The 102,817-nt window shown below is 72.9% G+C and carries 96 protein-coding genes, 1 pseudogene and 1 riboswitch (1 of these 98 cut by a window edge); of the genes and pseudogenes, 44 read left to right on the forward strand and 53 right to left on the reverse strand.

All coding sequences use genetic code 11. The features are described from left to right. A protein-coding gene (locus tag ACFVZH_RS10205) for a uridine kinase (protein WP_384895249.1) crosses the window boundary here: on the forward strand, positions 1-4 show its 3' portion. The gene continues 692 nt to the left of window position 1, outside the view; 4 of the gene's 696 nt are visible here — the last part of the coding sequence; its start codon lies off the left edge, out of view; the stop codon is at positions 2-4. 163 nt (positions 5-167) lie between these two features. On the opposite strand, the gene ACFVZH_RS10210 is transcribed toward ACFVZH_RS10205, so the two are convergent. Continuing rightward, a complete protein-coding gene (locus ACFVZH_RS10210; protein WP_366309555.1) occupies positions 168-890 on the reverse strand; it encodes a SigE family RNA polymerase sigma factor in 723 nt (240 codons plus the stop codon). Between the two features lie 170 nt (positions 891-1,060). Here ACFVZH_RS10210 and afsQ1 point away from each other — a divergent pair, with 170 nt between their 5' ends. From afsQ1 to ACFVZH_RS10235, 5 genes are all read left to right on the forward strand, one after another. Then, complete coding sequence (afsQ1, locus tag ACFVZH_RS10215; protein ID WP_267045480.1) at positions 1,061-1,738, forward strand: two-component system response regulator AfsQ1; 678 nt, start codon at positions 1,061-1,063, stop codon at positions 1,736-1,738. Beyond that, a complete protein-coding gene (locus ACFVZH_RS10220; protein WP_384895251.1) occupies positions 1,735-3,267 on the forward strand; it encodes an ATP-binding protein in 1,533 nt (510 codons plus the stop codon). The genes afsQ1 and ACFVZH_RS10220 overlap by 4 nt, the downstream gene beginning before the upstream one ends. Further along, positions 3,264-3,902 (forward strand): hypothetical protein, encoded by a 639-nt coding sequence (locus ACFVZH_RS10225; protein WP_384895253.1) that lies wholly within the window; start codon positions 3,264-3,266, stop codon positions 3,900-3,902. The genes ACFVZH_RS10220 and ACFVZH_RS10225 overlap by 4 nt, the downstream gene beginning before the upstream one ends. Positions 3,903-4,009: 107 nt before the next feature. Further along, entirely contained in the window at positions 4,010-4,546 is a 537-nt protein-coding gene (locus ACFVZH_RS10230) for a VanZ family protein (RefSeq protein WP_384895255.1), read from the forward strand. A gap of 90 nt (positions 4,547-4,636) precedes the next feature. Next, positions 4,637-4,837, forward strand: coding sequence for a PspC domain-containing protein (locus ACFVZH_RS10235; RefSeq protein ID WP_384895257.1), 201 nt, complete (start codon positions 4,637-4,639; stop codon positions 4,835-4,837). Between the two features lie 95 nt (positions 4,838-4,932). Here ACFVZH_RS10235 and ACFVZH_RS10240 read toward each other — a convergent pair whose 3' ends face one another. Both ACFVZH_RS10240 and ACFVZH_RS10245 read right to left on the reverse strand, forming a co-directional pair. Further along, positions 4,933-5,298: a hypothetical protein gene (locus ACFVZH_RS10240; RefSeq protein ID WP_384895259.1), complete on the reverse strand. Its 366-nt coding sequence runs from the start codon at positions 5,296-5,298 to the stop codon at positions 4,933-4,935. A gap of 171 nt (positions 5,299-5,469) precedes the next feature. Further along, on the reverse strand, positions 5,470-6,624 hold the full coding sequence (locus ACFVZH_RS10245; RefSeq protein ID WP_384895261.1) for an adenosine deaminase: 1,155 nt from the start codon (positions 6,622-6,624) through the stop codon (positions 5,470-5,472). A 232-nt stretch (positions 6,625-6,856) separates the two neighbouring features. Between ACFVZH_RS10245 and ACFVZH_RS10250 the strand changes: the two genes are divergently transcribed. Further along, positions 6,857-7,633 (forward strand): alpha/beta hydrolase, encoded by a 777-nt coding sequence (locus ACFVZH_RS10250; protein ID WP_384895263.1) that lies wholly within the window; start codon positions 6,857-6,859, stop codon positions 7,631-7,633. Here ACFVZH_RS10250 and ACFVZH_RS10255 read toward each other — a convergent pair. After that, on the reverse strand, positions 7,619-8,590 hold the full coding sequence (locus tag ACFVZH_RS10255) for a LysR family transcriptional regulator (RefSeq protein WP_384895265.1): 972 nt from the start codon (positions 8,588-8,590) through the stop codon (positions 7,619-7,621). The genes ACFVZH_RS10250 and ACFVZH_RS10255 overlap by 15 nt on opposite strands. A gap of 62 nt (positions 8,591-8,652) precedes the next feature. On the opposite strand from ACFVZH_RS10255, the gene ACFVZH_RS10260 reads away from it, so the two are divergent. The 3 genes from ACFVZH_RS10260 (at position 8,653) to ACFVZH_RS10270 (ending at position 11,754) form a co-directional block, all read left to right on the forward strand. Next, complete coding sequence (locus tag ACFVZH_RS10260) at positions 8,653-9,912, forward strand: MFS transporter (RefSeq protein ID WP_384895267.1); 1,260 nt, start codon at positions 8,653-8,655, stop codon at positions 9,910-9,912. A 151-nt stretch (positions 9,913-10,063) separates the two neighbouring features. Further along, positions 10,064-10,699 carry a L,D-transpeptidase family protein gene (locus ACFVZH_RS10265; protein WP_384895438.1) on the forward strand — a complete coding sequence of 212 codons (636 nt, stop codon included), beginning with the start codon at positions 10,064-10,066 and terminating at the stop codon, positions 10,697-10,699. A gap of 83 nt (positions 10,700-10,782) precedes the next feature. Continuing rightward, positions 10,783-11,754 carry a sigma-70 family RNA polymerase sigma factor gene (locus ACFVZH_RS10270; protein ID WP_384895269.1) on the forward strand — a complete coding sequence of 324 codons (972 nt, stop codon included), beginning with the start codon at positions 10,783-10,785 and terminating at the stop codon, positions 11,752-11,754. Here ACFVZH_RS10270 and ACFVZH_RS10275 read toward each other — a convergent pair. Next, positions 11,743-12,018 (reverse strand): STAS domain-containing protein, encoded by a 276-nt coding sequence (locus tag ACFVZH_RS10275; RefSeq protein ID WP_384895271.1) that lies wholly within the window; start codon positions 12,016-12,018, stop codon positions 11,743-11,745. The two genes, ACFVZH_RS10270 and ACFVZH_RS10275, sit on opposite strands and share 12 nt — an antisense overlap. 65 nt (positions 12,019-12,083) lie before the next feature. Here ACFVZH_RS10275 and ACFVZH_RS10280 point away from each other — a divergent pair, with 65 nt between their 5' ends. Beyond that, on the forward strand, positions 12,084-12,746 hold the full coding sequence (locus ACFVZH_RS10280; RefSeq protein WP_384895272.1) for an HAD family hydrolase: 663 nt from the start codon (positions 12,084-12,086) through the stop codon (positions 12,744-12,746). A 137-nt stretch (positions 12,747-12,883) separates the two neighbouring features. Here the strand turns inward: ACFVZH_RS10280 and ACFVZH_RS10285 are convergent, their stop codons facing one another. The 11 genes from ACFVZH_RS10285 to ACFVZH_RS10335 form a co-directional block, all read right to left on the reverse strand. Continuing rightward, entirely contained in the window at positions 12,884-14,161 is a 1,278-nt protein-coding gene (locus ACFVZH_RS10285) for a thymidine phosphorylase (protein ID WP_384895274.1), read from the reverse strand. An 81-nt stretch (positions 14,162-14,242) separates the two neighbouring features. After that, complete coding sequence (locus ACFVZH_RS10290) at positions 14,243-14,638, reverse strand: cytidine deaminase (protein WP_384895276.1); 396 nt, start codon at positions 14,636-14,638, stop codon at positions 14,243-14,245. After that, on the reverse strand, positions 14,635-15,897 hold the full coding sequence (locus ACFVZH_RS10295) for an ABC transporter permease (RefSeq protein WP_384895278.1): 1,263 nt from the start codon (positions 15,895-15,897) through the stop codon (positions 14,635-14,637). The genes ACFVZH_RS10290 and ACFVZH_RS10295 overlap by 4 nt, the downstream gene beginning before the upstream one ends. Next, complete coding sequence (locus ACFVZH_RS10300; RefSeq protein WP_384895280.1) at positions 15,894-17,012, reverse strand: ABC transporter permease; 1,119 nt, start codon at positions 17,010-17,012, stop codon at positions 15,894-15,896. The genes ACFVZH_RS10295 and ACFVZH_RS10300 overlap by 4 nt, the downstream gene beginning before the upstream one ends. Then, positions 17,009-18,646 carry an ABC transporter ATP-binding protein gene (locus tag ACFVZH_RS10305; RefSeq protein WP_384895440.1) on the reverse strand — a complete coding sequence of 546 codons (1,638 nt, stop codon included), beginning with the start codon at positions 18,644-18,646 and terminating at the stop codon, positions 17,009-17,011. The genes ACFVZH_RS10300 and ACFVZH_RS10305 overlap by 4 nt, the downstream gene beginning before the upstream one ends. A gap of 194 nt (positions 18,647-18,840) precedes the next feature. Then, positions 18,841-19,899, reverse strand: coding sequence for a BMP family protein (locus ACFVZH_RS10310; RefSeq protein WP_384895282.1), 1,059 nt, complete (start codon positions 19,897-19,899; stop codon positions 18,841-18,843). 304 nt (positions 19,900-20,203) lie between these two features. Further along, positions 20,204-21,424 (reverse strand): amidohydrolase, encoded by a 1,221-nt coding sequence (locus ACFVZH_RS10315; protein ID WP_384895283.1) that lies wholly within the window; start codon positions 21,422-21,424, stop codon positions 20,204-20,206. A 116-nt stretch (positions 21,425-21,540) separates the two neighbouring features. Then, complete coding sequence (locus ACFVZH_RS10320; RefSeq protein WP_384895285.1) at positions 21,541-22,683, reverse strand: hypothetical protein; 1,143 nt, start codon at positions 22,681-22,683, stop codon at positions 21,541-21,543. Then, positions 22,680-23,573 (reverse strand): N-acetylneuraminate synthase family protein, encoded by an 894-nt coding sequence (locus tag ACFVZH_RS10325; protein ID WP_384895287.1) that lies wholly within the window; start codon positions 23,571-23,573, stop codon positions 22,680-22,682. Before ACFVZH_RS10325 ends, ACFVZH_RS10320 begins: the two co-directional genes overlap by 4 nt. A gap of 11 nt (positions 23,574-23,584) precedes the next feature. Further along, a complete protein-coding gene (locus ACFVZH_RS10330; RefSeq protein WP_384895289.1) occupies positions 23,585-24,808 on the reverse strand; it encodes a cytidylyltransferase domain-containing protein in 1,224 nt (407 codons plus the stop codon). Then, positions 24,808-26,097: a DUF6716 putative glycosyltransferase gene (locus tag ACFVZH_RS10335; protein WP_384895291.1), complete on the reverse strand. Its 1,290-nt coding sequence runs from the start codon at positions 26,095-26,097 to the stop codon at positions 24,808-24,810. The genes ACFVZH_RS10330 and ACFVZH_RS10335 overlap by 1 nt, the downstream gene beginning before the upstream one ends. A gap of 219 nt (positions 26,098-26,316) precedes the next feature. Here ACFVZH_RS10335 and ACFVZH_RS10340 point away from each other — a divergent pair, with 219 nt between their 5' ends. Both ACFVZH_RS10340 and ACFVZH_RS10345 read left to right on the forward strand, forming a co-directional pair. After that, entirely contained in the window at positions 26,317-27,315 is a 999-nt protein-coding gene (locus tag ACFVZH_RS10340) for a glycosyltransferase family 2 protein (protein ID WP_384895293.1), read from the forward strand. After that, the gene (locus ACFVZH_RS10345) at positions 27,312-28,658 is read left to right on the forward strand and encodes a polysialyltransferase family glycosyltransferase (RefSeq protein WP_384895295.1); all 1,347 of its coding nucleotides are present in this window, start codon (positions 27,312-27,314) and stop codon (positions 28,656-28,658) included. The genes ACFVZH_RS10340 and ACFVZH_RS10345 overlap by 4 nt, the downstream gene beginning before the upstream one ends. A 79-nt stretch (positions 28,659-28,737) precedes the next feature. On the opposite strand, the gene ACFVZH_RS10350 is transcribed toward ACFVZH_RS10345, so the two are convergent. From ACFVZH_RS10350 to ACFVZH_RS10360, 3 genes are all read right to left on the reverse strand, one after another. Then, a complete protein-coding gene (locus tag ACFVZH_RS10350) occupies positions 28,738-29,559 on the reverse strand; it encodes a MerR family transcriptional regulator (RefSeq protein WP_384895297.1) in 822 nt (273 codons plus the stop codon). Between the two features lie 60 nt (positions 29,560-29,619). Then, a complete protein-coding gene (gene leuE, locus ACFVZH_RS10355) occupies positions 29,620-30,276 on the reverse strand; it encodes a leucine efflux protein LeuE (RefSeq protein WP_384895299.1) in 657 nt (218 codons plus the stop codon). A 65-nt stretch (positions 30,277-30,341) separates the two neighbouring features. Next, positions 30,342-31,922, reverse strand: coding sequence for a methylmalonyl-CoA mutase (locus ACFVZH_RS10360; RefSeq protein ID WP_384895301.1), 1,581 nt, complete (start codon positions 31,920-31,922; stop codon positions 30,342-30,344). Between the two features lie 257 nt (positions 31,923-32,179). Here ACFVZH_RS10360 and ACFVZH_RS10365 point away from each other — a divergent pair, with 257 nt between their 5' ends. Next, entirely contained in the window at positions 32,180-33,007 is an 828-nt protein-coding gene (locus ACFVZH_RS10365) for a peptidoglycan-binding protein (RefSeq protein ID WP_384895303.1), read from the forward strand. Between the two features lie 158 nt (positions 33,008-33,165). Here the strand turns inward: ACFVZH_RS10365 and ACFVZH_RS10370 are convergent, their stop codons facing one another. After that, positions 33,166-34,326, reverse strand: a complete 1,161-nt coding sequence (locus ACFVZH_RS10370) for a hypothetical protein (protein ID WP_384895305.1) — start codon at positions 34,324-34,326, stop codon at positions 33,166-33,168. Then, the gene (locus ACFVZH_RS10375) at positions 34,326-35,015 is read right to left on the reverse strand and encodes an RNA polymerase sigma factor (protein WP_384895307.1); all 690 of its coding nucleotides are present in this window, start codon (positions 35,013-35,015) and stop codon (positions 34,326-34,328) included. Before ACFVZH_RS10375 ends, ACFVZH_RS10370 begins: the two co-directional genes overlap by 1 nt. Positions 35,016-35,412: 397 nt before the next feature. On the opposite strand from ACFVZH_RS10375, the gene ACFVZH_RS10380 reads away from it, so the two are divergent. After that, the gene (locus ACFVZH_RS10380) at positions 35,413-36,150 is read left to right on the forward strand and encodes a Clp protease N-terminal domain-containing protein (RefSeq protein WP_384895309.1); all 738 of its coding nucleotides are present in this window, start codon (positions 35,413-35,415) and stop codon (positions 36,148-36,150) included. A 13-nt stretch (positions 36,151-36,163) separates the two neighbouring features. On the opposite strand, the gene ACFVZH_RS10385 is transcribed toward ACFVZH_RS10380, so the two are convergent. The 3 genes from ACFVZH_RS10385 to ACFVZH_RS10395 all read right to left on the reverse strand — a co-directional run bounded on the left by ACFVZH_RS10385 (position 36,164) and on the right by ACFVZH_RS10395 (position 39,153). Next, a complete protein-coding gene (locus ACFVZH_RS10385; RefSeq protein WP_384895311.1) occupies positions 36,164-36,724 on the reverse strand; it encodes a hypothetical protein in 561 nt (186 codons plus the stop codon). A gap of 66 nt (positions 36,725-36,790) precedes the next feature. Beyond that, the gene (locus tag ACFVZH_RS10390) at positions 36,791-37,432 is read right to left on the reverse strand and encodes a DUF4328 domain-containing protein (protein WP_384895313.1); all 642 of its coding nucleotides are present in this window, start codon (positions 37,430-37,432) and stop codon (positions 36,791-36,793) included. 98 nt (positions 37,433-37,530) lie between these two features. Beyond that, complete coding sequence (locus ACFVZH_RS10395; protein WP_384895315.1) at positions 37,531-39,153, reverse strand: glycoside hydrolase family 20 protein; 1,623 nt, start codon at positions 39,151-39,153, stop codon at positions 37,531-37,533. 176 nt (positions 39,154-39,329) lie between these two features. Between ACFVZH_RS10395 and ACFVZH_RS10400 the strand changes: the two genes are divergently transcribed. From ACFVZH_RS10400 to ACFVZH_RS10430, 7 genes are all read left to right on the forward strand, one after another. After that, the gene (locus tag ACFVZH_RS10400; protein ID WP_384895317.1) at positions 39,330-39,947 is read left to right on the forward strand and encodes a 2-oxo-4-hydroxy-4-carboxy-5-ureidoimidazoline decarboxylase; all 618 of its coding nucleotides are present in this window, start codon (positions 39,330-39,332) and stop codon (positions 39,945-39,947) included. Positions 39,948-40,139: 192 nt separating this feature from the next. After that, on the forward strand, positions 40,140-40,520 hold the full coding sequence (gene sdhC / locus ACFVZH_RS10405) for a succinate dehydrogenase, cytochrome b556 subunit (RefSeq protein ID WP_015035721.1): 381 nt from the start codon (positions 40,140-40,142) through the stop codon (positions 40,518-40,520). 5 nt (positions 40,521-40,525) lie between these two features. Continuing rightward, positions 40,526-41,002 (forward strand): succinate dehydrogenase hydrophobic membrane anchor subunit, encoded by a 477-nt coding sequence (locus tag ACFVZH_RS10410; protein WP_384895319.1) that lies wholly within the window; start codon positions 40,526-40,528, stop codon positions 41,000-41,002. Positions 41,003-41,027: 25 nt separating this feature from the next. Further along, complete coding sequence (gene sdhA, locus ACFVZH_RS10415; protein ID WP_384895321.1) at positions 41,028-42,782, forward strand: succinate dehydrogenase flavoprotein subunit; 1,755 nt, start codon at positions 41,028-41,030, stop codon at positions 42,780-42,782. Beyond that, positions 42,782-43,540, forward strand: a complete 759-nt coding sequence (locus ACFVZH_RS10420) for a succinate dehydrogenase iron-sulfur subunit (protein WP_384895323.1) — start codon at positions 42,782-42,784, stop codon at positions 43,538-43,540. The genes sdhA and ACFVZH_RS10420 overlap by 1 nt, the downstream gene beginning before the upstream one ends. 81 nt (positions 43,541-43,621) lie before the next feature. After that, positions 43,622-44,182, forward strand: coding sequence for a hypothetical protein (locus ACFVZH_RS10425; protein WP_384895325.1), 561 nt, complete (start codon positions 43,622-43,624; stop codon positions 44,180-44,182). Positions 44,183-44,315: 133 nt separating this feature from the next. Next, positions 44,316-45,365, forward strand: a complete 1,050-nt coding sequence (locus ACFVZH_RS10430; RefSeq protein WP_384895327.1) for a serine hydrolase domain-containing protein — start codon at positions 44,316-44,318, stop codon at positions 45,363-45,365. Positions 45,366-45,453: 88 nt separating this feature from the next. Here ACFVZH_RS10430 and ACFVZH_RS10435 read toward each other — a convergent pair whose 3' ends face one another. Further along, the gene (locus ACFVZH_RS10435; RefSeq protein WP_384895329.1) at positions 45,454-46,005 is read right to left on the reverse strand and encodes a MarR family winged helix-turn-helix transcriptional regulator; all 552 of its coding nucleotides are present in this window, start codon (positions 46,003-46,005) and stop codon (positions 45,454-45,456) included. Positions 46,006-46,091: 86 nt separating this feature from the next. Here ACFVZH_RS10435 and ACFVZH_RS10440 point away from each other — a divergent pair, with 86 nt between their 5' ends. The 5 genes from ACFVZH_RS10440 (at position 46,092) to ACFVZH_RS10460 (ending at position 51,367) form a co-directional block, all read left to right on the forward strand. Further along, positions 46,092-47,315, forward strand: a complete 1,224-nt coding sequence (locus ACFVZH_RS10440; RefSeq protein ID WP_384895331.1) for an MFS transporter — start codon at positions 46,092-46,094, stop codon at positions 47,313-47,315. 32 nt (positions 47,316-47,347) lie between these two features. Beyond that, the gene (locus ACFVZH_RS10445; RefSeq protein ID WP_384895333.1) at positions 47,348-49,510 is read left to right on the forward strand and encodes a DUF4132 domain-containing protein; all 2,163 of its coding nucleotides are present in this window, start codon (positions 47,348-47,350) and stop codon (positions 49,508-49,510) included. A 220-nt stretch (positions 49,511-49,730) separates the two neighbouring features. Further along, positions 49,731-50,165 carry a hypothetical protein gene (locus tag ACFVZH_RS10450; RefSeq protein ID WP_384895334.1) on the forward strand — a complete coding sequence of 145 codons (435 nt, stop codon included), beginning with the start codon at positions 49,731-49,733 and terminating at the stop codon, positions 50,163-50,165. A gap of 7 nt (positions 50,166-50,172) precedes the next feature. After that, positions 50,173-50,610, forward strand: a complete 438-nt coding sequence (locus tag ACFVZH_RS10455; RefSeq protein ID WP_384895335.1) for a thiol-disulfide oxidoreductase DCC family protein — start codon at positions 50,173-50,175, stop codon at positions 50,608-50,610. A gap of 10 nt (positions 50,611-50,620) precedes the next feature. Further along, positions 50,621-51,367, forward strand: coding sequence for a TetR/AcrR family transcriptional regulator (locus ACFVZH_RS10460; RefSeq protein WP_384895337.1), 747 nt, complete (start codon positions 50,621-50,623; stop codon positions 51,365-51,367). A gap of 62 nt (positions 51,368-51,429) precedes the next feature. Here the strand turns inward: ACFVZH_RS10460 and ACFVZH_RS10465 are convergent, their stop codons facing one another. The 3 genes from ACFVZH_RS10465 to ACFVZH_RS10475 all read right to left on the reverse strand — a co-directional run bounded on the left by ACFVZH_RS10465 (position 51,430) and on the right by ACFVZH_RS10475 (position 54,871). Beyond that, positions 51,430-52,983: an ABC transporter substrate-binding protein gene (locus ACFVZH_RS10465; RefSeq protein ID WP_384895339.1), complete on the reverse strand. Its 1,554-nt coding sequence runs from the start codon at positions 52,981-52,983 to the stop codon at positions 51,430-51,432. A 195-nt stretch (positions 52,984-53,178) separates the two neighbouring features. Next, entirely contained in the window at positions 53,179-54,417 is a 1,239-nt protein-coding gene (locus ACFVZH_RS10470) for a metallophosphoesterase (RefSeq protein WP_384895341.1), read from the reverse strand. Positions 54,418-54,616: 199 nt separating this feature from the next. Beyond that, on the reverse strand, positions 54,617-54,871 hold the full coding sequence (locus ACFVZH_RS10475; RefSeq protein WP_384895343.1) for an SCO4848 family membrane protein: 255 nt from the start codon (positions 54,869-54,871) through the stop codon (positions 54,617-54,619). Positions 54,872-54,980: 109 nt separating this feature from the next. Between ACFVZH_RS10475 and ACFVZH_RS10480 the strand changes: the two genes are divergently transcribed. After that, the gene (locus tag ACFVZH_RS10480) at positions 54,981-56,375 is read left to right on the forward strand and encodes a D-alanyl-D-alanine carboxypeptidase family protein (RefSeq protein ID WP_384895345.1); all 1,395 of its coding nucleotides are present in this window, start codon (positions 54,981-54,983) and stop codon (positions 56,373-56,375) included. Positions 56,376-56,395: 20 nt separating this feature from the next. On the opposite strand, the gene ACFVZH_RS10485 is transcribed toward ACFVZH_RS10480, so the two are convergent. Beyond that, positions 56,396-57,295, reverse strand: coding sequence for a YihY/virulence factor BrkB family protein (locus ACFVZH_RS10485; protein WP_384895347.1), 900 nt, complete (start codon positions 57,293-57,295; stop codon positions 56,396-56,398). 266 nt (positions 57,296-57,561) lie between these two features. On the opposite strand from ACFVZH_RS10485, the pseudogene ACFVZH_RS10490 reads away from it, so the two are divergent. Together ACFVZH_RS10490 and ACFVZH_RS10495 are read left to right on the forward strand one after the other, a co-directional pair. Continuing rightward, a pseudogene (locus tag ACFVZH_RS10490) lies at positions 57,562-57,798 on the forward strand (decaprenylphosphoryl-beta-D-ribose oxidase); the annotation flags it as partial. 12 nt (positions 57,799-57,810) lie between these two features. Next, the gene (locus ACFVZH_RS10495; protein WP_384895349.1) at positions 57,811-58,566 is read left to right on the forward strand and encodes a decaprenylphospho-beta-D-erythro-pentofuranosid-2-ulose 2-reductase; all 756 of its coding nucleotides are present in this window, start codon (positions 57,811-57,813) and stop codon (positions 58,564-58,566) included. Between the two features lie 122 nt (positions 58,567-58,688). Here ACFVZH_RS10495 and ACFVZH_RS10500 read toward each other — a convergent pair whose 3' ends face one another. Both ACFVZH_RS10500 and trpS read right to left on the reverse strand, forming a co-directional pair. Further along, positions 58,689-59,285 (reverse strand): 2'-5' RNA ligase family protein, encoded by a 597-nt coding sequence (locus ACFVZH_RS10500; protein ID WP_384895350.1) that lies wholly within the window; start codon positions 59,283-59,285, stop codon positions 58,689-58,691. 91 nt (positions 59,286-59,376) lie between these two features. Continuing rightward, on the reverse strand, positions 59,377-60,390 hold the full coding sequence (gene trpS, locus ACFVZH_RS10505; RefSeq protein WP_384895352.1) for a tryptophan--tRNA ligase: 1,014 nt from the start codon (positions 60,388-60,390) through the stop codon (positions 59,377-59,379). Positions 60,391-60,446: 56 nt separating this feature from the next. Between trpS and ACFVZH_RS10510 the strand changes: the two genes are divergently transcribed. Together ACFVZH_RS10510 and ACFVZH_RS10515 are read left to right on the forward strand one after the other, a co-directional pair. Next, on the forward strand, positions 60,447-61,043 hold the full coding sequence (locus ACFVZH_RS10510; RefSeq protein WP_384895354.1) for an RNA polymerase sigma factor: 597 nt from the start codon (positions 60,447-60,449) through the stop codon (positions 61,041-61,043). After that, positions 61,036-61,848 carry a hypothetical protein gene (locus tag ACFVZH_RS10515; RefSeq protein WP_384895356.1) on the forward strand — a complete coding sequence of 271 codons (813 nt, stop codon included), beginning with the start codon at positions 61,036-61,038 and terminating at the stop codon, positions 61,846-61,848. The genes ACFVZH_RS10510 and ACFVZH_RS10515 overlap by 8 nt, the downstream gene beginning before the upstream one ends. A 226-nt stretch (positions 61,849-62,074) precedes the next feature. On the opposite strand, the gene glyA is transcribed toward ACFVZH_RS10515, so the two are convergent. After that, complete coding sequence (gene glyA / locus ACFVZH_RS10520; RefSeq protein ID WP_384895358.1) at positions 62,075-63,343, reverse strand: serine hydroxymethyltransferase; 1,269 nt, start codon at positions 63,341-63,343, stop codon at positions 62,075-62,077. Positions 63,344-63,416: 73 nt separating this feature from the next. Then, positions 63,417-63,507, reverse strand: a riboswitch (ZMP/ZTP riboswitch). A gap of 115 nt (positions 63,508-63,622) precedes the next feature. On the opposite strand from glyA, the gene rocD reads away from it, so the two are divergent. Together rocD and ACFVZH_RS10530 are read left to right on the forward strand one after the other, a co-directional pair. Further along, on the forward strand, positions 63,623-64,828 hold the full coding sequence (gene rocD / locus ACFVZH_RS10525; RefSeq protein ID WP_384895360.1) for an ornithine--oxo-acid transaminase: 1,206 nt from the start codon (positions 63,623-63,625) through the stop codon (positions 64,826-64,828). 101 nt (positions 64,829-64,929) lie between these two features. Continuing rightward, positions 64,930-65,625: a polysaccharide deacetylase family protein gene (locus ACFVZH_RS10530; RefSeq protein WP_384895362.1), complete on the forward strand. Its 696-nt coding sequence runs from the start codon at positions 64,930-64,932 to the stop codon at positions 65,623-65,625. 37 nt (positions 65,626-65,662) lie between these two features. On the opposite strand, the gene ACFVZH_RS10535 is transcribed toward ACFVZH_RS10530, so the two are convergent. Both ACFVZH_RS10535 and ACFVZH_RS10540 read right to left on the reverse strand, forming a co-directional pair. Then, complete coding sequence (locus ACFVZH_RS10535; protein ID WP_384895364.1) at positions 65,663-66,847, reverse strand: glutathionylspermidine synthase family protein; 1,185 nt, start codon at positions 66,845-66,847, stop codon at positions 65,663-65,665. A 15-nt stretch (positions 66,848-66,862) separates the two neighbouring features. Further along, complete coding sequence (locus ACFVZH_RS10540) at positions 66,863-67,168, reverse strand: hypothetical protein (protein WP_384895366.1); 306 nt, start codon at positions 67,166-67,168, stop codon at positions 66,863-66,865. A gap of 114 nt (positions 67,169-67,282) precedes the next feature. Between ACFVZH_RS10540 and ACFVZH_RS10545 the strand changes: the two genes are divergently transcribed. Next, a complete protein-coding gene (locus tag ACFVZH_RS10545) occupies positions 67,283-68,263 on the forward strand; it encodes a hypothetical protein (RefSeq protein ID WP_384895368.1) in 981 nt (326 codons plus the stop codon). Positions 68,264-68,282: 19 nt separating this feature from the next. Here the strand turns inward: ACFVZH_RS10545 and ACFVZH_RS10550 are convergent, their stop codons facing one another. Further along, positions 68,283-69,824: a PLP-dependent aminotransferase family protein gene (locus ACFVZH_RS10550; protein WP_384895370.1), complete on the reverse strand. Its 1,542-nt coding sequence runs from the start codon at positions 69,822-69,824 to the stop codon at positions 68,283-68,285. Between the two features lie 47 nt (positions 69,825-69,871). Here ACFVZH_RS10550 and ACFVZH_RS10555 point away from each other — a divergent pair, with 47 nt between their 5' ends. Together ACFVZH_RS10555 and ACFVZH_RS10560 are read left to right on the forward strand one after the other, a co-directional pair. Further along, positions 69,872-70,390: a carboxymuconolactone decarboxylase family protein gene (locus ACFVZH_RS10555; protein WP_384895372.1), complete on the forward strand. Its 519-nt coding sequence runs from the start codon at positions 69,872-69,874 to the stop codon at positions 70,388-70,390. Beyond that, entirely contained in the window at positions 70,387-71,139 is a 753-nt protein-coding gene (locus ACFVZH_RS10560; protein WP_384895374.1) for an isocitrate lyase/phosphoenolpyruvate mutase family protein, read from the forward strand. Before ACFVZH_RS10555 ends, ACFVZH_RS10560 begins: the two co-directional genes overlap by 4 nt. A 70-nt stretch (positions 71,140-71,209) precedes the next feature. Here the strand turns inward: ACFVZH_RS10560 and ACFVZH_RS10565 are convergent, their stop codons facing one another. From ACFVZH_RS10565 to ACFVZH_RS10595, 7 genes are all read right to left on the reverse strand, one after another. Beyond that, positions 71,210-72,265, reverse strand: coding sequence for a hypothetical protein (locus ACFVZH_RS10565; protein ID WP_384895375.1), 1,056 nt, complete (start codon positions 72,263-72,265; stop codon positions 71,210-71,212). A gap of 1 nt (position 72,266) precedes the next feature. Then, entirely contained in the window at positions 72,267-72,647 is a 381-nt protein-coding gene (locus ACFVZH_RS10570; protein ID WP_384895377.1) for a hypothetical protein, read from the reverse strand. Beyond that, on the reverse strand, positions 72,640-74,340 hold the full coding sequence (locus ACFVZH_RS10575) for a hypothetical protein (RefSeq protein WP_384895379.1): 1,701 nt from the start codon (positions 74,338-74,340) through the stop codon (positions 72,640-72,642). Before ACFVZH_RS10575 ends, ACFVZH_RS10570 begins: the two co-directional genes overlap by 8 nt. 276 nt (positions 74,341-74,616) lie before the next feature. Further along, positions 74,617-75,606, reverse strand: a complete 990-nt coding sequence (locus ACFVZH_RS10580) for a malate dehydrogenase (RefSeq protein ID WP_384895381.1) — start codon at positions 75,604-75,606, stop codon at positions 74,617-74,619. Between the two features lie 240 nt (positions 75,607-75,846). Next, positions 75,847-77,034: a DUF2690 domain-containing protein gene (locus ACFVZH_RS10585; protein ID WP_384895383.1), complete on the reverse strand. Its 1,188-nt coding sequence runs from the start codon at positions 77,032-77,034 to the stop codon at positions 75,847-75,849. Between the two features lie 288 nt (positions 77,035-77,322). Continuing rightward, positions 77,323-77,937: a DUF3017 domain-containing protein gene (locus ACFVZH_RS10590; RefSeq protein ID WP_384895385.1), complete on the reverse strand. Its 615-nt coding sequence runs from the start codon at positions 77,935-77,937 to the stop codon at positions 77,323-77,325. Position 77,938: 1 nt separating this feature from the next. Then, on the reverse strand, positions 77,939-78,799 hold the full coding sequence (locus tag ACFVZH_RS10595) for a bifunctional methylenetetrahydrofolate dehydrogenase/methenyltetrahydrofolate cyclohydrolase (protein WP_384895387.1): 861 nt from the start codon (positions 78,797-78,799) through the stop codon (positions 77,939-77,941). A 249-nt stretch (positions 78,800-79,048) separates the two neighbouring features. Here ACFVZH_RS10595 and ACFVZH_RS10600 point away from each other — a divergent pair, with 249 nt between their 5' ends. Further along, positions 79,049-79,639: a hypothetical protein gene (locus ACFVZH_RS10600; protein WP_384895389.1), complete on the forward strand. Its 591-nt coding sequence runs from the start codon at positions 79,049-79,051 to the stop codon at positions 79,637-79,639. 69 nt (positions 79,640-79,708) lie between these two features. Here ACFVZH_RS10600 and ACFVZH_RS10605 read toward each other — a convergent pair whose 3' ends face one another. The 3 genes from ACFVZH_RS10605 to purN all read right to left on the reverse strand — a co-directional run bounded on the left by ACFVZH_RS10605 (position 79,709) and on the right by purN (position 83,475). Next, the gene (locus tag ACFVZH_RS10605; protein ID WP_384895442.1) at positions 79,709-81,130 is read right to left on the reverse strand and encodes a DUF2079 domain-containing protein; all 1,422 of its coding nucleotides are present in this window, start codon (positions 81,128-81,130) and stop codon (positions 79,709-79,711) included. A 175-nt stretch (positions 81,131-81,305) separates the two neighbouring features. After that, positions 81,306-82,871 (reverse strand): bifunctional phosphoribosylaminoimidazolecarboxamide formyltransferase/IMP cyclohydrolase, encoded by a 1,566-nt coding sequence (gene purH / locus ACFVZH_RS10610; RefSeq protein WP_384895391.1) that lies wholly within the window; start codon positions 82,869-82,871, stop codon positions 81,306-81,308. Next, positions 82,846-83,475 carry a phosphoribosylglycinamide formyltransferase gene (gene purN / locus ACFVZH_RS10615; protein ID WP_384895393.1) on the reverse strand — a complete coding sequence of 210 codons (630 nt, stop codon included), beginning with the start codon at positions 83,473-83,475 and terminating at the stop codon, positions 82,846-82,848. The genes purH and purN overlap by 26 nt, the downstream gene beginning before the upstream one ends. A 286-nt stretch (positions 83,476-83,761) precedes the next feature. On the opposite strand from purN, the gene ACFVZH_RS10620 reads away from it, so the two are divergent. Beyond that, positions 83,762-84,529, forward strand: a complete 768-nt coding sequence (locus ACFVZH_RS10620; RefSeq protein ID WP_384895395.1) for a hypothetical protein — start codon at positions 83,762-83,764, stop codon at positions 84,527-84,529. Between the two features lie 30 nt (positions 84,530-84,559). On the opposite strand, the gene ACFVZH_RS10625 is transcribed toward ACFVZH_RS10620, so the two are convergent. Next, a complete protein-coding gene (locus ACFVZH_RS10625) occupies positions 84,560-86,206 on the reverse strand; it encodes a DUF6350 family protein (RefSeq protein WP_384895396.1) in 1,647 nt (548 codons plus the stop codon). A gap of 119 nt (positions 86,207-86,325) precedes the next feature. Here ACFVZH_RS10625 and ACFVZH_RS10630 point away from each other — a divergent pair, with 119 nt between their 5' ends. Further along, a complete protein-coding gene (locus ACFVZH_RS10630) occupies positions 86,326-87,810 on the forward strand; it encodes a sigma factor-like helix-turn-helix DNA-binding protein (RefSeq protein ID WP_384895398.1) in 1,485 nt (494 codons plus the stop codon). A gap of 83 nt (positions 87,811-87,893) precedes the next feature. On the opposite strand, the gene sucD is transcribed toward ACFVZH_RS10630, so the two are convergent. The 6 genes from sucD to ACFVZH_RS10660 all read right to left on the reverse strand — a co-directional run bounded on the left by sucD (position 87,894) and on the right by ACFVZH_RS10660 (position 95,811). Further along, positions 87,894-88,778: a succinate--CoA ligase subunit alpha gene (gene sucD, locus ACFVZH_RS10635; RefSeq protein ID WP_384895400.1), complete on the reverse strand. Its 885-nt coding sequence runs from the start codon at positions 88,776-88,778 to the stop codon at positions 87,894-87,896. A gap of 20 nt (positions 88,779-88,798) precedes the next feature. Continuing rightward, positions 88,799-89,977 carry an ADP-forming succinate--CoA ligase subunit beta gene (gene sucC, locus ACFVZH_RS10640; RefSeq protein ID WP_384895401.1) on the reverse strand — a complete coding sequence of 393 codons (1,179 nt, stop codon included), beginning with the start codon at positions 89,975-89,977 and terminating at the stop codon, positions 88,799-88,801. 453 nt (positions 89,978-90,430) lie between these two features. Further along, a complete protein-coding gene (locus tag ACFVZH_RS10645; RefSeq protein ID WP_384895403.1) occupies positions 90,431-91,762 on the reverse strand; it encodes a VWA domain-containing protein in 1,332 nt (443 codons plus the stop codon). Further along, positions 91,759-94,122 carry a DUF5682 family protein gene (locus tag ACFVZH_RS10650; RefSeq protein ID WP_384895405.1) on the reverse strand — a complete coding sequence of 788 codons (2,364 nt, stop codon included), beginning with the start codon at positions 94,120-94,122 and terminating at the stop codon, positions 91,759-91,761. Before ACFVZH_RS10650 ends, ACFVZH_RS10645 begins: the two co-directional genes overlap by 4 nt. Next, entirely contained in the window at positions 94,119-95,276 is a 1,158-nt protein-coding gene (locus ACFVZH_RS10655) for an AAA family ATPase (protein ID WP_384895407.1), read from the reverse strand. Before ACFVZH_RS10655 ends, ACFVZH_RS10650 begins: the two co-directional genes overlap by 4 nt. Before the next feature lie 121 nt (positions 95,277-95,397). Then, positions 95,398-95,811, reverse strand: coding sequence for a hypothetical protein (locus ACFVZH_RS10660; protein ID WP_384895409.1), 414 nt, complete (start codon positions 95,809-95,811; stop codon positions 95,398-95,400). Positions 95,812-96,002: 191 nt separating this feature from the next. Between ACFVZH_RS10660 and ACFVZH_RS10665 the strand changes: the two genes are divergently transcribed. Together ACFVZH_RS10665 and ACFVZH_RS10670 are read left to right on the forward strand one after the other, a co-directional pair. Beyond that, positions 96,003-97,358: an SWIM zinc finger family protein gene (locus tag ACFVZH_RS10665; protein ID WP_384895411.1), complete on the forward strand. Its 1,356-nt coding sequence runs from the start codon at positions 96,003-96,005 to the stop codon at positions 97,356-97,358. A 38-nt stretch (positions 97,359-97,396) separates the two neighbouring features. Then, positions 97,397-99,058, forward strand: a complete 1,662-nt coding sequence (locus ACFVZH_RS10670) for a DUF5691 domain-containing protein (protein ID WP_384895413.1) — start codon at positions 97,397-97,399, stop codon at positions 99,056-99,058. A 139-nt stretch (positions 99,059-99,197) separates the two neighbouring features. On the opposite strand, the gene ACFVZH_RS10675 is transcribed toward ACFVZH_RS10670, so the two are convergent. Continuing rightward, positions 99,198-99,611 (reverse strand): cobalamin B12-binding domain-containing protein, encoded by a 414-nt coding sequence (locus ACFVZH_RS10675; RefSeq protein ID WP_366304704.1) that lies wholly within the window; start codon positions 99,609-99,611, stop codon positions 99,198-99,200. A gap of 303 nt (positions 99,612-99,914) precedes the next feature. Between ACFVZH_RS10675 and ACFVZH_RS10680 the strand changes: the two genes are divergently transcribed. Both ACFVZH_RS10680 and ACFVZH_RS10685 read left to right on the forward strand, forming a co-directional pair. Continuing rightward, a complete protein-coding gene (locus tag ACFVZH_RS10680; RefSeq protein WP_384895415.1) occupies positions 99,915-100,706 on the forward strand; it encodes an esterase/lipase family protein in 792 nt (263 codons plus the stop codon). 244 nt (positions 100,707-100,950) lie between these two features. After that, positions 100,951-102,687, forward strand: a complete 1,737-nt coding sequence (locus ACFVZH_RS10685) for a peptidoglycan DD-metalloendopeptidase family protein (protein ID WP_384895417.1) — start codon at positions 100,951-100,953, stop codon at positions 102,685-102,687. Positions 102,688-102,817 lie beyond the last annotated feature (130 nt).

A 102,817-nucleotide genomic window follows, 5' to 3' on the forward strand; every position in this document is an offset into this window, starting at 1 on the left:
CTGACGGCGGGCCCCGCACAGCACGAAGCGGGTCGTACGAGACCCCCCGGACTCGTACGACCCGCTTCGCTCTTTCCCCGTACCCCCGTACGGTTCCCCCGTGTTTCCCCCGTCCCCCAAGAGCCTCGTTTCCCCCGTAGGCCCCCGCGGGGTCGTCCCCCCGACCTTCAGGCCACCAGCTCGCCGAAGGACTCCTCCTCGTCACGGCCGAAGCTGAGCACCTCGTCCTCGCGCAGCCGCCGCAGCGACCGCCAGATGCTCGACTTCACCGTGCCGACACTGATGTCCAGGATCTCCGCGATCTCCGGATCGGTCCGGCCCTCGTAGTAGCGCAGCACCAGCATCGTCCGCTGGAGCTCGGGCAGCCGGGCCAGCGCCTGCCACAGGACCGCGCGCAGCTCCGTACCCCGCATCGCGTCCGTCTCGCCCACCGTCTCGGGGAGCTCCTCGGTCGGGTACTCGTTGAGCTTGCGCCGGCGCCAGGCGCTGATGTGCAGGTTGGTCATGGTGCGGCGGAGGTATCCGCCGACCGCGGCCTTGTCGCTGATCCGGTCCCAGGCGCGGTAGGTGGAGAACAGCGCGCTCTGGAGCAGGTCCTCGGCCTCGAAACGGTCACCGGTGAGGTGGTAGGCGGTGGCGTACAGGGAGGCACGACGCTCCTGGACGTAGGCCGTGAACTCGGCCTCCGAGCAGGTGACGCGTTCCCCCGTGCCCTCCCCGTACGCCGCTCCCCCGTCAGCAACGGCCACCATGTACGGCGCCTTGCGCTGACGCCCGACGCTGCGAACGCACCCCCGCCCGTTCACCGCGCCGGACTTCTCCGTGCTCCGCACGACGTCGTGGAGACGCGTGACAACTGCGCTTGAGGTGGTGCTGTGCAGTGCGTTCATCTCGCGCCCCCCGTCGGTTGGAGTGTGTTTCGGTCCCTGTGCCAAGAAGCTTGCCCGCGGGACTTCATGGCGTTGTCCGCCGACTGTCACAGCCGTGTCACAGGGGACGGAACAGAAGCGCGCCTCCCAGCGGTCGAACTCGGACGGCCGAATGCGACAGAATGCTGAACGTGCCTTTTCTGTTGCTGATCGAGGACGACGACGCCATCCGCACGGCCCTCGAACTCTCCCTGTCCCGGCAGGGCCACCGGGTGGCCACCGCCGCGACGGGCGAGGACGGGCTCCTGCTGCTGCGCGAACAGCGGCCGGACCTGGTCGTGCTCGACGTCATGCTGCCCGGCATCGACGGCTTCGAGGTCTGCCGGCGGATCCGTCGCACCGACCAGCTGCCGATCATCCTGCTCACCGCGCGCAGCGACGACATCGACGTGGTCGTGGGCCTGGAGTCCGGCGCCGACGACTATGTCGTGAAGCCGGTGCAGGGCCGGGTCCTGGACGCCCGCATCCGGGCCGTACTGCGGCGCGGCGAGCGGGAGTCGACGGACTCCGCGACGTACGGGTCCCTCGTCATCGACCGGTCCGCGATGACGGTCACCAAGAACGGCGAGGACCTCCAGCTCACCCCGACCGAGCTGCGGCTGCTCCTGGAACTGAGCCGGCGGCCCGGACAGGCGCTCTCCCGGCAGCAGTTGCTGCGGCTGGTGTGGGAGCACGACTACCTGGGCGACTCGCGGCTCGTCGATGCCTGTGTGCAGCGGCTGCGCGCCAAGGTGGAGGACGTGCCGTCCTCGCCGACGCTCATCCGCACCGTGCGGGGTGTCGGCTACCGACTGGACGTTCCTGCGTGACCAAGGGAATCCTCGCGCGGCCGCGGCTCTCCAGCCTGCGGCTGCGGCTGGTCGTCGTCTTCGCCCTGGTCGCGCTCACCGCGGCCGTCGCCGCCTCCGGCATCGCGTACTGGCTCAACCGCGAGGCGGTGCTGACCCGCACCCAGGACGGGGCGCTCAACGACTTCCGGCAGGAGATGCAGAACCGGGCGGCGACGCTGCCGCTCCGGCCCACCCAGGACGACCTGCGGCGGACCGCCGAGCAGATGGCGAGCGGCAGCGCCGCCGACTACCAGGTGCTGCTGCTCGGCGAGCGGGACGCGGGCAAGCCGATCGTCGGCGCGTCCGACCCCGACGACTTCACCCTCGCCGACGTGCCGCGCTCGCTGCGCGAGGCCGTGGACACCGAACGGCCGGTGACGGACGCCAACCCGTACCGGTACCACCTGTTCTGGCAGCGCACGGAGCGGGGCGGGACGCCGTACCTGGTCGGCGGGACACGGATCGACGGCGGCGGGCCGGCCGGCTACATGTTCAAGTCGCTGGCCGCGGAGAAGGCCGACCTGAACTCGCTCGCCTGGTCCCTCGGGATCGCCACCGCCCTCGCGGTCGTCGGCTCGGTGCTCCTCGCGCAGGTCGCGGCGACGACCGTGCTGCGCCCGGTGCACCGGCTCGGCGAGGCGGCCCGGCAGCTCGGCGAGGGAAAGCTCGACACCCGGCTGCGGGTCTCCGGCGCGGACGAACTGGCCGATCTCTCCCGTACGTTCAACAGCGCGGCCGAGTCCCTGCAGAAGAAGGTCGCGGACATGAGCGCGCGGGAGGAGTCCAGCCGCCGGTTCGTCGCCGACATGTCGCACGAGCTGCGCACCCCGCTGACCGCGCTGACGGCCGTCACCGAGGTCCTGGAGGACGAGCAGGACACCCTGGACCCGATGATCGCCCCGGCGGTGGCGCTGGTGGTGAGCGAGACGCGGCGTCTGAACGACCTGGTGGAGAACCTGATGGAGGTGACCCGCTTCGACGCGGGCACCGCGCGCCTCGTCCTCGACGAGGTGGACATCGCCGACCAGATCACCGCGTGCATCGACGCGCGGGCCTGGCTGGACGCGGTCGACCTCGACGCCGAGCGCGGGATCATGCTGCCGCTCGACCCGCGCCGCCTGGACGTGATCCTGGCGAACCTGATCGGCAACGCGCTCAAGCACGGCGGTTCGCCGGTCCGGGTCTCGGTGCGCACGGAGGACGAGGAGCTGGTCATCGCGGTGCGCGACCACGGCCCCGGCATCCCCGAGGAGGTGCTGCCGCACGTCTTCGACCGCTTCTACAAGGCGAGCGCGTCCCGGCCGCGGTCCGAGGGCAGCGGTCTCGGCCTGTCGATCGCCATGGAGAACGCGCTGATCCACGGCGGATCGATCACGGCGGCCAACTCGGTCGGCGAGGACGGGGCGGTGGACGGCGCGGTGTTCGTGCTGCGGCTGCCGCTGGACGCCTCGGGGATCACACGCGAGGTGCAGACCCGCAGCAGCCAGGGCGAGGTGGAGGAAGCGTGAGGGGCCGCACCTTCGGGGGCACGGCGGGAGCGGGCGCCCTGTGCGCGGCCGCGCTGACCGTGCTGGTCACCGGCTGTGGGATCAGGACGACGTCCGTACCGGTGGACGCGGGCGCGGCCCCGTCCCGCGTCCCGTGCAGCGTGACCGACGCGAGCCCGTCGCCGACGGCCGCGCAGGGCGTGCCGGTCCGGGTGTTCCTGGTCTGCGGCTCGCAGCTGGAGGCGGTGGACCGCCGGTCCCCGCTGCCCGAGGAGAAGGCGGACGGCGACCCGGTGCGTACGGCCACGGGGCTGCTCGCGCAGCTGCTCGCCGAGCCGTCGGACAGTGAGCGGCAGGCCGGTTTCACGACCGCCGTGCGGGGTCCCCTGGTCGTGGGCGGCGGGCACCGGGGCGATCCGGCGGGCACGCTGCGGCTGAGCCGGCAGCCGGAGGACCTGACGCCGACCGCCCTGTCGCAGATCGTCTGCACCTTCGCGGAGAGCTCCGCGGGCGCGGGAGGCCACACGGTCCTGCTCGGCGGCCCGGGTTCCTACCCGCCCAAGCGCTACCGCTGCACGACCGAGCTGCGCGAGCGCCCGGAGTCGGCCCCGCCGACGGCCGCGGTGACGGCCCCGGCGGCGACGCCCACGGGCTGACCCGGCGAGGCCCGTACGCCGGCGGCGGAACCGATTCCGCCGTGGTGGGCGTCTTGGGGGGCGTGCAGCGTCAAGGTTCGGGCGGTGATACCGCCGTGGTCGTCCGCGTGGTGGGGTTCTCTCTCCTCCTCGCGCATCTGCTGCTCGTCGCCTGGATCAGTCTGCGCCCACGGGACGTGGCCTGGGTGACCGCGCCGAACACGATCCCGCTGGACGGCCTGCGGGCCGATCTGGCGCTCGGCGCCCGCGCGGCGGCCCGGCTGATCGGCGAGGGGCTGCTGCTCCTGGCTCCGCTCGGGGTGCTGCTCCCGATGGCCGACGGGCGGCTCGACGTCTCCCGGTGGGCCTCCCTGGCCCGGACGACCGCGGCCGGTGCGCTGCTGTCGCTGGCGGTGGAGCTGTTGCAGACCGCGGTGCCGGGGCAGGTCGTCGACGTGGACTCGGTCCTCCTGAACACGGCGGGGGTGGCCCTCGCCCATCTGCTCTTCGTCCCGGCCGGTCGCGGATGGCTGCGCCGCAGGTCGGAGCGGGGACGGCCGGCCTCCTCCGGGGGAAGCGGTCCCGGTAGGGGTTCCCCCCTGCCACGGGACGAGGCGGCTCAGGGTTCGACCCCGACGATTCCCAGGGTCCCGATCGCCCGGTAGACCGACGCTCCGGGGCCCCTCCCCGCGCCAGTATGGAGTCATCGGGAGCCCGACGGAGCGGCTCCCGGACCGACTCCGAAGGAGCCCACCATGGCCGCTCTCATCCGCCCCCGTGACGGACGCGTGATCGGCGGAGTGTGCGCGGCGCTGGCACGGCGCTTCGGCACCTCCGCGTGGACGATGCGTCTGATCTTCCTGGTCTCGTGCCTGCTGCCCGGTCCCCAGTTCCTCCTGTACCTGGCTCTGTGGGTGTTCCTGCCCGCCGAGAAGACCACGACCGCGGCCTGGTAGCCGCTCGCCGGTGCGCACGGCGCACCTCGCACGCCGAAGGGGCGCGTACCCGGGTACATCCGGGTGCGCGCCCCTTCGGCGTGTGCGGCGGGGTGTCAGCCGATCGGGAGGCCGCCGAGCGGCAGGCCGCCGAGGAGGCCGCCGAGCGGGGTGGCGCCGAGGCCGCCGGCGGCGGCGCCGAGCGGCAGGCTCTGGGTGGCCTGGCCGGCGGCGGCCGGGAGGGTCTTCACTCCCTGGTCGACACCCTGGCCGAGGGCGCCCTGCCCGGCGCCGAGGGACTCGGCGGCGCCGTCGGGGAGCTCGGTGAGGCCGTCACCCAGCGGGACGGCCTGGGTCACCGTGCCCAGCGCGTCGGCGTCGAGCGGCAGGGACGGCGCGGCGGAGGCCGTGCCGGCGGCGGCAGCGGCGAAAGCGGCACCGAGAGCGGCGACACCGAGCTTCTTGGCGGCAGAGTGCTTCATCTGAGAATCTTCCTTGGGGAATCCGGGGCTTCCGGGAAAGCCGGGAGGGGAAATCCTGGGAATGCAGAGGGACTCCGCAACCTAACCAGCGATCAACTCCTCCGCAAACACCGGAAAGCGGCCGGGTGTCGTGCCTGCCCGGCCGCCTCCTTCCCCTGGACGGGGCTTCGCTCAGCCCGCCGTACGGGAAGAGTCGCTGGTCGTGGCGGTCTGCTGGAACAGCCATTCGGACTTGAGCTCGGCGTATCCGGGCTTGATGACCTCATTGATCATCGCCAGACGTTCATCGAAAGGAATGAACGCTGATTTCATCGCATTGACTGTGAACCACTGCATGTCGTCGAGCGTGTAATCGAATGCCTCGATCAGCAGCTCGAATTCACGGCTCATGGTCGTGCCGCTCATGAGCCGGTTGTCGGTGTTCACCGTGGCCCGGAAGTGCAGGGTGCGGAGCAGGCCGATCGGGTGCTCGGCGAACGAGGCGGCGGCACCGGTCTGGAGGTTGGAGGAGGGGCACATCTCCAGCGGGATGCGCTTGTCGCGGACGTAGGCGGCGAGGCGGCCGAGGCTGACCGAGCCGTCGTCGGCGACCTCGATGTCGTCGATGATCCGGACTCCGTGCCCGAGCCGGTCGGCGCCGCACCACTGGAGCGCCTGCCAGATCGACGGCAGGCCGAACGCCTCGCCCGCGTGGATCGTGAAGTGGTTGTTCTCCCGCTTGAGGTACTCGAAGGCGTCGAGGTGCCGGGTGGGCGGGTAGCCGGCCTCGGCGCCCGCGATGTCGAAGCCGACGACTCCGGAGTCCCGGTAGCGGTTGGCGAGTTCGGCGATCTCCAGCGCCCGGGCCGCGTGCCGCATGGCGGTCAGCAGGGCGCCGATCCGGATGCGGTACCCGTCGGCCCTGGCCTGCCGCTCGCCCTCCCGGAAGCCCTCGTTGACCGCCTCCACGACCTCTTCGAGGGTGAGTCCGCCCTCCAGGTGCTGTTCGGGGGCGTAGCGCACCTCCGCGTAGACCACGCCGTCCTCGGCGAGGTCGACGGCGCACTCGGCGGCCACGCGGACCAGGGCCTCCCGGGTCTGCATGACGGCGCAGGTGTGCGCGAAGGTCTCCAGATACCGCTCCAGCGAGCCGGAGTCGGCGGCTTCGCGGAACCAGATGCCGAGCTTGTCGGGCTCCGTCTCGGGGAGCTGGTCGTAACCCTGCTCCCGGGCCAGTTCGATGATCGTGCCGGGGCGCAGTCCGCCGTCGAGGTGGTCGTGCAGGAGCACCTTCGGGGCACGGCGGATCTGGTCCGCGGTGGGGACGTTGGGAGTCTGGCTCGTCATTTCCGCACTGTAGCCCCTACGCGCGTAGAACACCTGTCTTGGCGCCGTTTTCCTCGTGGCGGGGCGGCGACCGACCTCCCTGGGCCTGCCCGACGGAGGGGCTTCACGGCCGCGGGATCGGTGTCCCGGTTCGAACGGGTATGGGGGCAAAGGGCGTTCGGACTCCGGACGATACGTAACAGAGACCGCGCGTACCACTGGTGTACACCTCCGCTTCTGAGACTGTTCTGTCATGGCGCACTACGCACTCGTGGGGCCGTCCGAGGCCCGGAGACCCCGGCTCGGACGTCCTGTTGGAGGTTCCCGCACGTCGGCGGAGGTGGGCGGCGTGGTGCTGCTCCTGCCGGACGGCGAGCCGGTGTCGGGTCGACGGGCCTCCGCCCGGGCGCACGCGGCGATCCTGCCGCTCGGCCGCGGCCTCGTCCGCGCGGGCCGGCCCGAGGGCCTCGTCGCCCATGTGGTGCGCTACCGGGGGCGCGGCTGGAACGGGGCCGACGCGGGACTCGCGGCGGACGCCGCCTGGGCGGTCGCGGAGGCGGTACGGCAGTACGGGGACGTCCCGGTCTGTCTCGTCGGCCACGGCCTCGGGGGCCGCGCGGCGCTGCGCGCGGCCGGGCACGACGCGGTCGGCGCGGTCCTCGCGCTGGCCCCGTGGCTGCCGGAGGACGACGTGGCGGCCGAGCCGGAGCCGGTGCGGCAGCTGGTGGGACGCCGGGTGCTGCTGGTGCACGGCACGAACGACGCCAGGACGGACCCGGAGCTGTCGTTCCGCTTCGCCGAGCGGGCGAAGAAGGCCAACCGCGACACCTGCCGCTTCGAGGTGCACTCGGACGGCCACGCGCTGCGCCAGTACGCGGCCGAGGTCCGGGCGCTCGCCGCCGACTTCGTCCTCGGCGCCCTCTTCGCCCGGCCGGTCGCCCGCCCGGTGACGGACGCGATGGCGGCGCCGCCGCCGCTCGGCCTGCGGATGCCGCTGGCGGCCGGGTTCGGCGGGTCACGCCGGAGGTGAGGACTCCTTCGGGAGCAGATGGCCGCGCCTGCCGAGCAGGAACTTCTTGAAGGCGGCCACCGGGGCGGTGTCCGGGTGGCCGTCGAGCCAGGCGACACCGATCTCGCGGACCGCCCGGGGTGCGGTGACGGTGAGTTCGACGACGCCGGGGCGGGGGACGGCGGGCGGGGGCAGCAGGGCGACGCCCAGGCCGGCGGCGACCAGGCCGCGCAGGGTCTCGGCCTCCTCGCCCTCGAAGGCGATCCGGGGCGTGAAGCCGGCCTCCGCGCACAGGTCGTCGGTGATGCGGCGGAGCCCGTACCCCGGCTCCAGGGTCACGAAGGTCTCGTCCGCGGCCTCGGCGAGGCGGACCCGGCGGCGGCCCGCGAGCCGGTGGTCGTCCGGGACGACGAGCCGCAGCCGCTGCTCGTCCAGGCGCCGGGCCACCAGGTCGGGGGCGTCCGGGACCGGGGAGGTCAGGCAGAGGTCGAGGTCGCCCGCCCGGAGCCGTTCGATCATCGCCTCGCCATAGTTCTGGACGAGGGTGAAGCGGATCCGCGGATGGTCGACGCGGAAGGCGCGCAGGAGCCCGGGGACGGTCTCGGAGCCCATGGTGTGGAGGAAGCCGAAGGCGACCCGCCCCGCGGTCGGGTCGGCGTCGGCCCGTACGGTGTCGGCGGCCCGTTCCACCTCGGCGAGCGCCCGCTCGGCGGCGGTGAGGAAGCGGCGGCCGGCCGGGGTGAGGGAGACCGTGCGGCCGCGGCGGGCGAAGAGGGAGACGCCGAGGTCCTGTTCCAGCCGGACCATGGCCCGCGAGAGCGTCGACTGCGGCACGCCCATCTCGGCCGCGGCGCGGGTGACGTGCTCGTGCCGGGCGACGGCGGCGAAGTACGCGAGCCGGGGCGCCAGCAGCAGTCCCATGTCTTCTTCGTTACTGTTCGGTGACAGCCGAGGCTGTGACCTGTACTCATGCGCCATGGGAACGATTACAGCAGTTCCGTGCATTGGACGCATGAAGCGGGGCGTCCTACGTTCGTGACATGCCTCCTGCCAGTACCAAGGCGGCCGCCACCAGCGCGTCCGCCGACACCCGCCTCTCCCCCGGCGCCCCCGGCTACCGCCGGCTGAGCCTCGCGCTCTTCGCCGCGGGACTGGCCACCTTCGCCCTCCTCTACTCCACGCAGGCCCTCCTCCCGGCCATCTCGGCCGAGTTCGGCGCCACCGCCTCCGCCGCCTCCTGGACGGTCTCCGCCGCCACCGGCGCCCTCGCCCTGTGCGTGCTCCCGCTCAGCGCCCTCTCGGAGCGCTTCGGCCGGCGGACGATGATGACCGCCTCCCTGACCGTCGCGGTCGTCCTCGCCCTCCTGGTGCCGCTCGCCCCGAACCTGGATTCCCTGATCGTGCTCCGCGCCCTCCAGGGCGCCGCGCTCGCCGGCCTCCCCGCCTCCGCGATGGCGTACCTGGCCGAGGAGGTGCGGCCCAAGGCGCTGGTCGCCGCGATCGGCCTCTTCGTGGCGGGCAACTCGATCGGCGGCATGAGCGGCCGCCTGGTGACCGGCTGGGTCGCCCAGCTGTGGGGCTGGCGGGCGGGTCTGGCCGCCGTCGGCCTGACCTCGCTGCTCTGCGCGATCGCCTTCCGGGCGCTGCTCCCGAAGGCACGGCACTTCACGCCGGGCACCCTGAACCCGAAGGCGCTGGCGAGCACCGTCCGAGGGCACCTGGCGGACCCGCTGCTCGTGCGTCTGTACGTGATCGGCGCGCTGTTCATGACGGTCTTCGGCGCGGTGTACACGGTGATCGGCTACCGGCTCGTCGAGGCGCCGTTCTCCCTTCCGCAGGGCGTGATCGGCTCGATCTTCCTCGTCTACCTGGTCGGTACGGTCTCCTCCGCGGCCGCCGGGAAGCTGGTCGGGCGGCTCGGCCGGCGCGGCGCGCTGTACCTGGCCGTCTCCACCACCGCCGCGGGCCTGCTGCTGTCGCTCGCCGACTCCCTCGCCGCGGTCCTGGCGGGCCTGGTCCTGATCACCGCCGGCTTCTTCGCGGGCCACGCGGTCGCGTCCTCCTCGGTGAGCCGTACGGCGAAGACGGGCCGCGCGCAGGCGTCGGCGCTCTACCAGTCCGCGTACTACCTGGGCAGCAGCGCGGGCGGCACGCTCGGCGCGATCGCCTTCCACACGGGCGGCTGGGCGGGCACGGTCCTGATCGGTCTGATCGCCGTCCTCGGCGTCGTCTCGGTGACGCTGTACGGCAGCCTCAGCGCGCGGACCCAGGCGCGGCGGCTCCAGCTCGCCGCGTCCTGACCCCTCCCCCCGCGATCCTGCAACTGACAGACTCCCCCGCGCGTCCTAAGCGACAGGACTCAAGGGGGAGTTGACGATCATGAACCGGATCATGCATCGAATAGGGAAGAGAGCGGGAATCACGGTCGGCCTCACATCACTCGTGGTGCCGATGACGATCGCGCTCGGTGCGGCCCCGGCGCAGGCGGCGTCCTGCAACGTGACGACGGGGCCGTACCAGAAGCAGGTGGAGAAGTTCCTCGGACGGACGGTCGACGGCCGCCAGTCGCTCGGCGACTGTCAGGCCATCCAGTCCTTCCAGCGCAAGCACGGCATCACCCCGACGATGGGGTACGCGGGGACGATCACCTGGCGCACGATGAACACGATGCTCCAGCAGAAGGCCGCCGGCACCAACCCCAACCGCTCGGGCGCCTGCCCGACCAACCGGGGCCGCATCGCCTGCGTCGACCTGACGCGGCAGCTGAGCTGGATCCAGGACGGGGCCCGCCTCAAGTACGGCCCGGTGCCGGTGCGTACGGGCAAGGACGGCACCGAGACGCGCACCGGATCCAAGAAGATCTACTGGCGGAACATCAACCACTGGTCGACGCTCTACCACGTCTCCATGCCGTACTCGCAGTTCTTCGACGGCGGCCAGGCGTTCCACTCGACCACCAAGTCCATGTGGAACCCGCCGGGTTCGGGCGGCTGCGTCAACATGCGGTCGGCCGACGCCAAGGCGTACTGGAACCTGCTCAGGAACGGCGACGACGTCTTCGTCTACGGACGCAAGCCGGGAACCTGACCCCCGTTGTCAGTCGGCTGCGGTAGCTTCCCCTCACCGGCACCGAACGGGTGCCGGTGAGGGGTGAGTGGGGTGTGGACCCGATGACCGAAGCCGCGGCCGCGACGACCGAGGATCTCGACAAGTACCGCAGGGAGCTGACCGGTTACTGCTACCGGATGCTCGGATCCTCCTTCGAGGCGGAGGACGCGGTGCAGGACACGATGGTCCGCGCCTGGAAGGCCATCGGCTCCTTCGAGGGCCGCTCCTCGCTGCGGTCCTGGCTGTACCGGATCGCGACCAACGTCTGCCTGGACGCCCTGAACGCCGGCAACAGGAGAGCACGGCCCATGGACCTCACCTCGCCCACGCCGGTCGCGCAGGCACAGCTCGTCCAGCAGCCGGAGATCACCTGGCTGGAGCCGGTCCCCGACGGGCGGGTGCTGCCCTCGGTCGCCGACCCGGCGGAGACCGCCGTCCACCGCGAGACCGTACGGCTCGCCTTCGTCGCCGCGCTCCAGCACCTGCCGCCCAAGCAGCGCGCGGTCCTCATCCTCCGCGAGGTGCTCGCCTGGAAGGCCGGCGAGGTCGCCGAACTCCTCGACACCACCGTCGCCTCGGTCAACAGCGCCCTCCAGCGGGCCCGCGCGACACTCGCCGAGCAGGCCCCCGCCACCTCCGACCCGGCGAACCCGCTCGACGAGGAGCAGAAGGCGCTCCTGGAGCGGTACGTCGCCGCCTTCGAGGGCTACGACATGAAGGCGCTCACCGCGCTCCTCCACGAGGACGCGACCATGTCCATGCCGCCGTACGACCTGTGGCTCCAGGGCCACGACAACATCGTCGGCTGGATGCTCGGCGTCGGCGAGGTCTGCTCGGGCTCGAAGCTCGTGCCGACCGTGGCGAACGGCTCCCCGGCCTTCGCCCAGTACCACCCGGACCCCGCGGGCGGCTTCGCCCCGTGGGCGCTGATCGTCCTCGAACTCCGCGACGGCAAGGTCGCCGGCATGGACTTCTTCCTGGACACCGCACGCTGGTTCCCGCTCTTCGACCTGCCGGCCCGGCTAGACGCCTAGGGTCTCGTCCAGGCCCGTGAGCCGGAGCAGGGCCCGCAGCTCGGGTCCTGCTCCGTGGAACCGGATCCGGTGGCCCCGGCGGCCGGCGGCCAGTCTCAGCCGGGCCAGGGCGTCGACGGCGGCGAGGTCGGGGTGCCTGAGCGCGCCGATCTCGCAGACGACGTCCCCCGGTGGGGCCGCGCCGAGCTCGGCGCACAGCAGGACCACCTCGTCCCGGGTGGGCCGGGCGGGCAGGGTCACGACGAGCGGTCGGCTGGTGTCCACATGCCTTGAGACCGGTCGCCGGACCGGAACTCATCGGTGATCGCCCCGCCCGTAGGCTCTCGATCATGACTCACGAACCCGCCGAACTGGTGATCTTCGACTGTGACGGCGTGCTGGTGGACAGCGAGCGGATCTACTGCCGCGTGGACCGGGACGTGTTCTCCTCCCTCGGCGCCGAGTTCACCGAGGCGGAGATGGCCGACCTCTTCGTCGGCTCCTCGCACGAGATGCTCACCGCGATCGTGGAGGAGCGCAGGGGCCGCCCCCTGGAGCCCGGCTGGCAGGCCCCCTTCAAGCAGCGGTACGAGGACGCGCTGGACGCCGAGCTGACCGCCGTGGAAGGCGTCACCGGCGTCCTGGACGCGCTGGCCGTTCCGTACTGCCTCGCCTCCAACGGCAGCCACGCCTCCATCCGCAGGAACCTGGGCCGCGCCGGGCTGCTCGACCGCTTCGAGGGCCGGATGTTCAGCGCCCGCGACGTCTCCCGCGGCAAGCCCGCCCCCGACCTCTTCCTCCACGCGGCCGCCACCATGGGCGTCCCGCCCGAGCGCTGCGCCGTCGTCGAGGACAGCCCCTACGGCGTCCAGGCCGCCCGTGCCGCCGGCATGCGCGCCTTCGGCTACTGCGGCGGCCTCACCCGCGCGGACCGGCTGATGGGCCCGAGGACGGTGGTCTTCGACGACATGCGGGAGCTGCCGGTGCTGCTGGGAACCCCGTCCCGCCCGTAGCCACAAGACGGGTGATCGACGGTGAGGGCGCCCATGGCGGTCTCCTCCGCCGGCTCGTCACCGGTCCCAGCAGGCCGAACGGGACCGGTGGAGGTCCACCGGTCCCGTTCGGCCCGAAGGCGTCGGAGGTGTATGCCTCAGGCGATGCGGTCCAGGACGATGGGGTTCGCCGTGAACTCGGTACCCGGGGCCGCGATGTCCCAGGCGCCCTCCAGGGAGCCCAGCGCGTAGTCGAACTTCTCCGGGGTGTCCGTGTGGAGGGTCAGCAGCGGCTGGCCCGCCGTCACCGTGTCGCCGGGCTTGGCGTGGAGCTCGACGCCCGCGCCCGCCTGCACCGGGTCCTCCTTGCGGGCGCGGCCGGCGCCGAGGCGCCAGGCGGCGATGCCGATGTCGTAGGCGTCGAGGCGGGTGAGGACGCCGGTGGAGGGGGCGGTGACGACGTGCTGCTCGCGGGCGACCGGGAGGGTGGCGTCCGGGTCGCCGCCCTGGGCGGAGATCATCCGGCGCCAGACGTCCATCGCGGAGCCGTCCGCGAGGGCCTTCGCCGGGTCGGCGTCCTTGATGCCGGCCGCGTCGAGCATCTCGCGGGCGAGCGCGATGGTCAGCTCGACGACGTCGGCGGGGCCGCCGCCGGCGAGGACCTCGACCGACTCGCGGACCTCCAGCGCGTTGCCCGCGGTGAGGCCGAGCGGGGTCGCCATGTCGGTGAGGAGCGCGACGGTCTTCACACCGCTGTCGGTGCCGAGCGCGACCATGGTGGAGGCCAGCTCGCGGGCGTCCTCGATGTTCTTCATGAAGGCGCCGGTGCCGACCTTGACGTCCAGGACCAGGGAGCCGGTGCCCTCGGCGATCTTCTTGGACATGATGGACGAGGCGATCAGCGGGATGGCCTCGACGGTGCCGGTGACGTCGCGGAGCGCGTACAGCTTCTTGTCGGCGGGGGCGAGGCCGTCGCCCGCCGCGCAGATGACGGCGCCGGTGGTGTCGAGGACGTGCAGCATCTCCTCGTTGGAGAGCAGGGCGCGCCAGCCGGGGATGGACTCCAGCTTGTCGAGCGTGCCGCCGGTGTGGCCGAGGCCGCGGCCGGAGAGCTGCGGCACGGCCGCGCCGCAGGCGGCGACGAGCGGGGCGAGCGGGAGGGTGATCTTGTCGCCGACGCCGCCGGTGGAGTGCTTGTCGGCGGTCGGGCGGGAGAGCGCGTCGAAGTTCATGCGCTCGCCGCTGGCGATCATCGCGGCGGTCCAGCGGGCGATCTCCGTGCGGTTCATGCCGTTGAGCAGGATGGCCATGGCCAGGGCCGACATCTGCTCGTCGGCGACCACACCGCGGGTGTAGGCGTCGATGACCCAGTCGATCTGCTCCGGGCTCAGCTCGCCCTTGTCCCGCTTCGTGCGGATGACGGAGATGACGTCCATGGTGGTGCCTCTTTCTACGCGCATAGAGGGGGAAAGGAGGAGCGGCCCTTCCCATCGTGCCGGAAGGGCCGCTCCGAAGTGCTACTTGGCGAGGTGGTCCGGTCCGAATGCCTGCGGAAGCATCTCGGCCAGCGTCAGGAACCCGGCGGGCGTCTCCAGGACGAGCTCGGGACCCCCGAACTCGTACAGGAGCTGCCGGCACCGGCCGCACGGCACCAGGCACTCGCCCCGGCCGTCCACGCAGACGAAGTGGGTCAGCCGGCCACCGCCGGTCGCCTGCAGCTGGGAGACGAGCCCGCACTCGGCGCACAGGCCGAGCCCGAAGGAGGCGTTCTCCACGTTGCACCCGGAGACCGTCCGCCCGTCGTCCACGCGGGCCGCCGCACCGACCGGGTAGTCGGAGTACGGGGCGTACGCGTGGGACATCGCCTCGCGGGCGGTCTCCCGGAGGAGCTCCCAGTCGGGCGCCGTCGTCACTTGCCCTCGCCCTTGCGGTACGGCAGGCCGTCCGCCTTGGGCATCCGCAGGCGCTGCGCCGAGAGGGCGAGCACGAGCAGGGTGGTGATGTACGGGGCGGCGTCGACGAACTGGCTCGGGACCTCGTCGGTCAGGAAGTACCAGAGGAAGAAGGCGGCGGAGAAGGCGGCGGAGACGGCCGCGACCACGTACTTCTTCTTGTACAGCTGCCAGAGGGCGGCGATCACCAGGAGCAGCGCGACGAGCAGCAGCAGCGCGTGGACGTTCTCGGCGCCGCCGCGCAGCTTGAGGCTGTCGGTGAAGCCGAAGAGGCCGGCGCCGAGCGCCATGCCGCCGGGCATCCAGTTGCCGAAGATCATCGCGGCGAGACCGATGTAGCCGCGGCCGCCGGTCTGGCCCTCCTGGTAGATGCCGGTGGCGACGATCGCGAGGAACGCGCCGCCGAGGCCGGCGAGGGCGCCGGAGGTGGTGACGGCGATGTACTTGTACTTGTAGACGTTCACGCCGAGGGACTCGGCCGCGACCGGGTTCTCACCGCAGGAGCGCAGCCGCAGGCCGAAGGACGTGCGCCACAGCACCCACCAGGTGGCCGGGATCAGCAGGATGGCGACCACGGTCAGCAGCGACAGGTTGGTGACCAGGCCGCCGAGGATGCCGGCGAGGTCCGAGATCAGGAACCAGTGCTTCTGCTGGAGGTCCATCAGCCAGTCCGAGAGTCCCGGGATGGTGATGTCGGTGATCGGGTCGATGCGCGGGGACTGCTTGGAGGAGCCGCCCTCGGCCTCGGCGAACGTGAAGTTCGACAGGTACTGGGTGAAGCCGACCGCGAGGATGTTGATCGCCACACCGGAGACGATGTGGTTCACGTTGAACGTGATGGTGATGATCGCGTGCAGCAGGCCGCCGAGCGCGCCGCCCAGCAGACCGAAGAGGACACCCACCCAGGGGCCCCACTGGTAGCCGGCCCAGGCGCCGAACCAGGTGCCGAGCACCATCATGCCTTCGAGGCCGATGTTGACGACGCCCGCGCGTTCCGACCACAGACCGCCGAGACCGGCGAGGCCGATCGGGACGGCGAGCTGGAGCGCGCCGGAGACCTGGCCCACGGAGGTGAGGTCGTTGGCCCCGGAGACGACCCGGACCAGCGAGAAGAGCACGAGACCGGCCGCGACGATCAGCAGGATCCACGGCCAGGTGAGCTTGCGGCGTCCGCCGCCCTTGGGCGCGGCGCTCGGCTTGGAGACGGTGGTGGTGCTCATGCCGCGACCTCCTTGTCGGTCTTGATGGCACCGCCGGCGGCGAGTTCCTCGCCGACCTTCTGCTGCTGGCGGCGGATGCCGTAACGGCGGACGAGCTCGTACGAGACCACGACGGCGATCACGATGATGCCCTGCATGATCTGGGTGATCTCCTTCGGGTAACCCTCGGTGTCGAGCGTCGAGGACGCCTTGTCGAGGAACGCGAAGAGGAGCGCGGCGAAGAAGATGCCGACCGGGTGGTTGCGGCCGAGCAGCGCGATGGTGATGGCCGTGAAGCCGACACCGACCGGGAAGTCGAGGCTGTACGTGTGGGACTCGCCGAGCAGCGTCGGCATGCCGGAGAGGCCGGCCAGCGCGCCCGAGAGCAGCATCGAGGTGAGGATCATCCGCTTGGCGTCGACGCCGCTGGCCTGCGCGGCGGACTCGCTGGCGCCGGTGGCGCGCAGGTCGAAGCCGAAGCGGGTGCGGTTGAGGACGAACCAGTAGACGACGCCGAGGGCGAGCGCGACGAAGGTGAAGCCGTAGATGACCCCGTTGCCCTCGCCCATGTCGATGCCCGGGAACCAGCCGGACTCCGCGATCTTGCCGGTGGTGAGGTTGTTCGAGCCCTGGGGCTGGACACCGAAGTTCTTCGGCAGGATCAGCCAGGCCACCAGCGAGGTCGCGATGGCGTTCAGCATGATCGTCGAGACGACCTCGGAGACCCCGCGGGTCGTCTTCAGGATGCCGGCGATGCCGGCCCAGAAGGCGCCGGTGAACATCGCGACCAGCACGATCACCAGGATGTGCAGCGGGCCGGGCAGCTCGATGGAGGCGCCGACGAGGGCCGAGACCATCGCGGCGAGCCGGTACTGGCCGTCGACACCGATGTTGAACAGGTTCATCCGGAAGCCGATGGCCACGGCCAGGGCTGCCAGGTAATAGATCCCCGTCTGGTTGACGATGAGGACCTGGATGTCCGAGTACCCGGCGTTGTCGATCATCAGCTGGATCGGCTCGATCGGGTCGAGACCCGTCGCGAGCAGCACCAGAACGGTGAGGACGAACGAGGTGACCAGGGCGAGCACCGGGCCGGCGGCGCCGATGATCAGCTTGTCCTTGTCGAATTTCATCATCGGGCGTCACCGTCTTCGGACTGCTCTTCGGTGCCCTCGAGACGGCCGGAGGCCGCGCCGGTCATGGCGGAGCCCAGCTCCTCGGGCGTGATGGTGGCGGGGTCGGCGTCCGCGACGAGCCGGCCGCGGTACATGACCCGGAGCGTGTCGGAGAGGCCGATCAGCTCGTCGAGGTCGGCGGAGATCAGCAGCACCGCGAGGCCCTCGCGGCGGGCGTCGCGGATCGCGTCCCAGATCTGCGCCTGCGCGCCGACGTCCACACCGCGGGTGGGGTGGGCGGCGATCAGGAACTTGGGCGAGTGGCTCATCTCGCGGCCGACGATCAGCTTCTGCTGGTTGCCGCCGGAGAGGGACGACGCGGTGACGTCGATGCCGGGGGTGCGGACGTCGTACTCGCGCACGATCCGCTCGGTGTCCTTGCGGGCCGCCTTCGGGTCGAGGACGCCCCGCTTGGAGTTGGGCGCCTCGGTGACGTGGCCGAGGATGCGGTTCTCCCAGAGGGGGGCCTCCAGGAGCAGGCCGTGGCGGTGCCGGTCCTCGGGGATGTAGCCGATGCCGCCCTCGCGGCGCTTGCGCACCGAGACCTTGGAGATGTCCTCGCCGTCGAGGGTGATGACGCCCGCATCGGGGCTGGCGATGCCCATCAGGGCCTCGATGAGCTCGGTCTGGCCGTTGCCCTCGACACCGGCGATGCCGAGGATCTCGCCCTTGTGGATGGTGAGCGAGATGTCGTCGAGGAGCTTGCGGCCGGCGACGGCCTCCTCGTGCACGGTGACGGTGGCAGACGGGTCGGCCGGGGCGGCTGTGGTCAGCGGGGCGCCGGGGGCGCCGCTCTCCAGCAGCGTCATGCCGTCGACCGTGAGCATGGGCACGTCGGTGACCGTCGACTCGCGGGTCTCCGGCGAGGGCAGCTCGCTGCCGACCATCAGCTCGGCGAGCTGCTTGGTGGTGGCGGTCTTCGGGTCGGCGGTGCCGACCGTGGTGCCCCGGCGGATGACGGTGATGTCGTCGGCGACCTTCAGGACCTCGCCCAGCTTGTGCGAGATGAAGATGACGGTCAGGCCCTCGGACTTGAGCTCGCGCAGGTTGTCGAAGAGCGCGTCGACCTCCTGCGGGACGAGCACGGCGGTCGGCTCGTCGAGGATGAGGATCCTGGCGCCGCGGTAGAGGACCTTGAGGATCTCCACGCGCTGGCGGTCGGCGACGCCGAGGTCCTCGACGAGGGCGTCGGGGCGGACCCCGAGGCCGTACGCGTCGGAGATCTCCTGGATCTTCTTCCGCGCCTTGGCGCCGATGCCGTGGAGCTTCTCGCCGCCGAGGACGACGTTCTCCAGGACGGTGAGGTTGTCGGCGAGCATGAAGTGCTGGTGCACCATGCCGATGCCGCGCGCGATGGCGTCACCGGGGCTGGCGAAGGTGACCTGCTCGCCGTCGACGGCGATGGTGCCCTCGTCCGGCTTCTGCATGCCGTAGAGGATCTTCATGAGGGTCGACTTGCCGGCGCCGTTCTCGCCGATGAGGGCGTGCACGGTGCCCTTGCGGACCGTGATGGCGATGTCCTTGTTGGCGACGACGCCAGGGAACCGCTTGGTGATGCCGTGAAGTTCTACGGCAGGGGGGCTGGACGCGTTGATGACGCACTCTCCTTGGCCGGAAGGAGTGGGAGCGGGGAGGGCAGGGCGGGGCGAAGTTATCGTGCCAGGGAGACATCTACACGCGTAGCGCTGCCGAAAAATGAAAACCCGTACGGGAATGGGCCCGGGGCCCGGGATCCGGTGGGGGTGCCACCGGACGCCGGGCCCGGACTCAGGTCGTGACCTGCTGCTCCTTACGGAGCGGTCTTGACCGTGATCTTGCCGTCGATGATGTCCTTCTTCGCCTTCTCCACGGCGGCGGTGACATCGGTCATCTTCGTGTACGCCGGGTTGGAGTCGGCCAGGCCGACGCCGTCCGTGGCGAGGCCGTAGCGGATCTCACCGGACTGCGGCTTGCCGTCCTTGACCGACTTGATCACGTTGAAGACGGAGTCGGAGACGTCCTTGGTGACCGAGGTCAGGATGTGGTCCTTGTACGAGGCCAGACCCGCCTGGTTGTACTGGTCGGAGTCGACGCCGATGGCCCACTTGCCCGCGGTCGCGGCGGCCTCGATCGAGCCGGAGCCGGCCAGACCGGCGGCGGCGTAGATCACGTCGGCGCCCTTGTCGAGCTGGCCCTGCGCGGCGGCCTTGCCGAGGTCGGGCTTCGAGAAGCCGTCGAAGTTCGGCGGCTGGGTCAGGTACTGGACGAGCACCTTCGCCTTGGGGTTGGTGTCCTTGACGCCCTGCGCGAAGCCCGCCTCGAACTTCTTGATCAGCGGGACCTCGACGCCGCCGATGAAGCCGACCGTGCCGGTCTTCGACGCCTTGGCGGCGGCGACGCCGGCCAGGTAGGAGCCCTGCTCCTCGTTGAAGACGAGGTTGGCGATGTTCGGGGCGGTCACCGAGGTGTCGTCGATGAGGCCGAACGTGGTCTTCGGGTACGCCTTGGCGACCTTCTCGATGGCCGGGGCGTAAGCGAAGCCGACACCGATGACCGGGTTGTTGCCGGCGCGGGCCAGCGCGGTGAGGCGCGCGACCTTGTCGGCGTCGCCCTCTCCGGACGACGGCTCGGCCTCGGCGCCCTTGACGTCGAGCTCGTCCTCGGCCTTCTTCAGGCCCGCGTAGGCGGCGTCGTTGAACGACTGGTCGCCGCGGCCGCCGATGTCGTACGCGATGGCGGCCTTCGTCGCCTTCGAGTCCGAGCTGGGGCTGGAGCCCGCGTCGTTCGAAGACTTGCCACACGCGGTGGCCGAGAGGGCGAGCGCCGCGGAGGCGATGCCCACGGTCGTGATCCTGGTGATCCGGCGCAAGAGGAGGGTCCCTTCAACACTGACCGAAAGCGCCTCTTCCGGCGCTGGTTTCGCCGCGATCGTAACGCGCGTAGATGTCAGTTAAAGACCCGTTCATGAGTCGTTATCGGATCGTCGCGAACCGGCCAGTCGAGACCACCGGGAGCGTTCGGCCCGGTACCGCCGGTTATACCGCCTGCCGCGGGCATCCGAACAGTCATCGGAAGGCGGCACGCCGGGCGATGGGCCGGACGGGTCAACCCGACCCGTCCGGCGCGCGCGGCCGGAAATCGGCCGCGGACCGGCGCCGCCGAACGGCCCGGGTTCAGCTCCGCGACGTGGCGTCGAGCAGGGCCGCGGCCGTGAAGAGCTCCACCGCGGCGTCGATGCACCGCTCGTCCACGTCGAAGTCGCCGGCGTGCAGGTCGCGCACCCGGGTGTCGCCGGGAGTGCGGACGCCGAGGCGGGCCATGGCGCCGGGGACGTGCTCCAGGTACCAGGAGAAGTCCTCGCCGCCGAGGCTCTGCTCGGTGTCCTCGATCGCGTACGGTCCGCGCCGGGCGGCCATGGCGTCGTGGAGCAGTTCGGCGACGACCGGGTCGTTGACGACCGGGGGGACGCCCCGGACGTAGGTCACGGTGGACTTGGCCCGGTGCAGGGTGGCGACCTCGTCGATCGCCGCGTGCACCAGGTCGGGCGCCTCCCGCCAGGTGGGCAGGTCGAGGCAGCGCACGGTGCCGGAGAGCTCGGCGTGTTGCGGAATGACGTTGGGCGCGTGGCCGGCCTCGATGCGGCCCCAGGTGACCGAGAGCCCGGAGCGGGCGTCGACGCGGCGGGCCAGCACGGCGGGGACGTCGGTGGCGACCCGGGCGGCGGCGGTGACGAGGTCGGTGGTGAGGTGCGGGCGGGCGGTGTGGCCGCCGGGGCCGTCGAGGGTGACCTCCAGACGGTCGCAGGCCGAGGTGATGGCACCGGCCCGGAGCCCGATCCGGCCGGCGTCCACCCGGGGGTCGCAGTGGACGGCGATGATCCGGCCGACACCGTCCAGGACCCCGGCCTCGACCGCGTCGGCGGCGCCGCCGGGCAGGACCTCCTCGGCGGGCTGGAAGATCAGCCGCACGGCGTGGGGAAGGAGCCCCTGCCGGTCCAGCTCGGCCAGCACGAGGCCGGCGCCGAGGACGGTGGTGGTGTGGACGTCGTGTCCGCAGGCGTGGGCGCGGTTGGCCACGGTGGAGCGGTAGGCGACGGTCTTGACGTCGGGGATGGGCAGCGCGTCGAGGTCGGCGCGGATCGCGAGCATGGGGCGGGCGCGGTCCGGGGTGCCGATGTCACAGATGAGTCCGGTGCCGGCCGGCAGGACCTTCGGCGCGAGGCTGGCCGCCTCCAGGCGGGCCTTGAGCGCGGCGGTCGTACGGAACTCCTGGTTCCCGAGCTCGGGGTGCATGTGCAAGTCCCTGCGGAAGTCGATCAGTTCGGCGCGCAGGGTTGCGGACAGCGTTCCGGGCAGGGTGACGGAGCCTGGCTCACGGGACTTCAACTGGTTCACCCTTTGAAGGGTAGGCCCGTGGAGAGGTCAACTGCCCGTTGATCACGAAAAGTTCAGCCCGTTAGGGGAAAGAATCTCGGTTTGCCGGGCATGAAGACCCTCCCATGTGGGTACGCTCAGCCGAATTCGAGCCGGTCTGTCGGGGATGTCACCCGCGCGGTGAGCCGGTCGACCTCGTGGGCGGCCGTGCCCGTCACCACGGACAGGAAGCCCTGGGCACGCGGTGAGGCGCTCTCCCGCAGCCACTCGGGCGCGATCTCGCAGACGGCGACCTTCACCCCCGTGCCCGCGAGGGCCAGCGGCAGGGTGTGCACCACCGTGGACGGGAAGCTCACGACCGTACGCCCGATGGGGCCGCGCCGGGCGATCAGCTCCAGGGGCAGATCGGGCCTGACCACCTGCAGGCCCGTGTCGACCGCGATCCGGTGCAGTTTCTCGGCGCTCTCCCTGCGGTGCGCGAAGTAACGGGTCGCGCCGTGGTCCCGGGCCAGCTCGCCCACCACCCGCGCGTAGTGACCGGCGTCCACCACCCCCGTCTCGACCAGCGAGGTGCCCACCAGGTCGGCGCCGCCGGTGAGCCGCGGCGGTCCGAAACGGCTCCGGGTCCACGCGAAGGAGTTCTCCGTGACCGTGAGGTCTCCGGGCGCCTCGACCGGCAGCGAGGTGAAGACCTCGACCGTACGGCCCCGGGCCGGGGCGAGCCGGCGGCGGGCCAGCGACGTCACCGGGGCGAGCACCAGCTCGCGCGGGCCCAGGCGGCCCTTGCGGTGCCAGCGCACCAGGCGCTCGCCGCGGCCGAGCTGGGCGGCGAACTCCATCGTGGCGGTGCCGTCGTCGACCACCGTCAGGTGCCGGGGCGAGAACAGTGAGAGGAGTAGCTGGACGTACCGGGAGAAGGGGTCTCCGATGATCACCCGTTCCGCCGCGCGCAGCGGCCCGGCCAGCTCCCGCAGTGTGCGGACGAGGGCGCCCCGGCCGCCGCGGGCCTCCTGCCAGCGGACGGCGAGCCCCTCGTCCCGGGCCAGCTGCGCCATCCGGCGCAGCTGGCCCCGCGACATGGGGTCGGTCGGCGACAGGACGACGACCGTCAGGGGGGCCGCCGGGGCCGGGAGACCGGGTCCGGCGGCGGTGTGGGCGGGCGCGGCCCCCGGGTCGCCGGGGGCCGCGGCGGCGCCGGCGGCGGTCGACTGGGTGTGCGCCCATTCCAGGACGTTGAGGAGCTGGACCGGGCTCTCGACGAACGCCAGCTGCCCGGTCATGCGGTGACGAGCCCCTGGACCCGGCGGAGCTTCTTCATGGGGCCGAGCTCGGACTCGTAGACCTTCTTGACGCCGTCGCCGAGGGCGGTCTCGATGGTGCGGATGTCGCGGACCAGGCGCTGGAGGCCCTGGGGCTCGACGGAGGCGGCCTGGTCGGAGCCCCACATGGCGCGGTCGAGGGTGATGTGGCGCTCGACGAAGGTCGCGCCGAGGGCGACGGCGGCCAGCGTGGTCTGGAGGCCGGTCTCGTGGCCGGAGTAGCCGATCGGGACGTTCGGGTACTCCTCCTGGAGCGTCTGGATGACGCGGAGGTTGAGCTCCTCGGCCTTGGCCGGGTAGGTCGAGGTGGCGTGGCAGAGCAGGATGTTGTCGCTGCCGAGGACCTCGACGGCGTGCCGGATCTGCTTCGGCGTCGACATGCCGGTGGAGAGGATGACCGTACGGCCGGTGGCGCGCAGCTCGCGGAGCAGCTCGTCGTCGGTGAGGGAGGCGGACGCGACCTTGTGGGCGGGGACGTCGAACTTCTCCAGGAAGGCGACGGCCTCGGTGTCCCACGGGGAGGCGAACCAGTCGATGCCGCGCTTCGCGCAGTGCTCGTCGATGGCGCGGTACTCGTCCTCGCCGAACTCCACGCGGTGGCGGTAGTCGATGTAGGTCATCCGGCCCCAGGGGGTGTCCCGCTCGATGTCCCACTGGTCGCGCGGGGTGCAGATCTCGGGGGTGCGCTTCTGGAACTTGACGGCGTCGCAGCCGGCGTCGGCGGCGACGTCGACGAGCGCGAGGGCGTTCTCGAGCTCGCCGTTGTGGTTGATGCCGATCTCGCCGGTGATGTACACGGACCGGCCGGGGCCGGCGGTCTTCTCGCCGAAGGTGCGCAGACGGGTGTTCATGGTGCGGTTCCTTACGAGTCGGTGGTGGTGCGTGAGGGGGTGTCGAGCTCGGGTCCGAGGAGCCACGCGGCGATCTCGCGGATCGCCCCGGAGCCGCCGGGGGTGACGGTGACCGCGCGGGCCGCGGCCCGTACGGAGTCGTGGGCGCTGCTCACCGCGACGGGCCAGCCGACGAGGTGGAAGCAGGGCAGGTCGTTGACGTCGTTGCCGGCGTAGAGCACGCGCTGGGGGTCGATGCCCTCGGCCTCGCACCACTCCTTGAGGGCCCGGTCCTTGCGGTCGATGCCGTGCAGGACGGGGATCCTGAGCTTGCGGGCGCGGGCGGCGACGACGGCGTTCTGTTCCGTGGAGAGGATGAGGACGGGCAGGCCGGCGCGGCGCAGGGCGGCGATGCCGAGGCCGTCGCCGCGGTGCGCGGAGACGAACTCGCGCCCCTCGGCGTCGAGGTGGACCCGGTCGTCGGTCTGGGTGCCGTCGAAGTCGAGGACGACGGCGTCGATGTCGGCGAAGCCGGGGGTGGCGGGCTCGTCGAGGAGCGGCGCGAGGGCCCTGGCGCGGGCCAGGTCGTGCGGGTCGTCGATCTCCAGGACGCGGGCCGCGTCGGTGATGACGAGCGCGGTGCGGCCGAAGAAGCGGTGCCGGTGGGTACGGAAGCCGGCCGCGTCCATGGCGTAGACGGCGCCGGTCTCCAGGTACTCGGGCTCCCGGTCCTGGCGGCGGGGGCGGTGTGCCTTGTCGTGGTTGACGCCGGTGGCGCCCGTCGCGCCGTCCTGGGGGTCGCGCCACAGGAAGCCGTGCGAGGGGGCGGCCGTGAAGGCGGTGTCGGCGGCGCCGGAGACGATCCGGTCGGCCGTGTCCGCGATCTCGGCGGAGGTGAGGAAGGGGCTCGTGCACTGGACGAGGAGGACGACGTCGGCCGGCCGGCCGTGGGTGGCCTCGAAGGCGTCCATGGCGTGCAGGACGGCCGCCTCGCTGGTGGCGGTGTCGCCGGCCAGTTCGGCGGGGCGGTGCACGACGTCGGCGCCCGCGGTGCGGGCCGCCGTCGCGATGGCGGGGTCGTCCGTGGAGACCATGACGTGGGTGACCGGGCGGGCGCCGAGGCAGGCCAGGGCGGCGCGGGCCACCAGGGGGACCCCGGCGACGGGGGCGAGGTTCTTGGCGGGGACGCCTTTGGAACCGCCCCGTGCGGGGATCACGGCGAGCACGGTCGGGGTGCTCGGCTTCGTCGTCGTCATCAGAGTTCTCCCAGGCGGCGGATGACGGGGGCGACGCGCTGCACGCCGTGGCGGTACGCGCCCCGCGCGGCCTCCCGGACGACCCGGCGCAGGCCGCTCTCGCGGGGTTCCGGCGCGGTGACGTCCAGGCGGTGGCGGGCGAGGATCCCGGGCAGGTAGCCGGGTGCCGTCTCCGCGGTGTAGTAGGGGGTGATCGGGGGCAACGCGGGGAGCGTCAGGAGTGCGGCGACCCGGTCCCGGGCCGCGTCGAAGGCCGACTCGTACGATCCGTCGGAGGCGACGCCCTGCCGGGCGAGCCAGGTCTCGTCGGGTACCGGGGCGAGCCCCTTGTCGAGCCGGTCGAAGGAGGTCAGCAGGCCGGAGCCGACGAAGTGGTGGTTGCCGAGCGCCTCGCGGACCCCGACGTCGGTGAGGATCGCGGTGGGGATCCGCCGGTGGAGGGCTTCGAGGGCGGCCGTGGAGGAGACCGTGACCAGGAGGTCCGTGCGGTCCAGGACCTCGCCCATGTGCCCGTATACGAGGCGGAAGTTGGGTGGCGGGTCGAGGGTGCGGGCCAGCTTCTGGAAGGGGAACTCCTCCAGGTGCGTGGTGTGTTCGCCCGGCTTGGAGCGGAGTTTGAGGAGCACCTCGCGGCCGGGGTGGAGGCGGGCGTGTCCGATCAGCCGCCGCAGGACGTAGGCGCGTTCGGCGCGGGTGGCGGGCACGGACGGCTGGGCGGCGAAGACCAGGGTGTCGCGGCCGGCCTCGGGTGTGTGCGGGGCGCCGCCGAGGAAGGGCAGCGCGGCCTCGACGACGGCGTCGGCGCCGGCTCCCACGCCTTCGTAGACGTCGCGGAAACGCTCGGCGTCGTGACGGGAGTTGGCGAGGACGACGTCGGCGCCGTGGCGCAGCAGGAGGCCGTCGGTCAGCTTCTCGTAGACGACGCCGACGTAGCCGGTGACGATCACCGGGCGTCGCTCCAGGGCCAGGTCGGCCAGGCCCTGGAGGACGGCCCGGACGGTGCCGCCGACGAGAGCGAGGACGACGACGTCGTACCCCTCGCCGCGTGTCTCCGCGTCCCGTACCTCGCGCAGGAAGTCGGCGCCGGTCACCTCGCGCGGGGCGGTCGTGGACACCCCGGTCTCGGTGAGCTGGCGCGCGGTGGGCGTGGCCCGTCCCCGGAGGACGAATCCGGTGGGTTCGGCGGTCGCCGACGTGATGCGGCGCGCGGTGAGGGCGCCCCATTTCCACCGGGTGTCGGAGTCGGCGAGTACGGCGACCCGCACCGCTTCTCTGGTACTTGCTGGCACGCCGAGGACGCTAGAAGGGCATTCCGCTTTCCGTCCCAACTGGGCCGCAACAAACGGTGAACAGAGCCTCTCCGACTTCTGAAGTGGTTCGTTTTCCGGACGGGCGACCGCCGGATTCCGGTGCCGGTAAAGGCGGTTAATCCGTCTGCCGCTTGGTGTTCACCGAACCGCCCCCCGCCGGTCGGTGGGAATGCCGGGTCGGCGCCTAGCGTCGGCCGCGTGGTCAAGCTCTCCGTCGTCGTGCCGTTCTTCAACGTGCAGACATACGCCCCCGACACCCTCACGAGCCTGCGGGCCAACGCCCGAGAGGACTTCGAGTTCCTGCTGGTCGACGACTGCTCGTCGGACGGGACTCCGGAGCTCCTCGAACGGGCCGCGCGCGAGCTCCCGGGCGCCGTCCTGATCCGGCACGAGCGGAACGAGGGCCTCGCCACGGCCCGCAACACCGGCCTCGACGCGGCACGCGGCGAGTACATCGCCTTCCTCGACGGGGACGACTGGCTGGCCCCCGGCCACTACGGCCGCCTCGTCGCCGCCGCCGAGGGACTCGGCTGCGACTTCCTCCGTACCGACCACGTCTCCGTCACCGGCCGGAACCGGGCCGTCCGGCGGGCGCCGGTCGCCCGGCGCGCCGAGGTGCTGGACCCGCGGGACGCGATCCTGCCGGCCCACCGCACGACCTCCGTCGACTACCCGTACGCCTGGGCGGGCATCTACCACCGGCGGCTCCTCGACCGGGGGCTGCTGCATTTCCCGGACGGCCTGCGGACGGCCGAGGACCGGCCGTGGATCTGGCGGCTTCACCGGGAGGCGGATTCGTTCGCCGCGGTCGGTGAACTCGGCGTCTTCTACCGGCGGGGCGTTTCGACCTCACTCACCCAGATCGGCGACGTACGGCAATTGGATTTCATCCGCGCATTCGACCAGGTGATCGAGGAAACGGCGAAGGACAGGGACGCCGGCCGTCTTCTCCCGAAAGCCGTCCGCACGTATTGCGCGGTGATTTCCCATCACATCGGCTCGATCGAACGGTTCGAGCCGGACGTGGCCCGTCGGCTGAAGGAGATGAGCGCGGGCGCCCTGCGGCGGATGCCCGGGGACGTCCTCGACGAGGTCCTGCCGGCGATGGGCCCGGAACGGGCCTCGACGCTGCGGGCGCTGCGCCGGCGCCGCCCCGCGTCCGGCGGCGGTACGGGCACCGTGGAGGTGGCGGCATGAGCGGCCGTACGACCCCGCCGGCCCCCCGCCGCACCACGCAGATCTTCTGCGCCTCCACCCTCTACGGGGCGGTCACCCTCGCCGCGGCCCTCGACAGCGGCTGCTTCGGGCCCGCCGACCGGCGGATCCTGCTCGTCGTCAACAACGCGGCCGTCCCGGAGACGACCCCCGCCCTCGACGAGGCCGAGGGCTTCGCGCGGCTGCGCGGCCGCTTCGACACGGTCCTGTCCTGGAACGAGACGATCTCCCCGCTGCACCCCGCCGGCTGGACCCCCCGCGCGAGCGACCTCCCGCTGCTCCAGCGCCATCTGCGGCGGCTGTGGGACCTCGGCGACGACCGGATCGAACTCGCCCTGGAGTCGCTCCAGGTGACGCCCGCGCTCGCCATCGCCCAGCTGCTGCCCGAGGCGCCGATCACCGCCTACGCGGACGGCCTGATGAGCTACGGGCCGACCCGCAACAAGATCGACCCGCTGGTCGGGGGCCGGGTGGGCCGGCTGCTCCACCTGGACCTCGTGCCGGGGCTCGCGCCCCTGCTGCTCGCCGAGTTCGGGGCGGTGGCCGAGCCCGTGCCCACCGGGGCGTTCACCGCCTGCGTCGAGGAGCTGGCGGGTCCCGCCGCCGGGCCCGGGCAGGACGGTCCGGTCCTGCTCCTCGGCCAGTACCTGGCCGCGCTCGACCTGCTGTCCGTCGCCGAGGAGGAGGAGCTGCACCTCCGGATGGTCCGGGGCGCCGTCGCCCGGGGCCACCGGCGGCTCGTCTTCAAGCCGCACCCGACGGCCCCGGACACCTGGTCGCGGACGCTGGTCCGCGAGGCGGAGGCGCTCGGCGCCGAACTGACCGTCGAGGACCGGCCCGTGCTCGCCGAGGTGCTCTACCGCGAGCTGCGGCCCGCCCTCGTCGTCGGCTGCTTCTCCACGGCGCTCCTCACCGCGCACACCTTCTACGGGCTGCCGGTCGCCCGTGTCGGCACCCGGGCGCTCCTCGAACGGCTCACCCCGTACCAGAACAGCAACCGCGTCCCCCTCACCGTCGTGGACGCCGTCGTCCCGCCGCTGGAGGAGCACGCCGCGGACGAGGACACGGCGGCACTCGGCACGGGGCGGCTGAACGACCTGGTCGCGGCGGTCGGCTTCGCGATGCAGCCGAAGATCCGGCCCGATCTGCGGGAGGCGGCGGTCCGGCACCTGTCGGGCCCGCTCGCCGCGCGCACCCGCCATCACTTCACCCGCCGCCGCCTCACCGCCCTCGGCCTGCCCGGCGGCCTCCCGCTCCCCCGTCACCCGCGGGTCCGCCGGCTGGCCCGCCGGGCACTGCGGCTGCGCAAGGCGCTCAAGCGGTAGCCGCGCGCCACCGGGCCGTACGGTTCCTCCCGGACGGCCCGGGCGCGTGCGTCTCAAGCACGCGGCTCAGGCGCGGCGCTCAGGCGCGGGAGATCGGCTCCTGGATCTCCGTCACCCACTGCGAACGGTCCTCCGGGCACTCCAGGTACAGCTCGCGCGCGTAGTGGTCCGAGCGGTAGCCGTTGGCCTCGATCCAGCGGGCCAGGGTCTGGGCGGTCGGCAGGATGGCGTCCATCGAGCCGCGGTGGACGACCGTCGCCGCCTCCTCGATGGCGGGCAGGACGCGCACCTCGACGCCCTCCACGGCCGTGCCCTCGGGGACGGTCATGGCGGCGTGCACGGCGACCGAACCGTCCCCCCTGCCGGCGTCCTCGTAGTACGCGATGCCCGGGCCGAAGCCGGTGAGGCCCGCGGCCTCCAGGCGGCCGCACAGCTCGTCGTACAGCGGTCCGATGGCCGGGCCGATGTCGTGCGGGCCGAAGCTGGCGACGACCGTGCTCAGCTCCGCGACGCGGACGGCGGGGATCTTCTTGACGACGACGTCCTGGGTGGACATGCGTCCCTCGCTCTCGATGGCCTGGAGACGCGCGCCGACCTGGGCGAGCCGTGCCCGCGCCTCCGCCAGGGCCGCTTCCAGCTCGGCCTGGCGCAGACGCAGCATGCCCCGCAGCTCGTCCGCGTCGAACCGCTCGTCGAGGATCGCCCCCACCTGGTCGAGGGTGAAGCCGAGGTCCTTGAGCGCGATGACGCGGTTGAGCCGGGCGAGCTGGTCCGCCGTGTAGAAGCGGTAGCCCGTGTGCGGGTCGACCCGGGCCGGGCGCAGCAGTCCGAGGGCGTCGTAGTGACGCAGCATCCGGACCGACACCCGCCCGTGCCGGGCGAAGTCTCCGATGGTGAACATGACGACTCCTACGGAACGCCCTCACACGGTGTCAGGGTCAAGCGGCGCCGGGGCGGGGCGTCAGGCGGCGCTGCTGAGCGAGAGCTTCGCGGCGAAGCCGAGGAAGAGGGCGCCGGCCGCCGAGGTCGCCCCGGCGGAGAGGCGCTTGCGGCGGCGGAAGGCGGACGCGAGCCGGGTGCCGCCGAATATCAGCATCGTGAGGTAGAGGAAGCTGCCGATCTGGAGCAGCGTGCCGAGGACGAGGAACGACAGCGCCGGGTAGGCGTAACCGGGGTCCACGAACTGCACGAAGAAGGAGATCAGGAAGAGGATCGCCTTGGGGTTGAAGAGGCTGATGAGCAGCGCGCGGCGGTACGGGTTCTCCCCCGCGACGGCCGGGCTCTCCTCGGGCTCCAGGGCGGGCGTCTCGCCGCGGCCGCGCCACATGCCCCACGCGGCGCGCAGCATGCCGATCGCCATCCAGGTGAGGTAGCCCGCGCCCGCGTACTTGACGACGGTGAAGAGGAGCGGGGTGGTCTGGAGCAGCGAGGCGGCGCCGAGCGCGGCCAGCGTCATCAGGACCGCGTCGCCGGTGAACACCCCGGCGGCGGCCTTGTATCCGGTCCGGGTGCCCTTGCGGGCGGCGACGGACAGCACGTAGAGCGAGTTCGGTCCCGGCAGGAGGATGATGAGGACGAGGCCCGCGAGATAGGTCGGCAGATCGGTGACACCCAGCATCCCCGGAGTGTCGCACACGGGTACGACACTCCGCTGTGACCTGGGTCTACGGATCTCCCGCGGTCCTAGAAGGCGTCGGTGGGGACGTACGTGCCCCAGACCGCGCGCAGCGCGTCGCAGACCTCGCCGACGGTGGCGCGCGCCTTGAGGGCGTCCTTCATCGGGTACAGGACGTTCTCCGTTCCCTCCGCGGCCTTCCTGAGCGCGGTGAGCGCCGCGTCCACGGCCGGCTGGTCGCGCTCGGACCGCAGCCGGGCGAGCCGGTCGGCCTGCTGGGCCTCGATGGCGGGGTCGACGCGCAGCGGCTCGTAGGGCTCCTCGGTGTCGACGGTGTAGCGGTTGACACCGACGACGACCCGCTCGCCGCTGTCGGTCTCCTGCGCGATGCGGTAGGCGGAGTGCTCGATCTCGCTCTTCTGGAAGCCGCGCTCGATGGCGCTGACGGCGCCGCCCATGTCCTCGACCCGGGCCATCAGGGCCAGGGCGGCCGCCTCGACGTCGTCGGTCATCCGCTCGACGACGTAGGAACCGGCGAAGGGGTCGACGGTGGCGGTGACGTCGGTCTCGTACGCCAGGACCTGCTGGGTGCGCAGGGCGAGGCGGGCGGACTTGTCCGTAGGGAGGGCGATGGCCTCGTCGAAGGAGTTGGTGTGCAGCGACTGGGTGCCGCCGAGGACGGCCGCGAGGCCCTGGACGGCGACCCGCACGAGGTTGACCTCGGGCTGCTGGGCGGTGAGCTGCACGCCCGCGGTCTGGGTGTGGAAGCGGAGCATCAGCGACTTGGGGTCCTTCGCGCCGAACTCCTCCTTCATCACCCGCGCCCAGATCCGGCGGGCGGCGCGGAACTTCGCGACCTCCTCCAGGATCGTGGTGCGGGCCACGAAGAAGAAGGAGAGCCGGGGCGCGAAGTCGTCGACGTCCATGCCGGCGGCGACGGCGGTCCGGACGTACTCGATGCCGTCCGCGAGGGTGAACGCGATCTCCTGCGCGGGTGAGGCACCGGCCTCGGCCATGTGGTACCCGGAGATGGAGATGGTGTTCCACTTCGGGATCTCGGCCCGGCAGTACTTGAAGATGTCCGCGATCAGCCGCAGCGACGGCTTCGGCGGGAAGATGTACGTGCCGCGGGCGATGTACTCCTTGAGCACGTCGTTCTGGATCGTGCCGGTCAGCCGGTCGGCCGGGACTCCCTGCTCCTCGCCGACGAGCTGGTAGAGCAGGAGGAGGAGGGAGGCGGGGGCGTTGATCGTCATCGACGTGGAGACCTTGTCCAGCGGGATCCCGTCGAACAGCACCCGCATGTCGTCGACGGAGTCGATCGCCACGCCGACCTTGCCGACCTCGCCGTGCGCGATCGGCGCGTCGGAGTCGTGCCCCATCTGCGTCGGCAGGTCGAAGGCGACCGAAAGACCCATCGTGCCGTTGGCGATCAGCTGCTGGTAGCGGGCGTTGGACTCCACCGCGGTGCCGAAGCCCGCGTACTGCCGCATCGTCCACGGCCGGCCGGTGTACATCGTCGGGTACACGCCGCGCGTGAAGGGGTACGCGCCGGGCTCGCCCAGCTTCTCCGCGGGGTCCCACCCGTCCAGGGCGTCCGGTCCGTAGACCGGCTCGACGGGCAGACCCGACTCCGACTCGCGCGCCATGCGTGGTGCCTCCCGACAGACGTGTCACCCAGCGGTGCCGACCCCCCGCGACGGACTGTAGCGGCGGGCCCGCGGGCCATGGGGGGCAGCGCGCCGTGGCCTCCCTCACAGGATGCGAGGTCCGTGCCCCGGGAGCGCAACCGCACACACGGCGGAACGCATCCCTACGTACACACGACTCGTCCCGGGGGGCAATGATGAAGCGGTCCACGACCGTCATACGCGGATCCGTCATACACAGAGTGATACTGGCGGCTGTGGCGGTGGCACTCGCCGCGGGCTGTACGCCCGACGCGGCCGGTTCCGGCGGCGCCGGCACCGGCGGCGCGAACCCGACGACGGCGCCCGCGCCGCCGTCGACCGGGACCCCCGCGCCCGCCCCGACCACGGACGCCCCGACCGCCACCCCGACCACGGACGACAAGCCGCCGTCCCCCTCGGCCACGCCCGGGTCCAAGCCCCTCATGGGCGACGGCGACGAGACCGAGCAGGTCCGCGAGCTCCAGGCGCGGCTGCGGCAGCTCGACTTCTTCGACCGCGCGCCGACCGGTTTCTACGGGACGATGACGGCGGGCGCGGTCAAGAAGTTCCAGAACCGGCGGGGGCTGCCGCAGACGGGCTCGGTCGACGAGGCGACGTGGCGGCAGCTGCTCTCCGTGACCGGGAAGCCGACCGCCGACGAGCTGAAGCCGTCCACCACCAACAAGCTGGACACGCCCGACCCGCGGTGCATGACCGGCCGGGTGCTGTGCATCAGCAAGGAGAGCCGGACCCTCGCCTGGATGATCGACGGCAAGGTCGTCTCGTCCATGGACGTGCGCTTCGGCTCGGAGAACACCCCGACCCGGGAGGGCGTCTTCAACGTCGGCTGGAAGGCCCGCGACTGGACGTCGACGATCTACCACACGCCCATGCCGTACGCGATGTTCTTCAGCCGCGGCCAGGCCGTGCACTACTCGGCGGACTTCGCGGCCCGCGGCTACGCCGGCGCCTCGCACGGCTGCGTCAACGTCCGGGACAAGGTGAAGCTCTCGGCCCTCTTCGACCAGGTGAAGCCCGGCGACAAGGTCGTCGTCCACTGGTAGCGGTGACGGGAGGGGAATGAGGGGCGCGGGTGGGACCGGGGGAACGTGTCCCACCCGCGCCGGGTGCGCGGAGCCGTAGGTACGGGGGGAACCCCGGCTCACTGCGCGGCCGATGACCAGTCGGCTCACTCAGTACTGCGCCGACGGGCCGAGAAGTGTTACACCGGCAGCAGGACGCGTGCCTCGGCGCCGATTCCGGCGGGCTGGTCGCCCGTGACCGCGGTGGAGAGAGCGGCCGGGAGCGGGGTGCCGCCGCGGGGGTCGTCGCCGCGCCGGGAGTCCCCGGCGCCGGACACTCCGGTCCCGGCGGAGTCGCTGCCGGCACTGCCGCGCCGGTTGCCGGAGCCGCCTCGGTCCTCGTCCTTCGTGTCGCCGTCGGAGCCACCATCGGAGCCACCCGTGGAACCGCCCTTGGAGGTGCCGGTGCTTCCGGTCCCGGCGACCGTCCCGGTGTCGCCGGAGAGGATCCGGTCGCAGTAGCGGCGCAGGGTGTCGCCGTCGCGCAGGGTGCGGTTGAGCTGGTTCCGGCCGGCGGTGTCGAGCTTTCCGGCGCGGTAGGCCCGGCACGCCTTGAGGGCCTTCTCCTTGAGGTCGGTGCCGCCGTTCCCGTTCCCGCCCGCGTCGCCCTGGCCGCCGGAGTCCGTGCCCGCGTCCGTACCCGCGTCCGCCGTGGTCCTGCCCGGCGTCGGGGTGCCGTCGCCGGGTCCGTCCGGGTCGGGGGTGGCCGGCGCCGTGGAGCCGGTGCCGGCGGAGGGGGACGCGCCGGGCGTGCCGTCGCCGCCGCCCGGTACCTCCGGGGGCGTCTCGGGGTCCTGGCGTATTCCGGGCTCCTTCGAGACGAGCGGGTCCGCGCTCTCCCCGGCCGTGACGGTGCTGGCGGGCGCGGGGCCCACCAGGGGCAGGACTCCGGTGCCGGCGGCGACGGCGACCCCGCCGACCGTGACGGCGGCGACCGCGGCGGCCAGCCCGTACCTCACGGACCGTCCCCAGCGGCGCACCGGGGCGGCGGCGGGGGCGAGCCGCACCCGGCCCAGCTCGATGAGGTCGGCCGTCGCGGTGGCGCCGTTTCCGGCCGCCGTGCGGGCGGGGGCGGCGGCGCGGGCCGCGACGGACTCGCGGAAGGCGGCGAGGGCCGCCGCCTCGCCGGGGAGTTCGGCGCCCGCGGCCGGGGAGGCGGCGTGGCTACGGGCTGTTCCGAGGGCTTCGGAGAGACGTTCCGCCTGGGTACGCGCATGGTCGTCGGCGGCATCGACCGGCTCGCCGCGGAGCAGCCGCTCCGCGGCCTCCTGGTCGAGCCACTGGTACCGCTCGTCGGCCATCACATGTCCTTCTGCGTACGCGGACGTGATTGCGTCACACCGCCGGGGGCCCGGGGCCCCGGTCCGCGGCCGCGTTGCGGAGGGACACCGTCCAGCGGCACGACCTCCCCACCCGGCTCCTCCGTCCCGTCCGTCTCGCCGTCGACCCCGAGGAGTTCGGCGAGTTTCCTCAGGCCCCGGTGCGCGGCCGTGCGGACCGCGCCGGGGCGTTTGCCCAGCGTGTCGGCGGCGCTCTTGGCGTCCAGGCCGACGACGACGCGCAGCACGACGGCCTCGGCCTGGTCCTGCGGGAGCTGGGCGATCAGTCGCATGGTGTGGCCGGTGGCCAGTGCCTCCAGGGCCTCGCCCGCGGTGTCGGAGTCGGCGGGCTTGTCGGTCAGTTCGGTCTCGTCCCCGCCGGACGCGGGGCGCCGGCCGCGCATCCGGATGTGGTCGAGGGCGCGGTTGCGGGCGATCCGGGCGGCCCAGCCGCGGAAGCGGTCGGCGTCGCCGGAGAACCGGTCGAGGTCGCGCGCGATCTGGAGCCACGACTCCGAGGCGACGTCCTCGGCGTCGGCGTCGCCGACCAGTGTCCGTATGTAGCCGAGCAACCGAGGATGCACGGCGCGATACACAGTACGGAACGCGTTCTCGTCCCCGTCCTGCGCAGCGAGCACCGCGGCCGTCAGCTCCGCGTCGTCCCCCAGCACTCCCCAAACCCTGTTCGTCGGTCACGTCGTCACGGCGCCGCGGCTGGTCACTGCCGCCACGCTGCCTCGCGCATCTGCACGCTACGTCGTGTCGCGGCGTCGCGTCCACGCGATCCGGGGTCTTTGTACAACTTGCAACCTTCGGAGGGCCGCCCCGTGGTGCACGTGCCGGTGCACGTGCGGGTGTGACAGAAACCGCACCGGCGGCGCTGTATGGAGTACGGAGCCGTGCTGCGGCTCCGTGGATGACGACCGGGGCCTCTCCTGTGGGGGGTGGCGGCCCCGGTCGTCTCCCTTTCCCCCTCCTTTTCCGGCCCCTTCACCCCTGGGCGCACTCCACCCTCTCCACTGTCAACCAAGCGTTGACAGCGGAGAGGTGTCAACCTAGGGTTGCCTCATGACGAATCCAGTCGGTCTTCAGGTCCCCGTCCGTCTCGACGAACTCATCGAAGCCATCAAGAAGGTCCACCCCGACGCCCTGGACCAGCTCTCCGGCGCCGTCATCGCGGCGGACCACCTCGGCGACGTCGCCGACCACCTCATCGGCCACTTCGTGGACCAGGCCCGGCGGTCCGGCGCCTCCTGGACCGACATCGGCCGCAGCATGGGCGTCACCCGCCAGGCCGCCCAGAAGCGGTTCGTCCCCAAGGAGCCCGACGCGGAGAAGATGGACCCGAACGCCGGGTTCAGCCGCTTCACCCCCCGGGCGCGGAACGTCGTCATGGCCGCCCAGAACGAGGCCACGGCCGCCGGCAACGACGAGACCCTCCCCGCGCACCTGGCGCTCGGCCTGCTCGCCGAACCCGAGGGGCTCGCGGCGTACTGGATCACCTCGAAGGGCGTGGCCCTCGAACAGGTCCGCGAGGCCGTCACGGCCACCCTGCCGCCGGCCGCCGCCGAGGTGCCCGCGCTCGTCCCGTACGACGCGGCGGCGAAGAAGGTCCTGGAGCTGACGTTCCGCGAGGCCCTGCGCCTCGGCCACCACTACGTCGGCACCGAGCACATCCTGCTCGCCCTCCTGGAGCACGAGGACGGCGAGGGCGTGCTCAGCGGACTCGGCCTCGACAAGGCCACGGCGGAGCGGGAGATCGCCGAGGCGATCTCCTCGGCCGCCGTCCAGCCCCCGGAAGCCTGAGCCCCGGCCAGGCTCAGGCCGTGCGGGCGCGGCGCGAGACGACCGCACGCAGTACCCGGCCGCCCTCGACGGAGAGCTCGCGCGCCCGGCGCAGACCGGTCGGGCCGTGGGCGGCCGAGTCGAGGACGGCCTGCTGGCGCCGGAGCTCCCCGGCGAGCAGCGGGCCCGCGCCCTCGGCGTCGCCGGCCAGGCAGCGCCCGACGAGCCCGTCGGGGACCCCGGCGGCGTCGTAGCGGCCGTGCAGGGCGAGGGCGGTGGCCGCACACGCGGCGGCCCAGGCGCGCAGGGCCTCGGCCGTCCAGTCGGCCGGGGCCTCGGCCAGCATTCCGCGTACCGCCCCGGCGTCCTCCGTGCCCTCGACGTCGAGCTCCACGCGGGCCTTGGCGACGGCCTCGCCCCAGGCACCTCCGTCGCCGCGCGCGACGGCCGCCCACACGGGACGCAGTGCGTCGCCCCGGTCGGGGGCCAGCAGCGGCAGACAGCGGTCGAGGCAGGCGAGTCCGGCCGCGGCCAGCCCTCGCTCGTCAGCCCTGTCGATCAGTTCCAGCAGGCTCCGGCCGTTCCCCGACGTCATGGACGCCTCCTCGCCACCCGATGCGGACGCAGTACTTCCACTACTGCGCCGGGCGGCGCCTTTTCGTCACTGCGCGGCCGGAATCATGCCAGTGGCCTTGGTGTGCTGCATAGAGGTCAGACGCCGGACGAAACCGATCGCGAGGACGGCGGCGACGATGTCGAGGACGTACCCGGCGAGCGACCACTGGGTCGCGAGCGTCCAGGACTCGGTGGTCTCCGCCGTCTTGTACATCTGTCCGGAGATCCAGTTCACGAGGGTGGCGAGGATCCAGCACGTCCACCAGCTGTTGAGCAGCGTCAGCTCCCGCTTGCCGTCGGCGGCGTACGGCTCCCAGCGGCTGGCCCGCCAGATCTCGACGGCGATCGCCCGCGGGATCCAGAAGTTGCCGATCGGGACGAACCAGCAGCCGATGGCATAGCCCGGCGTCCGGGTCTGCAGGTCACGGGCCCAGATCTCGGCGTTCTTCCGCAGCCGGTGGAACCAGACGATGAAGACGATCCCGGTCGCCACGAACAGGGCGAACGACATGCTGTACGCCACGGCCAGGTAACCCGGACGGAAGTACTGCGGGTCGCTGTAGTCCGTCTCGTCGGCCAGCAGATCGCGGGCCTCGACGACACCGAGCAGGACGTCGAGGACGATGTTGCCGACGAGCAGGACCGCCGCGGCTTTCGCCAGGCCGTTCGGATTGCGGAGTGCGAGCATCCGGTTCCCCCCAAGGAACACGCGGCGGCCGGGCGGCCGCCGCCGGGGGAACCTACGCGGTCCGCACGGATCGCGTCCACGGAGAACGTCAGGTCGCGTCAGCGCACCTTCGCCGCCAGCGCCCGGAACTGGTCCCAGGTCAGGGCCGGTTTCGCCGGGTCCCAGACCTTCTGGGCGAGGGCGGTGAGGGGCATGCGGATGCCGTCGGCGACCTGGGCCTGGGTCTGGGAGCGCGAGAGGTCGCACCAGACGGCGAAGCGGGCGCCGAGGATCTGGGAGTCGTAGCGCGCGGGGACGGGGGTGGTGCCGCGGACGACGAGCGGGGTCCACTGCTCGTAGATGCGGCGGCCGGTGGGGTAGGTGAAGTCGTTGGGCTGGCCGAGCACGTAGTAGAGGTACTCGTCGTTGAGGTTGACCAGCTTCCGCCCGGCGCTCAGGTACGAGACGGGCTGGCGGGCGCCGATCTCCTTGCCCGTCCAGTACTCGACCTCGATGTCCTTCGCGGGGCTGACCACACCGCCCGTGAAGAAGCCGTCGTTCCACGCCTTGAGGGTCTTGCCGGTGGGCCGGACGACGGCCGCGCGGTCGTTGAGCCAGCCGGTGGCGAGGTCCTGGACGCGGCCGGAGGCGCCGTACTCGGCGCGCGCGGCGCGGGCGAGCTGCGGGTAGGTCGCCTCGGGGTTCGTGGACATGAGGGCGACGTACTCGTCGGCGCCGAGGTGCCAGTACGCCCCGGGGAAGAGCTGCGTGTACTCGCGCAGCAGGTCGTCGACGATCCGGGCCGAGTCCGGGTCGGAGATGTCGACGGCCCCGCGCGGGGTCCGGCCGCTCGCGCTGGCGAGCTGGAGGTCCGGGTGGGCGGCGATGACGGCGCCGAGGTGTCCCGGCGAGTCGATCTCGGGGACCACCGTGATGTGGCGGTCGGCCGCGAGGGCGAGGATCCGCCGCACCTCGGCCTTGGTGAGGTGCTGGGCGGAGACGACCTCGGGGTGGCTGGCGGACTCGATCCGGAAGCCCTGGTCGTCGGAGAAGTGCAGCCCGAGCTGGTTGAGCTTGAGGTCGCCCATCTCGCGGATGCGGTCCTCCAGCCAGGCCGCGGTGAAGTGCTTGCGGGCGATGTCGACGTTCAGTCCGCGCTGCGGCTTCGCGGGCCGGTCGGTGACGGTCCCCTCGGGTATCGAGCCGGAGCCCTTCACGGACTGCTTGAGGGTGCGGGTGCCGTAGAAGACGCCCGCCTCGTCGGGGCCGCTGATCCGGACCCGGTCGTCCTGGACGGTCAGGGTGTACGACTCGGGGGCGCCGGTCCCGCCGAGGGCCAGTTCGACGTCCCCGGGGCCAGCGGCGACGGCGCCGCGGTACGGGATGCCGAGCTCTCCGGCTATCAGCTTCCCCTCGTCGGCGAGGCCGTCGCTGTCCGCGGCGAGGACGACCCCGCCGGTGGGCGTGGGCTTCCAGCCGGGACCGCGGGCGGGCTCGTGGTCCCGGACGGAGGGGACGGTCCGCGGCGCGGTGGAGAGGGGATAGTTCTTCGTCGGCGTCGGCGTCGGGCTGGGCGGCGCGCTGGTGGGCGCGGCACTCGCGGACGTGCCGGCGGAGGTGGTGGAAGGGCCGGACGGGCCGGACGGGGATCCGTTCGAGCAGGCCGCCACGGTGACCAGTGCCACCGCGGTCGCCAGGAGGGCGGGGCCCCGGAGGGGCTCCCGTATGGAGTACCGCATCATTCGGAATCCTCCCGTACGGAAGCCGGTCCGGCCAATCGGGGGACAGCGCGGGGGCGGGCGAGGGGCCGGAACGCGGGGCGGAGCGGAAGCCTGTCGTCCATCACATGTTCCGAAACTCTCCCTTCCGGGTGAAATTCGCGCATCCGTCGGACACTTCCCTCATCCCGTCGATAACGTTGAGTCACGTCCACCCCACCCGTCCCGGAGTACCGGAGCCCACGCTGACCAGCGACACCCACGCCCCCTGCCGGAAGCCGGGCTCCACGGACACGCCTGCCATACCTGCCCAGCAGACCCACCCCCGGCACACGGGCGGTCTCGTCGGCTTCAACGCGGCCTCGGCCGCCGAGGCCGAGGCGCTGCTGCTCTCCTGCTGCCACAGCCCGCGGTGGGCCGAGCGGGTGGCGGCCCACCGTCCGTACCCGACCGTCGACGCCCTGCTCGCCGCCGCCGACGAGGCCGGTTACGACCTGTCCCGGGCGGAGCTCGACACGGCCCTGGCGGCCGAGTCCTCCGCCCTGCCGCACCCCGAGGCGCCGCCGGCGGCCCGGACGGCACTGCGGGCGGCCCACGCCGCGTACGAGAGCAGCTTCGGACACGCGTTCGTGATCAGCCTCGACGGGGTGCGTCCGGGCGAGCGGCTCGACCAGGTCCTGGCCGGAATCCGGTCACGTCTCGGCAACGAACCGGAGGAGGAGCGGGTGATCGCCACCGACGAACTGCGCCGGCTCACCCGCGCCCGGCTGGCGTTCCGGCTGGCCGAGGGGCTCACACCGCGACACTCCGGGCCGTGAATACGTCCGGAATGCGGCGATTCCGGCCTGCGCGATAGCCCGTCCGTGCCTGTTTGATCACACCGATGGACCCCGCGCGAGCGAACCGACAAGTCGTCGCTACGATGACCGGGGCCGGTGGACCGTACCCGGCCGGGTCTGACCGACAGAGAAGCCGGCCGGCCCTGATCCCCGCTCCCGGAGGGTTTTTCCGTGCCGGCTGGAACGCTGTACCGCGGCCGGGAAGGAATGTGGAGCTGGGTGGCTCATCGAGTCACCGGCGTCCTCATCTTCTTCTTCCTGTTCGTACACGTGCTGGACACCGCTCTCGTCCGCGTCTCCCCCGAGGCGTACGACGAGGTCGTCGCGACCTACAAGACGCCGATCGTCGCTCTTCTGGAGTACGGCCTCGTCGCCGCCATCCTCTTCCACGCGCTGAACGGTCTCCGTGTCATCGCCGTGGACTTCTGGTCCAAGGGCCCGCGCTACCAGAAGCAGATGCTCTGGACCGTCGTGGGCATCTGGGTCGTACTGATGGCGGGCTCGCTGTACCCCGTCCTCGGCCACGCCGCACGTGAACTGTTCGGGAGCTGACGCGCATGTCCGCTGACACCACCTCCGCGATCAGCCCCGTCGAGGGCGGCGCGCACTACGACGTGGAGAACCCCGCGCCGTACATCGAGGCCCCCCGCAAGCGCACGGGCAAGACCCCGCGCGCGACCCGCGGCAACTTCGAGATGGCCGCGTGGCTCTTCATGCGCCTCTCGGGCGTGGTCCTCGTCGTCCTGGTCCTCGGCCACCTGCTGATCCAGCTCTTCCTGGACGGCGGCGTCTCCAAGATCGGCTTCGCCTTCGTGGCCGGCCGCTGGGCGTCCCCGTTCTGGCAGGTCTGGGACCTGCTGATGCTCTGGCTCGCCATGCTGCACGGCGCCAACGGCCTCCGTACCGTCATCAACGACTACGCGGAGCGGGCCAACACGCGCCTGTGGCTCAAGGGCCTGCTGTACACCGCCACGGTGTTCACCATCCTTCTGGGCACGCTGGTGATCTTCACCTTCGACCCGAACATCCGCTAGGCACGGGGCTGAGGTAATCCACGTCATGAAGATCCACAAGTACGACACCGTCATCGTCGGCGCCGGTGGCGCCGGCATGCGCGCCGCCATCGAGTCGACGAAGCGCAGCCGCACCGCCGTGCTGACGAAGCTCTACCCCACCCGGTCCCACACGGGCGCCGCGCAGGGCGGCATGGCCGCCGCGCTGGCGAACGTGGAGGAGGACAACTGGGAGTGGCACACCTTCGACACGGTCAAGGGCGGTGACTACCTGGTCGACCAGGACGCCGCCGAGATCCTGGCGAAGGAGGCCATCGACGCCGTCCTCGACCTGGAGAAGATGGGCCTGCCGTTCAACCGGACCCCGAACGGCACCATCGACCAGCGCCGCTTCGGCGGTCACTCCCGCAACCACGGCGAGGCCCCGGTCCGCCGGTCCTGCTACGCCGCGGACCGCACCGGCCACATGATCCTCCAGACGCTGTACCAGAACTGCGTCAAGGAGGGCGTGGAGTTCTTCAACGAGTTCTACGTCCTGGACCAGCTCATCGTCGAGGTCGACGGTGTGAAGCACTCCGCGGGCGTCGTCGCGTACGAGCTGGCCACCGGCGAGATCCACATCTTCCAGGCCAAGGCCGTGATCTACGCGTCCGGCGGCACCGGCAAGTTCTTCAAGGTGACCTCCAACGCGCACACCCTGACCGGTGACGGCCAGGCCGCCTGCTACCGCCGCGGCCTGCCCCTGGAGGACATGGAGTTCTTCCAGTTCCACCCGACGGGCATCTGGCGCATGGGCATCCTGCTGACGGAGGGCGCCCGCGGTGAGGGCGGCATCCTCCGCAACAAGGACGGCGAGCGCTTCATGGAGAAGTACGCGCCGGTCATGAAGGACCTCGCGTCCCGTGACGTCGTCTCCCGCTCCATCTACACGGAGATCCGCGAGGGCCGCGGCTGCGGCCCCGAGGGCGACCACGTCTACCTGGACCTGACGCACCTTCCGCCGGAGCAGCTCGACGCCAAGCTCCCGGACATCACCGAGTTCGCCCGTACGTACCTCGGCATCGAGCCGTACACGGACCCGATCCCGATCCAGCCCACCGCGCACTACGCCATGGGCGGCATCCCGACCAACGTCCAGGGTGAGGTCCTCTCGGACAACACCACGGTCGTCCCGGGCCTGTATGCGGCCGGCGAGGTCGCCTGCGTGTCGGTGCACGGCGCCAACCGCCTCGGCACCAACTCGCTGCTCGACATCAACGTCTTCGGCAAGCGGTCCGGCATCGCCGCGGCCGAGTACTCCGCCAAGCACGACTACGTCGAGCTGCCGGAGAACCCGGAGTCCCTCGTCGTCGCGACGATCGAGAAGCTGCGCAACTCCACGGGTCACGAGCGGGTCGCGGACATCCGCCGCGAGCTGCAGGAGACCATGGACGCCAACGTGATGGTGTTCCGCACGGAGCAGACCATCAAGACGGCCGTCGAGAAGATCGCCGAGCTGCGCGAGCGCTACGAGAACGTGTCCATCCAGGACAAGGGCAAGCGCTTCAACACGGACCTCCTGGAGGCCATCGAGCTGGGCAACCTGCTCGAACTGGCCGAGGTCATGGCCGTCTCGGCCCTGGCGCGCAAGGAGTCCCGCGGCGGTCACTACCGCGAGGACTACCCCAACCGCGACGACGTCAACTTCATGCGCCACACCATGGCGTACCGCGAGGTCGGCGAGGACGGCACCGAGACCGTCCGTCTCGACTACAAGCCGGTCGTCCAGACCCGCTACCAGCCGATGGAGCGTAAGTACTGATGGCTACCCCCGTACTGGACAAGGTCGAGGCGGAGTCCGCCGCCTCCCCGTACATCACGGTCACGATGCGGGTCCGCCGCTTCAACCCCGAGGTGTCGGACGCGTCGGTCTGGGAGGACTTCCAGATCGAGATCGACCCGAAGGAGCGGGTGCTCGACGCCCTCCACAAGATCAAGTGGGACGTCGACGGCACGCTGACCTTCCGTCGCTCGTGCGCGCACGGCATCTGCGGCTCGGACGCGATGCGGATCAACGGCAAGAACAGGCTCGCCTGCAAGACGCTGATCAAGGACCTCAACCCCGAGAAGCCGATCACGGTCGAGGCCATCAAGGGCCTGACGGTGCTGAAGGACCTTGTCGTCGACATGGAGCCCTTCTTCCAGGCGTACCGGGACGTCATGCCGTTCCTGGTCACCAAGGGCAACGAGCCGACGCGCGAGCGCCTGCAGACCGCCGAGGACCGCGAGCGCTTCGACGACACCACCAAGTGCATCCTGTGCGCCGCGTGCACGTCGTCCTGCCCGGTCTTCTGGAACGACGGCCAGTACTTCGGTCCGGCCGCGATCGTCAACGCGCACCGCTTCATCTTCGACTCGCGTGACGAGGCGGGCGAGCAGCGCCTGGAGATCCTGAACGACAAGGACGGCGTGTGGCGTTGCCGCACGACGTTCAACTGCACGGACGCGTGCCCGCGTGGCATCGAGGTCACCAAGGCCATCCAGGAAGTGAAGCGCGCGCTGATCACGCGACGTTTCTGACCTTCGGTGTGGCGGGAAAGCCCGCTTCTGTACGCTGCGGCGTGCAGGAGCGGGCTTTTTCTTTGTGAAGGACGGGGACTGATGAGCGAGCCGAACCCTTACGCGGACGGTGAGTACAAGTGGGGGCCGGGGCAGCAGGGCGGGACGCCCGGCACTCCGGCGTACGGGTATCCGCAGGACGCTACGCCGGGGTACGGCTATCCGCAGGCCGGATCCACCCCCGCGGCGGGTGTGCCGTACCAGCCGACCCTGCCCGGTGGCGTGCCGCTGCCGCCGCAGCCCGCGCCGATGGGCTCGGGAGCTCCGCTGCTGAGCCTCGGCGACATCACCGTGGTCGGTGACCAGATCATGACGCCGGCCGGGCCGATGCCCCTCAAGGGCGCCGTGTGGAACGCGATGGACATGTCGCGGACCGAGGAGAAGATGCCGACGGTCGCGATCGTGCTGGCGATCGTCTTCTTCATCTTCTGCCTGCTGGGCCTGCTCTTCCTGCTGATGAAGGAGAAGAGCACGACGGGCTTCATCCAGGTCACCGTGACCAGCGGCGGCCGGCACCACGCGACGATGATCCCGGCGACCGGCCCGGACACCATCCACTGGGTCATGGGGCAGCTCAACTACGCGCGCTCGCTGAGCATCTGATCTCCCCTGTTCCCTAGGGGGCGGCCCCGGGGAATCGTCCGGGGGCGACCGGGTGTCGCTCAGGGGTACGGCAGGGGCTTGCCAGGGGCATCCCCGATAGCCTGTCACGCCACCGCGGCGGGAACCTTGATCCATGACGAACTCATGGATGCGCAGGGCCCGTTGGTCGGCCACGGCGACGGCGGCCGTCCTGGTGGCCGCGGTCGCGGGGATCGCGCCCGCGGCGGCATCGGCCCCCGCCGGGGCTCCGGCGGCCGTCGCGCGGGAGGGCCATGTCGACGCGGCGGCGCTGCGGGAGGCCCTGGCCGGGCTGCCCGACGCGTACGTGCGGGGCGCGATGGTGCGGGTCACGGGGCGCGAGGGGCACTGGAGAGGGACCGCCGGGGAGTGGACGGCCCCGGCCGACGCGGAGTTCGCGATCGGCAGCATCACGAAGCTGTTCACCGCCGCGATGGCGCTCCAGCTCGTGGGTGAGGACCGGCTCGCCCTGGACGACACGGTCCAGGAGCTGCTGCCGGGCCTGCTGCCCGCCTCGTACGAGCCGATCTCCGTGGGGCAGCTGCTCACTCACACCAGCGGCCTGCAGAAGCCGCGCTGCGTCCGGCCGGGCACCCCGGTGGAGGTCGTGACCTCCGCGGTCTCCTGCGACGCCCCCACACCCCCCGGAACGACCGTGCAGTACAACGGCATCAACTACTACCTCGTCGGCCTGGTGATCGAGAAGGTGACCGGCCGGTCGTACGAGGAGGAGCTCGACGACCGGATCGTGCGGCCGCTCGGACTGCGCCACACCTCACTGCCGGCCGACGACTGGGCGTGGGCGGAGGGCGGGATCGTCTCCCGCGCCTCCGACCTGGAGCGCTTCTTCACCTCGCTGACACGGGGCCGGCTGCTGCGACCCGACGAACGCCGCCTGCTGTTCACGACGCCGGGGATACCGGGCGCCGACTTCGGCTACGGCGGCCTGAGGCGCATGCGGGCGCCCGGCGACGGGCCGGTCGTCTGGGGCAAGACGGGCACGAACCGCGGGTACACGAGCGGGATCTTCGCGACGCCCGGCCTGGGGCGGATCGTGGTGTACTCCACCCTGCCGACCGGCAAGGACCCGGAGCGCGAGGTCGACCGCGTCATGCGGATCGCGGGCGCCGGCTTCCGGGGCGCGAGGACGACGGCGTGGTCCTGAGGACGACGGCGTGGTTCTGAGGGCGACGGCGTGGTTCTGACGGTCGCTCGGCGGGACGAGGGCAGGGGCGGCCGCAGACCGTGCGCCGTCAGGCGTGCCAGGACTGGGTGGGGCCGCCCGCCTCGGCCTCGACCATGATCCGGCGCAGCATGTCGTTGAGCAGGGTGCGCTCCTCGGAGGTGAGGACGCCGAGGAGGCGGTACTCCTCGTGGCCGAGGACGTCCATGGCGCCGAGCCAGGTCTCGCGGCCGGCGGCGGTGAGTTCGACGACGACCCTGCGGCGGTCGGTCGTGGACTGGGTGCGGCGGACGAACCCGCGCTTCTCCAGGGCGTCGAGGCGGCCGGAGACGGAGGCGGGGGCGAGGTCGAGGTCCTGGGCCAGCTCGGAGGGCGCGGCGCTGCCGCCGCGGCCGGAGAGCTTGTGGAGGGTGTCGAACTCGTGGCGCTCCAGGTCGAAGTCGACGAGGGACTGTTCCCTGACCCGGCGGAAGTGGACGGAGAGCTTCTTCATGCGGGTGACGGCGCCTTCGACGACGGGGTCGAGGTCGGGCAGGACGGGCTGCCAGCGGGCGACGTGCTCGTCGGTCCAGTCACGCGGGTCGGGTGCGCGGGGGGCACGCGGTTCCTCGGGGAGCGCCATGAAGTGATCGTACGTCCGGGGGCGGCGCCTCTCAGGGGGAAGTATTTCGTTGACGAATTATTCGACACCGAAATACTCTACGCAGCATGCCCGCCACCCCCGAACAAACCCTCACGACCCCGGCCGCACCCCACCCCCTGCGCACCCGCTCCTTCCGCCTGCTCTTCACCGGACGGACCCTCTCCCTCCTCGGCGACGCCGCCATCCCCGCCGCCCTCGCCCTCGCCGTCCTGGAGGCCACCGGCTCCACCGCGGCGCTCGCCCTCGTCCTCGGCTGCGCGATGGTCCCCAAGCTGCTCCTGCTGCCCGTGGGCGGAGTCGTCGGCGACCGCTTCGACGCCCGAACGGTCGCGCTCACCACCGACCTCGTCCGCTGCGCCACCCAGCTCCTCGTCGGCGTCCAGCTGCTCGGCGGCACCCCGAGCCTCGCCGTCCTCGCGGTCGCCGAGGCGCTCGGCGGAGCCGCCGGCGCCTTCGCGATGCCGACCGGCTCACCCCTGGTGAAGGGCACGGTCGCGGCCGCCTCGCTGCACCGTGCCAACGCCGCCACGGGAGTCGCCCAGAGCGCCACCCGGCTCGCCGGGCCGGCCCTCGCCGGCACCCTGGTGCTGACCGTGGGGCCCGGCTGGGCGTTCGTCCTGGACGCGGCCACCTTCGCCGCCAGCGCCCTGCTGCTGACGGCCGTACGGGTCGAGCGCGTGCCGATACCGCGCCGCTCGCTCCGCGCCGACCTGGCCGAAGGCTGGCAGGAGGTCCGCTCCCGCGACTGGTACTGGACGAGCCTGATCGGCCACAGCGCCTGGAACGGCGCCGCCGCCGTCCTGATGACCCTCGGCCCCGCCATCGCCCTGCACCGCCTCGGCGGCGCCACCACCTGGGTCGTCTTCCTCCAGACCGGCGCCGCCGGCTTCCTCCTGGGCGCCCTGCTCGCCGACCGCGCCCGCCCCCGGCGCCCCGTCCTCACCGCGAACCTCGGGCTCGCCACGTACGCGCTGCCGCTCGTCCTGCTCGCCGTCGCCGCGCCCGCGCCGGTGACCATCGCGTCGTACGGGCTCGCGCAGGCGGGGCTCGGCTTCCTCTCCCCCGTGTGGGCGACCGCCGTCCAGCGGGCCGTGCCCGCCCACGCGCTCGCCCGCGTCACCTCCTACGACTGGCTCCTCTCCCTCGCCGCGATGCCCCTCGGATACGCCCTGGCCCCGCTCGCCGCCTCCGCCTGGGGCCCCGAAGTCCCCCTGCTGGCCGCTGCGGTGATCGTCGGCGGCTGCTGCCTGGGCACGGCACTGGTGCCGGGGGTACGGCGGTTCCGGTAGAGCTGTCAGTGGGGTCCTCTACCGTCGTCGGCATGGTGGGGAACACGAGCCTGCACGGCAGGCTGGACGAGGCGCTGGCCCGCGAGCTCGTGGAGGAACCGGGGGCGGTCGAGGAGTTGCTCGGCTCCTTGGACACCGAAGCACGCCGGGAGTGCGCGCTCACGCTCCAGGTGCGGGCGTGCCACAGCACGCAGCACCGGGCGGGGGCCGCCCTCGCCGTCCTGGCGGAGCAGGAGTTGGGCTGGTCTCCGGACGAGGCGGATCTGCTGCTCGCGCGGCTCCTGGGAAGGGACGCGCTGCTCGCCCCGCACGAACTCCAGGCGAAGTTCCGGACCGTGGTGCCGATCGCCCTGTCGGCGGCCGTGCAGGCCGGGGAGTTCGACCGGCCCCGGGTGCTGGCGCTGCGCCGGATGGCCGAGTCGTTGCGCGTCTACCAGAGCTTCGAGTTCGCGGGGATACGGGACCGCATGGACGTCCTGCTGCGCCGGGAGGTGCCGGTGGAGCCCGGCCGACTGCCCCGCCACGTCCTCGACGGGCTCGACGAGTACGGCCCGGCGATGCGCGCCGCGCACGGAGGGCTGCTCGCGGGGGTGGGGGTGGCGGCCTTCCTCGGGCACTGCGTCCTCCTGGACAAGCCCCGGGCGACACGGACCTGGCGCCGGAAGGCGGCGGCCCTGCTCGCGGACGCCGAGCACGGGCCGGTGGTGGTGCGGCGCCTGCTGGAGGGGATCGCCGCACAGCCCGAGCACCGGGTGACGGACCTCAACCCCTGGCACGGGGCCGACTGGAGCCTCGCGGGCGCCACCAACACCTCCCTGGTCAGAGGAGTGTTGTGGGCGGCGCTCGACGTGGACGCCGAGTGGGTGGTGCCGCTGGTGGGGGCCGTGGCGCTGCACGCGGGGACGGGGCACGGTGGTTCCGGCGGGTTCTGCCGCAGCCAGCCGCTGGCCACGGCGGCCGTCGCGGTACTCGGGGAGTGCGGGGGCCCGCGGGGCGAGGAGGCCGTGCAGTGGCTCGGGCGGCTGCCGGAGAAGGTGCGGAACCGGACGGTGGCCAAGGGGATCGCCAGGGCCCTGGAGGGCGTCGCCGCGCGCTCGGGGGTGACGCCGTCGATGCTCCGCGAGCGTGGGGTCGCGACGCTCGGGCTCGACGGGCGCGGGGTCCGCGAGGCGGCGCTGGGGGCGTTCACGGCGGAGCTGGCGGTACGGGAGCCCGGCACCGTGGTCCTGTCCTTCCGGGGCCCCGAGGGGCGGGTCCTGAAGACCGCGCCGCGGGCGGTCCGGGAGGAGTACGCGGAGGAGCTGAAGCGGGTCAGGGCCGGGACGAAGGAGCTCACGGCCCTGGTCGCCGCCGAGCGGGTCCGCCTGGAGGAACACCTGGCGGCGGGGACGGTCTGGCCGGCGGAGGACTGGCAGCGGTACTACGTGGACCATCCGGTGACCGGCGCCGTGGCCCGGGCGCTCCTCTGGGAGGTCGCGGAGGGCGCGGAGGACGGCACCGGGGACCCCACAGGGGGTGTCGCGGAGGACGACGCGGAGGGCGGCGGCGCGCGGTGGACCGCGGGGCTGCCGGAGCGCACCGGGGGCGGCTGGGCGCTGGCCGGCGCGGACGGCACCGCCCGGCCGGTGGGCCCGGGCGCCCGGCTGCGGCTGTGGCATCCGCTGCGGTCCGACGGCGAGGAGGTCGCCGAGTGGCGGGTCGCGGTGACGGAGCGCGGGGAGCACCAGCCGTTCAAGCAGGTCTTCCGCGAGGTGTACCCGCCGACTCCGGCCGAGCTCGGCGCCGGCCCGTCCTCTTCCCGCTTCGCGGGGCACGTCCTGCGGTACGGGCAGGCGCGGGCGCTGATGGCCGAGCGCCGCTGGACCGGTCACCACCTGGGGTACTTCTCGGACGGCTGGTCCTCGGAGATGGTGAAGGAGCTGCCGCCCCCGGGGCACCTCCGGGCCGACGAGGGGACGCGCTGGCGGGCCCGGTTCCTCCTGGAGCTGGTCGACGAGGGGGCGAGCCACGACGGGGTGGCCCGGCTCTGCTCCACGGACCGGGTCCGGTTCGAGCGCCGGGCCGGTGCGGCGGGCCCACGGGGCGCCTGGGCGGAGGCCGCGCTGGCCGACGTACCGGCGCTCGCGCTGTCGGAGGCGTTCCGGGACGTCGATCTGTTCGTGGGGGTGGCGTCGACCGGAGCGGACCCGAACTGACGGCCGCTCCCGCGGCCGTTCGCCGACGACGGCGGCCCGGTCGACGCCGAGGTGGTCGAGGGGCCGGGTCCGGCCTGGTCGTGAGAGAGCGTCATCCGACCGATCCCAGGTGCCCGGAAAGGGGGTGGCCACCGCATCGCTCCGGCGACTTGAACACGTTCAAAGATGGGTCTACAGTCATGCCCGTCAGCTTTTGAACGTGTTCAAGGGAGGGTGGGGCATGGACCTCACTGTCGTCGCCTACATCGCCTATCTGCTGATCAGCGTGGCCCTCACGATCTGGGTCGCGCGGACGCTCAGCCGCAACGGAAAGGTCTTCCTCGCGGACGTCCTGCACGGGAACGAGAAGCTCGCCGACGCCGTGAACCACCTCCTGGTGGTCGGCTTCTACCTCGTCAACTTCGGCTTCGTCGCCCTCTACCTGAGCCAGGACGACGCCGTCCTCGACGCCCGCGCGCTCTTCGAGGCCCTCTCCGTCAAGCTCGGGGTCGTGCTGCTCGTCCTCGGCGTCATGCACCTCGGGAACGTGTACGTGCTCAACAGGATCCGCCGCCGCGGAGTCATGGAGCGCGAGCAGGTGCCGCCGGTCGGCCCGCAGGGCTGGACCACGACCCCCAAGGGCGGCCCCTGGGCCCCGCCGGCCCCCCAGGTCTGAGCCCGGCATGCCGGCCCCGACCGCGCCGCACCCGGCGGCGCCGACGACCCCGGTGGGACGCCTCACCGTGCTGTACGACGCCGACTGCCCGCTCTGCGTGCACCTCAGGCACTGGCTGCTCCGCCAGCGGCAGCTCGTCCCGCTCGACCTCGTACCCGCCGGATCGCGCGAGGCCGGGCGCCGCTTCCCGGACCTCGACCACACCGCCACCCTGCGGGAGATCACCGTGGTCGGGGACCGGGGCCAGGTCTACCGGGAGACCTCCGCCTGGATCGTCTGCCTCTGGGCACTCGCCGACCACCGGGCCAAGGCCCACTGGCTGGCCACCCCCGCCGGGCAGCCGTTCGCCCGGATGACGGTCCTGGCCGCCGCGAAGTGGCGCGAGGCCCTGAAGGGGCCGTCCTGCGAGGACGGGCGCTGCGAGGCGCCCCGCCCGCCCGACTAGGCTCGGCCCCGTGACGGACGTGAACGAAGACAAGAAGGCCCCCAAGAGCGAGCAGACCCGCACGCTCATCCTCGAGACCGCGCTCCGGCTGTTCAAGGAGCGCGGTTACGACAAGACGACGATGCGGGCCATCGCCCAGGAGGCCGGGGTCTCCGTCGGCAACGCGTACTACTACTTCTCGTCCAAGGAGCACCTCGTCCAGGGCTTCTACGACCGGATCGCCCAGGAGCACCAGGCGGCCGTCGAGCCCATCCTGACCGGCGGCGAGAAGGACCTCACGGCCCGCATCCGCGGGGTCTACCTCGGCTGGCTGGACATCGCGGAGCCGTACCACGAGTTCGCGTCCCAGTTCTTCAAGAACGCCGCCGACCCGGACAGCCCGCTCAGCCCCTTCTCGCCCGAGTCGGAGGGCCCGCGCGAGGCCGCGATCGAGGTGCACCGCCGGGTCATCTCCGGCGCCTCGGTCAAGGTCGACCCGGAACTGAAGGAAGCGCTCCCGCAGTTGCTGTGGCTCCAGCAGATGGGCCTGGTGCTGTTCTGGGTGTACGACCGCTCGGAGAACGCCGCCAACAGCCGGCGCCTGGTCGAGCGGCTCGCGCCGGTCACCGCCCGCGCGATCTCGCTCTCCCGCTTCCGCATCCTGCGCCCGCTGGTCAAGGAGACCCACGAGCTGCTCGCCGACTTCATGCCGACGGCAGCCGGAATGGCGGCCTCGGGCAAGCCCAAGCGGGCCACCGCGAAGCCGCCGACGGCCTGAGGCCGTGTCCGGCAGAGGCCGTTCCGGTCGGGCCGGACCCGGCGGGAACGGTCAGACAGGCCCTAGATCCAGCTGAGTTCCCACAGGCGCCAGATGCCGGTGCCGTCGGTGAGGTACTGGGAGCCGGCGACGGCCTCGGTGGACAGGACGTAGTCCTTCTTCTGCCACAGCGGGATCAGCGGGACGTCCGAGGCGACCTCGTTCTGGATCTCCCGGAAGTCGGCGGTCGCGCGGGACCGGTCGCTGTACTGCTGCGTCGAGGAGATCAGCGTGTCGATCTCCTTGCTGGAGAAGCCGTTGTGCAGGGTGTTCTGCGTCCCGACGAGCGGCGCGGTGAAGCTGTCGGAGTCGGGGAAGTCGGGGAGCCAGCCGACGGTGTACGCGTCGTAGGCGCCGCGCGCGTACCCCTTCTGGAAGCTCTGCCAGTCGGCCTCGACGACCTCGACCTCGAACAGGCCGGTCTCCTCCAGCTGCCGCTTGATCTCGGCGGTCTCGGTGGCGTAGGTGGCGTCCTTGCGGAACCCGAAGGTGAACTTCACCGGCTTGGTGATGCCGGCCGCCCGCAGGATCCGCTTCGCCTTCTTGGCGTCCGGCGCCGGGTCGACGTCGTAGAACGCGGTGCTGTGGCCGACGAATCCCTGCGGGATGAGGGAGTACAGCGGCTCGACCGTGCCCTTGTAGGCGCCGGTGGTGATCTCCGGACGGTCGATGACGGCGGCGACGGCCTGCCGGACGGCCTTCTTCGCCATCGGCGAGCCGGGCCGCACGTTGAAGTTGATGTTGCGGATCTCGGCGCTCTCCGCCTCGGTGACGCGGGTGCCGTCCTTCGTCTCCAGCGTCGACAGGTAGTTCGGCGGGAGCTGCCGGTGCGTCACCTGGACCTGCTTCGACTTCCAGGCGTCGGCGAGCTCCGAGGACTGGCCGAAGTACTTCACGAGGACCGGGCCGCCGGCCTTGGTGATGGCGCCCCGGTAGTTCGGGTTGGGCTCCAGGCGGGCGGACTCGCCCTCCTTGTACTCCTTCAGCACGTACGGCCCGGATCCGTCGACCGAGGTGCCGGCCCGCAGGCCGTTGGCCGGGTACTGGCTGCTGTCGACGATCGAACCGGCGCCCGTGGCCACCTTCAGCGGGAACGTGGCGTCCCGGCCGCTCAGGTGGAAGGTGACGGTGCGCCCGTCGGCCGTCACGGTCTTCAGCGTCGGGAACAGCGGCTGCGGGCCGACGTCCGTCTTGATCCGCAGCATGCGCTCGAAGGAGTACTTGACGTCCTCCGCGGTCACCTTGCGCCCGTTGGCGAACGTCAGGTCGTCGCGGAGCGTGCACTGGTACGTCGTGAGCTTGGTGCCCACGAACTTGCAGCTCTCCGCCGCGTCGGGAACCGGGGCGCTGTACCCCGGCTTGAACGTCAGCAACGACTGGAAGACGTTGCTGTACATGGCCCAGGAACCGGCGTCGTACGCGCCGGCCGGGTCCAGTGAAGTGACCTCGTCGGTCGTGCCGACACTGATCGGATCGGTCCGGCCGTCGTCGGAGGGCAGCAGTTGCCAGCCCCCGACCCCGGCCGCCACCAGTACTCCACAAGTGATGAGGATCCGCAGACGGACCGTCGACCGCATTGCCGTGCTTCCTTCATTTGGTGCCACCCCAGAAGCGACGAACCCCCCGAACACGCCGCGATGCCGTCATCCCATCACACCGGTTTCACAAGCGGAAGAGAAAACTTTCACACGACAGGTATATGTCCGGGATATGAGACTTTAAGTCGATGAGCAGCACGTATCGGTCTCGGAGCAGCGAGTGACCGATACCGATTACGCCTGTTTCGAGGCGAGTTCGACGATCGTGATGTCCGACGGCGCCCCGACCCGCACCGGCGGCCCCCAGGCACCCGCGCCCCGCGAGACGTACAGCTGCGTGTCGCCGTACCGCTCCAGCCCCGCGACGGTCGGGTTCGCCAGCTCGGCGAGGTGGTTCCCCGGCCACAGCTGGCCGCCGTGCGTGTGCCCCGACAGCTGGAGGTCCACCCCGTGCCGCACCGCGTCGTGCACGACGATCGGCTGATGCGCCAGCAGGACCGCCGCCCGCGCCCGGTCGCGGTCCCCGAGGGCTCGCGCGAAGTCCGGCCCCTGCCCCTCGCTCTCCCCCGCCACGTCGTCCACACCCGCGAGGTCGAAGCCCGCCGCGATCTCCACCCGCTCGTTGCGCAGCGGACGCAGACCGAGCTCCCGTACGTGGTCGACCCACGCGTCGGCCCCCGAGAAGTACTCGTGGTTGCCGGTCACGAAGAACGAACCATGACGGGCGCGCAGCCGCGCGAGCGGCTCGGCGGCCGGCCCCAGGTTCTCGACGGTCCCGTCGACCAGGTCGCCGACGACCGCGATGAGATCCGGCTGCGCGGAGTTGATCGTGTCCACGATCCGCTGGGTGTGCGCGCGGCCCAGGATCGGACCGAGGTGAATGTCGGAGACGACCGCGATCCGGTACCCGTGCGCCGCTCTGGGCACCTTCGCCAGCGGCACCGTCACCCGCTTGACCCGCGGCCCGCGCAGCACCCCGTACGTGCCGTACCCCACCGTCCCGAGCGCCACCGCGGCCGCCGACCCGCCGACCACCCGCGCCACGAACAGCCGCCGCGACACCTCGGCCGCGCCGGACTCGCCACTCGCCTCGACCGCACCTCCGCCGGGCGCCACCGTGACGGCCTCGGGCTGGGGCTCCGGCTCGGGCTGGGCCCCCCGCCGGTGCTCCGGCTGGGGCTGGGACCCGGGCTCGGGCAGGGACTCAGGCTCAGGCTGGGGCTGGGGCTGGGATGCGGGCTGGGGCTGGGGCTGGGATGCGGGCTGGGGCCCGGGAGCAGCGCTCCCCGCTCGGCGGGCGAGCCATGCCCTCAGGACAGGGCGTACGGCCTCGCCGACCAGCAGCGCCAGCGTGAGGTAGAGCAGCACCGCCAGCCACAGGAACCCCGGCCACGCGACGACCTGCTGCACCCGGAACGGCGCACCCGCGCGCGACGACACCAGCGCCGCCACCGACAGCACCGGCAGTGCCACCACCGCGGCCGTACCGATCCGGCGCGCCCGGCCCCCCCGGCGCCGTCACATCCCGCACCAGCCGCCGCCACACGTACCAGTGCACCGCACCGAGCAGCCCGAGCACCACGACCAGGACCACCAGAAAGACGCCCACGCCCCGAACCCTCTCTCCGCCTACTTCTCCAGCAGCCGCTTCAGCGCCTTCCCGGCCGTTTCCTCAGGCGCTGTGACCGTCGTCGCGGCGCCCGGCGCGCACTCCGCGCAACCCGATCACCCCGACCACCGTCCCCAGGACAAAGGACGTGACCGCGAGCAGCAGATGAACCCAGAAGTAGGCCGTCGGGTCGCCCGCGTCGTCGAAGGCGAGACCGCTCCCGTCCTTCCAGAGGTTCTTGACGAAGGTGATCCAGATGAACCAGCTCCACACGCCGAAGGCGAGCAGGAACCAGGAGACACGGCGGCTGAGCTTCATGGCCCCAGTATCACCGGGGGTCCCGCGGGGCCCGCGTCCGGGTGGACGAGCCCGGACGAACCGCCGGGTGGGGTTCGGATCTCTGGTGCGGGCCTGTACGTTCTCGACCGTGTCTGCTTCGAAGAAGACCGCATGGGCGGTCGCCGCTGCTGTATTCCTTCCGCTCGTGACCGTCGCGCCTGCGGCGCACGCGGAGGAGGGGGACAAGCAGCCCCTGCCCCCCGCCGGGATGTCGAAGGTCGGGGGCTCACTGCTCGGACTGCCCGGGACGCAGGTGCAGCTCAACGCGGGTGCGCCGGTGCTGCCGAAGGAGTTGTCGGGGCGTTCCTGGATCGTCGCGGACGCCGAGACGGGGGCGGTGCTCGCCGCGCACAACGCGCACTGGCCGCTGGCGCCGGCGTCCACGCTCAAGATGCTCTTCGCGGACACCCTGCTGCCGAAGTTCCCGAAGACGCAGAACCACCTGGTCACCAACCAGGACCTGGCGGGCATAGGGGACGGGTCCAGCCTGGTCGGCATCAAGGAGAAGCAGACCTACAGCGTCCACGACCTGTGGCTCGGCGTGTTCCTGCGGTCCGGGAACGACGCCGTGCACGTCCTGACCAGCATGAACAACGGCCTGAAGCAGACCGTGTCGGACATGAACGACCGCGCGGCCGAGCTCCAGGCGCTCGACACCCATGTGGTCTCCCCGGACGGCTACGACGCCCCGGGCCAGCTCTCCTCCGCGTACGACCTGACGCTCTTCGCCCGCAGCGGCATGCAGAAGGAGGACTTCCGCGAGTACGCCGCCACCCCGCGGGCCGTCTTCCCCGGCGAGGCCAAGCCGGGCAAGAAGCGGGAGAGCTTCGAGATCCAGAACACCAACCGACTGCTGACGGGCGACCTCGGCGTCGCCCCGTACCCGGGCATCGCCGGGGTCAAGAACGGCAACACCACGCACGCGGGTGCCACCTTCACGGGCGTCGCCGAGCGGAACGGCAAGGTGCTGCTCGTCACCGTCATGAACCCGTCCTCGAAGGAGCAGCACGCGGTCTACCGCGAGACCGCCCGGCTGCTCGACTGGGGTTTCGCGGCGGCCGGGAAGGTGACCCCGGTGGGCGAGCTGGTGCCGCCGCGGTCGGCGCGTACGGAGTCGGCCGCCCCGGACAGCGGGACGGTGCCGGCCCCGGCGCCCGGCAAGAACGCCCCGAAGGAGACGACCGCCTCCACACAGGGGTCCGGCGGTGTCGGGATCGCGCTCGGCGTGGCGGGCGGGGTGCTGGTGCTCCTGGCCGCCGCGGTCTTCGTGGTCAACCGCCGCTGGCCGCTGGCCGGGTCGGGGGCTCTCCGCCGTCGTTCCCCGGACGGCGACCGGAAGCCGGCGGAGTCGCAGGACCCGTCGCACGATCCGGCGGAGTCGCAGGATCCGAAGTCGCAGGATCCGGAGAAGCGTCAGGAGTCCCCGGATTCCCGGGAGTCCGAGGAGCTTCAGGAGTCCGGTCAGGCCCAGGAGTCCCAGTAGCCTCAGAGGTCCGGGCCGGCTCAGGTCTCCGTGGCTTCAGAGGTCCCGGCCGGCTCAGGGGTCTCCGGGTCCCGGCGTGAGCCCGTCGCCGTCCAGGCCGAGCAGAACAGCAGCAGCTTCGCGGTGAAGTTGATCCACAGCAGCAGGGCGATCGGGACGCCGAACGCGCCGTACATCGACTTCGCCGCGACGCCCCTCATGTAGCCGCCGAGCAGCAGCTTGAGCAGTTCGAAGCCGACGGCGCCGATGAGCGCCGCCACGACGAGCCGGCGGCGGGGCGGTTGGACGCCGGGCAGCAGGGTCAGGACGTAGAGCAGGATCAGGAAGTCGGCGACGGCGGCGACGAGGACGGCGGCGAACTGGAGGAAGAAGCCGCCCGCCCCGTCGCCGGAGATGCCGATCCGGTCGGCGCTCCAGCCGACGGCGGTGGAGCCGAGCCAGGACGCGGCGAGCGAGCAGAGCGCGACGCCGCCGAGGCCGACGAGGATGAGCGCGTCCTTGCCCTTGAGCAGGATCGGGTTGCCCTCGACGGCGTCGAGGCCCCACACCGCGCGCAGGCAGTCGCGCATGGAGCCGATCCAGCTGATGCCGGTGAGGAGCAGGATGGCGCCGGCGACGAGCCCGATGGTGCCGGCGTTGGCGACGAGCCCGCCGATGTCGAGCTGGTCGGAGATGCCCGGCACCTGGTCGGAGATCTTCTCCTCGATCCGGTCGAGCTGGTCGTCGCTGAGCAGCGCGGCCCCGACGGCGGCGGCGACGGTGATCAGCGGGAAGAGCGCGAGGAAGGACAGGAAGGTGATCGCGGCGGCGAGCCGACTCCAGTGGGCCTCGTCGAGGGTCTCGTACGAGCGCCAGGCATGGGTCCGCATGAGGCGGGTGACCACGGGGCCGATGACGGGGAGCTTGGTCAGCCAGTCCATGTCGTACGCGTACCCCTTTGATCCGTTGGTCCGTGAGATGGCCGGAGTACGAGAATCCCCCGTCGCGGCTCCCGTACCCGCGACCGACATCCCGTAACGAACAGGCCCGCAATACCGGCATAAGCGACAGAGACGGCTATACGGTCACCCTTATGGCTGTCGAGACCCACGTCCTGGACGGCGACTGCGCGGCGCTCACCGGCTGGGGCCGCACTTCGCCCACCCTCGCGCGCGTGCACCGGCCCCGCGGACACGCCAAGGCGGCGGCCGTCGTCCGGGCCGGCGGCGCGGGCGGCCCCGGCCGGCTGCCCTTCCCGCTCCCCGGCTGGACCCTCGCCGTCGACCTGCCCGGCGGCCGGATCCACCTCGCCGAGGACTCCCGGCTGCGGCCGGGTGCGCCGGCCGCGATGTACCCGAGGCTCGACGAGTTCCGCGCGCTGCGCGCCGAACTCGACCCCCGGTCCGTCCTCACCTCGGACCTGTCCCGCCGTCTCGCCCTCTGAGGAGCACCCACCATGAAGGACGCCTTCGGCGCGCCGCAGTCCCTGCTCGTCCTCGGCGGCACCTCCGAGATCGGGCTCGCCACCGCCCGCCGGCTGATCGCCCGCCGTACCCGTACGGTCTGGCTGGCCGGCCGCCCCTCCCCCGCCCTGACCGCCGCCGCGGACTCGCTGCGCGCGCTCGGGGCCGAGGTGCGCACCGTGCCCTTCGACGCGCTCGACACCGAGTCGCACGAGGAACGGCTCGGCAAGATCTTCACCGAGGGCGACATCGACATGGTGCTGCTCGCCTTCGGGGTCCTCGGCGACCAGGCGCACGACGAGTCCGACCCCGTCGCCGCCGTCCGGGTCGCCCAGACCAACTACACCGGCGCCGTCTCGGCGGGCCTGGTGTGCGCGGGCGCGCTCCAGGCGCAGGGGCACGGCTCGCTCGTGGTGCTCTCCTCGGTGGCGGGCGAGCGGGCCCGCCGCGCCGACTTCATCTACGGCTCCTCGAAGGCGGGGCTCGACGCCTTCGCCCAGGGCCTCGGTGACGCGCTGCACGGCACCGGCGTGCACGTCATGGTCGTCCGGCCCGGGTTCGTGCGCTCGAAGATGACGGCCGGGCTCGCCCCGGCACCCCTCGCCACGACCCCGGAGGCCGTCGCGGGCGCGATCGAGCTGGGGCTGCGGCGGCGCTCGGAGACGGTGTGGGTGCCGGGAGCGCTGCGGATGGTGATGGCCGCCGTACGGCACGCCCCGAGGCCGCTCTTCCGGCGCCTGCCGATGTGAGGTACGCCTCGCGGCGCGCAGCCGCCCGGGACGGACCGGCGGGTGTCGCCGGGAGGGACGGCGGATGCCGGCGGGTGTCGCCGGGACGGCCGGTGGTGAGCCGGCGGCTGTCGCCGGGAGGGTCAGCCGGTGGGGGTCGCGGTCGGCTCGTCGACCGGGCTGGAGCCCTGGGCGGGGACGGCGGAGATGGGGCGACCGCTGCCGAACAGATAGTCGTACAGCTTCCGCCACACGCCGTCCGGGCCCTGCTCGTACAGGGCGAAGGAGCGGCAGGTCCAGGCCGCCTCGTACCCGGCGAGCTCCTCGTACGCCCGGTCCATCCCCTCCTCGGAGATGCCGTGCGCGACGGTGACGTGCGGGTGGTACGGGAACTGGAGCTCGCGCACCAGCGGCCCGGCCTCGTCACGGATGCGGTGCTGGAGCCGGTGGCAGAGGGAGACGCCCTCCTTCACCTTGACGAAGACGACCGGGGAGAGCGGCCGGAAGGTCCCGGTGCCCTTGAGGCGCACGGGGAACGGCTGGTGGTCGGCGGCGACACCGGCCAGGTGCGCCTCGATCGCCGGCAGCCGCTCCTCCGCGACCTCGGTCGGCGGGACCAGGGTGACGTGCGTGGGGATGCCGTAGGCGGCCGGGTCCCCGAAGCCGGCGCGCCGCTCCTGGAGCAGGCTGCCGTAGGGCTCCGGGACCGCGATCGAAACGCCGAGCGTTACGGTCCCCACGTCGTTCTCCTCCGTCGTCGGTCGACTTGTGTGTGGTGGTGCAGCCGCCAGTGTGCGGCCTGCACCACCCTTTGGGCCAGGGTCCTTGGACTCAGTGCTTGGCGGGCAGGAAGCCCATGCGCTCGTACGTCTGCGCCAGCGTCTCCGCCGCGACCGCGCGGGCCTTCTCGGCTCCCTTGGCCAGGACCGAGTCCAGCGTCTCCGGGTCGTCCAGATATTCCTGGGTGCGGGACCGGAACGGCGTGACGAAGTCCACCATGACCTCCGCGAGATCCGTCTTCAGCGCGCCGTACATCTTGCCCTCGTAGCTCTTCTCCAGGTCCTCGACGGACGTGGAGGTGAGCGTGGACATGATCGTGAGCAGGTTGGAGACGCCCGCCTTGTTCTCCGGGTCGAAGCGGATCACCGTGTCGGTGTCGGTGACCGCGCTCTTGACCTTCTTCGCGCTGATCTTCGGGTCGTCCAGGAGGTTGATGAGGCCCTTCGGCGTCGACGCCGACTTGCTCATCTTGATCGTCGGGTCCTGGAGGTCGTAGATCTTCCCCGTCTCCTTGAGGATGTACGGCGCCGGGATCGTGAACGTCTCGCCGAAGCGGCCGTTGAAGCGCTCCGCGAGGTCGCGGGTCAGCTCGATGTGCTGGCGCTGGTCCTCGCCGACCGGGACCTGGTCGGCCTGGTAGAGCAGGATGTCCGCGACCTGGAGGACCGGGTAGGTGAAGAGGCCGACGGTGGCGCGGTCGGCGCCCTGCTTGGCGGACTTGTCCTTGAACTGGGTCATGCGGGACGCCTCGCCGAAGCCGGTGAGGCAGTTCATGACCCAGCCGAGCTGCGCGTGCTCGGGGACGTGGCTCTGGATGAAGAGGGTGCAGCGCTCGGGGTCGAGACCGGCCGCGAGCAGCTGGGCGGCGGCGAGCCGGGTGTTCGCCCGCAGCTCCGCGGGGTCCTGCGGGACCGTGATGGCGTGCAGGTCGACGACCATGTAGAAGGCGTCGTGGGTCTCCTGGAGGGCGACCCACTGGCGGACGGCGCCGAGGTAGTTGCCGAGGTGGAACGAGCCTGCGGTGGGCTGGATTCCGGAGAGCACGCGGGGACTGTCAGAGGCCATGCACATCATTCTCTCAGGTGTGGGAACCGATCCCCGTCGGCCGGTGTATCAAGAGTGTGAGGACGCGGGAGGGGGGCCTGGTCGACGACGAGGCCGTGGTGATCGCACGCGTGCGCGCCGGAGAGCCGGAGGCGTACGCGGAGTTGGTCCGCGCGCACACGGCGGTGGCGCTGAGAGCGGCGGTGGCGTGCGGCGCGGGCGCGGAGGCCGAGGACGTGGTGCAGCAGGCGTTCTTCAAGGCGTACGTGTCGCTCGGGCGTTTCAAGGAGGGGTCGGCGTTCCGGCCGTGGCTGCTGCGGATCGTGGCCAATGAGACCAGGAACACAGTGCGCTCGGCGGGTCGGCAGCGCGCCGTCCGTGATCGCGAGGCGGATCTGCTCGGGGCCGAGCCGCTGATACCGGAGTCGGCGGACCCGGCGGTGGCGGCCGAGGAGCGGGAGCGGAGCCGGCGGCTGTGGGAGGCCCTGGACGGTCTCGCCGAGGACCATCGGCAGGTGGTGGTCCACCGCTACCTCCTGGAGCTGGACGAGACGGAGACGGCCCTGGCCCTCGGCTGGCCGAGGGGGACGGTGAAGTCCCGGCTGAGCCGGGCCCTGAAGAAGCTGGGACGGGTGCTGGGGGAAGGCCGGGAAGGAGGTGGGGAGCGTGGCTGACGAGGGTCTGCCGGACGAGCTGAGGGAGCTGGGGCGGCGGCTTCGGGTGCCGGACGTGGACGGCGAGTCGATGGCCGAGCGGGTGCTGGCGCAGCTCCTCGCCGAGCGGGTCCCGACCCCGGTGCCGGAGCCTGAGCCGGTCCGGCCGCGGTGGTGGGCACGGTGGTGGGCATCGGTGCGCGGGTGGGCGCGCGAGCGGTGGCGGGCGCTGGTGGCGGGTCTGACCGGCGTGCTGATCGTGCTGGTGCTGACGCCGCCGGTGCGGGCGACGGTGGCGGACTGGTTCGGCTTCGGCGGGGTCGCCGTGCGGTACGACCCGGACGGCGTCCGGGTCCCGGCCGGTGGGCCGGTGCCGGGGTGCCCCGACCCGGTGCCGCCGGCGGAGGCCGGGCGCCTGGCCGGCTTCGAGCCGCAGATACCGAGCGTGCTCGGCCCGCCGGACGCCGCCGTGGTGACGGGGTCGGCCGAGCGGGGCCGGGCGGTGATCAGCCTCTGCTGGCGCGACGGCGGGCGGACGATCCGGCTCGACGAGTTCCCCGCGCGCCTGGACATCGGCTTCGCCAAGCAGGTCACGACGAACCCGGACTGGGTCGACCTCCCGGACGGCGCGCAGGGCTACTGGTTCGCGGCCCCTCACCTGCTGACCTTCCCGATGACGGACGGGGCGGGTGCGCCCTGGAGGCACGAGGTCCGCACCGCGGGCCCCACCCTCCTCTGGACGGTGAACGGGACCGCCCTCACCTTCCGCCTGGAAGGCATACCGGACGCGGAGCGGGCCCGCCGCACGGCGGAATCGGTCGGCTGAGGGGCCGGGGCGGCGGCGGGCCCGGTGGCCCCAGCCGTCGGGCCGGGCGAGGCTGATGGGCCTGGTGGGGCTGGGTGGGTCCCGGTGGTGGATCCCGGTGGCTCCTGACCGAGTCCTGGCCGGGTCGGTGGCCGGGTCCTGGCGGGTCGGTGGCCCGGCAAGTTCCTGGCGGGTCCCGGTGGCCCGGCCCGGGTGATCCCTGGGCCGGGCCGGTGGGTCGGGTGGGTCAGGACGGGAGGCCGGGGGCCGGGAAGGCGGACATGAGGTCGGAGACCTCGGCGCGGACGGCGAGGAGGGCGTCCTCGTCGCCGGTGCCGGCGGCGGCGACGCCGCGGTCGATCCACTCGGCGACCTGGGCCATGTGCGCGGTACCGAGGCCGCGGGAGGTGAGGGAGGGGGTGCCGATACGGATACCGGAGGGGTCGAACGGCTTCCGGGGGTCGTAGGGGACGGTGTTGTAGTTGACGACGATGCCGGCCCGGTCGAGGGCCTTCGCGGCGATCTTGCCGGGGACCTGCTTGGGGGTGAGGTCCATCAGGATCAGGTGGTTGTCGGTGCCGCCGGAGACCAGGTCGAAGCCGCGGGCGAGGAGCGCCTCGGCGAGGGCCTTGGCGTTGGCGACGACCGCGTGGGCGTAGTCGCGGAAGGAGGGCTGGGACGCCTCGTGGAGGGCGACGGCGATGGCGGCGGTGGTCTGGTTGTGGGGGCCGCCCTGGAGGCCGGGGAAGACGGCCTTGTCGAGGGCCTTGGCGTACTCCGCGCGGGACATGAGCATGGCGCCGCGCGGGCCGCGGAGGGTCTTGTGGGTGGTCGTGGAGATGACGTCCACGTGCCCGACCGGGGACGGGTGGGCGCCGCCGGCGATGAGGCCGGCGATGTGGGCGACGTCGGCGACGAGCACGGCGCCGGCCTCGCGGGCGATCTCGCCGAAGGCGGCGAAGTCGATCGTGCGGGGCAGCGCGGTGCCGCCGCAGAAGATGACCTTCGGGCGCTCCTTGAGGGCCAGTTCGCGGACCTCGTCGAAGTCGACGAGGCCGGTGTCGCGGCGGACGCCGTACTGGACGCCGCGGAACCACGTGCCGGTGGCGGAGACGCCCCAGCCGTGGGTGAGGTGGCCACCCATCGGCAGGGCCATGCCCATGACGGTGTCGCCGGGCTCGGCGAAGGCGAGGTAGACGGCGAGGTTGGCCGGGGAGCCGGAGTAGGGCTGGACGTTGGCGTGGTCGACGCCGAAGAGGGCCTTGGCGCGCTCGATCGCGAGGGTCTCGACCTGGTCGATGTTCTGCTGGCCCTCGTAGTAGCGGCGGCCGGGGTAGCCCTCGCTGTACTTGTTCTGGAGGACGGTGCCGGAGGCTTCGAGCACGGCGGCGGAGACGTAGTTCTCGCTCGGGATGAGGCGCAGGGTCTCGCTCTGGAGCCGTTCCTCGGCGCCGACGAGGGCGGCGATTTCGGGGTCGGCGGCGGCGAGCGCGGGGTGCGGCTGCGGGCTGGTCATGGTGGTGTCCTCCGGGCGTCGACGGGTCCCGGGGCACTGCGTGAGAGGCGCGGCGCCACCAGGGACTTCGGTCCCGTGACGCCCAGGCGAGCGGCGTCTCGTGTGGTCTGCCGCGCACGGCTCCCCCGGGGTCGCTTCCCCGTACGCCAGTCGCCGTGCGTGTTTCCAGAGTAGCGGGCGCGCCGTCGCCGAGGTTTCCCGTTCCGGCATCCGAGCGACGATATGAAAGGGGCCACAGCCCCCTGGGTCACCCCGATCCGCAGGACGAACGGAGATCCCGTGTCGAGGACAGAAGACGCGATCGCTGCCGCGGACGCGCACAGCGCGCACAACTACCACCCCCTTCCGGTCGTCGTCGCCTCGGCGGACGGCGCCTGGATGACCGATGTCGAGGGCCGTCGCTACCTCGACATGCTCGCCGGGTACTCGGCGCTCAACTTCGGGCACGGCAACCGGCGTCTGATCGACGCCGCGAAGGCCCAGCTGGAGCGGGTGACGCTGACGTCCCGGGCCTTCCATCACGACCGCTTCGCCGAGTTCTGTACGCGGCTCGCGGAGCTGTGCGGCAAGGAGGCGGTGCTGCCGATGAACACGGGGGCGGAGGCGGTCGAGACGGCCGTGAAGACCGCCCGGAAGTGGGGGTACGAGGTGAAGGGCGTGCCGGACGGGCACGCGAAGATCGTGGTGGCGGGGAACAACTTCCACGGCCGGACGACGACGATCGTCAGCTTCTCCACGGACCACGAGGCGCGGGATCACTTCGGTCCGTACACGCCGGGGTTCGAGATCGTTCCGTACGGGGACCTGACGGCCCTGGAGGCCGCGGTCACGGAGAACACGGTGGCGGTGCTGCTGGAGCCGATCCAGGGCGAGGCGGGGGTCCTGGTCCCGCCGGCCGGCTATCTGGCGGGGGTACGGGAGCTGACGCGCCGGCGGAACGTGCTGTTCATGGCGGACGAGATCCAGTCGGGCCTGGGCCGGACGGGGCGGACGTTCGCGTGCGAGCACGAGGGCGTGGTCCCCGACGTGTACATCCTGGGCAAGGCGCTGGGCGGTGGTGTGGTGCCGGTGTCGGCGGTGGTCGCCGACCGTGACGTGCTGGGGGTGTTCCGGCCGGGTGAACACGGCTCGACCTTCGGCGGGAACCCGCTGGCCTGCGCGGTGGCCCTGGAGGTGATCGCGATGCTGCGGACGGGCGAGTACCAGGAGCGGGCGACGGAGCTGGGCGAGCACCTCCACGCCGAGCTGGGGCTGCTGGTGGGCGGCGGTGCGGTGGAGGCGGTGCGCGGGCGCGGTCTGTGGGCCGGGGTGGACATCACGCCGTCCCGGGGTACCGGCCGGGAGATCTCGGAGCGGCTGATGGAGCGCGGGGTGCTGGTGAAGGACACCCATGGTTCGACGATCCGGATCGCGCCGCCGCTGGTGATCTCGAAGGAGGATCTGGACTGGGGTCTGGAGCAGTTGAGGGCCGTTCTGTCGGAGTGACGGCGTCCGGTGGCGGCGGGCGCGGGGCGTGTCCGCGCGGGGCGCGGGCGGGGCAACTCGGACCATTGACACGACAGTTGGTCTAGGCCAATGATGCGGCCATGCCGAGACTCCGTCTGCGTCACGCCGTGCGTGCCGCGCTCGCCGCCCTCGTCCCGCTCGCGCTCCTCGGCGCGTTCACGGGACCCGCGCACGCCGCCCCCCGGGCGGCCTGGCCCGAGCCCGTCCCGGTGGTCTCCCACGTCGAGACCACCGACCCGGTCGTCTTCATCACCATCGACGACGGCTGGTACCACGACCCGGCGGCCGCGAAGCTGCTGCTGGACCGCCGGGTGCCCGCCTCGCTGTTCCTGCTCCCCGGCGCCTATTCGTACGACTCCGGTTACTTCCACACGCTGCTCGACCAGGGCCGCTCCCGCGTCGAGAACCGCACCGTCGACCACCCGGACCTGACCACCCTCGACGCCGCCGGCCAGAAGGCGCAGGTGTGCGGGGCCCGCGATCGGCATCTCGCGCAGTTCGGCGACGGGCCGCGGCTGCTGCGCCCGCCGTACGGCACGTACGACGCGACCACCCGGACCACGGCCCGCGCCTGCGGCGCGAAGGCGGTCGTGACCTGGACGTACGACCTCACCACCTGGGGCCAGTGGACCCCGCCGGCCCCGCGGCTGAAGGCCGGCGACATCATCCTGCTGCACTTCAACGAGACGGTGACGCAGGACCTGGCCCGAGCCCTGGACCTGGCCGCGGCCGCCGGGCTGACGCCCGCGCCGCTGCGGGAGTACGTCGCGGAGTAGGTCTCGTCGCCGAGTAGGTCTCCTCGCGGAGGAGGTCTCAGAGGATGACGTGCGGGAGGAAGCGGGCGTACTCGTCGGTGACGAGCCCCGCCGACTCCCGTATCCCGAGCCCCGCGGCCTCGTCCTCGACGACCCACGCGCCGAGCACCACCCGGTTGCCGTCGAAGTCGGGCAGCGGGGCCAGCTCCTGGTAGCAGCAGGCGTCCCCGTCCCGCACGAACGGCTCCGTGCCGGCCTCGTGCAAGGTGACGCCCGCCCCCTCGCGGCCGAGCAGCGGTTTGGCGACCCAGCCGCCCGTCGTGGCGAGTTCGCGCGGACCGTCGAGGTAGGCGGGGAGCAGGTGGGGGTGGCCCGGGTTCAGCTCCCACAGGATCGCGAGCAGCGCCTTGTTGGAGAGCAGCATCTTCCAGGCGGGTTCGATCCAGCAGGTGGTGCCGGTCCCGCCGCCGTTGTCGAGGGTGTCCAGGACGTGCCGGCCGAAGCGGTCGGTGGTCAGCCACTCCCACGGGTAGAGCTTGAAGCAGCTGCGGAGGAAGCGCAGCCGGTCGTCCACGAAGCGGCGCGAGAGGCGGTCCCAGCCGATGCGTTCGACGGAGAGCGCCTCGGTGTCGAGCCCGGCCTGCTGGGCGGTCTCGCGCAGGTACGCGACCGTCATCAGGTCCTCGCCGAGCTCGTCGCCGTCCGAGTGGGCGAAGTGGACGGGGCCGGGCGGCAGCAGGTGGGCCTGTCGCCGCCAGGCGTCGACGAGCCGTTCGTGGAGGGAGTTCCACTGGTCGGCGCCGGGGAACCGTTCCTCCATCCAGAACCACTGCGGGCCGGCCGCCTCCACGAGCGAGGTGGGGGTGTCGGCGTTGTACTCCAGCATCTTGGCCGGACCCGTGCCGTCGTAGCGCAGGTCGAACCTGCCGTAGAGGGAGGGGAGTTCGGCGCGGCGGTGCCACGACTCGGCGACGAGGCCGGCCAGCCGGGGGTCGGTGATCCCCAGCTCGGCGAACCGGTCGCGCTCGACGATGTGCGCGGCCGCCGCGAGGCTCAGCGCGTGCAGCTCCTCGACGACCTCCTCCAGCGCCTCGACCTCGGGCAGGGTGAAGGAGTAGTACGCGCTCTCGTCCCAGTACGGGCGCAGCGAATCGTCCGGGTAGCGGGTCAGCGGGTAGACAAGCCCCTGCTCCTCGACGATCCGCTGCCAGTCCGGACGGGGCTCGATGGTGTGCCGTTCCACGGTGCCGCGCCCGCCTCAGCCGCCGCCGGTGCCGGAGCAGCCGAAGCCGCCGGTGTCGACGGCCGTCTTGTCGAAGCTGCCGCCGCTCACCTTCCGGTCGCGGACGGAACCGCCGTAGTAGTACGAGCCGCGGTGGGTGGTGCCGCCGTTGTCGTCGTCGTCATCGCCCCCGCCGCCGCTCTCGCACTGATAGCTGGGCAGCTCCTCGCGGGTCAGCGGGTCCACGCACCGCTTGTCCGGATCCGAACCGCACGCGGTGATCGTCGCCGCGAGCACACCCATCCCACCGAGCACCACCGTGCTCGACCTGAGCCTGCGCATGTCCGTCGCCTCCCCTTCGCGGTCGCGTCCATCGCGGTCACGACCGTCGCGACCGCACAGTGTAGGCCGGTGATTTCCGGCCTCAGGACCTAGAGTCGTTTCGTGCTTCTCGGGATGATTTGTGCGCTCGCCTCGTCCGTCTGCTTCGGTGCCGCCTCGGTGTTCCAGGCCATGGCGGCCCGCGCCGCGGAGCCGGGAACGGGCAGCGGGGTCGACGTCGCGCTGATGTGGCGGGCCCTGCGGCAGTGGCGCTACATCGCCGGCCTCGGCATGGACGGGCTGGGGTTCGTCCTGCAGATCGTGGCGCTGCGGACCCTGCCCATCTACGTGGTGGGCGCGGCTCTGGCCGCGAGCCTGGCCGTCACGGCGGTCATCGCCTCACGGGTGCTGAAGGTGCGGTTGAAGCGGGTGGAGTGGACGGCCGTCGCCGTGGTCTGCGCCGGGCTCACGATGCTGGCCGTCGCCTCCGGCAAGGAGGGGCACCGGGACGGCTCGGAGGCCCTGCGCTGGGCGCTGCTCGCGGTCTCGTTCGGGGTGCTGCTGCTGGGCGTCGTGGCGGGCCGGCTGCCGCCGCGCTCCCGGGCGCTGGTCCTCGGCCTCGGCGCGGGCTTCGGCTTCGGGGTGGTGGAGGTGGCGGTCCGGCTCATCGACGGCATCGACCTCACCGACCCCGTCTGGTACGCGCTCCTCGTCGGCGGCGGGGCCGCGTTCCTCCTGCTGACCTCGGCGCTCCAGCGCGGCTCGGTCACCACGGCGACCGCCGGCGCGGTGCTCGGCGAGACGATCGGCCCCGCCATCGTCGGGGTCGTCTGGCTCGGCGACCGCACCCGGGAGGGCCTCGGCTGGCTGGCGGTCACCGGCTTCGCCATCGCCGTCGCCGGCTCCCTCACCCTGGCCCGCTTCGGCGAACCGCCCGCGCCGGCCGACGCGGCGGAACCCGCCGGGAACGCCGCCGCGCGGCTCGACGCGGGCGGCACGGGCGGCACGGGCGGCGGCACGGAATCCGGCGCGGGCGACCGCGCCGGCGACCGCGCGGCTCCCGGCTCAGGACGGGGGCCGGACCCGGCGCCGGAACGGAACCCGGGCACGCCCTGACGCGGGCGCCCCGGATCCGTCAGGGCAGGACCCGGCACAGGGCGCGGAGGGCGTTCTGCCAGCCGCTGTCCGGGGGCGTGGCGTAGCCGACGACGAGGCCGTCGAGGGTGGGCGGAACGGTGGGGCGGCGGAACTGGTTGACGCCCTGGACGGCAAGGCCGTGCCAGGCGGCGGCCCGGAGGACCTCCTGTTCGGTGCCGGGCGGGAGGGCCAGGACCGCGTGGAGCCCGGCCGCGATGCCGCTGACCCGGGTCTCGGGCGAGTGGGCGGCCACCGCCGCCACCAGCTGGTCGCGGCGGCGCCGGTAGCGCAGCCGGCTCGCCCGTACGTGCCGGTCGTACGCCCCCGAGCCGAGGAACTCCGCGAACGCCAGCTGGTCCGGCGCGCTCGACACCCAGTCCACGGCCCCCTTCGCGGCCACCACCTCGCCCATCAGCTCCTCCGGCACCACCATCCAGGCGAGGCGCAGGCCGGGTGCGAGGGACTTGCTCGCGGTGCCCAGGTAGACGACCCGCTCGGGGTCGAGCCCCTGGAGCGCCCCGACCGGCTGCCGGTCGTAGCGGAACTCCCCGTCGTAGTCGTCCTCCAGGACGAAGCCGCCCGCGGCGCGCGCCCAGTCGACGACGGCGGTCCGCCGGTCCGGCGGCAGGGCGCCGCCCAGCGGGAACTGGTGGGCGGCCGTCATGAGGACGGCGCCGGCCTCGCCGAACGCCTCCTCGGTCAGTTCCTCGACCCGGGTGCCCCGTGCGTCGTACGGCAGCGGCGGGACCCCGAGCCCGGCCCGGCCCAGAAGGTTCGCGTGGACGTCGAGCCCGTACGACTCGACCGCCACGTCCCGCACCCCGCGGCCCCGCAGCACCTCGCCGATCAGCATCAGCCCGTGCACGAAGCCCGCGCAGATCATGATCCGCTCGGGCCGGGCGTGCACGCCGCGCGCCCGGGAGAGGTACTCGGCCAGCGCGGTGCGGAGTTCGATCCGGCCGCGCGGTTCGCCGTACCCGAACGCCTCGTTGGGGGCTGCGGTCAGCGCCCTCCGGTACGCCTTGAGCCATTCGGCCCGCGGGAAGGAGGCGAGGTCGGGGGTGCCGGCCTTCAGGTCGTGTGCCGGGGTGCCGGGCCGCCGCGGGCCCGTCGGGGCGCCCGGCCGTCCCCCTCCCGGCCGGGCGGGACCCCCGGGCGGGGGCGCCACCGGTGTGGCCGGCCTCGGACCGGCGGACCCCGGCGCGCGGCCCCCGGTGGTGCGGGCGGCCGCGGTGCGGGCGGGGCCGGGGGCCTGGACCGGCGTCCTGCGGGGGGCGGCTCGCCGTGCGACGCGGGTGCCGGAGCCCTGCCGGGCCGTCAGCCAGCCCTCGGCGACCAGTTCCGCGTACGCGTCGGCGACGGTGTTGCGGGCCATGCCGAGGTCGGCGGCGAGCGACCGGGAGGACGGCAGCCGGGTGCCCGCCTCCAGGCGCCCGCTGCGCACGGCCTCCCGCAGGGCCTCCATGAGGCCGGCGCGCAGCCGTGGGCCGCGCAGTTCCAGGTGGAGGTCGGCCCCGAAAGTGGCCCACTCGTTCGCCATGGAAATGGACCATACCCTTGCGCCACAGGACTCGTACGGTGATCGGTATGACCACCACGACACAGCCCGCCGCGAGCCCGGCCGAGAAGACCGCCCACGCCCACGAACACGCGCCCCGCCTCGCCCTGGCCGAGCTGCTCCCCGAGTACTACCGGGCGATGGTCCGGCTGGAGACGGCGGCGGCGAAGGACGTCGACCCGACCCTGTACCACCTGATCAAGATCCGGGCCTCGCAGGTCAACCACTGTGCCTTCTGCATCGACATGCACACCAAGGACGCGCTGGCCGAGGGCGAGACCGTCGAGCGGATCGTGCAGCTCTCCGCCTGGGAGGAGTCCCGGCACTTCTACACCGAGCGGGAGCTCGCGGCCCTCGCGCTGACCGAGTCGGTCACCGTCCTCACCGACGGCTTCGTGCCCGATGAGGTGTACGCGCGGGCCGCCGCGCACTTCGACGAGCTCGAACTCGCCCGCGTCATCGCCGCGATCACCACGATCAACGCCTGGAACCGCATCGGTGTCACCACCCGGATGACGCCCGGCCACTACACCCCGCGCTCCGCGTGAGCGGGGACCCCCGGGCCGCCGCCCTGCGCGCCCTCCACCATGGGCGGGCCGCGGACGATCCGCTGGTCCTGCCCGGCCCGTGGGACGTGGCGAGCGCCCGCGTCTTCGAGGCGGCCGGGTTCCCGGCCCTCGCCACGCCGAGCGCCGGGATCGCCGCCGCCCTCGGCCACGAGGACGGGGCGACGCCGGCCGACGAGATGTTCGCCGCCGTGACGCGGATCGCCCGGTCCGTCTCCGTACCCGTGACGACCGACCTGGAGGGCGGCTACGGCCTGCCCGCGGCCGAACTGGTCGAGCGGGTACGGGAGTCCGGCGCCGTCGGCGTCAACCTGGAGGACACCGGGCCGGACCGCGCGCTCAAGGACCCGCGGGCCCACGCGGAGTGGCTGGCGGAGGTACGGGCCGCCGCGGGCCCCGAACTCCTCGTCAACGCGCGCGTGGACGTGTACCTCCGCGGGGTCCCCGGACCCGCGGAGGCCGCGGCGACCCGCGCCCTGCTCTATGCGGAGGCCGGCGCGGACTGCGTCTACCCGATCGGGGCCCCGCCCGCGGACCTCCCGGTCCTGCGCGCCGCCCTCGGCGACCTCCCGCTCAACGTCCTGGCCGTCCCCGGCGGCCCTTCCTTCGCCGAGCTCGGCCGCCTCGGCGCGACCCGGATCACCTTCGGCGACGGACTCCTCCTGCGGGCCCTCGACGACCTGTCGTCCCTCGCGTCGAAGCTCCGGGACGGCGGCGCCCCGACCGCCTGACCGGCCGGAACCCCCACCGCCGCCGGGGCCCGCGGTCCCCGGACACGCGCCCGGCGCGGCCGGCCGTCGCTCAGTGGGCGCCCGGACGGAAGAACTCCAGGGCCACGCGGAGCACTTCGCGCTGCTTCGGCCAGTCGGCCTCCGGGCCGGCGGCCAGGATCGCGTAGTGGTTGCCGTCCTCGGCGGTGAAGGCGCGGTCGACGACCTTGCGGCGGCCGCCCTCGCGGTCGTAGGCGTACACCAGCTCGGCGGCGTCGGCCGGGGCGCCGGGTTCGCCGGTGACCCGTTCGAGGCTGATCTCCTGATACCCGGGCTTGTTGGTCCGGCCGTCCTCGGAGGCCCCGCGCAGGGCCTCGTACGGGGTCAGGCCGGCCTCGGCGACGACGAAGACCTGGACGAGGCTCCGGCCGTCCGGCGCGTTGAAGAAGACGCCCTGGTCGGACTCGGTGCGGTCCCAGCCGTCGGGGACGGCGATCGTGAAGCCCTTGAGGTCCTGCTGCGCGCTGTAGCCGGGCGGCGGCACGTCGTCCGTCGGGGTGGACGTGTCGGACGGCGACGGCGAGCCCGACGGGGTGCCGGTCGCGGGGTCGGTGGTGGGGTCACCGCCCGGGTCGGTGCTCGGGTCGGTGCTCGGGTCGGTGGCCTCCGGCGGGGCCGAGACGGAGGCCGCCGGGCCGCCCGCCGCCGGGTCCTTGCCGTCGTCCCTGCCCCAGACCAGCCAGCCGCCCGCGGAGCCCGCCGCGAGGACGGCCACGGCGACGCCCGCCACGACCGCCGCCCGCGCGCGCGGCCGGGCCGCCGGGGCGCCGCCGGGTACGGGGTAATGCCAGCCACCCGTCTCCGGGACGTACTGCGGCGCGTGCGCCGGCGTACCGCCGGGACCGTACTCGGGGGCGTACACCGGCGCGTACTCCGGCGGAGGCGGCGGAGGGGGTACGACGGGGCCGCTGCCGCCGCCACCGGCGAGCGGCGCGGGGGCCGCCGGCTCGGGGACGACCGGCGCGGACGCGGCCGGCGCCGGCACTACCTGCCCGGGCACTACCGGCGCGGGCACTACCGGCGCGGACCCGGTCTCCCAGCTCTGTGTCTCGTCGTTCCAGCGGGCCCCGCCCCCGTAACCACTCATCTCATCCTCCGAGCAGGGTGCCGACGGCCTGGCCGACGGCGACGCCCGAGGCGAGGATCCCGGACACCGCGCCCGCGTCCGCGAGGGCCCGGCGCAGCCGGCGCAGGCGGCCGGTGTCCGCGCGCCCGGTGCCCTCGATCTCGTCCTCGGCGTCGGACAGTTCGTCGTCGAGGGCGGCCGTCTGCTCGGAGGGGACGACGCCGGCCAGGTCGGTACGGAACCGGCGGATGGCCTGGAGCAGCTCCTCCTGGTGCGGGTCGCGGGCCGGCCCGGTGCCGTTCACCGTGCTGGTGACGGTGTTGTTGTCGCCGATGGTGACGTTGCCGCCGGTGTTGGCGACGTGGATGCCGCCGCGGTCACGGGAGTTGTCGCTGTCAGCCACGGTCGCCTCCGGTCGTCGAAGTGGTGAAGTTCTTGCTGGTCACGGTGTTGTTGTTGCCGACCGTGACGTTGCCCTTGGTGTTCTCGATGAACGTGCCGCCCTCGGCGATGTGCACGATCTTCTGCTCGAACTCGGCCGTCTCGTAACCGGCCTGGCGGAGCGCGGCCGTGACGCCGTTCGCGACGCGGTCCTGCACGCTCTTCAGGTAGCGGTGGACGTCCATCTCCTGGAAGAGGGAGGCGTCGTCGTCGGAGCCGAGCTCGCGGACGGAGACCTCGGGCCCCTCGGGCAGCGCGTTGGCGTGGCCCGCCGTCAGCACCCGCCACACGTGGCCGAGCGCGCGCCAGATCGTGACGATGGCCTGTCCGGCGGAGCGCGGGGTCTGACCGAGCGCCCAGACGGCCTTGCCGAAGTGGTGGTTGTGCAGGTAGCGGTAGGCGTTCCGGTCGGCGTACCGGTAGAGCGGCTTCACCGGCCGCAGGACGTGCGGGGCGACCTCCAGCATCAGCATGCCGCCCTGCGTGTGGACGCGGACGAAGACGGTCGTGACGATCTCCTCGCCCCAGCCGCCGACCCTGATCCGAAGGAAGTGGCGGCGGGTCTCGCCGCCCTCCTCGATGGCGCCCGAACGGTGCGCCTCGAAGCCCTCCGCGGTGTACGGCGCGGCGGCGCGGGCCGGCAGTCCGTCGACGGGCAGGAACACGACCTCGTCGATCTCCAGCTCGCGCAGCCGGTCCCGTACGGCGTCCCGGAGCTGCGGCGAGCCGTGCGCGGAGGGCACGCGCAGCGCCTCCACCAGCGGGACGACGTGGCGCATGATGGCGCTGTTGTCGAGCGGTTCGGGCGCCTTGCCGTCGAGGTTCTTGCGGGGGCGCAGCTCGATGGAGAGCGACCAGGGCTCGTACGGCTCGCCGGCGCCGCAGAACGGCTCCTCGGCCCCGTACATGATGAGCCGTGCGTGCTGCTCGACGCGGATCCGGTCGCGCAGCCTCCTGGACCGGGCGCCCTCGGCCTGCTCGGCCGGGTCGGCGCGCTGGTCGGGGAACCGCTCCCGGGAGAGCTCCTGGGTGAGCGCGCGGGCGAACATTCCGCGCTGGGTGGCCACCGCCCAGGCCACGAGCAGCGGCACGGCGATGGTGATCCACACCTCCAGCTTGCCGATGCCCCACATCTCCTGGGCGGCGAGGCTGAGGGCGACGTCGAGGACCTCGCCCGTGTCGGACACTTCGCCGAGGAAGTCCCCGCCGGACTCCTCGTCGCCGACGGCGAGGAAGAAGAGGAGCAGGGCGGCCTGGAGGAACAGCAGCCGCCCGTACCAACGCAGGACGAAGGCGGGGACGAGCCGGTAGACCGGGGCGTTCACGGCGCGGCCGCGCACCCACCGGGCCAGGCCGAGCAGCAGGAACGGCGCGATCAGGAGGGCGATCAGGCCCTTGGTGAGCGGGATCGCGACGATCCAGAGGGCGAGGATGCCCGCGGCCCAGCCGAGTTCGACGCGGCGGGCGCGCAGCGCGTGGGCGAGGACGCGGCTCGCGTCGTAGCCGAGGGACGGGGCGGCGAAGCGCTCCTCGTGGACGTACAGCTGGTCGATGACCGCGTCGCGGAATCCGTCGTCGAGGTACGTGCCGGCGCACAGGAGACGGGTCGCCTCGCTGGCCGCCGGCAAGCGGCGCGGGTCCGCGGCGGCCGGCATGGCGGGCGGTTCGCTCGGCGGCTGACCGGGCTGATGAGGTACGAACGACTGCGCCAAAACTCCCCCGATTGTTTGGAACTGTCCCTGTCTTCGACCCAGTTGGCCGGGAACCGGTTGGACAGCATAGGGGAGGTCGGGGTTCCGTGTCGGCGCGAAAAAACGACGCCCCCGGGCCGCACGGTCGGTCGTGCGGTCCGGGGGCGCCGAGCGCGTGGGAGCCGAGGCTCGGATCGGGCCGCGGCTCGGTTCAAGCCGCGGCCCGTATCAGGCTGCGGCTCAGATCAGGCCGAGCTCGCGCACCGCGTCGCGCTCCTCGGCGAGCTCCGCCACGGACGCGTCGATGCGGGCACGGGAGAAGTCGTTGATCTCCAGGCCCTGGACGATCTCGTACTTGCCGTCGACGCAGGTGACGGGGAAGGAGGAGATGAGACCCTCCGGGACGCCGTACGAGCCGTCCGACGGGATGCCCATGGAGGCCCAGTCGCCCGCGGCGGTGCCGTTGACCCAGGTGTGGACGTGGTCGATGGCGGCGTTCGCGGCGGAGGCGGCGGAGGACGCGCCACGGGCCTCGATGATCGCGGCGCCGCGCTTGGCGACGGTCGGGATGAAGGTGTCGGCCAGCCACGCCTCGTCGTTGACGACCTCGGCGGCGTTCTTGCCGGCGATCTCCGCGTGGAAGATGTCCGGGTACTGGGTCGCCGAGTGGTTGCCCCAGATGGTGAGGCGCTTGATGTCCTCGACCGAGGCACCGGTCTTCTGGGCCAGCTGCGTCAGCGCGCGGTTGTGGTCCAGGCGGGTCATCGCGGTGAAGCGCTCGGCCGGCACGTCCGGGGCGGCGGCCTGGGCGATCAGGGCGTTGGTGTTGGCCGGGTTGCCGACGACGAGGACCTTGATGTCGTCCGCGGCGTGGTCGTTGATGGCCTTGCCCTGCGGCTTGAAGATGCCGCCGTTGGCGGCGAGCAGGTCACCGCGCTCCATGCCCTTGGTACGCGGGCGGGCGCCCACGAGCAGGGCCACGTTGGCGCCCTCGAAGCCCTGGTTCGGGTCGTCGAAGATGTCGATGCCCTTGAGCAGCGGGAACGCGCAGTCGTCGAGCTCCATGGCGGTGCCCTCGGCGGCCTTCACGCCCTGCGGGATCTCGAGGAGGCGCAGCTTGACCGGCACGTCCGCGCCGAGCAGGTGGCCGGAGGCGATGCGGAAGAGCAGCGCGTAGCCGATCTGGCCGGCCGCGCCGGTCACGGTGACATTCACGGGAGTGCGGGTCATGGCGATCTCCGTAAGACAGCTGGCGGTGGGGGTCCCTGCCCCTGGTGCTGGACGTCCCTTCTGATCGACGATCGATCGGCCTGATCGATCGGTGTCTCGACGTGAAGAGATTTCCAGCGGTCAGGCTATCCGACCCGGGGCCTCCCCAACCCCCACCCCGTTGTGGTCCGGCTCACTGCCACCCGTCCGGGACCCCTTCGGGGGGTGCGTACGAGCCCGGACCGATCGGCGCGGCACCCCCTACGGGTTGACGGTGCAGCCGACGCGCCCGTCGACGAGCGTGCCGCACGCGCGCGCGTCCGCCGCGGACGCGACCGCGAGCATCGGGGTGTACGCGTCGTTGTCGGCGCCCTCGGCCAGGACGGCGCGCTCGACCGCGCCCGCCGCCTCCACGGTGACGGTGTCCCCCGGCGCCGCCCCGGTGATCCGCGCCCACACCGCCGCGCAGGTGGCGCTGTGCCTGACCTCCACGAGGGCGGCGCCGACGCGGGTCCGCGCGACGGTGTCCGCGAGCGGCCCGCCGCAGCCCATGGCCTCCGGGTCCCGGCCCGCGCAGTCGGCACCCGCGCACTTCACCCCCGCCGGGAGGCCGGTGCGCGGCGCGGTGGTCGGCGCCGTGGTGACCGGCGGGGCCGCCGTCGGACCGCCCGCCCCGCCCTCTCCCCCGAGGTCGACGAGGAGCAGCGCGGCGGTGACGACGAGCAGCGCGCCGAGGATGCCGGCCGCGTAGAGGAGAACGGTCGGCCGGCGGGCGGGGGCGTTCGAGGAGGGGGCGGCGGCCGGGGCGGGTGCCGGAACACGCGAGGGCGGGGGCGTGGGGCCGGGGGAAGGCGTGGGCGCGGGGCCGCGAGAGGGCGGGGCCGCGGGGCCGGGCCCGTGGGCCCGGTCGAGGCGCCGGATCTCCATGGTGCGGTCGTCACCGGCTTCGGCGACGGAGCCGGTCACCGCGGCGGCGGGCACGGTCACCGCGGTGACCTCGGACGCGGTCACCGCGGCGACTGCGGGAGCGCTCACCACGGTGTCCTCGGGCGCGGACACCGTGGTGGCCTCGGGAGCGCTCACCAGGGTGGCTGCGGCAGCACTCGCCCCGGTGGCCTCGGGAGCGCTCATCCCCGCGACGGCAGGGGCGGCCCCGGGCGCGGCAGGGGGCTGCCGGGTGGTGCGGGACCAGGCGCGTTCGGCGCGTTCCCACTCGGCCGCGAGGCTGCCGATGTCGCTGCCGGTCGCTTCGGCGAGGGTGACGACGGCGCTCCTGGGCACGGGCAGACGCGCGCTCAGATAGGTGTCCCACGCGGCCCGTTCGTGGCCGGTGCGCTCGGCGACGGCCACGACTCCGAGACCGCTGCGGTCGATGAGGCGGCGGAGCCGCTCCGTGAACGCGCGGATGTCCGGGTCGAGTTCGCCCGGCAGCGGCTTCCAGCGAGGCATGTGCGATCCCCCTTGTCCCTGCTTTCCCGAAGGATGGCAGGTCCGGGGGCGACGCGGGCACCGGATGGTCGGCCGAAGTACCGGAATGGTCACTTCCGTGACACAGCGCGCCGACGGAGCTTGTCCTCGCCTTGGCACGTACATGACCCTTGATCACGACGACGCCCGCCCTCCCACGGGGGAGAGGGCGGGCGTCGTACGCGGGACCTGCGGGCCGAACGGGGCCTGCGTCCGTCCGGACGCGGCCTCGGCCGCGTCGCGGGCCAGGCGGGACTTTCGGGATGCGGCCTAGGTGACCGTCAGATGGAGGACGTCCTCCAGGAACGGGATCCGCAGCCAGGGCTCCGGCTGGACCATGAGCGCGAGCAGCACGATCAGGCTGCCCATCACGCCGTACGTGATCATGTCCGTGAAGCGGGACCGGACGGCCAGCATGCCCACCGACGGCAGCACCCGGCGCAGCGCGGCCCCCGCGAGGAGCGCGACTCCGACCACGATCGCTCCCACCCGGAACGCCTGCGGGAACGGGTCCGTGCCCACCACGAGGAGGCCGATCCCGGCGAGTCCGAGGACGGTCAGCAGCGGCCACTGCCGCGCGGGCGCCGAGGCGTCGCCTGGCGCCGCCCGGCCACCGCCCTCGGGCCGCGCGGTGTCGGTGGTGAGGCCGGGCGCGGGCCGCTTCCACGGACCGCGCTTCGCCCCGGCCTCGGCCGCGGGTTCCGCGACCGCCGGCGCCGCACCGGACGCGGAGGCCGTGGCGTCGGCCCCGTCGGCCGTCGCACCCTCCGGCGCCGTACCCTCCGACGCCGCTGCGTCGGCCGCCGCACCGTCGGCTGTCGCACCGCCGGACGGCACGCCGTCGCCCGTCGTGGCGTCCGGCCCGCCCGGGGTCCCGGGGGTCACGTCAGAGCGCCGCGGCCGCGCGCTCGGCGGCCTCGACGACGTTGACGAGGAGCTGCGCGCGGGTCATCGGGCCGACACCGCCCGGGTTCGGGGAGATCCAGGCCGCCACCTCGGCGACGCCCGGGTCCACGTCGCCGAGGATCTTGCCCTCGCCGTTGCGCGAGACGCCGACGTCGAGGACGGCCGCGCCCGGCTTCACGTCCTCGGGCTTGATCAGGTGCGGCACACCGGCCGCCGCCACGATGATGTCGGCGTTGCGCAGGTGCGCCGAGAGGTCCCGGGTGCCGGTGTGGCACTGGGTCACGGTCGCGTTCTCCGAGCGGCGGGTGAGGATCAGCGGCATCGGGCGTCCGATGGTGACACCGCGGCCGACGACGACGACCTCGGCGCCGTTGATCTCCACGCCGTGCGCGCGCAGCAGCGTGATGACGCCGTTCGGCGTGCAGGGCAGCGGGGCGGGCTCGTTGAGCACGAGGCGGCCGAGGTTGGTCGGGTGCAGGCCGTCGGCGTCCTTGGCCGGGTCCATCAGCTCCAGGATGCGGTTCTCGTCGATGCCCTTGGGCAGCGGGAGCTGGACGATGTAGCCGGTGCAGGCGGGGTCCTCGTTGAGCTCCCGTACGACCGCCTCGATCTCCTCCTGGGTGGCGGTGGCGGGCAGCGTGCGCTGGATCGAGGCGAGCCCGACCTGCGCGCAGTCGCGGTGCTTGCCGGCCACGTACTTCTGGCTGGCGGGGTCCTCGCCGACCAGGACGGTGCCGAGGCCGGGCGTGATGCCCTTCTCCTTGAGGGCCGCCACACGGACGGTCAGATCGGACTTGATCGCGGCTGCGGTGGCCTTGCCATCGAGAATCTGGGCGCTCATGGGGACATCCTCCCGGATGACCCCCGCCTTGTTCCAATTCGCTCTGCCGCAGAACCCGTCATACGGGGCGACAGGTTGCACTTGCACAACTCCGATGCGTATCGACTGGACAAAAAGTCGACCTTGCGACGACGATGATCCGCGCAGTACCGCGGAAAGTGCCGGGGGGAAATCCGCTCAAATGCCGTGAAAGTCCTCCGCGCGGGCCGCGTCGTCCCCGCACAGAGAAATTCACGGAGGAATCCCGCGATGAGCTTCGGCGACCCGAACAACCCCTACGGCCAGCAGCAGGGCCAGGGCCAGCAGCCCGGATACGGCTACCCGCAGCAGACCCCCCAGGGCGTCCCGCCGCAGCAGGGCTACGGCTACCCGGCCGCCCCGCCGGTCTCCCCGTACGGCGGCTACCCGGCCGGTCCGACCGAGATGCCCGGCGGTGTGAAGGCCGCCCGCGTGATGCTGTGGATCCTCGGCGCCTTCAACCTGATCGGCGGCATCGCCGTCATCGGCCTGTCCTTCGCCGTCGACAGCGAGCTGGAGAAGTCGGGCGCCTCGTCCGCCGACGCCCAGGCGTTCGCCGACTTCGGTCAGGGCCTCCTGATCGTCGCGGGTGTCATCTCGCTCGTCTTCGCGGCCGTCGGCATGGTGCTGGCCGCCAAGTTCCGCTCCGGCGGCAACGGCGTCCGCATCGGCTCGATCGTCTACGGCGCGGTCGGCGCGCTCTTCAGCCTCTTCTCGCTGCCCCTGGGCATCATCAGCCTGGCGCTCGCCGTCCTGGTCATCGTCTTCACGGCGAAGTCGGACGGCTCGGCCTGGTTCAACCGGAACAAGCAGCAGTACTGAGCGTGAACCGGTGAGGGGCCGGGTTCCGCACCGAAAGGTGCGGAACCCGGCCCCTCCGCCGTTCTCGTCTCAGACCCGCTTCAGCACCGCGAACCCGTCCGAGCGGTACGTGATCTCGTAGCGCGCCTCCGGATGCAGTTGCGAAGCCAGCTGCGCCGGGTCCGACACCTGCGTCGACCAGCCGTACAGGTCGAAGGCGAGGTAGTCGGGGGTGGCCCCCTTGGACGTGCCCACCCAGTAGACCCGGTGGTCCGCCGTGAGGTGGGCGAGGAGCGAGACGTCCGCCTCCACGCTGGCACCGTCCGGCACCGCGTCCACCGCGGCCCGCGCCTCCAGGGCCCGGGTGTCCGTGCGGTACGTCTCCGACTTCAGCAGCTCCCGCAGCGGCAGGTTCGCGGCGAGGACGAGCGCGACCGCCGTGGCGACGGGGACGACGACCTTCCCGTACGAGGCGAGCCAGGCGCGCGGCGAGGTGCGCACGGAGCGGGCGGCGTCCACCAGGGCCAGGAAGACGATCGGCATGAGGATGGCGCTGTAGTGCCAGTGCATGCCCCAGTGGTTGGCGTCCTGGGAGAGGAAGCGCCAGCCGAGGGTGGGCAGGACGAGCAGGATCAGCGGGGAGCGCAGGGCGAGGAAGCCGGTGATGGCGAGCAGGTAGAAGACCATCTCCCACCGCTCGCCCGAGGCGAGCGCGTCACCGATGACCTGGGCGAACGAGGTCTCGGTGCCCTGCCCGGTCTTCTCGATCTTGGACCAGTAGTCGTACTGGCCGAGCCGGCTCGCCGCCGGGATCAGGACGAGGACCGTGAGGGCGAAGGCCGCCACGCCGAAGCCGGCCAGGGCGGCGCCCAGCCCCTTCCGGCCCTTGAGGAAGAGGACCGCGCCGACCATGGCGACGGTGAGCCCCATGTCCTCCTTGACCAGGACGAGCGGGGCGGACCAGGCGACGGCCGCGGTCCAGCGGCCGAGGAGCAGGGCCCGGCAGGTCAGGGCGAGCAGCGGGACGGCGAACGCGATCTCGTGGAAGTCGGACTTGACCGCCTCCTGGAGCCCCCAGGAGAGCCCGTACGCGACGGTGAGCCCGATGCCCGCGGCACGGCTGCCCAGGATCTGCTGGGTGGTGCGGCCGACGACGGCGGCCGACGCGGCGAACAGCGCGGCCTGGCCGAAGAGCAGGGAGACCGGCGAGGGCCAGATCCAGTACAGGGGCGCGAGGAGTGCGGTGACCGGGCTGAAGTGGTCGCCGAGTATGTGGAATCCGGGGCCCTTGATGTCGGCGACGGGGGCGCGGAACTCGGCGTACGCCCGGACCGACTGCCCGAAGATCCCGAGGTCCCAGGAGGGGGTCCGGAAATGGGTGTACTGGACGAAGGAGTAGAGGAAGTACAGCCCGCAGAGAACGCCCGCGAGGATCAGATACGGGCGGAGGGGGGCGGGGGAGAGCCCGTCGGACGGTTCCGCGTCGGTGGAATCCGCAGCGGGCCTGTTCAGTACGTCCAACACCACGTCCCCCACTACCGGCGGCCGACAAAAGAGCAACCCATTAGACCAGAGTCCACTCGTTCGGCGGATCTGCCGCCGCCCCGGGAGGGGAAGGGCGGGCGGCGCCCGGAAACGACGGACGGGGGCGTACGGGCCCAGCGGCCCGCACGCCCCCGTCTCGGCGTCAGTGGAAGAAGTGGCGCGTGCCGGTGAAGTACATCGTCACGCCCGCCTTCTGCGCGGCCTCGACGACCTGCTCGTCGCGGACCGAGCCGCCGGGCTGGACGACGGCCTTCACGCCGGCCGCGGTGAGGATCTCCAGGCCGTCGGGGAAGGGGAAGAAGGCGTCGGAGGCGGCGTAGGCGCCGCGCGCCCGCTCCTCGCCGGCCCGCTCGACCGCGAGCTTCGCGGAGTCGACGCGGTTGACCTGGCCCATGCCGACGCCGACCGAGGCGCCGTCCTTGGAGAGCAGGATCGCGTTGGACTTGACCGCGCGGCACGCCTTCCAGGCGAAGGAGAGCTCGGCGAGCTCCTCCGCGGACAGGGCCTCGCCCGTCGCCAGGGTCCAGTTCGCCGCGTCGTCGCCGTCCGCCTGGAGGCGGTCGGTGACCTGGAGCAGCGCGCCGCCGTCGATCGGCTTGACCTCGACCGGGTTGGCCGGGGCGCCCTCGGCGCGCAGGACGCGGATGTTCTTCTTCCTGGCGAGGACCTCGACCGCGCCGTCCTCGTACGCCGGGGCGACGATGACCTCGGTGAAGATCTCCGCGACCTGCTCGGCCATCGCGACCGAGACCGGGCGGTTGACGGCGATGACGCCGCCGAACGCGGACAGCGGGTCGCAGGCGTGCGCCTTGCGGTGGGCCTCGGCGACGTCGGCGCCGATCGCGATGCCGCACGGGTTGGCGTGCTTGATGATCGCGACGCAGGGCTCGGTGTGGTCGTACGCGGCCCGGCGCGCGGCGTCGGTGTCCGTGAAGTTGTTGTACGACATCTCCTTGCCGTGCAGCTGCTCGGCCTCGGCGAGGCCGCCCGTGCCGTCGACGTAGAGCGCGGCGCCCTGGTGCGGGTTCTCGCCGTAGCGCAGGACGTTCTTGCGCGCGTACGTGGCGCCCAGGAAGTCCGGGAAGCCGGAGTCGTCGGCGGCCGCGTAGTCGTCGGCGAACCAGGAGGCGACGGCCACGTCGTACGCGGCGGTGTGCTGGAACGCCTCGCCGGCGAGCCGCTTGCGGGCGGTCAGGTCGAAGCCGCCGGCCTGCACGGCGGCGAGCACGTCGGCGTACCGTCCGGGGCTGGTGACGATGGCGACGGACGGGTGGTTCTTCGCCGCGGCGCGGACCATGGACGGGCCGCCGATGTCGATCTGCTCGACGCACTCGTCCGGGGTGGCGCCGGAGGCGACCGTCTCGCGGAACGGGTAGAGGTTCACGACGACCAGGTCGAAGGGCTCCACGCCGAGCTCGGCGAGCTGCTCGCGGTGCGACTCCAGGCGCAGGTCGGCGAGGATGCCGGCGTGCACGCGCGGGTGGAGGGTCTTGACGCGGCCGTCCAGGCACTCGGGGAAGCCGGTCAGCTCCTCGACCTTGGTGACCGGCACGCCGGCGGCGGCGATCTTCCCGGCCGTGGAACCCGTGGAGACGAGCTCGACACCGGCCTCGTGCAGACCGCGGGCCAGCTCTTCGAGCCCCGTCTTGTCGTAGACGCTGACCAGCGCGCGGCGGATGGGCTTAACGGTGTCCGTGTTCACCGACATGAACCTTTCGTCCCTCAATGCGGTAGCCGTGCCGGGCGAGACGCCCCACGACGTCGACGAGCAGCGAGCGCTCGACTTCCTTGATGCGCTCGTGAAGAGCGGCTTCATCGTCCTCGTCCCGCACCTCGACCACGCCCTGGGCGATGATCGGGCCGGTGTCGACACCGTCGTCGACGAAGTGGACGGTGCACCCGGTGACCTTCGCGCCGTAGGCGAGGGCGTCACGCACCCCGTGGGCACCGGGAAAACTGGGCAGCAGGGCCGGGTGGGTGTTCACGACCCGGCCGCCGAAGCGGGCGAGGAACTCCTTGCCGACGATCTTCATGAAACCGGCCGAGACGACGAGGTCCGGCTCGTACGCGGCGGTGGCCTCGGTCAGGGCGCGGTCCCACTCCTCGCGGGTGGCGTGGTCCTTGACCCGGCAGACGTAGGTGGGCAGCCCGGCGCGCTCGGCGCGCTCCAGACCGACGATGCCGTCGCGGTCGGCGCCGACGGCGACGACCTCGGCCCCGTACCCCTCGGGGTCGGCGGCGATGGCGTCGAGGAGGGCCTGCAGATTGGTACCGGACCCGGAGACCAGGACGACGAGGCGGGCGGCAGCCACTGGGTCACTCTTTCCGTGGTGTTTGTGCGGTCGTACGAACGAATCGTGCCGCTCGATACGGGGAACCCTACGAACGGCTCGACCGTCAGCAACGATACCGGCACACGGGACGGCCCCCACGGGACGGGGGCGGAGCAGGACGGTAGCGTCAGGGTCCGACGCCGGACGGAGCGCCCGGGGCGCGGCGTCCGAGCGCGGGCGAGCAGCAGAACAGCAGCAGAAGAGACACCAGCGGAGACCACGGGTGCGGCCGTGGTCGCGACGACAGAGGGAAGACGTCCAGCAGATGCCGGAACGCCAGTCCACGAACGACGACAACCCGTTCGCACCGCCGCCCGAGGGCCGGCCGGACCAGCCGTGGCAGCCGCGGCGACCGGAGGGAACGGGCGACGACGCGTCCGGGTCCCCGGACTCGTCGGACTCGTCCGACGGCCGCTGGAGCCCCCGCCAGCCGGGCCCCTCGACGGACGGCTTCGGCCGGGGTCCGGAGCGGCAGGGCGGCGGCCAGGGCGGTCCGGAGGGCGGCCCCGGCCGGAACGGGCCGGCGAAGGGCCCGGGGCTCCGCTGGGACCCGACGGACCCGGCGCAGCGGCGCGCGCGGTACGCGATCCTCGCCGGCATGTGGGCCTTCTTCTTCGCCATCTTCGAGATCCCGGAGCTGGCACTGCTGCTCGGCGCCCTCGGCCTGTACTGGGGGATCAGCTCGCTGCGCGCCAAGCCGAGGCCGGCGGCCGATCCGTCGCCGACATCACAGCCGGCGTCGCGTCCCTCGGGACAGCCGCAGGGCCAGGACGCCCCGGATCCGGTGCCGGCCCAGCCCCTCGGCCCCGGTGCCGCCGCGCCCGCCCCGGCCCGCTCCATGCGGACCGCCGCGATCAGCGGTCTGGTCGCGGCGAGCATCGCGCTGATGATCGTCGCGGTGGGCTTCACCATGCAGCTCGTCTACAGCGACTTCTACGAGTGCCGCGACGACGCCCTCACCCACGCGGGCCAGCTGGCCTGCAACGACCTTCTGCCCAAGCCGCTGCGCGCGGGATTCGGCGTCCGGGAGTAGCCCCGGCCGGCCCGATGGGCACACCACCCGTCAGTCGGCGGGCGGCGCCGCCGGGGGCGGCGGTTTGACGGGCGCGTCGGCGGGAGCCGGGGCGCCCGTCGTGCTGTCGGGAGCCGGGGGCGCGGACGGGCTCCGGCCCGGGGACGCGGGCTGGGCCGGTGCCGGAAGCGGGGACGGGGCGGAGGCCCGGAGCGAGGACGGGGGCGGGGACGGGGGCGAGGGCTCCCAGGCCGCCGGGAGATAGTCGTACGGCTCGTAGCCGGAGTCGTCGTCGAGGTCGTCGCCGAGATCCGCCGCCGCTGGTACGCCCGCTCCCGCACCGGCGGGCCGGTCAGCGGCGGACGTACGGCCCGGGGCGGCCGGCAGCGGCGGGGCCGACGCCGGCCGCCCCGAGGGGACACCAGCGGCCACGGACGCGGCGAGGGGCCCGCTCGCGGCGGCGGGGCCCGGCACGGACGCGCCCCCGGGAGCCGGGAGGGGCTTCGGGCGCGGGGTCCGGCGGCCCCAGGCGCGTACGCCCAGGGCGACGGGGACGCCGAGGCAGGCACCCCACAGGACCGTCGCGGCGCCCGCCTGCCACCACACGGGGCCGAACGCCGAGAGCCGGCCCGTGCCGAGCGGGCCGCCCGCCGCGCCCGCGAGGACGGCGACGGCCGCCCCGCAGCCCCAGGCCGCGCCGAGGGCGGTCAGGGCCGCGTCCCGGGCCGCCCAGGTCCGCGCCGCCCGGCCCACGCACCGGCCCTGGAGCACGGCGGCGCACAGCGGGACGGCGACGGTCAGCCAGTGGACCCAGCTGCCGCGCCCCTCGTCCGGCAGCGCGGCCAGCAGCGGGAAGGGCGGCACGGCCGGGTCGCCGGTGAGGCCCAGCGGCGTCGCGAGCGCGCCCGCGCCGAGGGTGAAGCCGGGACCGAGCCCGTACGCGGCCCCCCAGACGGCCATGTTCGGCAGCAGCGCCAGCACGAGCAGCACGACCGCCACCCGCCCCGACCACTCCCCCGCGAGGCCCGCGAAGACGGCCTGCGCCTCGCCCGCGTGCCAGGCCAGCGAGACCGCGGCGGCCACCGCGCCGCCGCCGAGCAGCGCGACGGTCCCGAGCCCCGCGGCGCGCAGCGCGGCGGCCGCGTGCCGCTGCCCGGGCAGCGGACGGCCGAGCGCCGTCCACACGCCGGCGCCCGCCGCGGCGACCACGACGCCGGGCAGCCAGAGCCCGGCCGTGATCAGGTCGGCGGGCAGCGGGCCGCTCTCGCTGTAGACCACGACCACCGCCGCGACCAGCAGGTATCCGCCGGCGACCGCGGCCACCGCGCCGCCCGCCGAGGGACGCGGACGGCCGCGGTCCGCCCCGCCGTCGAGCGTGTCGCGGGCGGCCCGGTGGACGAGCCAGACGGGCAGGGCGGCCAGGAGCAGCGGGACGACGCCCAGGGGCGCGGGGACGCCGGAGACCGTGTCCGTACGGACCAGGTCCACGCCGTGGGCCAGCAGCCAGAGCCCGGCGGCCAGGTGGAGGGCGCCGCCGGGGCCGCCGTCGGGATACGGGGAGCAGATCCAGGCCGCGACCACCAGGACCGCCGGCCCGCCGAGGCCGAGTCCCGCGGCGACCCCGCCACGGACGCAGGCGGTGGCGAGCGCGGCGGAACGGCCGCCCTGGACCAGGGAGTGCTCGGTCACATGGGTCACGGGGTCATGCTGCCAACGACACGCGCTTTTGCCGCGTAACAGGCAAAGTTCCGTTGTGTCGCTCAAGATACGTTTATGTACTTTTCCGCCCAGAGAAGCGCTGCGGGAGGTCGACCCCGATGAACCGGAGCACCGCGGATTCCGCCCCCTCCTTCACCCTGCCGGCCCCGAAGGAGCGGCGCAGGCTGCGCGAGGCCCTCGCCCTCAGCGAGGAGCAGGTCGCCGAGGCCATGGGCGTCACGAAGGCCACCATCAGGGCCTGGGAGGCCGGGCGCTCGGCACCGCGCGGCCGCAAGCGCGAGGCGTACGCCAAGCTGCTCGGCTCGTGCGAGGACACGGCGCCCGCGCCGGCCCCGACGGCGGCGGCCACCCCGACGGCGGCGTCCCCGGAGACACGGACGGCGGCATCCGCAGAGGCACAGGCACAGGCACAGACAGCAGCATCCGCACAGGCGCAGGCGCAGTCGGGGGCGGGGGCGGGGGCGGGGGCACGGCCCCCGGCACGGCCACCGGCCGACGCGCCCGTATCCGCCCCGGCCCCGGCCGTCCCGGCGGCCACCGGGGTCACGTCCCCGGCCAACGTCCGGCCGAAGTCCGCGGTCAAGCGCGCGGCCAAGCCGCCGAGGGCCCCCTCCCCCGCCCCGGCCATCGCCTCCGGGCCCGCCCGCAAGGGGCCTCCGAGGCCGCAGGAGCGCCTGAAACCGGTGGCGGCGGAGATGGCGGACCCGATGGGGGCCGAGACGGCCTCGTGGGCCGAGGCGGGCTCACGAGCCGAGGCGCCGGAGGCGACCCCGGTCGTGCCGGGCCTCACGCCCGAAGAGGCGTTCGACGAGCTCTACGCGCACGCCGCGCCCGGCCTCGTCCACCAGACGTACCTGCTCACCGGGCGCCGCCGGCTCTCCCGCGAGTCCGTCGAACAAGCCTTCCACCAGGCGTGGGACCACTGGCCCGAGGTCGCCGTCGACGCGGACCCGGTGGGCTGGGTGCGGGCGGCGGCGTACGAGTACGCCCTCTCGCCCTGGCACCGGCTGCGCCGCGCGCACAAGCACCCCGACTCCCCGCCCACCGAGGCGAACCGCCGGGCGCTGCTCACCGCGCTCCTCGAACTGCCGGCGCCCTACCGCCGCACCGTCCTGCTCTACGACGGACTCGGCCTCGACCTGCCGGAGACGGCGGCCGAGACCGAGGCGAGCACCCCCGCCGCCGCCAACCGGCTGCTGCACGCGCGCACGGTCCTCGGGGAGCGGATCCCCGAACTGGCCGAGCCGGAGGCCCTGCACCAGCGGCTGAGCCTGCTGGTCGCGGAGGCCCCGACGGCGACGCTCCCGCCGGCCCGGACCGTCCGGAGCGGGAGCGAGAAGCGGAGCCGCACCTGGACCCGGGCGGTACTCGGGGTGACGGCGGTCCTCATCGGCGTCACGGGCTTCACGGCCGCGACCGCGCCGACCCGCTACATCCCGGTCAACGCCCCCGGCGAGACCGTCAACGGGGTGCCGGTGCGCGGCGGCCCGCAGAAGCTCCGTCCCGAGGACCTGGACCTCCGCGACAGGCTGCGCTCCGAACCCAACCCCGGCCCCGAGCGCCTGATCCCGGCGGCCGAATAGCCGCCTCCGCACGCGAGAGGGCCCCGCCCCCCGCCCGGTCTCCCGGGCGAGGGCGGGGCCCTCTCGTACTGCTACCGCCGGTTTCAGCCCGCCAGGATGGCGCGCGCCAGCTTGGCCGTCTCGGTCGGCGTCTTGCCGACCTTGACGCCCGCGGCCTCAAGGGCCTCCTTCTTCGCCTGGGCGGTGCCGGAGGAGCCGGAGACGATGGCGCCGGCGTGGCCCATGGTCTTGCCCTCGGGCGCGGTGAAGCCCGCGACGTAGCCGACGACCGGCTTGGTGACGTTGGCCTTGATGAAGTCGGCCGCACGCTCCTCGGCGTCGCCGCCGATCTCACCGATCATGACGATCAGGTCGGTGTCGGGGTCCGCCTCGAACGCCGCGAGGGCGTCGATGTGCGTGGTGCCGATGACCGGGTCGCCACCGATGCCGACGGCGGACGAGAAGCCGATGTCACGGAGCTCGTACATCATCTGGTACGTCAGCGTGCCGGACTTCGAGACCAGGCCGATGCGGCCCGGCTTCGTGATGTCGCCCGGGATGATGCCGGCGTTGGACTGGCCCGGGGTGATGAGACCGGGGCAGTTCGGGCCGATGATGCGGGTCTTGTTGCCCTTCGACTGCGCGTACGCCCAGAAGGCGGCGGAGTCGTGGACGGCGATGCCCTCGGTGATGACGACGGCCAGCGGGATCTCGGCGTCGATCGCCTCGACCACGGCGGCCTTCGCGAAGGCCGGCGGGACGAAGAGGACGGACACGTTGGCGCCGGTCTCCTTCATCGCCTCGGCGACGGAGCCGAAGACCGGGACCTCGGTGCCGTCGAAGTCGACGGACGTGCCGGCCTTGCGCGGGTTCACGCCACCGACGATGTTGGTGCCGTCAGCCAGCATGAGCTTGGTGTGCTTCATGCCCGTGGCACCGGTCATGCCCTGGACGATGACCTTGCTGTCCTTGGTGAGGAAGATAGCCATGGTGTGCTTGACCTCGTCCCTTACTTCGCAGCCGCGAGCTCGGCGGCCTTGTCGGCCGCGCCGTCCATGGTGTCCACGCGCTGCACGAGCGGGTGGTTCGCGTCCGACAGGATCTTGCGACCCAGCTCCGCGTTGTTGCCGTCGAGGCGCACGACGAGCGGCTTGGTGACCTCTTCGCCCTTCGAGGCGAGGAGCTCCAGGGCCTGGACGATGCCGTTGGCGACCTCGTCACAGGCGGTGATGCCACCGAAGACGTTGACGAACACGGACTTGACGTCCGGGTCGCCCAGGATGATCTCCAGGCCGTTCGCCATGACCTCGGCGGAGGCGCCGCCACCGATGTCGAGGAAGTTGGCCGGCTTCACGCCGCCGTGGTTCTCACCGGCGTACGCGACGACGTCCAGCGTCGACATGACCAGACCGGCACCGTTACCGATGATGCCGACCTCGCCCTCGAGCTTGACGTAGTTGAGGTTCTTGGCCTTGGCGGCAGCCTCGAGCGGGTTGGCTGCGGCCTTGTCCTCGAGCGCCTCGTGCTCGGGCTGACGGAAGTCGGCGTTCTCGTCGAGAGACACCTTGCCGTCCAGGGCCAGGATGCGGCCGTCCTTGGTCTTCACCAGCGGGTTGACCTCGACGAGGAGCGCGTCCTCGGCGACGAAGGTGTCCCACAGGGTCACCATGGCCTCGGCGACACCCTCGGCCACGTCGGCCGGGAACTTCGCCAGGGCCACGATCTCGCGGGCCTTCTCGATGTTCACGCCTTCGACGGCGTTGACCGGGACCTTCGCGAGGGCCTCGGGGGTCTTCTCCGCGACCTCCTCGATGTCCATGCCGCCCTGCACCGACGCCATGGCGAGGAAGGTGCGGTTGGTGCGGTCGAGAAGGTACGAGACGTAGTACTCCGCCTCGATCTCCGGGGACAGCTCGGCGATCATCACCTTGTGGACCGTGTGGCCCTTGATGTCCATGCCGAGGATGTCGGTCGCACGGGCGACCGCCTCGTCCGCGGTGGCGGCCAGCTTGACGCCGCCGGCCTTGCCACGGCCACCGACCTTTACCTGCGCCTTGACGACCGACTTGCCGCCAAGACGCTCGGTGGCCTCGCGCGCCGCCTCAGGCGTGTCGATGACTTCACCGGCCAGCACCGGTACACCGTGCTTGGCGAAGAGGTCCCTCGCCTGGTACTCGAACAGGTCCACGCGCGTCCGTCCCTTTTCTGATGATCGCGGTTCGTTGTCTGCGTGGGCGTGCCGCGAAGGGCAACGTGACTGCGCTGTCACAAGGGAGGCGTACACGGTGTCCGTGGACGCGGCATGTCCGTCTCGCAGGTTATCCCCGTGGGAGGTAGGTCCCTAAATCGCAGATCACAACAGAGCGGTGATACGGGTCACAGATCGTAGGGGCCGGGGGGCGGTCCGTAGGGGGCGAGGGGTACCGACGTGCGGCGTTCGCGTCAGGCGGGGCTTGGCCTTCCGGCCCCTCACGACGCGCCGGGAGTCCGGGTGAGGGCCCCTCGGACGCGTGTGTGATATGGGACTCAGTCTCCCCGCGAGCACCCGTGCGGGTGGTCCGGCGCCTACGGATTCCGCACCCTGCCGGGTCGTCCGCGGCAACGGAATCCGCACCCCGGCCGGGGTCCCCGGGCGGGCGGATCAGGTCGCGGGTATCGGCAGCGGCCGCTTCTCCAGGGCGGCGGCCATGATCTCCGGGAACAGGTCCGGAGTGCAGGCGAACGCCGGGGCGCCCAGCGCGGCGAGCGCCGCCGCGTGCTCGCGGTCGTAGGCGGGGGCGCCCTCGTCGGAGAGGGCCAGCAGCGCCACGAACTGGACGCCCGACGCCTTCATCGCCGCGACCCGCTTCAGCATCTCGTCGCGGATGCCTCCCTCGTACAGGTCGCTGACGAGGACGACCACGGTGTCGGCGGGCCGGGTGATCCGCGACTGGCAGTAGGCGAGGGCGCGGTTGATGTCGGTGCCGCCGCCGAGCCGGGTGCCGAAGAGGACGTCGACGGGGTCGTCGAGCCGGTCGGTCAGGTCCACGACGGCGGTGTCGAAGACGACGAGCCGGGTGGCGAGGGACCGCATCGACGCGAGGACGGCGCCGAAGACGGAGGCGTGGACGACGGAGGCGGCCATCGAGCCCGACTGGTCGATGCAGAGCACCACCTCCTTCTTCACCGCCCGGGACGCGCGCCCGTGCCCGACGAGCCGCTCGGGCACGACCGTGCGGTGCTCCGGCAGGTAGTTCCCGAGGTTGGCGCGGATCGTGCGGTCCCAGTCGATGTCCCGGTGCCGGGGGCGGCTGATCCGGGCGGAGCGGTCGAGGGCGCCGGTCAGCGTGGCGCGGGTGCGGGCGGCGAGGCGCTTCTCCAGGTCGTCGACGACCTTCCGTACGACGGCCCGCGCGGTCTCCCTCGTCGTCTCCGGCATGGCCTTGCCGAGGGAGAGCAGGGTGCCGACGAGGTGCACGTCCGCCTCGACGGCCGCCAGCATCTCCGGCTCCAGGAGGAGCGTGGCGAGGCCGAGGCGGTCGATCGCGTCGCGCTGCATGACCTGCACGACGGAACCGGGGAAGTACGTACGGATGTCGCCGAGCCAGCGGGCGACGGAGGGCGCCGAGGCGCCGAGCCCCGCCGTGCGCTCCCGTCCCCCGCGGTCGTCCTGCGCCCGCCGCCCGTAGAGAGCGGTGAGCGCGCCGTCCATGGCGGCGTCGGTCCCCGCGAGCGCCCGGCCGGTCCCATCGGCCTCCCCGCCCCCCAGAACCAGCCGCCAGCGACGCAACCGCTCGTCGGCGCCGGGACCGGAGCGGAGGCCGGGGTCGGGGCGGAGGCCGGGGTCCGCGCCGGAGTGGAGGTCCGTGCTCATGTCCGTGCCCGTGTCGGTGCCCGTGCCCGTGCCCTTGCCTGTGTCGGTGCCCGTGTCGGTGCCCGTGCCCGTGTCGGTGTCGGCGGCGGGCGGGGTGGTGGTCCGGTCGTCGGTGGTCATGCTGGGGCCTCCGTGTCCGTGCCGAGGATGAGGTGGAGGAGGGGCAGGACGCCGTCCGCCCGTTCGCGGTCGAGGCCGGCGGCGAAGCCGGGGGCCGCGCCGGGCGTCGGGCGGCCCGCGCCGCCGGAGCCCGGGTCCCGGGCGACCAGCTCGCCGAGGGTGCGGCGGACGCCGGGCTCGTACGCGGAGAAGGTGCGGCGCAGCAGCGGCAGGACGGCGGTGAACGCCCCGGCCGGTACGGACGTGAGCCAGGCGTCGACCAGGCCGAGGAGCCGTTCGTCGTGGACGAGGAGGAGACCGCCGCCGGACGCCCCGCCGGCGAAGCCGTCGATCCAGGCGGCGGCATCGGGCGGCGGGGTGCCCGGGGAGAGGGCGCGGCTCATGAGCGGTGCGGCCTCGTCGTCGGCGAGCCGTCCCTCGTCGAGGAGGATCCGGGCCGCCCGGCCCCGCAGGACGCCGGGCACCCGGTCGTGGCCGGCGAGCCGGCGCAGGACGGCCGCCCAGCGCGTGGCGAGCCCGGCCGCGCCGGGCAGCAGGCCGAGCGCCTGGTGGACCCCGTCGATCCGCTCGCGCATGGCGGCGGCCGCGTCGGTGTCGAGTCCGGCGCAGGCGGGCGGCAGGCCGACACAGATCCGTTCGGCGAGGCCCGCGGCGACGTCGGCGAGGGCCGCCGTGCCGGTGCCGCGGACGTCGCCGTAGCGGAGGGAGCGGGCCAGGGCCGGAAGGGCCTGGGCGAGGTGGGCGACGTCGGTGTCGAGCGCGGCCCGGTCGGCGAGCGACCGCATCACGACGGGGAGCGCGTCGGCGAGTCCGGCGAGCAGGCACTGCTCGGCGAGCGCGGTGATGTCGGTGAGGGCGGTGGCGGCCCGGGCCCTGGCCTCGGCCTTGGCGGTGGCCGCCGCCTCGACGGTGGTGCCCCAGACGCCGGCCTCGGCGACCCGGACGTGCAGTTCGGGTTCCCAGCGCAGCAGCCAGGTCTCCCGGAAGGTCCCCGTGCCGGCCCGCCCGGCGACCGGTTCGCCCCAGCCGACGCCGAGGAGCCGCAGCCGGTGCAGCAGCCGGCTGCGCTCGCCGTCCGTCTCCTTGCGCAGGTCGAGTTCGAGCACGCGCTCCTGCGCCTCGGGTTTGAGGCGCAGGGTGCGCTGACGGCGGCCGAGGTCCCGCTGGAGGGGGACGGCGGGCGCGCCAGCCGGGACCTCGCCGAGGACGTCGCCGACGACGAGGCGGTCCCTGACGAGGTCGAGCGGCACGTCGGAGCCCTCGCACAGGACGGCCCGGACGGCGTCGGTCGTCTCGTCGAGGCCGGGGAGCGGCCGGCCGCGCAGGACGGCGAGGGTCTCGGCGAGCCGGACGGCCTCGATGACGTGGGCGGAGGAGACCGGGTGGTCCTCGGACCTGAGGAGTCCGGCGACCTTGGTCATCCAGCGCTCGACGGGCCGGTCGGGGGCGGCGAAGAGGTGTCCGTACCAGCCGGGTGCCTCGATCCCGGCGCCGTACCCGGAGCGGCGGGCGAGCCTGCGGTGGGTCCAGGGGACCCAGGTGGTCTCCGTCCGTACCTTGGGCAGGCCCTTGAGCAGGGCCCGGTCGGCGGCGACGGTGGTCCGCCGGGCGAGGGCGGGGACGTGCCAGGCGCCGCAGACGACGGCGACCTCGTCCCCGAACTCCTTACGGGCCTCCCGCAGCCGGAGCCGCATGTGCGCCTCGCGGACGAGGTCGCGGGGGTGGCCGCCGTGTCCGTACGCCTCGTGCAGGGCGCCCATGGCCTCGGCGAGGGCCTCGAACGGGGCGGCGGGGTCGTCGTCGCCGCGCAGTTCGACGACGTCCTCCCACCAGTGCTCGGCGTCCTCGTATCCGGCGGCCGCGGCGAGTTCGGCGACCGGGTCGGTCGGCGGCCCGCTCCCGGCGACCTCGTCCTCGCCGTCGTCCCAGGTGGGGTCGGCGGCGGCGAGGGTGTGCGCGGCGGGCAGGTCGATGAAGCGGACGGCGGCGCCCCGTTCGAGGGCCCAGCGGATCGCAACCCACTCGGGCGAGAACTCCGCCATCGGCCAGAACGCGGCTCGCCCGGGGTCGTCCACGGCGTGCGCGAGCAGGGCGACGGGGGGCCGCATGTCCTCCTCGCCGGCCAGCGCCACCAGCGCGTCGGCCTCGGCGGGCCCTTCGACGAGCACGGCCGCGGGCTGCGCCGCCTCCAGTACCGCCCGCACTCCCCGTGCGGAGCCCGGCCCGTGGTGCCGCACCCCGAGCAGCAGCGGTCCCCCGCGCCGCTCCCCCGGCGCCGGGCCCGTGCCGGTGGCGGGGGCTGTGCCAGTGGAGGTGGCTGTGGCTGTGGAGGTGGAGGTGGAGGTGGAGGTGGACGTCATGCGCTCGCCTCGCGGCAGGCGCGGTAGAAGTCCTTCCAGCCGTCTCTCTCCCGGACGACCGTCTCCAGGTACTCCTGCCAGACGACCCGGTCGGCCGCCGGGTCGCGGACGACGGCGCCGAGGATGCCCGCGGCGATGTCGGCGGAGCGCAGGACACCGTCGCCGAAGTGGGCGGCGAGGGCGAGTCCGCCGGTGACGACGGAGATGGCCTCGGCCGTGGAGAGCGTCCCCGAGGGGGACTTGACCTTCGTCCGCCCGTCGGTGGTGACGCCGTCCCTGAGCTCGCGGAAGACGGTGACGACCCGGCGGATCTCGTCCGCTCCCGCCGGCGCCGCCGGCAGGTCCAGGGAGCGCCCGAGCTGCTCGACGCGGCGCGTGACGATCTCGACCTCGGCCTCGGGGGTCGCGGGCAGCGGCAGCACCACCGTGTTGAAGCGGCGGCGCAGGGCGCTGGAGAGTTCGTTGACGCCCCGGTCGCGGTCGTTGGCCGTGGCGATGAGGTTGAAGCCCGGGACGGCCTGCACCTCCTGGCCGAGTTCGGGGACGGGCAGCGTCTTCTCGGACAGGATCGTGATGAGCGTGTCCTGCACGTCGGCGGGGATGCGGGTGAGCTCCTCCACCCGGGCCGTCATGCCCTGCGACATGGCCCGCATCACGGGGCTGGGGACGAGGGCGTCCCGGCTGGGGCCGTGGGCGAGGAGCTGCGCGTAGTTCCAGCCGTAGCGGACGGCTTCCTCGGGGGTGCCGGCGGTGCCCTGGACGAGGAGGGTGGAGTCGCCGCTGACGGCGGCGGCGAGGTGCTCGGAGACCCAGGTCTTGGCGGTGCCGGGGACGCCGAGCAGCAGGAGCGCGCGGTCGGTGGCGAGCGTGGTGACGGCGACCTCGACGATGCGGCGGGGTCCCACGTACTTGGGTGAGATCACCGTCCCGTCGGGGAGGGTGCCGCCGAGGAGGTAGGTGGCGACGGCCCACGGCGACAGGCGCCAGCGGGCGGGCCGGGGGCGGTCGTCGGCGGCGGCGAGCGCCGCGAGTTCGCCGGCGAAGGCGACCTCCGCGTGCGGCCGCAGGACCTCGGTGGCGGTCTGCGGCCGTTCCGGTCCGGTGTCCGTCTCGACACCGGAACCGGGCTTCGCGATGGTTTCGGGCACGGGCATGGATCCCCCTCCAGATCGTTCGACCTGCTGTGCGATCCACCGTGCACCATGCCACTGACATTCGGCGGTAGCCACTGGTCAGAGGCGTATCGAGGGGTCCCGTAGGGGAGTTGAGGAAGGGTCAGCCGACGATCGGGGAGACGGCGACGCAGCCGCCCGCCATCGCCTGCTCGGCCTTGGCCTCCTTGATGACCTTGCCCTGGTAGATCACCTTGCAGGTGAGGTCGGCGGGGGTGAGCGAGACCGGCATGACGGCCGGCGGCATGATGCCCTGCAGCTTCACCGTCTTCTTCCACGGCGTGGTGGGCTTCTTCTCGGACACGACCTCGGGCGCCATCGCGGTGCCGTCGCCGGCGTGGTAGTCGATCGACTCCACACCCTTGCCGCTGACCTCGTACGTGACCTCGTAGGTCTGGGCGACGGTCTTGTCGACCTGGTCGACGGCCTTCTCCGCGGCGGCGGAACAGGCGCCGAGACCGAGGGCGAGACCGGCGGCGGCGAGGGCCGAGACGGCGGTACGGGCAGTGCGCTTCATGGCGGGGGTCCCCCAGGAACGTGGTGCGTACAGATGATCGGTACCGCGAAGTAATCGTAAAGGGAGAGTAAAGTCAAATCGTCTTCCGGGAGTCGTCAGGTCACCCCCGACAGGACCGCTCTCCCGCCGGAAACCGCAGGCCGGAACCGCTGCCGGAGGCATTGTCAGTGGCGGCCTCTACCGTCGAGGACATGAATGCCATGGGGGTGCGCTGGACGGCTGAACAGGTGCTGGCACTGGCTCCTGACGACGCCTCACGCAGAGCGGGAAGCAGGTTGGGCACGGCCGGACCGTGGTCCGGCACGGGCCGTGCGGACGGTGCCGTCTGGGGTCTGTGCAAGGGCAGCGGCCGCGCGCCGTACCGGACGGTCGTCGACACCACGGGCCCGGCGTACGCGTGCACGTGCCCCAGCCGCAAGTTCCCGTGCAAGCACGCCCTGGGCCTGCTGCTGCTCCAGGCGTCGGACACGACGGCGGCCGAGGAATCCGCCGCGCCCGACTGGGCGGAACAGTGGCTCGCGGGGCGGCGCGGGGACCCCGACGGCACGGCCCGGCGGGCGGCGGGCGGGGCCGGCGCTCCGGCGGCCGCGACGGCCGACCCCGAGGCGGCGCGCCGCAGGGCCGAGCGCAGGGCCGCCCGGATCACCGCGGGCGCGCAGGAGCTGGAGCAGCGGCTCGCCGACCTGCTGCGCGGCGGCCTGGCGGCGGCCGAGCAGGCGGGGTACGGCCTGTGGGAGGAGACGGCCGCCCGCATGGTCGACGCCCAGGCCCCGGGCCTCGCGGGCCGGGTGCGGGAGCTGGGGGCGATACCGGGCTCGGGGCCCGGATGGCCGGTGCGCCTCCTGGAGGAGTGCGCGCTGACCCACCTCCTCGACCGGGCCTGGCTCACCGCCGGCCGGCTGCCCGACCCGTTCGCGGCGACCGTACGGACCAGGGTCGGCCTCAACCTCCCGGTCGACGGCCCGCCGCTGCGCGACCACTGGCTCGTCCTCGCCCAGTGCGACACGTCCGACGCCCGCCTGACGACCCGGCGGATCTGGCTGCACGGCACGGCGAGCCGGCGCACGGCCCTGCTGCTCTCCTTCGGCGCGGCGGGCCGGGCCCCCCGGCTGGCCTTCCCCGTGGGCGCGGTCCTCGACGGCGAGCTGACCCCGCACCCGGCCTCCGGCGGGCTGCGGGCGGAGCCGGGCGAGCACTTCGTCCCGGTCGCCGGCCCCGCCTCCCCGCCACCGGGCGGACCGGTCGGCGACGCCCTCGGCGCGTACGGCCGCGCGCTGCGCGACGACCCGTGGCTCGACTCCTGGCCCGTGACGCTGCGCCATGTCGTACCGGCCCGCGCGGAGTACGGCTGGCAGCTCGCGGACGCGGACGGCCGCGAGGCCCTGCCGCTGACACCCGCCGCGCAGTCGCGTCCCGGGCTCTGGCGTCTCGTCGCCCTGTCCGGCGGCGCCCCCGTGACCGTCTTCGGGGAGTGCGGCCACCGCGGCTTCACCCCGCTCGCCGCCTGGTCCCCGGAGGCCCCCGGCGAGACCGTCCCCCTCATATGACGACCGGCCACCGCCCCTCGCCCGCCCGGAGGAACCCGATGGACACCGCCACGACCCCCTCCACACCGCCCGCCGGCCGCCCCGAGGACGCCGCCGACGACTCCGCCCGCGCCTGGGAGGAGCTGGTCACCTCGGCGCTGCTGGGCACCGACCGGCGACCGCCCGCCGGGCTCGCGGGGCCGGGGACGGCACGGGACGTGCCGGGCGCGCTGCTCGACGCCGCCGCGCTGCACACCGTACGGCGCAGGGCGGGGCTGCGGCCGGGGCCCGCCGTGCCGCCGCCGGAGCGCGCGCCGGCGGATCCGCGGGGGCCGCTGCCCGGGGCCGCCCGGGTCCGGCTCGACCAGTTGCTCGCCGGCCGGACCGCGCCCTCGCCCGCCGGGCGGCGCGGCGCGTCGCCGGACCTGGCCGAACTGCTCCCGCAGTGGCTGTCCCTGGCGAACGAGCTGGGCTACAAGGCGCCGCCCGCGGCCCTGCCCGCCCTCCTCGACGCGGCCCGGGCCCGTACCGACCTGCGGCCCCAGGCGCTCCGCCTGGCCGGGCCGCGCGGACTGTGGCTGGCCCGGCTCAACCCCGAGTGGAAGTTCGCGCTCCGGGGCACGGGCGCGGGCGGCAGGCTGCCGTCGCCGGACGACCCGGACGGGGTCCGCGCCCTCTGGGACGAGGGTCTGTTCGCCGAGCGGGTCGCCCTGCTCGCCGCCGTGCGGACCCGGGACCCGGCGGCCGGTCTCGCCCTCCTCGCGTCGACCTGGCCCACCGAACGGGCGGAGGACCGGCTGATGTTCCTCGATTCGCTGCGGACCGGACTCTCCGACGCGGACGAGGAGTTCCTGGAGGCGGCCCTCGCCGACCGCAGCCGCAACGTCCGGGCCACCGCCGCCGAGCTGCTCTCCGCCCTGCCCGCCTCCGCGCTCGCGGGCCGGATGGCCGGCCGGGCCGCCACCTGCGTCGGCCTCGACCGGACGGCGGGGTCGCCCGCGATCGCGGTCGAGGCCCCGCACGAGTGCGACGCGGCGATGCAGCGGGACGGCCTGATGGCGACCCCGCCGGCGGGCCGGGGCGAGCGTTCCTGGTGGCTGGGCCAGCTCGTCGAGGCCGCGCCGCTGTCCTGCTGGCCGGCCCGGTTCGGCGGCCGCGGCCCGGAGGAGATCGTGGCCCTGCCCGTCGCGGACGACTGGCAGGCCGAACTGCACGCGGCCTGGTGCCGGGCGGCCGTGCGACAGCGGGACGCCGCCTGGTCGCGCGCGCTGCTCGGCTCCCCGGGGGCCCCGCCCGCGACCGGCCCGGGGACGTCGTCGCTGGCCGAGCGCGCTCAGCTCCTGTCGATGCTGCCCACCGGCGAGCGGGCGCGCTGGGTCGCCTCGTTCATCGCCGCCCACGGCCTGTCGGAGGCGTTCCAGCTGCTCGGCGTCTGCGCCGTGCCCTGGGACGAGCCGCTCGGGGCGGCCGTGATCGACGCCCTCGACATCGCCCGGGACGCGGGCAGTTACCCGTGGAGCTTCAGCGGGGTGATGGGCCTGGCGGAACGTTGCCTCGACCCGGCGGCGGCCCGGCAGCTGGAATCCCTGACGGCCCTTCCCGACGAGGCGGAAGACACCTCGCCCGGCGCGGGCGGCTACTGGTCCGAGGCGTTCCGGCGCCTGGTGTCCACGCTCCGCCTGCGCGCCGCGATGCGCGCCGAGCTCATCGGAACCACCTGAGGGGCCTCGCCCGAAGGGAATCGCCCGAACGAAATCGCGCGAGCGGAACCACCTGAGGCGAATCACCCGTAAAGGTGAAGGGCCCTCCCGTACGGAAGGGCCCCGGCTGCGAGGTGGACGAGAGGGACGGCTGTCGCGGCTACGCGGCCACGCGCACGTTCGCGTTCACCCAGTCGACGATGGACGTCGTCGTCGCGCCCGGCGTGAAGATCTCCGCGACGCCCTTCTCCTTCAGCGGCGGGATGTCGGCGTCCGGGATGATCCCGCCGCCGAAGACCTTGATGTCCAGCGCGTCGCGGTCCTTGAGGAGCTCCAGGACCTTCACGAACAGCGTGTTGTGCGCCCCCGAGAGGATCGACAGGCCGATCGCGTCGGCGTCCTCCTGGATCGCGGTGTCGACGATCTGCTCGGGCGTCTGGTGGAGCCCGGTGTAGATGACCTCCATACCGGCGTCGCGGAGCGCCCGCGCGATCACCTTGGCCCCACGGTCGTGGCCGTCGAGACCCGGCTTGGCCACCACCACGCGGATCGGACCGGCTCCGGTCACACCCATGACTGCCTCCACATGCGACCCCCGCGCTTCTTTGCCGGGGAGGTGAACGAACGTTATCCCCAGCATCCCGCACCCGGCAGTTTCGCGGTGCCCGGGGAGGGGGAAATCACACGTGGGACATGTTCGCTCTGCGCCGTACCCCGCTTTCGGGCCCTCCTCCTGGGCCCACCAGCCGCAAGCGGGGCCCGGTCGCAAAGGGAGCCGCGACGAGGTCGTCGTCCCTCCGCGCCGTCGTCCGTACGGCGCGGAGGGACGACGTACCGGCGTACCGTTCGGCCCCGCGTGCCGTTCGGGAGGCCCGCCATGGAGCTCACCAAGGTCACCACCCTGATGAAGGCCACCGCCCTCGAGCTCGCCGTCCTCACCGGTCACCTCGTCCTCTACCCCTCGGGCATCGTCGCCGAGCGCCTCTCCCCCGCCGCTCCCGCCGCCGTGCACCTGCCCGGCCGCCGCCCGGTCGTCCTCCTGCACGGCTTCGTCGACAACCGCTCGGTCTTCGTCCTGCTGCGCCGGGCCCTCGCCCGGCACGGCCGGGACTGCGTCGAGTCGCTCAACTACTCTCCGCTCACCTGCGACCTGCGGGCCGCCGCCGAGGAGCTCGGCCGCCGGGTGGAGGAGATCCGCGCCCGCACGGGACACGCCGAGGTCGACGTCGTGGGCCACAGCCTGGGCGGGCTCGTCGCCCGCTATTACGTGCAGCGCCTCGGCGGCGACGCGTACGTCCGCACCCTCGTCATGCTCGGCACCCCGCACTCCGGCACCTCCGTGGCCCCGCTCGCCGACGCGCACCCGCTGGTCCGGCAGATGCGCCCCGGTTCGGAGGTGCTGCGGGAGCTGGCCGGCCCCGCGCCCGGCTGCCGGACCCGATTCGTGAGTTTCTGGAGCGACCTGGACCAGGTGATGGTGCCGGTGGAGACGGCCCGGCTCGACCACCCCGACCTCCTCGTGCACAACGTCCGGGTCAGCGGCATCGGGCATCTCGCGCTGCCCGTCCACCCGACGGTGGCGGCCGGGGTCCTGGAGGCCCTCGACGCCGACGGCCTCGAGGACCCGGCGATGCGGGAGGAAAGGCCGGGCGCCGGGTCCGTCGCCTGACCCCCGGCACCGCTCTCCGCCCGTCCTTCCGACACCGTTCTTCGAACGTTTCTCGAACACAAGGCCAAAGCTCTCTCCCCGAGCTGGCGAAACACGGCCGATTGCCCGTTTCCTGCGGGCACGAACCCCTCGGAAGATTGTCCGCCGCGCGTACCGCCGGGTACAGTCGCGCCACTGCTTACCCCCGGGACACCCCTCGTCGGGCCCGCCCCGGACTGGTCCTGCTGCCGAGGCGAGAGAGACGTTGGTGAACGACCAGCACCCCCACGCCGGGTACGCCGGAGACGGCGCCCACTCCACCGGCAGTTTCGCCACCGACCCGCTCTTCGGCGCCTACGCCGGCGGCCAGGCGGACCACAGCGGCCAGTGGGATCTCGGCCAGTACGGCGGTGGCACCGGCTCGTACGACACGACGGGCCAGTACGACACCACGGGGCAGTACGACACGACCGGCTCGTACGACACGACCGGTCCGTACGCCGCCGAGACGCAGTACGGCACGACGGGCCAGTACGACACCACCGGCCAGTGGGACACCACGGGCCAGTGGAACGCCGCCGCCTCCTACGACGCCACCGCTTCCTACGACGCCACCGGCGCGTACGCGACGAGCGGTTACGACGCCACCGGCTCGTACGTCACGACGGGGCAGTTCGACACGACCGGGCAGTACGACACCACCGGCCAGTGGGACGCCTCCGCCTGGACCGAGGCCCAGCAGACCGGCCAGTACGAGACCGCCCACGCCGGCGCCTACGCCGCCCAGGGCGCGTACGGCTACGAGTCCTACGACGCCACCGGCCAGTGGGCCGCCCCCGCCTTCGTGACCGACAACGGCACCGGCACCTACGACGCGACCGCGTGGAACCACGCGGCCCCGGAGGTCGAGGCCCACGTCCCGCAGCAGTACTCCCCGCACGACGCCCCGCCCGCCGAGCACGCCGAGCACGCCGAGCACGTCGTCGAGCACACCGCCGAGTTCGCGTTCGAGTACCTCCCGGAGACCGGCACCGAGACGGACACGGGCCACGCCGCCGTCTCCCCCGCCGACGACGCCGACGACGCGGAGACCGACGCCCGCACCGGCACCGACTTCGACATCGCCGTCGACGAGGAACTCCGGGACCTCCACGACGCGTACCCCGCGGACGCCGACGACGAGCCCGCCGTCGAGGTCCGCACCGACTCCCCGCTCGCTGGCCGCCCCGTGCGCCGCACCTCCGGCGGAAACCGCGGCCGTCGCCGTACCCCCGCCAAGCGGTCCGCGCTGCTGACCGTCGCGGTCCCCTCCGCCTGCGTCATGGGCGTCGCCGGCATCGCCGCCGCCTCCGTCGGCGGCCTCACCGGCACCACCGACGGCGGGCAGAAGGACACCACCGCGCTCGCCGCCGCGGACCCGGCCTCCGTCAAGCAGGTCGCCGCCAACAACGCGCTCGACACCCAGCTCGCCGCGCTCAGCGAGGACGCCCGCGACTTCGGCGACCGCGCCAGCCGCACCCAGGAGCGCATCGACCTCCGGCTCCGCCAGGAGGCCGACAAGAAGAAGCGCGAGGAGGAGGCGGCGCGCAAGGAGGCGCTGCGCCCCAAGTTCTCGCTCCCGGTGAAGCTGCACCGGCTCAGCGCGCGCTTCGGCCAGTCCGGCGTCAACTGGATGTCCGTGCACACCGGCATCGACTTCCCCGTGCTGACCGGCACGCCCGTCATGGCCGCCACGGACGGCACCGTCCGCACCCAGCTGAACTACGCCTACGGCAACATGGTGATCGTGACCGCCCCGGACGGCACCGAGACCTGGTACTGCCACCTCAGCAGCGCCAAGATCCGCTCCGGTCACGTGAAGGCCGGCGACGTCATCGCGTACTCCGGCGACTCCGGCAACTCCACCGGCCCGCACCTGCACTTCGAGGTCCGGCCGAACGGCACCGCCGCGATCGACCCGCTGGCCTGGCTGCGCAGCCACGGTCTCGACCCGACCAGCTGAGCCTTCCCCACCGTTCCCGCGCGAAAGGGCCCCGGCTTCCGCCGGGGCGCGGTGGCCCCGGGGGGGGGGAACACGGAACGACCCGCCCCGTCCCCCGCCGCACCCCCCTCGGGGTAGGGGACCCCCACAA

This window comes from Streptomyces sp. NPDC059534, assembly GCF_042743475.1.
GTDB lineage: Bacteria > Actinomycetota > Actinomycetes > Streptomycetales > Streptomycetaceae > Streptomyces.

Coding starts and splice junctions, on each gene's coding strand:
- purH (WP_384895391.1), bottom strand. CDS start 82,871: ATGTCGGTGAACACGGACACCGTTAAGCCCATCCGCCGCGCGCTGGTC.
- ACFVZH_RS10345 (WP_384895295.1), top strand. CDS start 27,312: ATGAGCGGCCGTACGACCCCGCCGGCCCCCCGCCGCACCACGCAGATC.
- ACFVZH_RS10265 (WP_384895438.1), top strand. CDS start 10,064: ATGACGATCGCGCTCGGTGCGGCCCCGGCGCAGGCGGCGTCCTGCAAC.
- ACFVZH_RS10420 (WP_384895323.1), top strand. CDS start 42,782: ATGGCTACCCCCGTACTGGACAAGGTCGAGGCGGAGTCCGCCGCCTCC.
- ACFVZH_RS10545 (WP_384895368.1), top strand. CDS start 67,283: ATGATTTGTGCGCTCGCCTCGTCCGTCTGCTTCGGTGCCGCCTCGGTG.
- ACFVZH_RS10575 (WP_384895379.1), bottom strand. CDS start 74,340: ATGCCGGCCGCCGCGGACCCGCGCCGCTTGCCGGCGGCCAGCGAGGCG.
- ACFVZH_RS10260 (WP_384895267.1), top strand. CDS start 8,653: ATGCCTCCTGCCAGTACCAAGGCGGCCGCCACCAGCGCGTCCGCCGAC.
- ACFVZH_RS10675 (WP_366304704.1), bottom strand. CDS start 99,611: ATGGGTGTGACCGGAGCCGGTCCGATCCGCGTGGTGGTGGCCAAGCCG.
- ACFVZH_RS10645 (WP_384895403.1), bottom strand. CDS start 91,762: ATGACCACCGACGACCGGACCACCACCCCGCCCGCCGCCGACACCGAC.
- ACFVZH_RS10385 (WP_384895311.1), bottom strand. CDS start 36,724: ATGACGTCGGGGAACGGCCGGAGCCTGCTGGAACTGATCGACAGGGCT.
- ACFVZH_RS10430 (WP_384895327.1), top strand. CDS start 44,316: ATGACGAACTCATGGATGCGCAGGGCCCGTTGGTCGGCCACGGCGACG.
- ACFVZH_RS10270 (WP_384895269.1), top strand. CDS start 10,783: ATGACCGAAGCCGCGGCCGCGACGACCGAGGATCTCGACAAGTACCGC.
- ACFVZH_RS10660 (WP_384895409.1), bottom strand. CDS start 95,811: ATGAAGCGCACTGCCCGTACCGCCGTCTCGGCCCTCGCCGCCGCCGGT.
- trpS (WP_384895352.1), bottom strand. CDS start 60,390: ATGGCCTCTGACAGTCCCCGCGTGCTCTCCGGAATCCAGCCCACCGCA.
- ACFVZH_RS10425 (WP_384895325.1), top strand. CDS start 43,622: ATGAGCGAGCCGAACCCTTACGCGGACGGTGAGTACAAGTGGGGGCCG.
- ACFVZH_RS10395 (WP_384895315.1), bottom strand. CDS start 39,153: ATGATGCGGTACTCCATACGGGAGCCCCTCCGGGGCCCCGCCCTCCTG.
- ACFVZH_RS10255 (WP_384895265.1), bottom strand. CDS start 8,590: ATGGCGCATGAGTACAGGTCACAGCCTCGGCTGTCACCGAACAGTAAC.
- ACFVZH_RS10300 (WP_384895280.1), bottom strand. CDS start 17,012: ATGATGAAATTCGACAAGGACAAGCTGATCATCGGCGCCGCCGGCCCG.
- ACFVZH_RS10360 (WP_384895301.1), bottom strand. CDS start 31,922: ATGGCGCGCGAGTCGGAGTCGGGTCTGCCCGTCGAGCCGGTCTACGGA.
- ACFVZH_RS10555 (WP_384895372.1), top strand. CDS start 69,872: ATGACCACCACGACACAGCCCGCCGCGAGCCCGGCCGAGAAGACCGCC.
- ACFVZH_RS10620 (WP_384895395.1), top strand. CDS start 83,762: ATGCCGGAACGCCAGTCCACGAACGACGACAACCCGTTCGCACCGCCG.
- ACFVZH_RS10495 (WP_384895349.1), top strand. CDS start 57,811: ATGAAGGACGCCTTCGGCGCGCCGCAGTCCCTGCTCGTCCTCGGCGGC.
- ACFVZH_RS10595 (WP_384895387.1), bottom strand. CDS start 78,799: ATGAGCGCCCAGATTCTCGATGGCAAGGCCACCGCAGCCGCGATCAAG.
- ACFVZH_RS10320 (WP_384895285.1), bottom strand. CDS start 22,683: ATGACCGGGCAGCTGGCGTTCGTCGAGAGCCCGGTCCAGCTCCTCAAC.
- ACFVZH_RS10245 (WP_384895261.1), bottom strand. CDS start 6,624: ATGACGAGCCAGACTCCCAACGTCCCCACCGCGGACCAGATCCGCCGT.
- ACFVZH_RS10380 (WP_384895309.1), top strand. CDS start 35,413: ATGACGAATCCAGTCGGTCTTCAGGTCCCCGTCCGTCTCGACGAACTC.
- ACFVZH_RS10530 (WP_384895362.1), top strand. CDS start 64,930: ATGCCGAGACTCCGTCTGCGTCACGCCGTGCGTGCCGCGCTCGCCGCC.
- ACFVZH_RS10455 (WP_384895335.1), top strand. CDS start 50,173: ATGCCGGCCCCGACCGCGCCGCACCCGGCGGCGCCGACGACCCCGGTG.
- ACFVZH_RS10665 (WP_384895411.1), top strand. CDS start 96,003: ATGAATGCCATGGGGGTGCGCTGGACGGCTGAACAGGTGCTGGCACTG.
- ACFVZH_RS10655 (WP_384895407.1), bottom strand. CDS start 95,276: ATGCCCGTGCCCGAAACCATCGCGAAGCCCGGTTCCGGTGTCGAGACG.
- ACFVZH_RS10670 (WP_384895413.1), top strand. CDS start 97,397: ATGGACACCGCCACGACCCCCTCCACACCGCCCGCCGGCCGCCCCGAG.
- ACFVZH_RS10410 (WP_384895319.1), top strand. CDS start 40,526: ATGTCCGCTGACACCACCTCCGCGATCAGCCCCGTCGAGGGCGGCGCG.
- ACFVZH_RS10585 (WP_384895383.1), bottom strand. CDS start 77,034: ATGCCTCGCTGGAAGCCGCTGCCGGGCGAACTCGACCCGGACATCCGC.
- ACFVZH_RS10540 (WP_384895366.1), bottom strand. CDS start 67,168: ATGCGCAGGCTCAGGTCGAGCACGGTGGTGCTCGGTGGGATGGGTGTG.
- ACFVZH_RS10350 (WP_384895297.1), bottom strand. CDS start 29,559: ATGTTCACCATCGGAGACTTCGCCCGGCACGGGCGGGTGTCGGTCCGG.
- ACFVZH_RS10465 (WP_384895339.1), bottom strand. CDS start 52,983: ATGCGGTCGACGGTCCGTCTGCGGATCCTCATCACTTGTGGAGTACTG.
- ACFVZH_RS10370 (WP_384895305.1), bottom strand. CDS start 34,326: ATGGCCGACGAGCGGTACCAGTGGCTCGACCAGGAGGCCGCGGAGCGG.
- ACFVZH_RS10250 (WP_384895263.1), top strand. CDS start 6,857: ATGGCGCACTACGCACTCGTGGGGCCGTCCGAGGCCCGGAGACCCCGG.
- ACFVZH_RS10475 (WP_384895343.1), bottom strand. CDS start 54,871: ATGAAGCTCAGCCGCCGTGTCTCCTGGTTCCTGCTCGCCTTCGGCGTG.
- ACFVZH_RS10210 (WP_366309555.1), bottom strand. CDS start 890: ATGAACGCACTGCACAGCACCACCTCAAGCGCAGTTGTCACGCGTCTC.
- ACFVZH_RS10295 (WP_384895278.1), bottom strand. CDS start 15,897: ATGAGCACCACCACCGTCTCCAAGCCGAGCGCCGCGCCCAAGGGCGGC.
- ACFVZH_RS10285 (WP_384895274.1), bottom strand. CDS start 14,161: ATGGACGTCATCTCCGTCATCCGCACGAAGCGGGACAAGGGCGAGCTG.
- ACFVZH_RS10580 (WP_384895381.1), bottom strand. CDS start 75,606: ATGACCCGCACTCCCGTGAATGTCACCGTGACCGGCGCGGCCGGCCAG.
- glyA (WP_384895358.1), bottom strand. CDS start 63,343: ATGACCAGCCCGCAGCCGCACCCCGCGCTCGCCGCCGCCGACCCCGAA.
- ACFVZH_RS10680 (WP_384895415.1), top strand. CDS start 99,915: ATGGAGCTCACCAAGGTCACCACCCTGATGAAGGCCACCGCCCTCGAG.
- ACFVZH_RS10565 (WP_384895375.1), bottom strand. CDS start 72,265: ATGAGTGGTTACGGGGGCGGGGCCCGCTGGAACGACGAGACACAGAGC.
- sdhA (WP_384895321.1), top strand. CDS start 41,028: ATGAAGATCCACAAGTACGACACCGTCATCGTCGGCGCCGGTGGCGCC.
- ACFVZH_RS10650 (WP_384895405.1), bottom strand. CDS start 94,122: ATGACGTCCACCTCCACCTCCACCTCCACCTCCACAGCCACAGCCACC.
- ACFVZH_RS10600 (WP_384895389.1), top strand. CDS start 79,049: ATGAGCTTCGGCGACCCGAACAACCCCTACGGCCAGCAGCAGGGCCAG.
- ACFVZH_RS10325 (WP_384895287.1), bottom strand. CDS start 23,573: ATGAACACCCGTCTGCGCACCTTCGGCGAGAAGACCGCCGGCCCCGGC.
- ACFVZH_RS10330 (WP_384895289.1), bottom strand. CDS start 24,808: ATGACGACGACGAAGCCGAGCACCCCGACCGTGCTCGCCGTGATCCCC.
- ACFVZH_RS10235 (WP_384895257.1), top strand. CDS start 4,637: ATGGCCGCTCTCATCCGCCCCCGTGACGGACGCGTGATCGGCGGAGTG.
- ACFVZH_RS10485 (WP_384895347.1), bottom strand. CDS start 57,295: ATGGACTGGCTGACCAAGCTCCCCGTCATCGGCCCCGTGGTCACCCGC.
- ACFVZH_RS10440 (WP_384895331.1), top strand. CDS start 46,092: ATGCCCGCCACCCCCGAACAAACCCTCACGACCCCGGCCGCACCCCAC.
- ACFVZH_RS10630 (WP_384895398.1), top strand. CDS start 86,326: ATGAACCGGAGCACCGCGGATTCCGCCCCCTCCTTCACCCTGCCGGCC.
- ACFVZH_RS10450 (WP_384895334.1), top strand. CDS start 49,731: ATGGACCTCACTGTCGTCGCCTACATCGCCTATCTGCTGATCAGCGTG.
- ACFVZH_RS10280 (WP_384895272.1), top strand. CDS start 12,084: ATGACTCACGAACCCGCCGAACTGGTGATCTTCGACTGTGACGGCGTG.
- ACFVZH_RS10435 (WP_384895329.1), bottom strand. CDS start 46,005: ATGGCGCTCCCCGAGGAACCGCGTGCCCCCCGCGCACCCGACCCGCGT.
- leuE (WP_384895299.1), bottom strand. CDS start 30,276: ATGCTGGGTGTCACCGATCTGCCGACCTATCTCGCGGGCCTCGTCCTC.
- ACFVZH_RS10390 (WP_384895313.1), bottom strand. CDS start 37,432: ATGCTCGCACTCCGCAATCCGAACGGCCTGGCGAAAGCCGCGGCGGTC.
- ACFVZH_RS10240 (WP_384895259.1), bottom strand. CDS start 5,298: ATGAAGCACTCTGCCGCCAAGAAGCTCGGTGTCGCCGCTCTCGGTGCC.
- ACFVZH_RS10550 (WP_384895370.1), bottom strand. CDS start 69,824: ATGGCGAACGAGTGGGCCACTTTCGGGGCCGACCTCCACCTGGAACTG.
- sucD (WP_384895400.1), bottom strand. CDS start 88,778: ATGGCTATCTTCCTCACCAAGGACAGCAAGGTCATCGTCCAGGGCATG.
- ACFVZH_RS10445 (WP_384895333.1), top strand. CDS start 47,348: ATGGTGGGGAACACGAGCCTGCACGGCAGGCTGGACGAGGCGCTGGCC.